This is a genomic window from Pedobacter xixiisoli, from assembly GCF_900215335.1.
Classification (GTDB): Bacteria; Bacteroidota; Bacteroidia; order Sphingobacteriales; family Sphingobacteriaceae; genus Pedobacter; species Pedobacter xixiisoli.
On sequence record NZ_OCMT01000001.1, the window covers coordinates 1268521 to 1383863 of the forward strand.

General features: G+C 36.7%; 109 protein-coding genes, 1 other RNA gene and 1 pseudogene (2 of these 111 only partly in view). 61 read left to right on the top strand and 50 right to left on the bottom strand.

What is annotated here, in order from left to right; translation table 11 throughout:
* The 3 genes from CRO54_RS04990 to CRO54_RS05000 all read left to right on the top strand — a co-directional run.
* Positions 1 to 68, top strand: the 3' end of a protein-coding gene (locus tag CRO54_RS04990) for a redoxin domain-containing protein (protein ID WP_097129351.1). The gene continues 493 nt to the left of window position 1, outside the view; only the last 68 of its 561 coding nucleotides appear in the window; its start codon lies off the left edge, out of view; its stop codon occupies positions 66 to 68.
* 12 nt (positions 69 to 80) lie between these two features.
* Complete coding sequence (locus CRO54_RS04995) at positions 81 to 557, top strand: TlpA disulfide reductase family protein (protein ID WP_097129353.1); 477 nt, start codon at positions 81 to 83, stop codon at positions 555 to 557.
* A gap of 98 nt (positions 558 to 655) precedes the next feature.
* Positions 656 to 1270 (top strand): thioredoxin family protein, encoded by a 615-nt coding sequence (locus CRO54_RS05000; protein WP_097129355.1) that lies wholly within the window; start codon positions 656 to 658, stop codon positions 1268 to 1270.
* 66 nt (positions 1271 to 1336) lie between these two features.
* Here CRO54_RS05000 and CRO54_RS05005 read toward each other — a convergent pair whose 3' ends face one another.
* Together CRO54_RS05005 and CRO54_RS05010 are read right to left on the bottom strand one after the other, a co-directional pair.
* The gene (locus tag CRO54_RS05005) at positions 1337 to 3244 is read right to left on the bottom strand and encodes a DUF3857 domain-containing transglutaminase family protein (RefSeq protein WP_097129358.1); all 1908 of its coding nucleotides are present in this window, start codon (positions 3242 to 3244) and stop codon (positions 1337 to 1339) included.
* Complete coding sequence (locus CRO54_RS05010) at positions 3244 to 5220, bottom strand: transglutaminase family protein (RefSeq protein WP_097129359.1); 1977 nt, start codon at positions 5218 to 5220, stop codon at positions 3244 to 3246. Before CRO54_RS05010 ends, CRO54_RS05005 begins: the two co-directional genes overlap by 1 nt.
* Positions 5221 to 5418: 198 nt before the next feature.
* Between CRO54_RS05010 and CRO54_RS05015 the strand changes: the two genes are divergently transcribed.
* The 4 genes from CRO54_RS05015 (at position 5419) to CRO54_RS05030 (ending at position 9576) form a co-directional block, all read left to right on the top strand.
* On the top strand, positions 5419 to 6363 hold the full coding sequence (locus CRO54_RS05015; RefSeq protein WP_097129931.1) for a 3'-5' exonuclease: 945 nt from the start codon (positions 5419 to 5421) through the stop codon (positions 6361 to 6363).
* Between the two features lie 96 nt (positions 6364 to 6459).
* Entirely contained in the window at positions 6460 to 7743 is a 1284-nt protein-coding gene (gene kynU, locus CRO54_RS05020) for a kynureninase (RefSeq protein ID WP_097129360.1), read from the top strand.
* Positions 7744 to 7746: 3 nt separating this feature from the next.
* The gene (locus CRO54_RS05025; protein WP_097129362.1) at positions 7747 to 8607 is read left to right on the top strand and encodes a bestrophin family protein; all 861 of its coding nucleotides are present in this window, start codon (positions 7747 to 7749) and stop codon (positions 8605 to 8607) included.
* A gap of 66 nt (positions 8608 to 8673) precedes the next feature.
* Positions 8674 to 9576: a histone deacetylase family protein gene (locus tag CRO54_RS05030; RefSeq protein WP_097129363.1), complete on the top strand. Its 903-nt coding sequence runs from the start codon at positions 8674 to 8676 to the stop codon at positions 9574 to 9576.
* Positions 9577 to 9668: 92 nt separating this feature from the next.
* Here the strand turns inward: CRO54_RS05030 and CRO54_RS05035 are convergent, their stop codons facing one another.
* The 3 genes from CRO54_RS05035 to CRO54_RS05045 are packed head-to-tail and all read right to left on the bottom strand — an operon-like array spanning position 9669 to position 12625.
* A complete protein-coding gene (locus CRO54_RS05035; RefSeq protein WP_097129365.1) occupies positions 9669 to 10676 on the bottom strand; it encodes a bestrophin family protein in 1008 nt (335 codons plus the stop codon).
* 9 nt (positions 10677 to 10685) lie between these two features.
* A complete protein-coding gene (locus CRO54_RS05040; RefSeq protein WP_097129368.1) occupies positions 10686 to 12290 on the bottom strand; it encodes a Na+/H+ antiporter in 1605 nt (534 codons plus the stop codon).
* On the bottom strand, positions 12290 to 12625 hold the full coding sequence (locus CRO54_RS05045; RefSeq protein WP_218840071.1) for a DoxX family protein: 336 nt from the start codon (positions 12623 to 12625) through the stop codon (positions 12290 to 12292). Before CRO54_RS05045 ends, CRO54_RS05040 begins: the two co-directional genes overlap by 1 nt.
* A 103-nt stretch (positions 12626 to 12728) precedes the next feature.
* Here CRO54_RS05045 and CRO54_RS05050 point away from each other — a divergent pair, with 103 nt between their 5' ends.
* The 5 genes from CRO54_RS05050 to CRO54_RS21120 all read left to right on the top strand — a co-directional run bounded on the left by CRO54_RS05050 (position 12729) and on the right by CRO54_RS21120 (position 16373).
* Entirely contained in the window at positions 12729 to 13271 is a 543-nt protein-coding gene (locus tag CRO54_RS05050; RefSeq protein ID WP_097129372.1) for a hypothetical protein, read from the top strand.
* A 16-nt stretch (positions 13272 to 13287) separates the two neighbouring features.
* The gene (locus CRO54_RS05055; protein WP_097129374.1) at positions 13288 to 13971 is read left to right on the top strand and encodes a pseudouridine synthase; all 684 of its coding nucleotides are present in this window, start codon (positions 13288 to 13290) and stop codon (positions 13969 to 13971) included.
* A gap of 38 nt (positions 13972 to 14009) precedes the next feature.
* Positions 14010 to 14759 carry a hypothetical protein gene (locus tag CRO54_RS05060; protein WP_097129377.1) on the top strand — a complete coding sequence of 250 codons (750 nt, stop codon included), beginning with the start codon at positions 14010 to 14012 and terminating at the stop codon, positions 14757 to 14759.
* Positions 14760 to 14817: 58 nt separating this feature from the next.
* Positions 14818 to 15912, top strand: coding sequence for a DNA polymerase IV (gene dinB, locus CRO54_RS05065; RefSeq protein ID WP_097129379.1), 1095 nt, complete (start codon positions 14818 to 14820; stop codon positions 15910 to 15912).
* Between the two features lie 302 nt (positions 15913 to 16214).
* Entirely contained in the window at positions 16215 to 16373 is a 159-nt protein-coding gene (locus CRO54_RS21120; protein ID WP_171047823.1) for a hypothetical protein, read from the top strand.
* A gap of 2 nt (positions 16374 to 16375) precedes the next feature.
* On the opposite strand, the gene CRO54_RS05070 is transcribed toward CRO54_RS21120, so the two are convergent.
* From CRO54_RS05070 to CRO54_RS05085, 4 genes are all read right to left on the bottom strand, one after another.
* Positions 16376 to 17515, bottom strand: a complete 1140-nt coding sequence (locus CRO54_RS05070) for a cytochrome-c peroxidase (protein ID WP_097129381.1) — start codon at positions 17513 to 17515, stop codon at positions 16376 to 16378.
* A 29-nt stretch (positions 17516 to 17544) separates the two neighbouring features.
* Positions 17545 to 18933: an MATE family efflux transporter gene (locus tag CRO54_RS05075; protein WP_097129383.1), complete on the bottom strand. Its 1389-nt coding sequence runs from the start codon at positions 18931 to 18933 to the stop codon at positions 17545 to 17547.
* A 95-nt stretch (positions 18934 to 19028) separates the two neighbouring features.
* On the bottom strand, positions 19029 to 19655 hold the full coding sequence (locus CRO54_RS05080; RefSeq protein ID WP_097129385.1) for an AlbA family DNA-binding domain-containing protein: 627 nt from the start codon (positions 19653 to 19655) through the stop codon (positions 19029 to 19031).
* Positions 19656 to 19718: 63 nt separating this feature from the next.
* Positions 19719 to 20204, bottom strand: coding sequence for a PaaI family thioesterase (locus CRO54_RS05085; RefSeq protein ID WP_097129387.1), 486 nt, complete (start codon positions 20202 to 20204; stop codon positions 19719 to 19721).
* A gap of 294 nt (positions 20205 to 20498) precedes the next feature.
* On the opposite strand from CRO54_RS05085, the gene gyrA reads away from it, so the two are divergent.
* The 6 genes from gyrA to CRO54_RS05115 all read left to right on the top strand — a co-directional run bounded on the left by gyrA (position 20499) and on the right by CRO54_RS05115 (position 29369).
* On the top strand, positions 20499 to 23036 hold the full coding sequence (gene gyrA, locus CRO54_RS05090; RefSeq protein WP_097129389.1) for a DNA gyrase subunit A: 2538 nt from the start codon (positions 20499 to 20501) through the stop codon (positions 23034 to 23036).
* 108 nt (positions 23037 to 23144) lie between these two features.
* Positions 23145 to 24227, top strand: a complete 1083-nt coding sequence (locus CRO54_RS05095) for a tetratricopeptide repeat protein (RefSeq protein WP_097129391.1) — start codon at positions 23145 to 23147, stop codon at positions 24225 to 24227.
* Positions 24228 to 24320: 93 nt separating this feature from the next.
* Positions 24321 to 25457: a tetratricopeptide repeat protein gene (locus tag CRO54_RS05100; RefSeq protein WP_097129393.1), complete on the top strand. Its 1137-nt coding sequence runs from the start codon at positions 24321 to 24323 to the stop codon at positions 25455 to 25457.
* A gap of 128 nt (positions 25458 to 25585) precedes the next feature.
* Positions 25586 to 26473: a 3-hydroxybutyryl-CoA dehydrogenase gene (locus CRO54_RS05105; RefSeq protein ID WP_097129395.1), complete on the top strand. Its 888-nt coding sequence runs from the start codon at positions 25586 to 25588 to the stop codon at positions 26471 to 26473.
* Between the two features lie 84 nt (positions 26474 to 26557).
* Positions 26558 to 27580, top strand: a complete 1023-nt coding sequence (gene ruvB / locus CRO54_RS05110; protein WP_097129398.1) for a Holliday junction branch migration DNA helicase RuvB — start codon at positions 26558 to 26560, stop codon at positions 27578 to 27580.
* Positions 27581 to 27863: 283 nt separating this feature from the next.
* Positions 27864 to 29369 carry a carbon-nitrogen hydrolase family protein gene (locus CRO54_RS05115; protein ID WP_097129400.1) on the top strand — a complete coding sequence of 502 codons (1506 nt, stop codon included), beginning with the start codon at positions 27864 to 27866 and terminating at the stop codon, positions 29367 to 29369.
* Positions 29370 to 29431: 62 nt separating this feature from the next.
* On the opposite strand, the gene CRO54_RS05120 is transcribed toward CRO54_RS05115, so the two are convergent.
* Positions 29432 to 29653, bottom strand: a complete 222-nt coding sequence (locus tag CRO54_RS05120; protein ID WP_097129402.1) for a hypothetical protein — start codon at positions 29651 to 29653, stop codon at positions 29432 to 29434.
* Between the two features lie 111 nt (positions 29654 to 29764).
* Between CRO54_RS05120 and queG the strand changes: the two genes are divergently transcribed.
* Both queG and CRO54_RS05130 read left to right on the top strand, forming a co-directional pair.
* A complete protein-coding gene (gene queG / locus CRO54_RS05125) occupies positions 29765 to 30700 on the top strand; it encodes a tRNA epoxyqueuosine(34) reductase QueG (RefSeq protein ID WP_097129404.1) in 936 nt (311 codons plus the stop codon).
* Positions 30697 to 31530, top strand: coding sequence for a hypothetical protein (locus CRO54_RS05130; protein ID WP_097129406.1), 834 nt, complete (start codon positions 30697 to 30699; stop codon positions 31528 to 31530). The genes queG and CRO54_RS05130 overlap by 4 nt, the downstream gene beginning before the upstream one ends.
* A gap of 261 nt (positions 31531 to 31791) precedes the next feature.
* On the opposite strand, the gene CRO54_RS05135 is transcribed toward CRO54_RS05130, so the two are convergent.
* Together CRO54_RS05135 and CRO54_RS05140 are read right to left on the bottom strand one after the other, a co-directional pair.
* Positions 31792 to 32394 (bottom strand): DNA-3-methyladenine glycosylase, encoded by a 603-nt coding sequence (locus CRO54_RS05135; RefSeq protein WP_097129408.1) that lies wholly within the window; start codon positions 32392 to 32394, stop codon positions 31792 to 31794.
* Positions 32387 to 32863 (bottom strand): GAF domain-containing protein, encoded by a 477-nt coding sequence (locus tag CRO54_RS05140; protein WP_097129410.1) that lies wholly within the window; start codon positions 32861 to 32863, stop codon positions 32387 to 32389. Before CRO54_RS05140 ends, CRO54_RS05135 begins: the two co-directional genes overlap by 8 nt.
* Before the next feature lie 166 nt (positions 32864 to 33029).
* Here CRO54_RS05140 and CRO54_RS05145 point away from each other — a divergent pair, with 166 nt between their 5' ends.
* The 5 genes from CRO54_RS05145 to CRO54_RS05165 all read left to right on the top strand — a co-directional run bounded on the left by CRO54_RS05145 (position 33030) and on the right by CRO54_RS05165 (position 40005).
* Entirely contained in the window at positions 33030 to 35198 is a 2169-nt protein-coding gene (locus CRO54_RS05145) for a S46 family peptidase (RefSeq protein WP_097129412.1), read from the top strand.
* Positions 35199 to 35364: 166 nt separating this feature from the next.
* Positions 35365 to 35559: a hypothetical protein gene (locus CRO54_RS05150; protein WP_338065621.1), complete on the top strand. Its 195-nt coding sequence runs from the start codon at positions 35365 to 35367 to the stop codon at positions 35557 to 35559.
* Positions 35560 to 35894: 335 nt separating this feature from the next.
* Complete coding sequence (locus CRO54_RS05155) at positions 35895 to 37109, top strand: TCR/Tet family MFS transporter (protein ID WP_097129416.1); 1215 nt, start codon at positions 35895 to 35897, stop codon at positions 37107 to 37109.
* A gap of 166 nt (positions 37110 to 37275) precedes the next feature.
* The gene (locus CRO54_RS05160; protein WP_097129418.1) at positions 37276 to 39432 is read left to right on the top strand and encodes an FUSC family protein; all 2157 of its coding nucleotides are present in this window, start codon (positions 37276 to 37278) and stop codon (positions 39430 to 39432) included.
* A 162-nt stretch (positions 39433 to 39594) separates the two neighbouring features.
* The gene (locus CRO54_RS05165) at positions 39595 to 40005 is read left to right on the top strand and encodes an organic hydroperoxide resistance protein (RefSeq protein ID WP_097129420.1); all 411 of its coding nucleotides are present in this window, start codon (positions 39595 to 39597) and stop codon (positions 40003 to 40005) included.
* A 118-nt stretch (positions 40006 to 40123) separates the two neighbouring features.
* Here the strand turns inward: CRO54_RS05165 and mgtE are convergent, their stop codons facing one another.
* Genes mgtE through CRO54_RS05180 form a run of 3 tightly spaced genes read right to left on the bottom strand, consistent with a single transcriptional unit; the run spans position 40124 to position 42808 of the window.
* Entirely contained in the window at positions 40124 to 41473 is a 1350-nt protein-coding gene (gene mgtE, locus CRO54_RS05170; RefSeq protein ID WP_097129422.1) for a magnesium transporter, read from the bottom strand.
* Between the two features lie 19 nt (positions 41474 to 41492).
* Entirely contained in the window at positions 41493 to 42197 is a 705-nt protein-coding gene (locus CRO54_RS05175) for a DUF3307 domain-containing protein (protein ID WP_097129425.1), read from the bottom strand.
* A complete protein-coding gene (locus tag CRO54_RS05180) occupies positions 42197 to 42808 on the bottom strand; it encodes a transcriptional regulator (RefSeq protein ID WP_097129427.1) in 612 nt (203 codons plus the stop codon). The genes CRO54_RS05175 and CRO54_RS05180 overlap by 1 nt, the downstream gene beginning before the upstream one ends.
* Positions 42809 to 42936: 128 nt before the next feature.
* Between CRO54_RS05180 and CRO54_RS05185 the strand changes: the two genes are divergently transcribed.
* The 4 genes from CRO54_RS05185 to pdeM all read left to right on the top strand — a co-directional run bounded on the left by CRO54_RS05185 (position 42937) and on the right by pdeM (position 48860).
* Positions 42937 to 43965 (top strand): ligase-associated DNA damage response exonuclease, encoded by a 1029-nt coding sequence (locus CRO54_RS05185; protein ID WP_097129429.1) that lies wholly within the window; start codon positions 42937 to 42939, stop codon positions 43963 to 43965.
* Positions 43966 to 45558: an ATP-dependent DNA ligase gene (locus CRO54_RS05190; RefSeq protein ID WP_097129432.1), complete on the top strand. Its 1593-nt coding sequence runs from the start codon at positions 43966 to 43968 to the stop codon at positions 45556 to 45558.
* 104 nt (positions 45559 to 45662) lie between these two features.
* Positions 45663 to 48113 (top strand): ligase-associated DNA damage response DEXH box helicase, encoded by a 2451-nt coding sequence (locus CRO54_RS05195; protein ID WP_097129435.1) that lies wholly within the window; start codon positions 45663 to 45665, stop codon positions 48111 to 48113.
* 111 nt (positions 48114 to 48224) lie between these two features.
* The gene (pdeM, locus tag CRO54_RS05200; protein ID WP_097129436.1) at positions 48225 to 48860 is read left to right on the top strand and encodes a ligase-associated DNA damage response endonuclease PdeM; all 636 of its coding nucleotides are present in this window, start codon (positions 48225 to 48227) and stop codon (positions 48858 to 48860) included.
* 3 nt (positions 48861 to 48863) lie between these two features.
* Here pdeM and trxA read toward each other — a convergent pair whose 3' ends face one another.
* The 5 genes from trxA to thrS all read right to left on the bottom strand — a co-directional run bounded on the left by trxA (position 48864) and on the right by thrS (position 52625).
* Positions 48864 to 49160 (bottom strand): thioredoxin, encoded by a 297-nt coding sequence (gene trxA, locus CRO54_RS05205; protein ID WP_097129439.1) that lies wholly within the window; start codon positions 49158 to 49160, stop codon positions 48864 to 48866.
* A gap of 314 nt (positions 49161 to 49474) precedes the next feature.
* A complete protein-coding gene (gene rplT / locus CRO54_RS05210; RefSeq protein WP_097129441.1) occupies positions 49475 to 49819 on the bottom strand; it encodes a 50S ribosomal protein L20 in 345 nt (114 codons plus the stop codon).
* A gap of 73 nt (positions 49820 to 49892) precedes the next feature.
* Positions 49893 to 50093 carry a 50S ribosomal protein L35 gene (gene rpmI, locus CRO54_RS05215; protein ID WP_097129443.1) on the bottom strand — a complete coding sequence of 67 codons (201 nt, stop codon included), beginning with the start codon at positions 50091 to 50093 and terminating at the stop codon, positions 49893 to 49895.
* 23 nt (positions 50094 to 50116) lie between these two features.
* Positions 50117 to 50686, bottom strand: a complete 570-nt coding sequence (infC, locus tag CRO54_RS05220) for a translation initiation factor IF-3 (protein ID WP_097129445.1) — start codon at positions 50684 to 50686, stop codon at positions 50117 to 50119.
* Between the two features lie 13 nt (positions 50687 to 50699).
* The gene (gene thrS, locus CRO54_RS05225; RefSeq protein ID WP_097129447.1) at positions 50700 to 52625 is read right to left on the bottom strand and encodes a threonine--tRNA ligase; all 1926 of its coding nucleotides are present in this window, start codon (positions 52623 to 52625) and stop codon (positions 50700 to 50702) included.
* Positions 52626 to 52873: 248 nt separating this feature from the next.
* Between thrS and CRO54_RS05230 the strand changes: the two genes are divergently transcribed.
* Positions 52874 to 53251, top strand: a complete 378-nt coding sequence (locus tag CRO54_RS05230; RefSeq protein WP_097129449.1) for a GxxExxY protein — start codon at positions 52874 to 52876, stop codon at positions 53249 to 53251.
* A 152-nt stretch (positions 53252 to 53403) separates the two neighbouring features.
* Here CRO54_RS05230 and CRO54_RS05235 read toward each other — a convergent pair whose 3' ends face one another.
* The 5 genes and pseudogenes from CRO54_RS05235 to CRO54_RS05255 form a co-directional block, all read right to left on the bottom strand.
* Positions 53404 to 54285 carry a hypothetical protein gene (locus CRO54_RS05235; protein WP_097129451.1) on the bottom strand — a complete coding sequence of 294 codons (882 nt, stop codon included), beginning with the start codon at positions 54283 to 54285 and terminating at the stop codon, positions 53404 to 53406.
* Between the two features lie 171 nt (positions 54286 to 54456).
* Complete coding sequence (locus CRO54_RS05240; RefSeq protein ID WP_097129453.1) at positions 54457 to 55194, bottom strand: (Fe-S)-binding protein; 738 nt, start codon at positions 55192 to 55194, stop codon at positions 54457 to 54459.
* Between the two features lie 33 nt (positions 55195 to 55227).
* Positions 55228 to 56598 (bottom strand): MFS transporter, encoded by a 1371-nt coding sequence (locus CRO54_RS05245; protein WP_097129933.1) that lies wholly within the window; start codon positions 56596 to 56598, stop codon positions 55228 to 55230.
* Between the two features lie 49 nt (positions 56599 to 56647).
* Positions 56648 to 57277, bottom strand: a pseudogene (locus CRO54_RS21440) (putative polyvalent protein kinase domain-containing protein).
* Between the two features lie 75 nt (positions 57278 to 57352).
* On the bottom strand, positions 57353 to 59245 hold the full coding sequence (locus tag CRO54_RS05255; protein WP_097129455.1) for a RecQ family ATP-dependent DNA helicase: 1893 nt from the start codon (positions 59243 to 59245) through the stop codon (positions 57353 to 57355).
* Positions 59246 to 59460: 215 nt separating this feature from the next.
* Here CRO54_RS05255 and CRO54_RS05260 point away from each other — a divergent pair, with 215 nt between their 5' ends.
* Positions 59461 to 62712, top strand: a complete 3252-nt coding sequence (locus CRO54_RS05260; protein ID WP_097129457.1) for an amidohydrolase family protein — start codon at positions 59461 to 59463, stop codon at positions 62710 to 62712.
* Positions 62713 to 62992: 280 nt separating this feature from the next.
* Here CRO54_RS05260 and CRO54_RS05265 read toward each other — a convergent pair whose 3' ends face one another.
* Together CRO54_RS05265 and CRO54_RS05270 are read right to left on the bottom strand one after the other, a co-directional pair.
* Positions 62993 to 65188, bottom strand: coding sequence for a B12-binding domain-containing radical SAM protein (locus tag CRO54_RS05265; RefSeq protein ID WP_097129459.1), 2196 nt, complete (start codon positions 65186 to 65188; stop codon positions 62993 to 62995).
* Between the two features lie 150 nt (positions 65189 to 65338).
* Complete coding sequence (locus tag CRO54_RS05270; RefSeq protein WP_097129461.1) at positions 65339 to 66529, bottom strand: BaiN/RdsA family NAD(P)/FAD-dependent oxidoreductase; 1191 nt, start codon at positions 66527 to 66529, stop codon at positions 65339 to 65341.
* 408 nt (positions 66530 to 66937) lie between these two features.
* Between CRO54_RS05270 and CRO54_RS05275 the strand changes: the two genes are divergently transcribed.
* The 16 genes from CRO54_RS05275 to CRO54_RS21125 all read left to right on the top strand — a co-directional run bounded on the left by CRO54_RS05275 (position 66938) and on the right by CRO54_RS21125 (position 78728).
* Positions 66938 to 68077, top strand: coding sequence for a 5-(carboxyamino)imidazole ribonucleotide synthase (locus CRO54_RS05275; RefSeq protein ID WP_097129463.1), 1140 nt, complete (start codon positions 66938 to 66940; stop codon positions 68075 to 68077).
* Between the two features lie 70 nt (positions 68078 to 68147).
* Positions 68148 to 68630 (top strand): 5-(carboxyamino)imidazole ribonucleotide mutase, encoded by a 483-nt coding sequence (gene purE / locus CRO54_RS05280; protein ID WP_097129465.1) that lies wholly within the window; start codon positions 68148 to 68150, stop codon positions 68628 to 68630.
* Positions 68631 to 68795: 165 nt separating this feature from the next.
* On the top strand, positions 68796 to 69794 hold the full coding sequence (gene trpS / locus CRO54_RS05285) for a tryptophan--tRNA ligase (protein WP_097129467.1): 999 nt from the start codon (positions 68796 to 68798) through the stop codon (positions 69792 to 69794).
* An 82-nt stretch (positions 69795 to 69876) separates the two neighbouring features.
* Entirely contained in the window at positions 69877 to 70491 is a 615-nt protein-coding gene (locus CRO54_RS05290) for a deoxynucleoside kinase (protein WP_097129470.1), read from the top strand.
* Positions 70492 to 70542: 51 nt separating this feature from the next.
* Positions 70543 to 71274, top strand: a complete 732-nt coding sequence (kdsB, locus tag CRO54_RS05295) for a 3-deoxy-manno-octulosonate cytidylyltransferase (protein ID WP_097129473.1) — start codon at positions 70543 to 70545, stop codon at positions 71272 to 71274.
* A gap of 32 nt (positions 71275 to 71306) precedes the next feature.
* A complete protein-coding gene (locus tag CRO54_RS05300) occupies positions 71307 to 71843 on the top strand; it encodes a hypothetical protein (RefSeq protein WP_097129475.1) in 537 nt (178 codons plus the stop codon).
* Between the two features lie 192 nt (positions 71844 to 72035).
* Positions 72036 to 72413 (top strand): hypothetical protein, encoded by a 378-nt coding sequence (locus tag CRO54_RS05305; protein ID WP_097129479.1) that lies wholly within the window; start codon positions 72036 to 72038, stop codon positions 72411 to 72413.
* Positions 72414 to 72753: 340 nt separating this feature from the next.
* Positions 72754 to 73587 carry an MbnP family protein gene (locus tag CRO54_RS05310; RefSeq protein WP_097129481.1) on the top strand — a complete coding sequence of 278 codons (834 nt, stop codon included), beginning with the start codon at positions 72754 to 72756 and terminating at the stop codon, positions 73585 to 73587.
* Position 73588: 1 nt separating this feature from the next.
* The gene (locus CRO54_RS05315; RefSeq protein WP_097129483.1) at positions 73589 to 74635 is read left to right on the top strand and encodes a cytochrome-c peroxidase; all 1047 of its coding nucleotides are present in this window, start codon (positions 73589 to 73591) and stop codon (positions 74633 to 74635) included.
* On the top strand, positions 74635 to 75558 hold the full coding sequence (locus CRO54_RS05320) for a transporter family protein (RefSeq protein ID WP_097129485.1): 924 nt from the start codon (positions 74635 to 74637) through the stop codon (positions 75556 to 75558). The genes CRO54_RS05315 and CRO54_RS05320 overlap by 1 nt, the downstream gene beginning before the upstream one ends.
* 10 nt (positions 75559 to 75568) lie before the next feature.
* Complete coding sequence (locus tag CRO54_RS05325; RefSeq protein ID WP_097129488.1) at positions 75569 to 75967, top strand: hypothetical protein; 399 nt, start codon at positions 75569 to 75571, stop codon at positions 75965 to 75967.
* A 203-nt stretch (positions 75968 to 76170) separates the two neighbouring features.
* Complete coding sequence (locus CRO54_RS05330; protein WP_097129491.1) at positions 76171 to 76416, top strand: YHS domain-containing protein; 246 nt, start codon at positions 76171 to 76173, stop codon at positions 76414 to 76416.
* Between the two features lie 85 nt (positions 76417 to 76501).
* The gene (locus CRO54_RS05335; protein WP_097129494.1) at positions 76502 to 77146 is read left to right on the top strand and encodes an SCO family protein; all 645 of its coding nucleotides are present in this window, start codon (positions 76502 to 76504) and stop codon (positions 77144 to 77146) included.
* Positions 77147 to 77150: 4 nt separating this feature from the next.
* Positions 77151 to 77609: a c-type cytochrome gene (locus CRO54_RS05340; RefSeq protein ID WP_240775022.1), complete on the top strand. Its 459-nt coding sequence runs from the start codon at positions 77151 to 77153 to the stop codon at positions 77607 to 77609.
* A 450-nt stretch (positions 77610 to 78059) separates the two neighbouring features.
* Positions 78060 to 78429, top strand: an RNA gene (gene rnpB, locus CRO54_RS05345) — RNase P RNA component class A.
* Between the two features lie 149 nt (positions 78430 to 78578).
* Entirely contained in the window at positions 78579 to 78728 is a 150-nt protein-coding gene (locus tag CRO54_RS21125) for a hypothetical protein (protein ID WP_171047824.1), read from the top strand.
* Positions 78729 to 78835: 107 nt separating this feature from the next.
* Here CRO54_RS21125 and CRO54_RS05350 read toward each other — a convergent pair whose 3' ends face one another.
* The 3 genes from CRO54_RS05350 to CRO54_RS05360 form a co-directional block, all read right to left on the bottom strand.
* A complete protein-coding gene (locus CRO54_RS05350; protein ID WP_097129496.1) occupies positions 78836 to 79147 on the bottom strand; it encodes a hypothetical protein in 312 nt (103 codons plus the stop codon).
* A 172-nt stretch (positions 79148 to 79319) separates the two neighbouring features.
* Positions 79320 to 79499, bottom strand: a complete 180-nt coding sequence (locus CRO54_RS05355) for a histone H1 (RefSeq protein WP_097129498.1) — start codon at positions 79497 to 79499, stop codon at positions 79320 to 79322.
* Positions 79500 to 79623: 124 nt separating this feature from the next.
* Complete coding sequence (locus tag CRO54_RS05360) at positions 79624 to 80064, bottom strand: hypothetical protein (RefSeq protein ID WP_144371940.1); 441 nt, start codon at positions 80062 to 80064, stop codon at positions 79624 to 79626.
* A 61-nt stretch (positions 80065 to 80125) separates the two neighbouring features.
* Between CRO54_RS05360 and CRO54_RS05365 the strand changes: the two genes are divergently transcribed.
* Positions 80126 to 80920 (top strand): MBL fold metallo-hydrolase, encoded by a 795-nt coding sequence (locus tag CRO54_RS05365; protein ID WP_097129503.1) that lies wholly within the window; start codon positions 80126 to 80128, stop codon positions 80918 to 80920.
* Here CRO54_RS05365 and CRO54_RS05370 read toward each other — a convergent pair.
* The 5 genes from CRO54_RS05370 to CRO54_RS05390 form a co-directional block, all read right to left on the bottom strand.
* A complete protein-coding gene (locus CRO54_RS05370) occupies positions 80898 to 81929 on the bottom strand; it encodes a S66 peptidase family protein (protein ID WP_097129505.1) in 1032 nt (343 codons plus the stop codon). The genes CRO54_RS05365 and CRO54_RS05370 overlap by 23 nt on opposite strands.
* Positions 81930 to 82083: 154 nt before the next feature.
* A complete protein-coding gene (locus CRO54_RS05375) occupies positions 82084 to 82644 on the bottom strand; it encodes a pyridoxamine 5'-phosphate oxidase family protein (protein WP_097129507.1) in 561 nt (186 codons plus the stop codon).
* 12 nt (positions 82645 to 82656) lie between these two features.
* On the bottom strand, positions 82657 to 83094 hold the full coding sequence (locus tag CRO54_RS05380) for a hypothetical protein (protein ID WP_097129510.1): 438 nt from the start codon (positions 83092 to 83094) through the stop codon (positions 82657 to 82659).
* 3 nt (positions 83095 to 83097) lie between these two features.
* Positions 83098 to 83466 (bottom strand): SpoIIAA family protein, encoded by a 369-nt coding sequence (locus CRO54_RS05385; protein WP_097129512.1) that lies wholly within the window; start codon positions 83464 to 83466, stop codon positions 83098 to 83100.
* 284 nt (positions 83467 to 83750) lie between these two features.
* The gene (locus CRO54_RS05390) at positions 83751 to 85604 is read right to left on the bottom strand and encodes a DNA topoisomerase 3 (protein WP_097129514.1); all 1854 of its coding nucleotides are present in this window, start codon (positions 85602 to 85604) and stop codon (positions 83751 to 83753) included.
* 186 nt (positions 85605 to 85790) lie between these two features.
* Here CRO54_RS05390 and CRO54_RS05395 point away from each other — a divergent pair, with 186 nt between their 5' ends.
* Together CRO54_RS05395 and mnmA are read left to right on the top strand one after the other, a co-directional pair.
* Complete coding sequence (locus CRO54_RS05395) at positions 85791 to 86810, top strand: LacI family DNA-binding transcriptional regulator (protein ID WP_171047825.1); 1020 nt, start codon at positions 85791 to 85793, stop codon at positions 86808 to 86810.
* Positions 86811 to 86975: 165 nt separating this feature from the next.
* Positions 86976 to 88067: a tRNA 2-thiouridine(34) synthase MnmA gene (gene mnmA / locus CRO54_RS05400; protein WP_097129518.1), complete on the top strand. Its 1092-nt coding sequence runs from the start codon at positions 86976 to 86978 to the stop codon at positions 88065 to 88067.
* 32 nt (positions 88068 to 88099) lie between these two features.
* Here mnmA and CRO54_RS05405 read toward each other — a convergent pair whose 3' ends face one another.
* The 5 genes from CRO54_RS05405 to proS form a co-directional block, all read right to left on the bottom strand.
* Entirely contained in the window at positions 88100 to 88609 is a 510-nt protein-coding gene (locus CRO54_RS05405) for a YdeI/OmpD-associated family protein (protein WP_097129520.1), read from the bottom strand.
* A gap of 70 nt (positions 88610 to 88679) precedes the next feature.
* On the bottom strand, positions 88680 to 89540 hold the full coding sequence (locus CRO54_RS05410; protein WP_097129522.1) for a TIGR02757 family protein: 861 nt from the start codon (positions 89538 to 89540) through the stop codon (positions 88680 to 88682).
* A gap of 26 nt (positions 89541 to 89566) precedes the next feature.
* Positions 89567 to 90709 (bottom strand): cystathionine gamma-synthase, encoded by a 1143-nt coding sequence (locus CRO54_RS05415; RefSeq protein ID WP_097129937.1) that lies wholly within the window; start codon positions 90707 to 90709, stop codon positions 89567 to 89569.
* A gap of 152 nt (positions 90710 to 90861) precedes the next feature.
* Positions 90862 to 91563 (bottom strand): hypothetical protein, encoded by a 702-nt coding sequence (locus CRO54_RS05420; protein ID WP_097129524.1) that lies wholly within the window; start codon positions 91561 to 91563, stop codon positions 90862 to 90864.
* A gap of 106 nt (positions 91564 to 91669) precedes the next feature.
* Positions 91670 to 93142 (bottom strand): proline--tRNA ligase, encoded by a 1473-nt coding sequence (gene proS, locus CRO54_RS05425; RefSeq protein WP_097129527.1) that lies wholly within the window; start codon positions 93140 to 93142, stop codon positions 91670 to 91672.
* A 106-nt stretch (positions 93143 to 93248) separates the two neighbouring features.
* On the opposite strand from proS, the gene CRO54_RS21130 reads away from it, so the two are divergent.
* Entirely contained in the window at positions 93249 to 94166 is a 918-nt protein-coding gene (locus tag CRO54_RS21130) for a hypothetical protein (protein ID WP_097129530.1), read from the top strand.
* A 28-nt stretch (positions 94167 to 94194) separates the two neighbouring features.
* Complete coding sequence (locus CRO54_RS05435) at positions 94195 to 95577, top strand: OmpP1/FadL family transporter (RefSeq protein ID WP_097129532.1); 1383 nt, start codon at positions 94195 to 94197, stop codon at positions 95575 to 95577.
* A 77-nt stretch (positions 95578 to 95654) separates the two neighbouring features.
* On the opposite strand, the gene CRO54_RS05440 is transcribed toward CRO54_RS05435, so the two are convergent.
* Complete coding sequence (locus tag CRO54_RS05440) at positions 95655 to 97481, bottom strand: UbiD family decarboxylase (RefSeq protein ID WP_097129535.1); 1827 nt, start codon at positions 97479 to 97481, stop codon at positions 95655 to 95657.
* Positions 97482 to 97643: 162 nt separating this feature from the next.
* A complete protein-coding gene (locus CRO54_RS05445) occupies positions 97644 to 98123 on the bottom strand; it encodes a Dps family protein (protein WP_097129537.1) in 480 nt (159 codons plus the stop codon).
* 165 nt (positions 98124 to 98288) lie between these two features.
* Here CRO54_RS05445 and CRO54_RS05450 point away from each other — a divergent pair, with 165 nt between their 5' ends.
* The 5 genes from CRO54_RS05450 (at position 98289) to CRO54_RS05470 (ending at position 104321) form a co-directional block, all read left to right on the top strand.
* Complete coding sequence (locus tag CRO54_RS05450) at positions 98289 to 99626, top strand: LysM peptidoglycan-binding domain-containing protein (protein WP_097129539.1); 1338 nt, start codon at positions 98289 to 98291, stop codon at positions 99624 to 99626.
* The gene (locus CRO54_RS05455) at positions 99616 to 100257 is read left to right on the top strand and encodes a uridine kinase family protein (RefSeq protein ID WP_097129541.1); all 642 of its coding nucleotides are present in this window, start codon (positions 99616 to 99618) and stop codon (positions 100255 to 100257) included. The genes CRO54_RS05450 and CRO54_RS05455 overlap by 11 nt, the downstream gene beginning before the upstream one ends.
* Positions 100258 to 100431: 174 nt before the next feature.
* A complete protein-coding gene (locus CRO54_RS05460) occupies positions 100432 to 101922 on the top strand; it encodes an MFS transporter (RefSeq protein WP_097129543.1) in 1491 nt (496 codons plus the stop codon).
* Between the two features lie 5 nt (positions 101923 to 101927).
* Positions 101928 to 102764, top strand: coding sequence for an HAD-IIA family hydrolase (locus CRO54_RS05465; protein WP_097129545.1), 837 nt, complete (start codon positions 101928 to 101930; stop codon positions 102762 to 102764).
* 348 nt (positions 102765 to 103112) lie between these two features.
* The gene (locus CRO54_RS05470; RefSeq protein ID WP_097129547.1) at positions 103113 to 104321 is read left to right on the top strand and encodes an OmpA family protein; all 1209 of its coding nucleotides are present in this window, start codon (positions 103113 to 103115) and stop codon (positions 104319 to 104321) included.
* Between the two features lie 66 nt (positions 104322 to 104387).
* On the opposite strand, the gene CRO54_RS05475 is transcribed toward CRO54_RS05470, so the two are convergent.
* The 5 genes from CRO54_RS05475 to CRO54_RS05495 all read right to left on the bottom strand — a co-directional run bounded on the left by CRO54_RS05475 (position 104388) and on the right by CRO54_RS05495 (position 108154).
* On the bottom strand, positions 104388 to 104585 hold the full coding sequence (locus tag CRO54_RS05475; RefSeq protein WP_097129550.1) for a cold-shock protein: 198 nt from the start codon (positions 104583 to 104585) through the stop codon (positions 104388 to 104390).
* Between the two features lie 79 nt (positions 104586 to 104664).
* Positions 104665 to 105300, bottom strand: a complete 636-nt coding sequence (locus CRO54_RS05480; RefSeq protein WP_097129552.1) for a peroxiredoxin — start codon at positions 105298 to 105300, stop codon at positions 104665 to 104667.
* An 85-nt stretch (positions 105301 to 105385) separates the two neighbouring features.
* On the bottom strand, positions 105386 to 106309 hold the full coding sequence (locus CRO54_RS05485; RefSeq protein WP_097129554.1) for a DUF72 domain-containing protein: 924 nt from the start codon (positions 106307 to 106309) through the stop codon (positions 105386 to 105388).
* Positions 106310 to 106480: 171 nt separating this feature from the next.
* Complete coding sequence (locus tag CRO54_RS05490; RefSeq protein ID WP_097129556.1) at positions 106481 to 107584, bottom strand: S1 family peptidase; 1104 nt, start codon at positions 107582 to 107584, stop codon at positions 106481 to 106483.
* Between the two features lie 3 nt (positions 107585 to 107587).
* Positions 107588 to 108154 carry an RNA polymerase sigma factor gene (locus CRO54_RS05495; protein ID WP_097129559.1) on the bottom strand — a complete coding sequence of 189 codons (567 nt, stop codon included), beginning with the start codon at positions 108152 to 108154 and terminating at the stop codon, positions 107588 to 107590.
* A 491-nt stretch (positions 108155 to 108645) separates the two neighbouring features.
* Between CRO54_RS05495 and CRO54_RS05500 the strand changes: the two genes are divergently transcribed.
* The gene (locus tag CRO54_RS05500; RefSeq protein ID WP_097129561.1) at positions 108646 to 108843 is read left to right on the top strand and encodes a hypothetical protein; all 198 of its coding nucleotides are present in this window, start codon (positions 108646 to 108648) and stop codon (positions 108841 to 108843) included.
* Positions 108844 to 108911: 68 nt separating this feature from the next.
* Here the strand turns inward: CRO54_RS05500 and CRO54_RS05505 are convergent, their stop codons facing one another.
* The 3 genes from CRO54_RS05505 to CRO54_RS05515 form a co-directional block, all read right to left on the bottom strand.
* Entirely contained in the window at positions 108912 to 109940 is a 1029-nt protein-coding gene (locus CRO54_RS05505; RefSeq protein ID WP_097129939.1) for a response regulator, read from the bottom strand.
* Positions 109941 to 109947: 7 nt separating this feature from the next.
* Positions 109948 to 111141, bottom strand: coding sequence for a PAS domain-containing sensor histidine kinase (locus CRO54_RS05510; protein ID WP_097129564.1), 1194 nt, complete (start codon positions 111139 to 111141; stop codon positions 109948 to 109950).
* Between the two features lie 63 nt (positions 111142 to 111204).
* Complete coding sequence (locus CRO54_RS05515; protein WP_097129565.1) at positions 111205 to 112968, bottom strand: hypothetical protein; 1764 nt, start codon at positions 112966 to 112968, stop codon at positions 111205 to 111207.
* Between the two features lie 330 nt (positions 112969 to 113298).
* Here CRO54_RS05515 and CRO54_RS05520 point away from each other — a divergent pair, with 330 nt between their 5' ends.
* The 3 genes from CRO54_RS05520 to CRO54_RS05530 form a co-directional block, all read left to right on the top strand.
* Positions 113299 to 113619, top strand: a complete 321-nt coding sequence (locus CRO54_RS05520) for a hypothetical protein (protein ID WP_097129568.1) — start codon at positions 113299 to 113301, stop codon at positions 113617 to 113619.
* 139 nt (positions 113620 to 113758) lie between these two features.
* On the top strand, positions 113759 to 114109 hold the full coding sequence (locus CRO54_RS05525; RefSeq protein WP_097129570.1) for a hypothetical protein: 351 nt from the start codon (positions 113759 to 113761) through the stop codon (positions 114107 to 114109).
* Between the two features lie 188 nt (positions 114110 to 114297).
* Positions 114298 to 115343, top strand: partial view of a TonB-dependent receptor gene (locus tag CRO54_RS05530; protein ID WP_171047826.1) — the 5' end (the start) only. The gene runs 1348 nt beyond the window's last position; 1046 of the gene's 2394 nt are visible here — the first part of the coding sequence; its start codon is at positions 114298 to 114300; its stop codon lies beyond the right edge, outside the window.

Sequence of the window (115343 nt, forward strand, 5' to 3'; positions counted from 1 at the left end):
AGCGAGTGCCTACGATGAAATATGTAGAAGACGAAGTGGACGAATTATTAGGGAAATCAGTTCAATAAGTAATCAGAGCTATGCAAAAGTGTATCGTAACAATTCTATTGATTTTAGCAGGACATAGTGTTAATGCACAAGTTAAATTACTAACTTTAAATGAATTAGAACAAAGAGCAGCTAAAGGAAAAGACACTACATATGTGGTTAATTTTTGGGCAACTTGGTGTGGACCTTGTGTAGAAGAACTACCTTATTTTGAAAGACTGAATAATGAAAATGCAAAAAAACCTTTTAAGGTAATACTGATGAGCTTAGATTTTAAATCTAAACTAAAAACAGATGTGATACCTTTTGTGGCAAAGCATAAGATCAAATCGGAGGTTTATGTGGTTAACGAAACAGACCAACAAAAATTCATTGACCGTGTAGATAAAAATTGGTCTGGTGCATTGCCAGCAACCTTAATTTTAAACACTGATAAAAAAGTACGAGCATTTTACGAACAAGCATTTACATATAGTGAACTATTAAAAGCAGTAGAAACTCATAAATAAAAAAAGCGAACCACCTAAGCAACCTTAGTACATTTTAGTCTTTATTTTCTTACGTATCTAAGGTGGTATAAAAATTCATCAATTAAATAATTATCGATATGAAAAAGTTATTATTAGCATGTTTGAACATATTATTGGCAACTGCAGTAAATGCTCAAATTGGTTACCAAGTGGGCGATTTAGCATCAGATTTTAATTTAAAAAATGTAGATGGAAAGAACGTTTCCTTAGCGAGCTACAAGAACGCTAAAGGTTATATTGTTGTATTTACTTGTAATACTTGTCCAGTTTCTAAGGCTTACGAAACTAGAGTAGAAGCACTAAGCAAAATGTACGCTGTCAAAGGATATCCTGTGGTAGCAATAAATACTAATGACCCTGTTGCTTCTCCTGGCGATACTTATGAAAAAATGCAGGAAAGAGCGAAAGAAAAAGGTTTCAGCTTTGCTTATTTATTAGACCCAGACCACGTTTACACTAAAAAATATGGTGCACAACGTACACCTCATGTATTCGTGTTGCAAAAAACAGCAAAAGGCAATGAAGTAGCCTATATCGGCGCTATTGACAACGACCAACAAGAGGCAAATGCACAAAGAGATAACTACGTGCAAAATGCGGTAAATCAATTATTAAAAGGAGAGAAGCCTGCCTTAACATCAACTAAAGCCATTGGCTGTACCATTAAATGGAAAAAGGAAGTAAGTAAATAATTTTCTTTTGAATAAGGATAAAAGAGCAAAGAATAAGGATGCGTTGATGTCTTTAATCTTTGCTTTTTATTTTTTAATCACTTTCATTGCTAGTGTGATTCTAATTCTATCGTTACTCGCTACTTCATTTACAAAATTCTCGAAACCTTCATAATCACTAGGTTCGAAAATACCGTCTTTCATCACTAATTTTCGGTAATAAAACAACTTGCCATCTTTCATTTTTATCTCGGCAAAGTAGGTTCCAAACTTACTCGTTACTTCCATTATTTTTGGTAGAAATACTGGTATAATATTTTCATCCAACTTAAAGGAAATACTGTCTATATCTGTGTAACCACGTTTCAATTCCAATGGCAAGGTTCTATTACGTACTGATGGTACCGAACGTTTTAGATTAAATACATTTGGCGTAAAGCTGATTCTGTCGTTGCCTGCAGTAGCGTAACTATCGATAGTTACAGATAATTTCTCGGTAAAACGTGGAACATCATTATCAGCCACTAAATCTATTGAAGTAAATTCTATGTTATTAATGTCGTAAAGATATTTTAACTGTTTTTGCTTTTCCGCTGGAGATTTTTTGGTTAAGAAGTAATGATTGTCGAATTGCGAACCATCAAATTTGGTAAGCAAGCTTCCCGTAACCTTTCCGTCCTTAGATAGAGACAAGTCTGCAGTACGAACCTGTTGACTATTTAACGCTTCGAACTTTGGTGTTTTCATCAATTTACCACCATCTTTGGTACAAGCTAAAACCCATCTGTCATCAGTAAAAGACCCTAAATAACCAAAAGGGGCGTCTTGACTGGTGCACTCTAACCAAGTAATATCGCCATTAAGTGGCAAGCATAAAATGATGTGGTTACCTTGCTCCATACTGGCAAAAGATGGCAATAAATCAGTTTTTTGTTCTCCTGCTTGTACCACACAATAGTAAGATTCAATACCCACGGCTTCTAATAAAGCTTGCATATAATTCACTAAAGCCTTACAGTCTCCATAGCCTAATCTATCAACTTCAGCAGCTTTTATAGGTTGAAAACCTCCAATTCCTATCTGTACACTAATGTAACGGATCTTTTTTTGGAAGTATTCATAAATCTTTTTCGCTTTTGCTTTATCGGTAGTTTCTTCCTTTACTAAATCTTTGACAAACTGAATTGTTTCTACGGGCAAAACACGTCTATCTTTCAGTAAATAATCGTAACTGAGTTTCCCTAAACCTTCCCAATCTGTATAGTTCCCTTTAAAATTATAATAGCTGAAATTTTTGGGAGCCACTTTTATAGACATAAAATAAGTATCTGGATTTGGAGAATAGGGTTCATGTTTTAAAGCATTAACTCCCTCGACTTTCCAAATTATACTTTTCTGTTTTTCCGAATTAACCTCTTCTGCTTTGCCTTTGTAATTTTGTGCAAATACTCGAATTTCATCCGCAGTACTATAAATAAATTGATAACTGCTTTTCTCTACCGCAATATCAAAACCAGCAATAGGTCTCCAATCGGGGATAATTAGGTTTTGCTTATTTCTAATTTCGTAAGTATATACAATGGTGTAGGGATAACTATTTACCTGTGGAATATAGTATTTAACCCTACTATCCTCAAATAAGGAAAAGTCATTTACAGCGCTTTCGTCTTTAAAATTACTTAACGAAAACTTACCCATCTGTTTTCCAAATTCATCATAAATTTCGCCTTTGGCAGATTTTATAGAAATATTCTTATCGTAAAATAATGCTAGTTGTGCTTGTCTTTCACCATTTTTATTAAGCACGGTTATGGCTTTGTTAATGCTCAACAGAACATTATCGGCAGAACGCATATCTACAACAGTTTTGCTATCTCTCACAACGGCGTGGGCTCTGTTTTTTAAGGAAGCAGGAATTTGATCGACGGCGTAATTTTGAGCTTTAGTCAAAAATGTAAATCCCAGTAGCGCAAATAATAAACTAAAATTTTTCATTAGTTTGATTTACTAAACAATACATCCATTTTTTGAACTTGGATGATTTGGTTATAAAATTCTTTCAAATAATGATATTCTTCGGAAGTATAAATGGCTTTGCTAAACAACAACTGTTGGTTAACTGTTAAGTTCTTATCTAACAAGTTGGTTTGAAGTAGATATCTTCCACCGAGATTTGGCAGTGCTATAGAAACATCCTTCGGCTGTTCTTTCAGTTTAAAGTTATCAGGCAATGTAATGCTAATTGCAATTCGTTCTTCACTAGCCGAACCTAAATCTACCGGATAATTTCTTTCATTCAGTTTAAACGGATTCCTTCTTATCGGATTGATAAAGAATGGATTGAAGTGATTATCGTTTTGTCCAGCATTGCCGATGGTAAATTCCACTTGATATGCTTCCACCAATGCATTTTCTACACTGTCGAGATTACTAATTTTAAAATCCTTGATTTTAATGTTGGTCAAACGTTCATCCAATTTTTCTACATATTCGTCAATAGATGAATATTTTTTGATTTCCTTTCTGGTGTTCAAAGCGTTAAATCCAGATCCAACAGTGGTGATGGTGCCAATGATCTTACCATCTTCGGTTAACTTTCCAATTAAACTGTGTGTACTAGAACTTCTTTTTGCAGCCTTCATATCTATCCAATACGATGGTTTTTTCAAATTGATGACCCTGCCTTGGTCATTAATACATCGCAATGGAAGCAAACCAAACGGAGCTAGAGGTTCGCTGGCATCCAACAGATAACTTTTTTCTCCTATATTAACCTTAGCTACTACATAATTAAAATCACTGATGATAGGATAGAGCTTGTTAACCGTGCCATTATCTCTAGTAGAAAGCATTACCGCTTCTACATCAAAATTAGCTGCAGATAGTGCAGAAATTAGTGCAAAATTAATATCCGCTACATTTCCGCTTCTCTTTTCTATCACTTCTTTAACGCTGGTTTCACTATATTTCCCATAATAGTTGTTCCACTTTATTTGTTTTTTGATGTACTCAAATATCGCTTTAGCTTTTTGTAGTTCATCTGTGTGTCCTGCAATCAGATTTGGAACAATCGTTTTGAAAACATCTTTTCGCTTCATCTGACCCCCAAAGTCTTTATTTGAAGTCAGCTCATAATCAATATCTCTCCATGACTTCGTATATTTTTGGGTAGAGCCTGTTAAGTAGTGTACTTCTTCTAACTCAAAATAAATTGCCGACTTATAGTTTGAAGGCGCCGTCATGTAATCTTCTTCCAAGAAAGCCGGTACATCTTTCATATTATAGGTAAGCTTAGAGCAATCCATATCTTTCCCTGCAATGCGTAAACAGCCAGAACTTAACTCCGCTTTATTGTCTGATAACTTATAAAAACCTCTCAACGTTACATTGTACTTATAATTAGCAGGAATATAAGCAACGTAAGTGCTGTTTAATTTCGGAATATCTGATTGAAAATTCCAAGTTCTAAAATTGAATAAATATGGACTTTCAATGGTGTATTGATATTCGATGATAGAATGTTCTCTGATGTTGGGAAAGGTAAACTTGGCTAAAGTGATATATTTAGATTTCTCCTCGTTAAACAAAGCCTTGTTAGACATCTCGCTTTCTTCTAAAACGCCATTCTTAACATTAAAAGTAGAAGCCTTAAGTCCCGAAAGGTATTCTTGGTCATCATTGCCTGAGCCATTTTTATAAATTGGAATAATGATGTTGGCAGCATCAAATCCTTCTTTATTAAACAACTTGATGCGAGCGTGGTAATTAAAAACCAACTTCATCCGTCCTGTTTCCGAGTCGAAAGAAAGTCGCGAATTGCCCTGTTCATTTAAAAAAACAGCATTAGCATTGCTGTCAATTTTATTTCTGTCGAAAGAAAGTTCTTCGTTAGTTATTTTCCCAAATTCAAAATCTTGGGAATTAGCAAAGAAAGGGATGAGTAAAAGAAAGATAAATAGAGTTTTGCGCATAAATGATTTAGATGATTTTGCATTGCAATTTAATGCAAGTAGATTAAATATTCTATATTTTTCATAGCTTTTTTAAGTTAAAAAGAGAAAGTACGCTAGGTTTTTAGCAATTTTGGCTAGAATAATTCCTTGTATGAAATCGATACTAATAATTTGTTGATTGAGTTTTCATCATACAATGAAAAAATAGATAAACTGATGAAATTAAATCTAAAACGTCCGTTAGCATTTTTCGACCTTGAAGCCACAGGTATAAGCGTTGGAGTAGACAGAATTGTAGAAATTGCAATATTGAAAGCAATGCCCGATGGTTCTGAACAAGTATTGGTTAAAAAAATAAATCCTGAAATGCCAATCCCTTTGGTGACTTCATTGATTCATGGTATTTACGACGAAGATATTAAGGATGCGCCCAAGTTTGGTGATGTGGCACAAGAAATAGCAGATTTTATTGGCGATGCTGATTTAGCGGGCTACAATTCGAACAAATTTGATATTCCAATGCTATTGGAAGAGTTTTTAAGAGTTGGTGTCGATCTGGATATGAGCGACAGAAAGTTTGTCGATGTGCAAAATATATTCCATCAGATGGAACAACGTACTTTAAAAGCGGCTTACAAGTTCTATTGTGATAAAGATCTGATAAATGCGCACTCTGCAGAAGCCGATATTAGAGCAACTTACGAGGTATTATTAGCGCAACTAGATAAATACGAGCACACCGAATTTGAAGATAAACAAGGGAATGTTTCCGTTCCTGTAAAGAATGATGTGGAAGCATTACATACGTTTACCAACATGAATAAGTCAGTAGATTACGCTGGACGCATGGTTTATAACGAAAAAGGTGAGGAGTGCATTAACTTTGGCAAGCATAAAGGCAAAAGTGTAGAAAGTATTTTCGATACAGAACCTAGTTACTACGCATGGATGATGCAGGGAGATTTCCCTTTGTTCACCAAAAAGAAATTGGAAGAAATTTGGAAGCGTTGGAGTGCTAAAAAGGATGAGAGAAAGCAAGTAGTACGGCCTCAACAAGCGGCATCTACGCAAAGACCAAATCCTCAACCTAAAAAAGCAGAGCCAGCTAAACCTGTTACCAACGATATGTTAGACCAGTTGAAAATGAAATTTGGAAAGTAATAGATAGGAATCAGTCGTCAGGTACTAGGTATCAGTTCAAATATATAACTGCAACCAAACTGACACCTGACCACTAATACCTGAACCCTTTAAATAATGACCTTCGAAAATAACTTAGCTTTTGCACAATCAATGGATCAACAAGATCCGTTGAGAGAAATGCGAAATGAATACCTGTTTCCGCAGCAAAATGGAAAACCTTTTATTTATCTATGTGGCAACTCTTTAGGACTACAACCTAAAGTAGCAAAAGACGTTTTAAGCAAACAATTGGATAACTGGCAAAACCTAGCCGTAGAAGGCTGGTTCGAAGGTAATGAACCTTGGATGTTCTACCACAAAGAACTAAAAAAACTGATGGCTCCCATTGTTGGCGCTACAGAACAGGAGGTTTGTCCTATGAACACCTTGACCGTTAACTTGCATTTGTTGATGGTGAGTTTTTATCGTCCTACGAAGGAAAAATTTAAGATTATCATGGAAGCTGGTGCTTTCCCATCCGACCAATATGCGATAGAAAGTCAGGTGCGTTTTCATGGTTTCGACCCCAAAGACGCTATTATTGAGGTAGCACCGAAAGATGGCGAATACACACTTAGCACTCAAGACATCATCGCTGAAATTGAAAAGAACGTTAATGAAATTGCCTTAGTACTTTTCGGTGGCATCAATTATTTTACTGGGCAGCTATTTGATATGGAAGCCATTACCAAAGCTGGGCATTCGATTGGTGCAAAAGTAGGTTTCGATTTGGCCCATGCAGCTGGCAACGTACCTTTACAACTACACAATTGGGATGTTGATTTTGCTTGTTGGTGTTCTTACAAATATCAAAATGCTGGTCCGGGTGGTATCAGTGGTATTTTTGTGCACGAGAAACATTTTGCAGACCAATCTTTACATCGCTTTGCGGGCTGGTGGGGCTACCAAGAAAATAACCGTTTTTTAATGGAAAAAGGATTTGTACCTGAAGCAGGAGCAGATGGCTGGCAAGTAAGCTGCACACAGGTAATGCCAATGGCATTATACCACGCATCTTTACAATTGTTCGAAAAAGTGGGTTTTATGGAACCTTTGAGAGCGAAAAGCAAAGTGTTGAGCGCTTATTTGTTCTACATCATCGGCGAGGTAAACAAAACTTTAGGATTTGAACAGTTTAAGATCATCACACCACAAAATGCAGATGAAAGAGGCGCACAAGTTTCGATTATAGCTAAAAGTGATGGAAAGAAAATATTCGACCATTTGGTAAAAAACGATGTTTTAGGAGATTGGAGAGAACCTAACGTCATCAGGCTAAGTGCCGTACCCATGTATAACAGTTTTGAAGATGTTTTTAGAACTGGCGAATTACTTTTAGCTGTCAGTAAATCGATATAAGCGATGATAAATTACAACCCAAAAGAGTGGATCAACTTCATATTCCTTTTTCATAAAGCAGATACTTTTTATAAGCTGTGGAAATTGATGCTGAGTGTCGCTGTATTCTCAGGAATTATTGCTTACTTGGAACTTAACCACATCAAACTTGCAGAAACTTCGTATATTAAAAATGTAGGCATGATGCACAGCTTATTAGGTTTCGTTATTTCGATGCTTTTAGTTTTTAGAACTAATACATCTTACGACAGATGGTGGGAAGGTAGAAGATTGTTAGGTGGTTTGGTAAATGTTAGCAGAAATTTCGCAATCAGATTAAATGCGCTCCAGTTAAGTCCTGAGGACAGAGCGTTTTTCAAATATGCTATTCCGAAATATGCATTTGCTTTAAAAGAACATCTCCGCGAAAAACAATACTTTGGCAAGAACAGTATCTTGATAGAGATTGACGGTGGAAAACACATTCCAAACCAAGTTGCAGTAAGTATGACCAATAAACTTTTTGATTTAAATAGAGAAGGTAAAATTACTAGCGAACAATTGATTACGCTTAGCGCAGACAGTACTCAATTTACTGATATTTGTGGTGCTTGTGAACGTATCAAAAACACACCAATTCCTTATTCTTACAGTGCTTTCATTAAAAAATTCATCTTCGTTTACGTCATTACCTTGCCATTTGGATGGGTCTTTAGCTTGGGTTATTTCGTTGTGGCTATTGTGCCTTTTATTCTTTATGTTCTAGCCAGTTTGGAGCTGATTGCCGAGGAAATCGAAAATCCTTTCGGTACGGATGCAAATGATTTACCAGTAGACGAAATTGCGAATAATATAGAGAAACATGTAGGGGAGATATTAAGTTGAAGGTTAACTGTTGAAATTGTTTAATCGTTTAACTGATACCTAGCTCCTGATACCTTACCACTTCCAATGATTAAAATCGCTTATCATCCCATATATGCACATCCACTACCACAAGGACACCGTTTCCCGATGGTGAAATATGAGTTGATACCTGCGCAGCTATTACATGAAGGCACTATTGAAGAACATCACTTATTTGCACCAGAAGTAACTGCAGAAGAAAATGTAATTGCAATTCACGATGCAAATTACTGGCAGCAGTTAAAAGAATTGACATTGCCTTATCAAGAGCAACGGAGAATTGGATTTCCTTTAGATGCACAATTGGTAGAGCGAGAAATTAGAATAGCGCAAGGAACCATAGATGGAGCAATTTATGCACAACAGTATGGTATTGCTTTTAACGTAGCAGGCGGCACACATCATGCTGGCAGCAACTGGGGTGAGGGTTTTTGCTTACTAAACGACCAAGCCATTGCCGCAAGTTATCTGCTTAGGAAAGAGCTCGCCAAACGTATTCTCATTGTAGATTTAGATGTTCATCAAGGAAATGGCACTGCCGAAATATTCGAGAAAGAAGATCGAGTTTTTACCTTTTCTATGCATGGTGATAAAAATTTCCCATTCCGGAAAGAGCGATCAGACTTAGATATCCCATTGGCAGATGGAACCAATGATGATGAATTCCTCAACATTTTGAACGAGAACTTGCCTTCGATTATCAAAAGGCATCGTCCGGATTTTATGTTTTACCTTTCTGGCGTTGATGTTTTAGAAAGCGATAAACTCGGCAAGTTATCGCTGAGCAAAAGTGCATGCAAACAACGTGACCAAATCGTTTTTGAAACTTGCATTAAACATGGCTTGCCTATGCAGGTAAGTATGGGCGGAGGTTACTCTGAAGATATTAAAATCATTGTAGACGCACATTGCAACACATTTAGAACAGCCTTTGATTTGTTTAGTTGAAAATAGATTTGCTCCATGCCCGTCATTGCTAGGCACGAAGCAATCTTAAAGCGTGTAGAGATTACTTCGTGCTTCCTCGAAAAGAAATCAACCTACATCAAAATATGATTACTATTCGCTACCAAAGGCTCTGGCAAATTATCTTCCCCAAGCATATCACGCAAATCAATCTCAATCGCTCTACTCATGGAAGTAATAGGCACATCGTTAGCACTTCCCTCAAACGGATTTTCGGTACTTTCCCCAATCTGCTCTAATGTAAAAAATACCCAACCAACCACTACACTCACCGGAATCGTTAACCATACACAACCGGCTCCAATTTTAGAGAACTCACTGAGAAAACCTAGCGGTAAAACCATAGAAAGCAAGTAAACGAACATCACATTGATACTTGCAAACTGTCGAGGATAAGGGAAGTTTTTAATACGTTCATTTTTGCCCTGCTGGTCATAAAGTTCCTTCAATAAAGCTTGCATTTCTACATAGTTCAAATCGTTTATTTTGCCTTGTTCATTTAAAGAGCGTAAACGTGTAGACTGCAATGCCAAAATTTGAGCAGCTTTATTTTTCTTTTTCAGGATGTTCTTTCGTTCGTCATCATCCATGTATTCCTTTAACTCATCAGATAAGTCGGCCTCCCATTCAGGAACGGTATAGTATCTCAAATACTCTCTGTTGTAGCTCTTGGTTTTTACATTTTCCCAACCTCTACTTTCCCTCAATTGAAATCTTAAAGCAGTTAACCAAGCAAAATGACGATAAATGAGGTCTTGATGCAATGCTTTTTCATTGGTGGCATCTGTATCCCTCACCATATCTTTTACCATGATGCCCCAAGCTCTGCTATTATTTACAATGGCTCCCCAAATCTGCCTAGCTTCCCATAAACGGTTGTACGTTTGTGTATTTCTAAAACCAGCGATAAAGGCTGTTGCTGTACCTACCAAAGCAACCGGCACCCAAGGAATAGCCAGCCACTTCAGTTCAAAGAAATAATATAAGGTGGTCGGAATGGCACTAATTACAATCAAATAATAGATTTTCTTCCTCGTCCAAGGGATGAAATGCTGTAGTTTATATAGTCTTCCGCTGTTCATAAGATATTGTTAGTGACCTGCGCCTGTAATTTTTAATTCGTTTAAATCTAGCTGTAATTCAGCTTTTCTAATTTCTTCATCGGAATAAAATTTGCCCTTACGAAGCTTAAATAGTTCTTTTCTTTGCGCTGCATAAATATCAAGCAGTACATGTTGGTAAACATGAATTTCTTCGATTTCTGTTTCATTGCATTCCAAAGAAGCAAGCTGTTTTCTACCTTCGGTGATGTTAGATTCTAAGCCATCTTTATAAAAGCCAACCAGCTCATTCTCCTTAGTTTTATTTAAATGATGTTGGTTAATGATGGCTAAAGCTAGTTCATCCAGTTTCAACTGAATACCAGTCTGTTGTTCCTCGCTACGGGCAATATTATCAATTTCTTCTATTTTAATGAATTTAATAATAAAAGGTAAGGTCAATCCCTGCACTACCAACGTAATAAAAATAACCACAAAGGTGATGAAGATAATAATGTTGCGATGAGGGAAAGCATTACCGTCCATTAATAAAGGGATAGATAAAGCAGTAGCCAACGACACCACACCACGCATACCAGCCCAACCTATTACCAAAGGTCCCTTCCAACCAGGAGATGGGTCTTTTCTAATTCTAGCGCTCAGCCATCTCGGCACAAAGGCGGCAGGATACACCCATAAAAACCGTAAGGCTATAGTAATTGCACTGATAATCAATCCGTACCTGATGCCATCCCAAATAGAATATTCTCCCAAACCATGAATAATTTCTGGGAGTTCTAATCCGATGAGTACAAAAACCAAAGCATTCATCACAAAAATGAGCGTAGTCCAAACACCTAGCATATTTAATCTTGTACTTCCTGTTTTAAATATCTCGTGCGACCGCCATGAAATAAACAGACCACCGCTAACCACTGCCATTACACCAGAATAGTGAAATTGCTCTGCAGCTAAAAACAGAATGTACGGCGTCATTACTGTTAAGGCAGCATCTATGGCTGGTGTAGTTGGTAAAAAGCGATGAATAAAGTACATCACATGTGCACCAGCCAGACCGATTACAACTCCCATTCCAGCAACTAAGAAAAACTGACCAGTGGCTTCTTGCATTGAGAAAGCTCCGGTTAGTACTGTCGCCAAAGCAAACTTGAAGACAATCAGTGAGGAAGCATCATTTACTAAACTTTCGCCTTCTAATATCGTAAGTACTCTTTTAGGAACTTTCATCCCTTTTAAAACCGTTGCAGCAGCTACCGCATCTGGCGGAGATACAATGCCACCTAATAAAAATCCAAGCGCTAAAGTAAAGCCAGGAATTAAGGATGCGGACGTATAAGCAATGACTGTAGAAGTAAAGAATACCAATCCGAAGGCCAAGAGCGCTATTGGACGTTTCCACTTCCAGAAATCATTCCATGAGGTATACCAAGCTGCTTCATAAAGTAAAGGCGGCAAAAATATCAGGAAGATTAAATCCGGATCAAGGTGTAAAACGGGCATTCCTGGTATAAAACTAATTCCCAAGCCGGCTATGTCCAAAAAAATAGGGTAGGCGACTTTAATTCTTTGGGCTAACATCACCAAAAGAAACACAACAAACAGTAGCGCTAATATTAAAAGTAAATTGTGATGCATTACGCTTTAGTTAATGGATGTTGGAAGTAGATAATTATTAAATTCAATAATAAAAAAGGCAATTCAATTGCAGCTCCTTTAACGTCCCTAACGAGTAATTGCAGACATAAAATCATCAAAATTCCCGCTGCCATGATAAAATTTCCCCATAGAAATGTTTTAGGATGTAATATCAACAGTGCAGCAATCATAGTTATTGCGCCATTTATAGTAACAGCTGTTTTTGAAAAATGCCATTTGCTGAACATATCCAGCATTTCCGGTTTGGCAGAGCACATGGCATAGCCTTGCTTAAGTCCCATAAATACCGCAAAAAGTATCAATAGGCTATTCATAATTTTTATCATCATAGGTTTTTTCTACGAAAATAATACTTAGACAGTTACAAAAAAAGGTGATACTTTAAGATAATTCGATCAGCAATAACTATTTTTAAGGATGTGGAAATTGATTTGTTTCATATTGATAGTGATTGGCTTTTTTATAGGCTGTAGAAATGCAGAAAAATCTAAAGAGAGTTCTAATGTCGATTTGAAAGACAGCATAGCTGAATTAAAACCAGAACCAGCAAAACCTACAAGTAGTTTGGATTCAATAAAGCAGGTTATCATTAAAAAAGCGAAAAAAGATACCGTAAGCTATACATTTCTATTAGAAGGGAATTTTAGTGCAGAAGGGAATGAGGGAAGAGCATTTTATAAAGATCACAGAATTAAAAAAATTGAAATTTCCTTTTATGGAGAAATGGGAAAAGCCATTTATACCTACATTTTTAAACGTAATCTGATAGAGGCATCTCAACAACGCTTCAATTATAAAACACATTTTACTGAGGTAAAATCGGGGCAGGATATTATCAAAAGTGAAGAAATTAATTTTACGACAGACTTAGATGGCAAAGTTCTTAATGGCAATACTACCGAAGCCGATTTAGATACGTTTTACGAGTTGAAAAAAGTAGTTCCTTTTGATTTAATTTAATCTCTATCTTCGCCACGTGTTAGAAATAGTATATCAAGACGATTATCTTATTGCAATTAATAAACCTCATGGCTTACTGGTGCACCGTTCTAAAATAGCTGATGATGCTAAAGAATTCGCTCTACAATTGTTAAGAGACCAAGTTGGCCGTCATGTAAATCCAACCCATCGATTGGATAGAAAAACTGGAGGCGTGCTCTTATTTGCATTTGACAAGGAAACGGAAATCGCAATGCAAAAGCAGTTTCAGGAGAGTTTGGTAGACAAAAACTACTTAGCCATTGTTAGGGGATATGCACCGTTAGAAATGGAAATCGATTACCCTTTGGCTAAAGAAAATGGAACGATACAAGAGGCACAGACTAGTTTTGTGACTTTACAGCAGTCAGAAATTCCTTTAGAAATAGGCAAACATCCAACTTCTAGATATAGCTTAGTAAAAGCCAATCCTAAAACCGGTAGAATGCACCAACTACGCAAGCACTTTGCGCATATTTTTCATCCCATTATTGGCGATAGACCGCATGGTTGCAATAAGCAAAACCGTTACTTTAAAGAGCATTTGCAGATGAATACCATGATGCTACATGCCCTTAATTTGACTTTTGAACATCCTATAACCAAACAGCAAATCACGATTAGTGCCGATATCCAAGATGAGTTTAAGCGCATGATGGATTTGATGAATTTTAAACTCTAAAACAATTTTCTCAGATTATTTGTGTTATTAGTAGAATTATGCCATTAAAATATAAGCTACTTACCCTCGTTTTCGCTGTCCTATTATTAAGCAGCTGTTCATCTATCTACATGCCTGGCGTTCCAAATACGCCGATGCTAACCACTAAAGGAGAGTTTGCCGCCGGCGGACATATTTCCTTAAGAGGTAATATCAATGTAAATACAGCTTATGCATTTAGTGATAACTTTGCGGCCATGGTCAATTTTGGCTCAATGGATAGTGAAAGAAGGAAGAAAGACATTAAGCATAATTATTTTGAGTTGGGAGGCGGTTATTTTAAAACATTTGGACCCGAAAATAATCGCATATTAGAATTTTATGCGGGAATGGGTACAGCAAGCAGCAAACGAGTAATTAGAAACTTTGACGACGGAGTTCTAATCAATACTGATATCTATGATGCTGACTACACCAAAATGTTTGTGCAAGCTAACTACAGTTCTAAAAAAACAAGCAAGGTGAGCTTGTTAGGTATAGATTTTGGACTTAATTACGGCACTGCATGGCGTTTAAGTTTCGCATCAACTAAAGATTTTAAATTGAATGGGGTGCCTCAGATTAATGAAGATAACATCTTTATCGAACCTGTTTTCTTTACGAGAATGGTGCTGAGTGAGCAATTTCAGTTACAATATACCAGTGGTAGTAACATCGGTTTAAGGAGTCGTAAGTTTTTAAACGCAGGACATTCGGTATTTACCATTGGTGCGGTGCTTAACGTAGGCCGTAAGCCAAAAACTAAATAATTTAGCAAAAAATTCTTATTTTTGATCTGATCTAACCTACAAAAGTTATATTAGACTAATGGAAAAGGAAGTAGCAAAAGTTAGAAAAATCATTCATGTTGATATGGATGCCTTCTATGCTTCTGTAGAACAAAGAGATTTTCCTGAGCTGAGAGGCAAACCTTTGGTAGTTGGGGGCTCGCCAGAGGGTAGAGGTGGAGTAGTAGCTACTTGCAGTTACGAAGCCAGAGCATTTGGAATTCGTTCTGCCATGTCTTCCAAAAAAGCACAACAACTTTGTCCCTATGCTATTTTCGTTTATCCCCGATTTGCCGCTTACAAAGAAGTTTCTAAGCAAATACGTGAGATATTTAGCAGATATACCGATTTGATAGAACCATTATCTTTAGACGAAGCTTATTTAGATGTTACCGAAGACAAACGTAATATAGGTTCTGCCATCACTATTGCTGAAGAAATTAAGAAGGCTATCAAGGATGAACTCAACTTAACCGCATCTGCTGGAGTTTCCATCAATAAATTTGTAGCTAAAATAGCTTCAGATATAAATAAGCCCAATGGTTTAACTTTTATTGGACCTTCCAAAATTGAAAATTTCATGGAAAAGCTACCTGTAGAAAAGTTTCACGGCGTGGGTAAAGTTACCGCAGAGCGGATGAAAATGCAGGGAATTAGAAAAGGTAGCGATTTAAAGAAATTGACGGAGGAACGATTGACGTTGTTGTTCGGGAAATCTGGCAAGTTCTTTTACAACATTGTTAGAGGCATTGACAACAGAGCTGTAAAACCAGACAGGGAAATTAAATCTGTTAGTTCTGAAGATACTTTTAGCTATGATTTAGACAAGGGAAACGAACTTTACGAACGTTTAATGCAAATTACCCAGTCTGCCTTTAAGCGTATCAACCAATATCAATTATTTGGCAGAACGATTACCGTAAAGGTGAAGTTTGCAGATTTTAAAATCATTACCAGAAGTGCTTCATTCGAACATGCCATTACTGATGAAACGGAAGCTATTCTCGCAGCTAGAACTTTAGTGGAAAATGCGGACTTTGGCAGTAAAACCGTGAGGTTATTAGGAGTAGGCTTTTCTAATTTCCACGAGGCAAAAATGAGAAATAAAATAGAAGAGCAAGCAAAGTTGTTTTAGTCTGGATTTATTGAAACATTAAGGGTTTTCATTAGGAAGTTATCGTTAATTATACAAACAAGGAATTAAGAAAATTTAAGGCCAATCATTTCATTACAACTAATAGTTAAACTATTATCTAATTGGGTAATGTCTTTCTTGGTCGTGATCGAAGTTTTCAATCAATTTAACGCTAGTTTTTTATAATCATAACACACCTTAATTATTCTTAACTCCCTAATGTTTTAAACATCAAAAACCTTAACAACACATTAACGCTATCTTAATCTATTGAAATTAAATTTGTTATCAAATATTAGATAATGAAGATCAACTTTATTCTTATCGCAGTAGCTGTTGTAGCAGTTTTAGGTTTTATCTACTTTGTGGTTAAAAGAAACCACAAAGACCAAAAAGATTTGGAAAAGGAACTGAACCAAAAGGAGCTAAAACCAGATAAGCACAGCGGCGACCGCATTTAAGCCTACTGAGGCAATTGCACTGCTTTTATCATAACTGGCGGAGACGACAATGCTTCTAAGAAAGCAATGATGGCTTTTCTTTCCCTAACGTTCAGCATAATTCCACGAACTAACTTATCATTTTTAGGTACTAAAGGATCATCTTTCTGATGAGGCAAAACCACATGTTCTGGCATTCCCATATTGTAAAGTACCATTAAGCTATCCATGCTTTTTACCGAACCTTGATGAAACCATGGCCCTGTTTGCATTACATTTCGTAAACCTGGGGTTTTAAATTTCCCGACATCTTCCGGTTTTTTAGTAAAGTTATAGAGGCCTAAATCTTCGTTTTTAGTACCGTATTCCGTTAAGCCTATATTGTGAAAATCTTTATCCGTGAAATAAGCACCATGGTGGCAATTCATACATCTAGCTTTGGTTCTAAACAAATGCAAACCTGTTAATTGTTGATCGGTTAAAGCATTCTTATCACCTTTTAAAAATTTATCAAAGCTACTTTCTCCACTTACAATCGTTTGCTGAAATGTGGCTAAACTTTCGAAAATACGTTGGTTGGTAATTTTTGATGAACCAAATGCAGCTGTGAAATACGGCTTATAGCCTTTAATTTTATTCAGTTTCTTCGCCAGCGATTTCAAATCTTGGTTCATTTCATTGTGTGCAGAAATAGGACCTTCAGCTTGTTCAACTAAACTCTTGGCTCGTCCATCCCAAAAGAGACTGTTGTATACCCAAACATTTTCTAAAGATGGCGCATTGCGGATATTAGGTAACTGTTCATGCCCCAAAGATACTGCTTTTCCATCAGCCCAACTTAACTCAGGAGAGTGACAAGTGGCACATGAAATTTGATTAGAACCTGAAAGTCGTGCATCGAAGAATAGTAGTTTTCCTAGTTCAATTACTCGCTTAATAGAGTCATTAGCTAAATCAATAGGAGTGGACTGTAAACCAGCAAGCTCTTCAAATTTAACTTCTTTATCTACATTGGGTTTAGGCCAAAACTTACTCGGCTGCGAGTAAACCTTCCTTAACGAATCAATAGTTAAATCGCTGCTGATCTCCCAATCATTAGATTTAAAGGAAATAAGTAGCAAACAACTCAAAAAGAAAGCTATAGCAAGCAGCACTTTGTTCATTGACGCAAAAATAGAAAATTGCTTTTTAACTAGAGCTTAACTTGATGAAGTTCAGTTTTCACCTCAGCAGCCAACTTTTTAGTTCTATTTTGAAACCTAATAAACAGTAGGATAGAAGCGGTTAATAATCCAAAAGTTAAGCCGTACCAAATACCTTTAACACCCATTCCAAACTCAAAACCTAGTAAATATCCTACCGGAATACCAATTACCCAATAAGAAAGAAAAGTAATAAAAGTAGGCATATTTACATCACCTAAACCTCTTAAAACACCTAAACCAACCACTTGTGTCCCATCGAATAATTGAAAAAAACCAGCTAAAATTAATAGCTGCGCAGCAATGGTAATTACAGTTTGGTCACTCGTATAAATATAAGGCAATAGGTTATTAGCCAACATAAAAAGTATAGCGGTAACCGACATAAAAACGATCACAATGTGATAACTGGCTATTGCAGACAGACGCAGAGGCCCATAGTTTTTGCTTCCAAAATTGTTTCCAGTTTTAATAGTTGCCGCATTGGCAATACCAGTAGCGAGCATATAAGTGAATGCGGCTAATGACAGTGCTGTAAAATGCGCTGCTTGTTCTACCTTGCCGATGGTTCCGATTAGAATACCGGCACCACTAAATGCACTAATTTCGAAAGAATATTGCATAGCTACGGGAGCGCCTAATTTTGCAATCTTTCTAATTCTCGATAAATCGAAGGAGAACAGCTTAAACGCTGAGAGGTATACTTTGAAATTCTTAGAGTTAAACACATAAGCTCCCATGGCAATTGCCATTAAAATACGGTCGATTAATGTACTTAAACCTACTCCACTTACGCCCATTGGGGTAACGCCAAACATGCCTCTCACAAAGATAACCCCTAAAATTACGTTGATTACGTTACCCCAAATAGATACCATCATAGCTTGTTTAGTGAAACCTAAACCTTCGGTAAATTGCTTAAATGCTTGGAAAATCATTAATGGAAATATAGAAATCCCCATAAATTGAAGGTATGGTTTAGCATGCAAAACCACATCCGGAGATTGCCCTAAATGGTCAATAACTTTATAATAAACCAATAAGACCAAGCCGTACAAAACAAAACTAGCAATTACATTGATGAGCAAGCTATTAGAAAGTAAACGACCACATTCCTCCTTATTCTTACTTCCATTAGCTTGCGCAATTAAAGGGGTTAATCCGTAAGAAATACCTAGTCCCAGCACTAAAATCAACATAAATAGACTGTTTACCAACGAAACAGCGGCCAGTTGAACAGTGCCTGCAAAATGGCCTACAATCATGCCATCAGCCATATGTACCAAGGTATGGCCTAACTGCGAAAGCACGATAGGTAAGGCTAAAATAAGATTGTCTTTATAGTACGATTTGTACTTGGCAAATGAATAAGTGAACATACGGTGCAAAAATACAGTTTTCAGTTGGCAATTTCCGGTTGGTAGGTCTATCGCAACTTGCCAACGTTCAAACTTTACAACCTTTCAACAAATACTTAATCCGCCAAAATATAATACTCTTCCTTTTCAGTGATTCGGGGTAGAATAATGCCCGATAATATTAAATTGACAATAATTTTCTGTGCCTTCTTATATGCACTTCTAGTCAACTTGCTAAACTCTTTCAAAGTGATACGACCATTGGCTTCTAAGTAGCTTAGCAATAGTTTTTCTTGCTCAGAATAAGCAATAAAAGTTCCTTCATTCTCACCATCTTTCTTTAACACCTCTATCAATATTTTACTGGCTAAAACACTTTTATCCTGTATCCTAAAATAAACCCACCACTTACCATGTTCATCTAAAGCGTAATGTGGTTTAGTATCACTTCTAGGAATTTCCGCCACTAAAACCAATTTATCGTCTACTACAAACTCCTCAAAACGAGGCTCTATAGCAGGTTTACAAAACTGATGGGCAGCTTTAGTAATCATGTACTTTTCTTCCTCTTCAGCTTTTACACCTTTAATTGTTCCATCATCAGCCACGCCAATTAAAAGTTTACCACCTTTATTATTAGCAAATGCCACCAAAGTTTTTGCAATCTTTTCAGCCTTACTAATCGTTTTCTTAAAATCAATGTTTACGTTCTCGCCTGCAAGTATTACTCTCTTAATATTCATTTTAGGTAGTTTTTATTAAACGACTTGATAGAAATTTATAACGCTAAACTTTCTACTTTTAACTTATATAGCTACTCGTTGTTTCTCCCCTGGAAACTTAATTCTTAAGTAAACCTCGTTACTTACCGTTGCACAAAGTTCACCTTGCTTATTGTAAAGTTCCATTGGATAGGCTTTCACAAATTTACCATGTTCGTTTAAGGCTTGTTCAGCTTCTGCAATCATTTCATCGGTTATTTTCAAGGTAAAATATAGTGCTGTGAGTCCAGGTTTCAAGTATTGAATATTTGCGCTTTTTAACCACACCCTGCATTTATAGCCTTTGCGTTGCATCAACTGATCGAACAAGATAGCATAGAATGGGTCAGTTGCGGCATAAATAGTTCCACCGAATATAGAGCCGTTATAATTTCGATTCAAGAAGCTATTGCTGATTTTAACATCAACTCCTCTAAATCCTCTGTGGAATTTCCTTACCCAAATACGCTGAAACAATAAAGGCGGATATAAACTTAATGCCCATTTTAGGGTGCGTTCAGAAACTATCATTATTCTAAATATCACATTTTGTATTGATGTATGAAAGCATTGTTTAAAACTTAACTCGAACATAACGTTTAGCTACAGATACACAGTTTTTATTTACATCACAATTCAAGATCTTTTAACAATACTATGATCTGTACATCTGTGGTATTTATTTGTCGTAGAGCTATATTTTGTAACATTCATGGCATATCTAAAACTTTTCCACATTGGGTATTAAAGTGTAGCTTATTTTGCTAAATTCGCAAGGTTATAATAGTACCAACTAAATTTCGTTTTTAACGAACTAATTAACTTATGGCAGAAGATTTAGAAAATCAAGAGAACGATAAGATTATCCCCATTAATATCGATGAGCAGATGCGAACTGCTTATATCGATTATTCGATGTCGGTAATTGTGAGTAGGGCATTACCCGATGTGCGTGATGGTTTAAAACCAGTGCACCGTAGGGTTCTTTATGGTATGCAAGACCTAGGTGTAGGTGCTGGCAAGCCATACAAAAAATCAGCACGTATTGTGGGTGAGGTATTAGGTAAGTATCACCCTCACGGAGATTCATCTGTATATATGACCATGGTACGTATGGCCCAGCCTTGGAGCTTACGTTACATGATGGTAGACGGACAAGGTAACTACGGTTCTGTGGATGGTGACTCACCAGCAGCAATGCGTTATACCGAGGCTCGTTTCCAAAAAATTGCGGAAGAAATGTTGGCCGATATCAATAAAGATACGGTAGACTTTCAGAACAACTTTGACGACTCGTTACAAGAACCAACCGTTTTACCGGCAAGGGTTCCAAACCTTTTAGTTAACGGTTCTTCGGGTATTGCAGTAGGTATGGCGACTAACATGGCGCCACACAACTTAACCGAGGTAATTAATGCAACGATAAATTTTATCGACAATAGGGAAATTACCATTGCCGAGCTGATGAAGTTTATTAAAGCACCAGATTTTCCAACAGGAGCTATTATTTATGGCTATTCTGGTGTGCAGGAAGCTTTTGAAACAGGTAGAGGCCGTATCGTGATGCGTGCTAAAGCTGAAATCGAAACTATTAAAGACCGTGAAGTAATTATCGTTACAGAAATCCCTTATCAAGTAAACAAAGCCATGATGATTGAGCGTACCGCTGAATTGATTGGTGAGAAAAAAATTGAAGGAATTTCGAACATTAAAGATGAATCTAATAAAGATGGTATCCGTATCGTTTACGAAATTAAACGTGATGCGAATGCGAGTATCGTTTTAAATAATTTATTTAAGCAAACTGCGTTACAGACCTCATTTAGTGTTAATAACATTGCACTGGTAAATGGTCGTCCTCAGTTATTAAATCTTAAAGACCTAATCCATCACTTCGTAGAGCACAGACATGATGTGGTAATCCGTCGTACTCGTTTTGAGTTGGCAGAAGCTGAAAAACGTGCACATATCTTAGAAGGTTTATTAATTGCTTTAGACCACATTGAAGAAGTAATTAAATTGATTCGTGCATCTAGTACTCCAGAAGAAGCTAGAACTGGATTGATGGAGAAATTTGGATTATCTGACATCCAAGCTCGTGCTATCTTAGATATGACCTTACGTAGGTTAACAGGACTGGAGCGTGATAAAATCAAGGAAGAGTACGCTGAATTAATGAAAACTATCGAATGGTTGAAATCTGTATTGGCAGATGAAGGTCTTCGTATGAAAATCATTAAAGATGAGCTGACTGAGATTTTAGAGAAATACGGTGATGAGCGTAGAACTACGATTATCCACTCGGCAGACGACATGAGTATGGAAGACTTCATCGAAGACGAGGAAGTTGTAATCACCATCTCTCACGAAGGTTATATTAAACGTACTCCAGCGTCAGAATATCGTATACAAGGTAGAGGAGGTAAAGGTTCAAAAGGCAGTAACTCTAGAAATGAAGATTTTATAGAGCACTTGTTGGTTGCTACGAACCACAATTATATGTTATTCTTTACAGAAGCTGGTAGATGTTTCTGGTTAAGGGTTTACGAAATTCCTGAAGGTACTCGCCAAAGCAAAGGACGTGCTTTACAGAATATCATCAATATTCCTAAAGAAGAAAAAGTTAAAGCTTATATCAAGGTTAAAAACTTAAAAGACCAAGAATATTTAGAGAACAACTTCATTATCATGTGTACTAAAAAAGGTACCATTAAGAAAACTTCTCTAGAAGCTTACTCTCGTCCACGTGTTAACGGTATCAATGCAATTAACATTAACGAGGGCGACCAGTTATTGGAAGCAAGCTTAACAACTGGCAGCAGCGAAATTGTAATGGCATTACGTTCTGGTAGAGCAATTCGTTTCAATGAAAGTACGGTTAGACCAATGGGTAGAACTGCAACTGGTGTTCGTGGTGTAACTTTGGGACACGATAAAGATGAAGTTGTTGGCATGATTGCTGTAGACAGTAGCGATGCAACGATCTTGGTAGTTTCTGAAAAAGGATACGGAAAACGTACCGATATTGAAGACTACCGTGTAACTAACCGTGGCGGTAAAGGGGTAAAAACCATTAACGTTACCGATAAAACAGGTGAACTTGTAGCCATTAAAAATGTTACTGATGCCGATGATTTGATGATCATTAACAAATCTGGTATCGTAATTAGAATTGCCGTAAGTGAACTAAGAGTAATGGGTAGAGCAACGCAAGGAGTGAGGTTAATTAGCTTAAAAGGCAATGACGAAATAGCCTCTGTTGCGAGAATTGACCACGAAGACGAGGAAGAAGTTGAAGAACAATTGGAAGGAGAAGAAAATCCTGACGGTGAGACAACTAATGAAACTTCTACAGAAGAGTAAGTAAATAAATAAAAAATTTAAAAATAAGTCCATCATGTATCATTGTATAAATTCTAAAAGCAATATCATGATGGATTTTAACGTTTAAACAGCAAAATTTATAATTAGATGAAAAAGTTAATTTTAAGTGTAGGTATCATGAGTTTATCGGCATTTGCCTACGCCCAAAAATCAGAAGTAGCAGAAGCAAAAAAAGCTTGGGATTTGTTTCAAGCAATGAACAGTGCACAACCTCTAAAGAAAAACCTAGAAAATCTTAACAAAGGTATAGGACACACAGATTTAGCAATTGCTCATGAAAAAACTAAAAACACTGTTGAGCCTTGGGCTTTAAGGGCATCTTTAGCATCAGCAGTGGCTTTGTTAGATACTGTAAGCGCTGAAAATGCAGCTGCAAAACAAAAAATTGCAGAAGAAGCTATTGATAAGGCGACTGAACTGGATAAAAAAGGTGACCAAAAAGATAACATTGCTAATGCTAAAATTAATATCGCAAATGCAATTCAATCTAGAGCAATTAGAGCTTACAACAAAAAAGACTTTGCTACAGCATTTAAGATTTTCACTGAAATTACAGAGAAAAATCCTAACGATACTTCTATGTATTTAAATGCAGGTGTGGCTGCAAAACAGTCTGGAAATTATGCTGGTGCGGTAAAAAATTTTAAAAAAGTAGTTGAATTTGGAGTACCTGACTCTAAAAATCTTTTATTAGAATCAATTAACATCGAATTGGTAAACTTGAAAGATACTACAGCTGCGATGGCTTCTATCGATCAAGCATTAACTAAATTTCCAGATGACCCAGATTTTGTAGGTACTCAAACCGATGTTTATATCGTTAGAGGTGAAATTGAAAAATCTCAAGCATCGTTAACTAAATTAATTGCTAAAGATCCTAATAAAGCAATTTATCATTTCTTATTGGGCGAAACTTACTACAAACAAGCGCTTGCAGTACAAGCTGAGAGACAAAAAATTGACGCAAAGAAAGTTAAAGAATATAATGCTGTAACAGCTAAAATGACTGCGTTAATCGACAAATCTTTGCCTCATTATAAAAAATCTCATGAATTAGACCCTAAAGCAGTACATACTTTAGAAGCTTTAAAGCAAGTTTATGGTTTTAAAAATGATACTAAAAGCTACGAAGAGACTAAAAAGCTTTTAGATGCTATTCAGAAAAAATAGTGATTGATTTTAGATAATCAATTTTGATAAAAAAGGGGGATAAATAAACATTTATCCCCCTTTTTTAGTTACTTTGTATAAAGTTAACTGACGATGCGCAAGATATTCTTTAATATTTCTCTACTAGTAATGGTTAGCAACCTAGCTTTTTCGCAAGGTTCACAAATTAAAATAGCAAACAATAGTTTAGCAAAGCTACAAAATAGCATCGCTGAAAAAGCTGATGCCAAAAAGCAATTAACAATTATAGGAGAGGGGATTAAGGCCATTGAAGTTGCGGAAAAAGACAAGAAAACTAAAAATTGGCCAGAAACATGGGCAATCAAAGCTTATTTATCATCCTACATTGCGCTAATTGATGAAAATGAAAGTAATGCAGATAAGTACTTTCAATTTGCACAAGATGCATTAACACAAGCAGTAAAATTGGATAAATTTCAATCCAACACAGAGCTAATCAATGCTTCTAACCATAACATACATATCAAAACACAAAGCAAAGGGGTAGAAGCTTTCCGACAAAATGATTTTGCTACGGCGTACGAATTACTTAAAAACGTAAGTGATTTTAAACCAACCGATACCTTGCTAGCTACCAATGTTGCTATCTGTGCACAAAGTTTGCAGCAGTACAATGATGCATTAACTTATTTTTTAAGAGCTAAAGAAAACGGAGCTAAAAACCCAACTTTGTTTCAGAGCATTGCAAACATTTATGCTTCAAAATTTGAAACAGAACTTGCAATAAAAACATTGGAGGATGGGTTAAAGCTTAACGCATATCATCCGTTACTAACTAATGATTACATTAATATTTTATTAGATAACGAGCAATATGAAAAGGCTACTAGAGCTGTAGAAAGTTCGTTGAAGACTGATAAACGTAGTAAAACACTATTTTTCTTATACGGATACTTACAACAAAACCAAGAAAAGAACATCGGCACAGCAGAATTGTCTTACCAAAAAGCATTGGAAGTAGACTATAATTATTTTGATGCGCTTTATCAATTGGCAGTTGCTTATATACAAACCGCAAACGAAGCACTAAAGCAAAAAGACACTCAGAAATTTACTTCCAATATCAATCGTGCAGAGTATTCTTTACTAAGAGCTCACGATATCAATATCAACCATAGAAATACAGTTAAGCTTTTGATAGACATTTACACCCGTAAGAATAGGCTAGATAAAGTGCAGGAACTAAAGCGTAAACTAAACGAGTTTTAATTACGACAATTTCATCAAAAGAGTAGGTATCAAGAAACACAACTTAACATAATATAAATTATAATACAATTCTTTGTTTATCTTATAAATTATATAAATTAGCATAATTTCTAACTCAAAATATAAAAATGAAGAATATAGCTGTTATTGGTTCTGGAACTATGGGCAATGGTATTGCACACACTTTTGCTCAATTTGGTTATGCGGTAAAATTAATAGATATCAATGCAGATGCATTGCAAAAAGCAATAGACACCATCGGCAAAAATTTAGAGCGACAAGTTGCTAAAGGAACAATCACAGCAATTGATAAAGAAAATACGCTAAAAAATTTAAGCACATCTACGGATTTAAAATCAGCAGTTGCTGATGTAGATTTGGTGGTTGAAGCCGCAACAGAAAATATTGAACTGAAACTTAAGATTTTTCAGGATTTGGATACTTACACAAAACCAGAAACAATTTTAGCAAGCAATACGTCTTCTATTTCAATTACAAAAATTGCGGCGGCTACCAATCGTGGTGATAAAGTGATTGGAATGCATTTCATGAATCCTGTACCGATAATGAAATTAGTTGAAGTTATACGTGGATATGCAACAAGTGATATAACTACAAATATAGTTATGAAATTGTCTAAGAAACTGGAAAAAGTTCCTGTTGAAGTAAATGATTATCCAGGTTTTGTGGCCAATCGTATTTTAATGCCAATGATTAACGAGGCAATTTATTCACTTTATGAAGGTGTTGCAGGTGTTTATGAGATTGATACGGTAATGAAATTAGGAATGGCGCACCCAATGGGGCCACTTCAATTAGCAGATTTTATCGGTTTAGATGTGTGTTTAGCTATTTTAAATGTATTGCATCAAGGCTTTGGAAACCCAAAGTATGCCCCCTGCCCTCTTTTGGTAAACATGGTTACTGCTGGGAAAAAAGGTGTTAAATCAGGAGAAGGTTTCTACGATTATAGTAATGGTGTGAAGGAAGCTAAGGTAGCGGCAAAGTTTCTGTAGTCGATGAATGATTGCTCATAGTTGATAGCCTATAATCTATCAACCATGAGCCATTAACTATAAATTATCTGTTATATTTGCTAAATGAACGAAAACCTTGATCCTTCTTCTGAAAACCTTAGTCCAATGGAGCGTGATATTGAAAAAGTATTACGTCCGCAGGAATTTGAAGATTTTACTGGTCAGGATAAGATATTAGAAAATTTAAGGATTTTCGTGAAGGCGGCAAAGCTCCGTGGCGAAGCTTTGGATCATGTTCTTTTACACGGCCCTCCGGGATTAGGAAAAACCACACTTTCGCATATTATTGCGAACGAAATGGGTGTAAATATCAAGGTAACTTCTGGTCCAGTTTTAGACAAGCCTGGTGATTTAGCTGGACTTTTGACTAATCTTGATAGTGGCGATATTCTTTTTATTGATGAAATTCATCGTTTATCGCCTTTGGTAGAAGAATATTTGTATTCTGCCATGGAGGATTTTAAGATTGATATCATGTTGGAAAGTGGACCAAATGCCCGTTCAGTTCAAATTGGTTTAAATCCTTTTACTTTGGTGGGTGCCACTACCCGTTCTGGTTTATTAACTTCACCTTTAAGAGCCCGTTTTGGAATCAATTCTCGCTTAGCTTATTATGACGCCAAACTATTGACAACCATAGTTTTGCGCTCTTCAGCGATATTAAATACCCCAATTAGTGATGAAGGTGCATATGAAATAGCCCGTCGTAGTCGTGGTACGCCTCGTATTGCCAATGCTTTGCTTCGAAGAACCCGAGATTTTGCCCAAATTAAGGGCAATGGAACCATAGATACGGAAATTGCTCGTTACGCTTTATCTGCCTTAAATGTAGATGAACATGGCTTGGATGAAATGGATAATAAAATCTTATTAGCTATTATCGATAAATTCAAAGGTGGACCTGTTGGTTTAAAGACAATTGCCACTGCTGTTGGTGAAGATGATGGAACCATTGAAGAAGTTTACGAACCATTCTTAATTCAAGAAGGATATCTAATGCGTACCGCTCGTGGCCGTGAGGTAACTGAAGCAGCTTACAAACACTTAAATAGAGTTAAATTAGGACAGACTGGGAAATTGTTTTAGGAAGTTTGAACGACCTAAAACCTTATTGCTTTGTTACTTAAACCCGATTGTAGCGGAAAGCTTTTTTGCTGCAATTGCTTTGAAACCTCGTAGGTTTTGAAAACCTACGAGGTTTAGCATTTGAATTCACAAAAAACTTTTAGCAAAAAGCGGGGCTGCAATATCCGAAGCGCAACTACCATTGATTTTCTGAAATTCAAAAACACTCCTGCGGAAGTATGATTTTTTTATTCTATCTTAAACGGGGCTAAACAATAAGTTTGCTTATTTGTTCCTTTAAGATATGAATATAGAATTACGTAAACTTACCATCGACGACTACAACGACCTCAGAGAATCCATGCAACAAGCTTACTTAGACAGCGGAAACGGTGTTTGGAGTAAGGCAAAAATACAGAACCTTTTAAATATTTTTCCTGAGGGACAACTTTGCATTGCTGTAGATGAAAAAGTAGTAGCCTGTTCGCTATCTATCATTGTGGATTACGATATTTTTGGCGATAATCACACTTACGAAAAAATCACTGGAAAGTATTCTTTTTCGACCCATACTCCTTTAGGAAATGTACTTTACGGTATTGAAGTGTTTGTGCATCCAGATTATAGAGGGCTGAGATTGGCCCGGCGTTTATACGAAGCTAGAAAAGAGCTTTGTGAGCTACTCAATTTAGAAAGTATTATTGCTGGAGGAAGAATTCCGGGCTACCATGAATATGCAGATAAATTAAGCCCAAGGCAGTATATTGATAAAGTTAGGACTAAGGAAATTTACGACCCAACATTAAGTTTTCAGATTTCAAATGATTTTCACGTTCGCAAGATTTTAAAAAACTATTTGCCTGGCGATTTAGAATCGAAAGAATATGCCACCTTAATTGAGTGGAACAATATCTATTACCATGATAATGTTTCGCCACGTTCTGCCCAGACTATCAGATTGGGATTGGTACAGTGGCAAATGCGTTTATTTCCGAATATAGATGCTTTTTACGAACAGGTAAAATTCTTTATAGATGCGGTAAGTGGCTATAAATCGGATTTCATTATGTTTCCAGAGTTTTTTAACACGCCTTTATTAGAGCCTTACAATCATCTGCCAGAAAAAGAAGCGATGAAGAAATTGGCGGACAAAACAGAGGAAATTGTACAGAAATTACAAGAATATGCTGTTTCGTATAATGTAAACATCATTGCGGGAAGTATGCCTGTTAAGGAAAATGGCAAGCTTTACAATGCCACTTACCTTTGTCATAGAAATGGTTTAACGGAAGATTATAGAAAAATACACATCACCCCTAACGAGCAAAAATACTATGGAATGAGTGGTGGAGATAAGATTGGCGTTTTTGATACGGATTGTGGCAAAATTGGAATTTTGATTTGCTATGATGTGGAATTTCCGGAGTTAAGCAGAATTTATGCCGACCAAGGAATGCAGATTTTGTTTGTTCCATTTTTAACCGATACGCAAAATGGTTATACCCGTGTTAGACATTGCGCACAAGCCAGAGCGATAGAAAACGAATGTTATGTAGCTATTGCTGGTTGCGTTGGCAACTTACCAAAAGTAAATAACATGGATATTCAATTTGCGCAATCAGCAGTATTTACACCTTCAGATTTTGCATTTCCTACCAATGCAATAAAGGCAGAAACTACTCCGAATACAGAAATGATGCTAGTTGTGGATGTAGATTTACATCTTTTAGATGAGCTGCACCATTTTGGAACAGTGAAAATCTTGAAAGACAGACGGAAGGATTTATATGAAGTAAAGCTGCTAAAATAGCAGCTTTACAATCAAAATATAGATTGTTGGTTTTAATGACTAACGCTCTATGATTAAGTTCTTTATTTCGTTACGTTATTTCTAAAGAAGATAAACCAAACAATTAATAGTATAACTACCACTATTGGTATTATCCACTTCATTGCCTGCCCTGCGCCCTTATTATCTGGTTCGTTAACGGTTGGTGCTGGAGCTGGATTTTCTTGGTGTGCTTCGTAATCTGTTTCTACGTTTGTAGTGACATGTTTATTTTGTTCGTCTATATTTCCTGAGTTATTTTCCATAATACGAGATTTAAATTTAGTATACTACACAATAACTTTAACTGTGTTTGTATTCCTAACAAATAAAGGAGTTAAAAGGTTTTTTAGTAAAAGTTTATCTTTGTGCAGAAAATGTTTAACCAAGCCTCTAAATACAGCCAGATGATTAAGCAAGAAGCCTTGCGTTTAGGTTTCATGAGCTGTGGTATTGCTAAGGCTGATTTTTTGGAAGAAGAAGCTCCTAGGTTAGAAAACTGGTTAGAAGCGAATCATCACGGTGAGATGGCTTACATGGAAAACTATTTCGATAAACGACTTGATCCTAGGATTTTGGTAGAGGGTTCTAAATCGATAGTTTCATTGACACTGAATTATTTTACAGAAGAAAAGCAAATAGACATCAATGCCCCCAAGATTTCTAAATATGCCTATGGAATGGATTATCATTCGGTAATCAAAGACAAACTCCAAGAACTAATGGCGTTTATTCGTGAGGAAATTGGTGAAGTAGATGGACGTTGCTTTGTAGACTCTGCGCCGGTAATGGATAAAGCTTGGGCGCAAAAAGCTGGATTAGGTTGGCGTGGTAAAAATTCAAATTTAATTAGCAAACAAGCAGGTTCTTTCTTTTTTTTAGCAGAGCTGATTATTGATTTGGAACTGGAATACGATAATCCCTTTCCTACAGACCATTGTGGTTCTTGCACCCGCTGCATTGACGCCTGTCCTACTGACGCTATTATCGCTCCTTATACTGTAGATGGTAGTAGATGTATCTCGTATTTAACAATAGAACTTAAGAATGAAATTCCAGCAGAATTTAAAGGCAAAATGGACAATTGGATGTTTGGATGTGATGTTTGTCAAGATGTTTGCCCGTGGAATAGATTTTCCACCGTACACCAAGAGGAAAATTTTACACCTAAGGAAGATTTACTCGGCTTAAGTAAAAGTGACTTGATAGAGATGACTGATGAGGTTTTTAAACGAGTATTCAAGAACTCTCCCGTAAAACGTACCAAATACAATGGGTTAAAAAGAAATATCGATTTTTTACAAGAGCCATGAAAAAGCTATTTTACCTCTTATTGTTATTAGCTAGCATAAACTCGCATGCGCAAGAACTTAAATTAAAAAAACGTCAATTAGAATCGATGACTGGAAGTGAGTTTGCCAGATCTATTTCTGATACAAGCTTAAGTCTTGAAGATAGGGAAAAGCTCATTTACACTGAGATAAAAAATGGAAATGTTCCTGATTTTTTAAGGAAATTAAGTATTGTACAAGTTGAAAAGATAATCAACACAAAAAACTATGTATTAACTATTTATACAACACCTGATTATTTAGTGATAGGAAATGATGATGATTTTTTCTATCTGTCCATCACCCCTATTTTAGCTCAAAAAATTGCCAGCTTGACAAATGCTATTCTACCAACAAAAGCTATTGTGGATGAAATTTATAACAATGCAAAAATAAAATTGGAACCCCAACCAATTCCACCAAGTAAAGCAATGACAACGGTACCCGTTTTTATCACTCATAATGGCATTATCTTAAAACAGCTTGAAGCCTTTAAAGCGAGACATCAACAATCTGAATTGACTGCTGGAAATAAAAAGGACATCATTATTTCTAACAAAATTTTTGGCCAACCAACACCGAGAGTAGTTATTTACGGATGGCATAAGTTAGATGGCAAAGCTATTCAACCTGTTTACAATAAACACACTAATACTTGGGCCGATTATAGTCATGGAGTAAGATTGGTTAGTGAAAAAGCAGTTTTGAATGGAAAAAAGGTAAAATTGACAGATCTATTAAAAGATTCAAATCTTTGTGAATTATTAAGTGACGAAGGGATAATTTTGAAATCGAAATATCCTTTAAACTAAATTTCATCTTCACTGCGGTACATTATTTACTACGAAAACCATTTTATGTGGGCACATCTTTTGTAGCTGCTATTGAAAAGGTCGTCATTCCCACGTGGGCGGAAATCTTAAAGCTATTCTTGGAATTGCTTATCATTACGATTCCCGCCCATGCGGGAATGACGCTATGAATGGATTTGTTTAAATCGGGACGACAGTACTATGCATTTTCATGGAAACAGCTAAACTAATATGAACTAAGGTATCTAAGGTGTTAAAAAATTACGAATTAGGTTTACTCACAAATTTATTTCCTTTCAAATAAAACCTAAATGGCCATAGTGCATGTTCCTGAGCATAAGCAACGCCAATTCTAGTTGTGGCAACAATTTCATTATCTGTATAAGCATTCCCATCTTCAATCCAGATTTCGTTTGCTGAAAGGTCCTTTGCATTGAGCTGTTTATCTATACCTAAGGCTTGTGATAGCGCTCCAGGACCCGCAGTAATACGCGGTACTAGCTTCTCCATCTTTCTACGCTTAAGCATTACTTCAATTCCAGTAGTTGGTTCAATTGCTCTAATTAATACTGCTTGTGGATTCCCTTCTTTGCCACTCACTACGTTTAACAAATGATGGATGCCATAACATAGATACACGTAAGTTACACCACCACGTAGAAACATAGTAGCTGTTCTATTGGTATTTCTTCCTCCATAAGCATGGCAAGCTTTATCCACTACACCATCATAAGCTTCAGTTTCGGTAATGATACCACCTGTGAATTTGCCGTCAACATAAGTAAATAGTAATTTGCCAAGTAACTGCTTAGCCATACTTACAACATCCTCTTGTTGATAAAACTCTTGCGATAATTTAGGCATTTATCAATCTGATAATTTCATTTAGATATCTATCATCAACTTCATCAAAATGAGATAGATATTCGCTATCTACATCTAACACTCCGATAATTTTCCCATCGATATAGACTGGCAAAACGATTTCAGATTTTGAAGCAGAGGCACAGGCTATATGACCAGGGAATTCATCAACATTAGGGACAACTAACGTTTTTTCTTGTTCCCAAGATGAGCCACAAACTCCTTTTCCTTTTTTAATCCTCGTACATGCTACCGGACCTTGAAATGGCCCTAAAACCAATTCATCATTTTTTATTAGATAAAAGCCAACCCAAAACCAATTGAACTGCTCTTTTAGTGCTGCGCTTATATTAGCGAGATTAGCTATCAAATCCTGCTCGCCATCTATTAATGCCTTAATTTGAGGAATGATTGATATATACTTTTCTTCTTTTGAAGCTTCTTTTAAAATTGATAAATCTTCTGCCATAGCGTAAAGTTAAAAGTAATAAGTTAAAAGTAGTAAGTTGAACCAAGCGCAAATCTAAACCTTACAACAATTTTACCTAATCCACATTTCAGAACTATTCCACAATCATCGGCTAGTTAAAACAATTTACTTAGTTTTGAACGATTAGAACTTAACTAACAACACAATGAACAAGAAAATCTTATCAATTACTTTACTCCTAACGGGCGGTTTGGGCCTTTTGGGATATAAATTTCGTGAAGAAGGAATGTTTCCTTTGAGTGAAATCCATAAAGTAGACTTAAAAAAGGCAGGCTTAAAAATTGAGCCTAATGAAGTATATAATCCCAATGGAATCAGCTTGGTAGATGCATTAGTTAATGTAGGTGGTTGTACTGGTTCTTTCGTTTCTGATGAAGGATTAATCATCACCAATCATCACTGCGCTTTTAGTGCCGTGCAATTGGCAAGTACACCAGAAAATGACTATTTGAATAACGGATTTGTAGCTAGAACACGTGAACAAGAAATTGAAGCAAAAGGATTAACTTGTCGTATTACAGAAAGTTATGAAGATGTATCCGACAAAATACTTGGCTCTGTATCCAACGTTGAAAATCCAGCTACTCGCTTACAGATGATCAACAACATGATGAAAAACATAGCAGCCGAAGCAGAGCAAAAAGATCCTAGCATCAAAGCGGAAGTTTCAGAAATGTTTATCGGCAAAACATATGTGTTATTCAGATACAAAACCATTCAGGATGTGAGATTGGTATATGTACCAAACCGTCAAATTGGAGAATTTGGTGGAGAAACTGACAACTGGGTTTGGCCTCGTCATACTGGCGATTATTCGTTTATGAGAGCTTACGTAGGCAAAGACGGAAAACCAGCTAAATACAGCAAAGACAACGTTCCATTTAAACCTAAAAAGTCGTTAAAAGTAAACGCTAGCGGTACCAACGAAGAAGATTTCGTATTTATCCTTGGTTATCCAGGTAGAACTTTCCGTCATCGCCCTGCTCAATTTATTGATTACCAAGCGAAATACGTATTACCATATACTTCAGATTTGTTCGATTTCCAAAACGCAACTATGGAAGCTATCGGCAAAAAAGACAAGGCTACCGAACTTAAATTGGCTACTCGTATTAAGCGCAATGCAAATGTGATGAAGAACTACAGAGGTAAGCTAGCCGGTATCAAAGGAATTGATTTGGTTGCTCAAAAACAACAAGAAGATGCTGCTCTAGCCGAATTCATCAATGGAAACGTAGAAGTCAAAGCACAGTATGGAAATCTAATGGCCAATATCGACCAACTGTACAAGCTGATTAACAGTGATGCGAACAGAGATTTATGGTTTAGCCAAATCTATAATTCAACTAGCTTGGTAAATGTAGCTAAAAACATCAATATCTTTAAAAGTAACTTGAACCAGCAGCCTGCGGCACAAAAACAAGTTTATTTCGAAAACAATGTTGGTAAACTGAAGCAAGTTCTTGGCAATATATACGACGCTTATCACATTGATGCTGATAGACGTATCTTTAAGCGTATGCTAATGGATGCTGTAGCTTTTACGCCAAATCAAAGGGTTATCGCTGTAGCTAAAATCATTAATCGTGGTAGCAACAACGAAGCGATGATAGATGAATACATTAATGACACTTTTGGCTTATCTAAGTTGAAAGATCAAAACTACGTATCCAACAATTTACTGAAATCTCCAAAATCAATCAGCGACTACAACGACGGGTTGTTGCTATTGGAAACAGACATCTCTCGTCAGATTAACGAAATTAAGCCCGAGAAAGACCGCAGAGATGGTATATTGAACAAATTGATGGGCGACTACGTAAACATCAAGGAGAAGTTCTTAAAAAAGGGATTTGTGCCAGATGCAAATAGCACATTAAGGCTAACCTATGGATATGTGCGTGGTTACTCTCCTGCCGATGCCACTTATATGTCACCTTACACCACGGTAAAAGGAATTATTGAAAAAGGTACTTCCGGTAATCCAGACTTCTACTATCCGAACATCATTAAGGAATTATGGAACAAGAAGGATTTCGGCTCATTTGCCAAAAAGGAACTGAACGATGTACCTGTTGCATTTCTTTATAACATGGATACTACAGGCGGAAATTCGGGCTCGCCAATTATGAATGCTAACGGCGAATTAATAGGCGTGAACTTCGACAGAGCTTATGGTGCCACCATCAATGATTATGCTTGGAATGAAAGCTATAGTCGCTCAATTGGAGTAGACATTAGATACGTACTTTGGGCGGCTTCAAAAATTGACAAAGCAGACTTTTTACTGAAAGAAATGGGCGTAAAATTCTAGCCTAAATTAAAGCATGAGTAGCGTTCAAAACTGGCAAATTTTCATCATTAGAAATGGCTACGAATTGAACGCTACCAATGCTAAACTTATGAACATAAATTGAACTAAAAAAATGAGAATTATAGCAGAACTTCCGCACCCTCAATGTAAGATTAGCATCTTTAGTATGAACCAAAAATTCATCGTAAAATTTGAACAAGGACCATACGAACAGAGCTACAAAATTTCAGAATTAGATCTTACTGGCGGAGGCGTTAACGAGGTGTTTCAAATCATTGACGAAGAATTTATTGAGACAGTAATTGAACGTTTTAAAACTATGAGAACTGACTTTATAGTCGCATACCAGAAACAGCAATAACCCATTCAAAACAACATCACAACACATTGATATACAGCATACAAAACATCATAACAGAATTTTATTTTGCATTTTAACAAATTTTCATGCTGTAAAAATGATTTGAGTAAAGCTTTAATTAAGATGAATATAAAAATAACTACTGATTTACAGAAGTTTAAAATAACAAACAAAATTAAATTCCGAACGTATTTTTAACCAAATAAATGGGAGGTTTTCAATTTTAAGTACAAAATCAACTTCTTCTTACCGAATACAGCTTAACCATATCAAGGCAGTAGCTAAAAGCAGTAAATCATAAATTATATTACCTTTGCACACCAACAAAACACAACATGGCGAACAACAGAAATGCAGGTGTATTTTTTATCTTAGTCACTATCCTATTCGACTGCATTGGTTTCGGAATTATCATTCCAATTATGCCAGCTTTAATTAAAGAACTTACTGGAGCAACACTTAGTGAAGCTTCAGAATATGGTGGTTTTTTATTGACCGTTTATTCGTTAATGATGTTCGTCTGCTCTCCTATTTTAGGTGCACTTAGTGATAAAATGGGACGTCGTCCAGTGCTGCTAATTTCACTCTTCGGAATGGCTATTGATTACTTCTTTTTATCATTTGCACATACCATTACTTTGCTGTTTATCGGACGCATTATCGCTGGTCTTTGCGGAGCTAGTATCACTACGGCTTCGGCCTATATTGCCGATGTAAGCACTCCCGAAAAACGAGCTCAAAACTTCGGTTTAATCGGTGCGGCTTTTGGTTTAGGTTTTATCATCGGCCCAGTAATTGGCGGTGTTTTTAGTCAGTTCGGAACCAGAGTACCTTTTATGATTGCAGGCGGCTTGTCGCTCATCAATTGGTTATATGGCTACTTCATTTTACCAGAATCACTAAAGAAGGAAAACAGAAGAGCATTTGATTGGAAGCGAGCAAATCCGATAGGTGCATTGATGCAAATTAAACGCTACCCTTCGCTGCTTGGGCTTTTGATAGCTTTACTAATCCTATATATTGCAGCTCAATCTACACAAACAGTCTGGTCGTTCTACACGCAAGAAAAATTCGGATGGAATGAAACCTGGATTGGCTACTCTTTAGGATTTGTTGGCGTAACAGTAGCCATAGTTCAGGGAGGCTTAATTCGGATAATCATTCCGAGATTGGGTCAGAAGAAATCCATTATGTTTGGACTTTGCTTGTATGTTATTGGTTTTGTACTTTTCTCTTTCGCCTCCAAAGGATGGATGATGTTTGCCATTATTGTACCTTATGCCCTAGCTGGAATTACAGGTCCCGCCATCCAAGGGATTATCTCGACACAAGTAAAGCCAGACGAACAAGGTGAGCTGCAAGGAATCATGACCAGCTTCATGAGTTTAGCAAGCATTATTGGTCCATTAATGATGTCGTCGCTTTTTGCCCATTTTACAAATCATAATAATGATAGCATTTACTTCCCAGGAGCTCCATTTATGATGGGTGCTGTGCTTACGTGTATTTCAATTGTGATTTGCTATCAAACACTAAAGAAGCATCACTAATTTGAAAAGAACATACAGAGCTAGGAAAAACACTTAAAACAAGTCTTATTAAAACTTTAGCATCGACTATTTTCCTGTAACCAACATTAACGCAATAAATTCATAAAAACGACTATTTCCCGCCATTTTTCAAATCAAATCAACTTAAATAGTGTTAGATTTGTATATGCTTCAAAGGCCAATTAGAGATACACAAGATTTTTTACTGAGCAACTATTTTGCGGAAGGTCTTCGTATTACTTTTGGGGTACTTTGCCCCTCTCTAATTATGGCGCATTTCGGTATGCTCCAATTTGGCATGACTTTATCTCTAGGAGCACTGTGTGTTAGCATAGTAGATTCTCCTGGACCAATACATCATCGCAGAAATGCCATGTTTGTAACTACTGCCTTACTTTTCTTAGTATCTATCATCGTTGGGTTAACCAACAAAAGTGATATTTTCATCGGTATCTTATTGGTTGCATTCAGCTTCATTTTTTCTATGCTCTTTTTGTATGGAGCTAGAGCTGCTTCTATAGGCACATCGGTACTACTTGTCATGATTTTAAGTATTGATGATGTACGTCCGTGGAAAGAAGTAATTTTCTACAGCATGCTAGTGCTGCTTGGCGGTATTTGGTACACCTCATTAAGCTATATTATTTACCGACTACGCCCTTATCGATTAGCTCAACAAACTTTAAGTGACTCTATACATGAAATAGCTGATTTCTTACGAGCAAAAGCTAAATTTTATTCGCAATACACCAATTACGAAAAGAATTACGCTGATTTATTACAACTACAGGTAGATGTACATCAAAAACAGGACGAAGTTCGTGAGGTACTTTTCAAAACGAGAGAAATTGTAAGAGAATCTACGCCGCAAGGCAGGTTCTTGCTTATTGTTTTTACAGACACTGTAGATTTGTTTGAGCAGGTAATGTCTACATATTACAACTACAAGCAACTTCACGAACAATTTGACTCTGTTGGCATTTTGTCTCATTACGAAGAAGCCATCAATAAAATCGCCGATTCCTTAGATGACATTGCATTTTCTTTAAAAAGCGGTGGCACGCCTACTCTTGCAGGTAATCTGGAAAATGATTTAGCCAAATTACGTCAAGAAATAAGCGATTTAGAACAGAATAAAAGCGAAAAATATAACACCTTAGGCATTATTGCACTTAGAAATATTGAGGTAAACATTGAAAATATAGTTGGTAGAATAAAAACCATCAACAAGTACTTTAACAAGAACGAGCAGAGTAAAATTAAAAAGGGAGATGTTGACGTAGGTAAATTTGTGACTTCCCAAGAAATCAATGTAAAGCTACTGATTAACAACCTCACTTTCAGTTCATCTACATTTAGACACTCTGTTAGAGTTGCTATTGTAATGTTTATCGGATTTGTAGTAGCCAAAAGCTTAGATTTCGCCCATAGTTATTGGATTTTGCTGACTATTTTGGTGATTTCGAAACCAGGCTTTAGTCTTACGAAAGAACGAAATTATCATCGTATCATAGGGACAGTTGCTGGAGCATTTATCGGAATGGGCGTACTTCATTATGTTCACGATAAGAATACGCTTTTTGTCATCCTTATCTTATTCATGATTGCAGGATATAGTTTTCAGCGTAAAAACTATGTGGTAAGTGTACTTTTCATGACACCCTACATCCTCATCATGTTCGATTTTTTGGGGATGGGTACAATGTCTATTGCTAAAGAAAGGATTTACGACACTTTAATAGGTTCTGGCATTGCATTAATGGCTAGCTATTCTCTTTTCCCTAATTGGGAGCACGAAAAAGTAAAAGAGGCAATGACGGATATGATCAAATCTAATCAGTGGTATTTTACAGAAGTAACCAAGCTGTATTTTGAAAAAGGATTTGATTTAACTAACTACAAATTAGCGAGAAAGGAAGTTTATGTAAAGACTTCCAACCTAGCTTCGATGTTCCAAAGAATGTTTTCTGAGCCCAAAAGCAAACAGGTACACATTAAAGAGTTGCATCAGTTCACAGTACTAAACCACTTACTCTCCTCCTACATTGCTAGTCTATCTTTATACATTAAAGAGCATCATTTCGTTTGTGTAAACTATCAGGATATTAAACCGATTGCCGATAACACAATCTACTTATTGGAGAATGCGGAAGAGAATTTACGCAAAGACACTACAGTGGCAAGTAACGTGCCTTTGATCAGAAGAAAAAATGCTGCGGGCATTCCACTATCTGATACGGATATCGTTATCGAAGAACAATTTGACTTGATACAGAAAGTGTCGTATGATATTTTCAAACTGACTGAAAAAATTAAAATCTAACAAAAAACTCGTCATTGCTAGGCACGAAGCAATCCTAAAGCATGTTTATTCATTAGTTAAAGTTTCAGATTGCTTCATGCCTAGCAATGACGAGATGGACTAATATCTTATACACCAAACTAAAACCATCATTCAGTTGTTGCTCTTAAAAACTGAAATATTATGGAAAAAGTATATACAGCCTCTGTTACTGTCATCGGCGGTAGAGATGGTCACGCAAAATCAAGCGACGGAATATTTGAAACAGATTTAAGAAAACCAAAAGAAATGGGCGGACAAGGTGGTGCTCCAAATCCAGAACAACTGTTTGCTACAGCATGGGGCTCTTGTTATTTAGGTGCACTGCAATCTGTAGCCGACCCTGAAGGAGTTGATGCCAGCAATGCCAACGTGAATGTTCATGTATCCTTCAATAAAAATGGAAAAGGTTTTGCACTTTCGGCAGATTTAGATGTTCACATTCCTGATATCAGTATTGAAGAAGCACAATCTTTAGCAGATAAAGCAAATGCGGTTTGCCCGTATTCTAACGCTACAAAAGGAAATGTAGAAACTAGAGTTACGGCAGTTTAGTCCTATCTCGTCATTTCGACAAAGTATGAGGAGAAATCTAGCATTCTATTAATCAGTTGTTAGATTTCTCACTTTGTTGCGCTTCGTATCGAAATGACGTACTATTAATGAGCTATTATCACAACAACAACTTACTCGCCAATCCTAGTAATAAAAAGAATCCGAAAACATCGGTAAATGTAGTAATGATAATGGAAGAAGCAATTGCAGGGTCAATCCCTATGCGTTTAAGCATCAATGGTATAGCAGAACCGGTAATTCCAGCAACAATTAAATTTCCTGTCATCGCTAAAAATATAACCAAGCCAAGCATCAAATTAGCATCAAAGAAATAGGCCACTACTAACACAATTAATCCTGTAGCTGCACCATTGATCATTCCAACAGTAAACTCTTTTAATACTGCTCTATAAGCTTGTTTGTCTGTTAAATCGAATAACGAAATACGCCTAACAGTAACAGCTAATGCTTGTGTAGCTGCATTCCCACCCATACCAGCAATAATGGTCATATAAGCAGATAAAACATCTAACCTGTCTAAAGTTTCATTGAAATACCTAATTACAGAAGAAGCTAAAAATGCAGTTCCCAAGTTGATAATTAACCAAGGCAAACGAGATTTCACCGCATCAATCCAATTACCGGCGAGTTCCTCATCTTCAGAAACCCCCGATATTTTCAAGATATCTTCAGTATTCTCATCTTCCATTACATCCATCACATCATCAAAAGTAACTCGCCCCAGTAATTTCAAATGTCCATCAACTACCGGAATACTAGTTAAGTTATATTGAGAAAGCAATTTAGCCACTTCTTCTTGGTCGGTATCAGCTTTCACATAAACTGCATCAGCATTTACCATATCGCTAATCTTTACATTGCCTTTTGCTTTAATAATGTCTTTTAAGGAAACTATCCCTTTAAAACAACCTTCATCATCTACTACGAAAACCGTATAAAACTCCTCAATTTCTTCGCTCTGTCTAATAATTTCATCAATCGCATCTTTCTTAGTCAAATTAATATTGACCTTAATCATTTGCGAATTCATCAAACCACCCGCAGTTTCTTCGTGGTAGCTTAATAAATTCCTGATACTTGCGGCATCCTGCGCACTTAGGTCTTCCAGAATCTCTTGCTGTTCTTCCTCATCCAGTTGCGAAATGATATCCGTAGCATCGTCATAATCCAGTTCCTCTACAATTTCCGTACGTTTATCTGGGTGCAATTGTATCAAGAGCTCTTCAGGATGCGACTCTTCGCTCATCTCGGCAATCACTTCTGAAGCTTTCTCTATTTCCAACAAATTGATGATGCGCTGCCTATCTTCTGAGTTGATGTTCTCAAAAAGTATAGCAATTTCCGAAGCATGATATTCCGCCAGAGTCTCTGCCAATAGTTGGTCATCGCCCTCTATCGCTTTCCTTAATTTTGAAAGGTCTGTTTTATCTAATTCAAATGATTGCATGTAAACCTGTAATTAAAAATTAGATATGGATATAAGTGACACCTAATGACACTGCCACGGCAATACCAAAACTCAACAAAGTACCGATCAGAACGTATTCTGTAAGCTTCAATTCGTTACCCTCTTTTAAATCGCCAAACCTAAAAATAGATTTTGCAGCCAAAAGAAAACCAACAGCTTCTAAATGATTAGTAAGTATAAAAATATAAATCAGTAGTCTTTCTAAAATACCAATAAATTTACCTGCATTTTGTAGCGAAATTGAACTTCTACTAGGAATAAATCGAGTAATAACCACTTTAATAATAATTGCCGTAGGCGATGTCAACAACAATCCGCCAAAAACATACAGCCAAACCTTTGGATTTTGAACGAAGCCGAAATCGATACTCGCTCCCTCATAAAAACTTAACCAGCAAATTATAATTACTGCTATATGTAATGCTTGGTCGGCAAAAAACCATACCTTTTTAGTGTTTGCTTTCTGGAATAATAATTTAGCAGCATCTATCATATAATGGCTTACGCCGATAATCAAAGCCTGTTTCCAAACATCAAATGAAAGAAAAACAATAAAAACCAATGCTATATGTAAAGCTATATGCAGATAAAGTTTACCAGACCTTAGCTTTATTCTTTCCTTTTCAACAACCCATTTATCTGGTTGAAGGAAAAAATCACCAAGTATATGCGCCAAAAGCAGTTTAATTAGTGCTATTTCCATTATTTAAAGATTTTACCGACCAACAATCTATATTTTTTCTCTAGCTCCATTATCTCCGAAAAATGGGCTCTCTTCAGCGCTTCGCTAATAGAAGATTGACTTCTACCCGAAATTTTCGCAATCTTATCTTGGTTTTCATTTTGGTTTTCGATGGTTTGTTTCACTACTTCAGAAGCAATTGGGCTCCAGTTATCCATCGCAATTAATGCCAACTTGAAGTACAAATTCATATCTTCATCAAACTTAGCTGATGGACTTTTTATTGCAAGATTTACCTTATTACTCTTTAAACCATCAAAACCCTCTCCCGAGTTCACATAAGCCTCTCCGTTAGCTTCAGTTACTTTATCTGTAGCCACTTTAGCTTTTTTTCCTAAACCAATACTTAATCTAACATCAGCACCCTTAATGGTCTTCATACACGCCTTAATATATACCGAAGTAAGAAAAGCTCGCTGTGATGGTAATTCAATTTGAAAACTATCGCCCCTAAAAATTTCCCATTTGGTATTTTTTTGTGGCAAAGCCGATAAAGCTTCCTTTAAAGTCTCTATCCAAAGGGATGGTAGTTCTCTCGAATTGACAATATCTCCTGTAATTACTGCAATCATAAATCTAATATCGGCAAAAAAGCCGATAAATCAAATTATCGGCTAATTACCCGATAATTAAGAATATCGGCTAAATACCCGATAATTATTTTTAAAACTATAGTTTACTATAAGCGTTATTAAAACAAATGGCTTTAATACAATTTACAAATAAGGGAATTTACTGTAAACAAGGCGATTTCTACATCGACCCTTGGAGGCCTGTAGATAAAGCTGTGATTACCCATGGACATGCAGACCATGCTAAATGGGGCAATAATAGCTATTTATGCCATACCTTAACTAAACCTATTTTAGAAGAAAGATATGGCTTGTACGATAATGTAGAAACGTTGCCTTACAACGAACAAATCGATATCAATGGTGTAAAATTAAGCATGTTTCCCGCAGGGCATGTGATTGGTTCAGCTCAAATTAGATTAGAGTACAAAGGAGAAATAGTAGTAGTTTCTGGCGATTATAAAACAGAATACGACGGCATCAGCACTGCTTTTGAACCTGTAAAATGCCATACTTTTGTTTCCGAAAGTACCTTTGGCTTACCTATTTACAAATGGCAACCTCAACAATTAATTTTTGATAGTATTGATAGTTGGATTGCAGATAATCACGCCAAAAATAAAACCAGTGTACTAGTTGCTTATAGCTTAGGAAAAGCACAAAGGTTAATTCACAATTTAAAAGCAGATTATCCTATTTATGTACATAGAACCATTGCAGCGTTAAATGCAGCTTTTCAAAGTGCTGGCGTTGAATTACCCGCTACTGTACAAATCAATCCGGATATTAAAAAAGAAGAACTACAAAAAGGTATTGTAATTGTACCGCCAGCATTAGCCGACAGTAAATGGATTAAAAGCCTAACTAACCCTGCAACAGGTATCTGTAGCGGTTGGATGGCTGTGAGAGCTGGCAGAAGATGGCGCAGTGCCGATGCTGGCTTCGCATTAAGTGACCATGCAGATTGGCCAGGTCTTCTAGATGCCATTAAAGCTACTGACGCTGAAAAAGTGATGGTAACTCACGGCAGTACGGCAATTTTTAGTAGATACTTAAATGAGATTGGTATTGAAGCAGAAGAAGTTAAAACACAATACGGTGACGAAGAAGCAGAGGAAAGCATAGAAAAAGTAGAAGAAACTCAAATTACAAAATAGATGAAGCGTTTCGCACAGTTAATACAGGAGTTAGAATTAAGCAACAAAACCAATGACAAAATTGCGGCATTGGTAACTTATTTTAGCGAAGCTGAAGACCGAGACAAGCCTTATGTAATTGCAATGTTTACAGGCAAGCGCCCAAAGCGGCCCATTACCACTACCTTCATTAAACAATGGGCAATTGAACTTACAGATTTGCCAGAGTGGCTATTCACCGAGAGCTACCACAGTGTTGGAGATTTGAGTGAAACGATAGCTTTGGTGCTTCCTCCAGCTACGCATACTGTAGAAAAACCTTTACACCAATGGATTGGCGAGCTTGCACAGTTGCATGGCAAAACCGATGAAGAAAAGAAGGATTATATCCTGACTTCATGGGACAGTTTAGCCACACAAGAGCGCTTCATTTTCAACAAACTGATTTCTGGAAACTTTAGGATTGGCGTATCCAATAAAATGTTAGTGAATGCCATTGCTAAGCAAAGTGAGCAAGAAGCCAATAAAATTATGCACAGCATTATGGGTAAATGGCAGCCCAACGAAATCACCTACGAGGAATTAACTGCTGGCGCCCATGTAAATACCGATAACTCATGGCCATATCCTTTTTGCTTAGCTTATGCCATAGATACCGAACCTGAAAATTTAGGAGATACTACTGCTTGGCAAGCTGAATGGAAGTGGGACGGAATTCGCGGGCAAATTGTAAAACGTAATGGAGAATTATTCATTTGGAGCCGCGGCGAAGAACTGGTGACTGACCAATTTCCAGAGTTACATTTTCTAAAAGATGAACTGCCAGACGGCACTGTATTAGATGGAGAAATACTTGCAGTAAAAGACGGAAATGTGCTTTCATTTAGCACCTTACAGCAAAGATTAAATAGAAAGACCATCAATAAAAGCCAGTTAGAAAATGCACCTATTGGTTTCTTCACTTATGACTTATTAGAACTTAAAGGAACAGATGTGAGAACCGAACCTTTATCAAAAAGAAGACAATGGCTAGAAGAAATTATCGAGAATTTGACCACTAAAGACATTGCCATTTTATCGCCAGTAATTGAATATAAGGATTGGCAAGAACTGGCAGCGATTAGAGAAACAGCCAGGGAGATTAACAGCGAAGGAATAATGTTGAAGAATGTAAACTCTATTTTTCATGCTGGCAGAAAACGTGGCGATTGGTGGAAATGGAAAATCAATCCTTACACGGTAGATACAGTGATGATTTACGCACAAAAAGGTAGCGGACGAAGAGCTAATTTCTACACGGATTATACCTTTGCTGTTCGTGATGGCGAAAAACTAATTACCATCGCAAAGGCTTATTCTGGCTTAACAGATAAAGAAATTAAGGAAGTGAATAGCTTCGTTAACAAAAATGCCATTGAGAAATTTGGTCCGGTACGTACAGTAAAGCCAGAGCTAGTTTTCGAAATTGCATTTGAGGGCATTGCCGAAAGCAAAAGACATAAAGCAGGTTTGGCCTTACGTTTTCCACGTATTTCCCGTTGGCGAAAAGATAAAAAAGCAGATGAAATTAATACACTGGATGATTTAAGGGCGCTGATTTCAGTTGTAGAGTAACCAACATAAGTCGTCATTGCGAGGAAAAATGACGAAGCAATCTTAAAGTGAGATATATTAAAAGATTGCTTCGTGCCTCGAAATGACGAAAAACAATAAAAACCATGCAAAAAACTAAAGGCTACAAACAAATCATCTCTTGGCTAAAAGCCGATAAGAAAAAGCCTTTTGATTTTCAAAAAGAAACATGGCAACATTATCTTGATGGTTACAGTGGTTTGGTAAACGCTCCCACTGGTTTCGGTAAAACATTTTCGGTTTTTTTAGCAGTAGTAATTGAAGGACTAAATCAACCGAAACCAGTTAAAGGCTTACAACTGATTTGGATTACTCCTCTCCGCTCCTTGGCAAAAGATATTGCCAGAGCAATGCGGGAAGTTTTATTAGAAATTGGGTTAGATTGGCATGTTGGCGTACGTAATGGAGATACTTCGCAGGCAGAAAAACTACAGCAAAAGAAAGCAATGCCAGAAATTCTGCTGATTACTCCCGAAAGTTTACATCTACTACTCGCTCAAAAAGGTTCAACAAGTATATTTAAAAACTTAAATTGTATCGTAGCGGATGAATGGCATGAACTTTTAGGAAGTAAGCGAGGTGTGTTGGTAGAATTGGCGCTGTCTAGAATTAAAGGATTGCAAAAAGCTAACGGCAATCAAATCCTGAGAGTTTGGGGCATATCTGCAACTATTGGCAACATCCAAGAAGCATTAGATGTCATTGTTCCAGAAACTGACGCTAAAAAAATCATTGTAAAAGCAAAACTGGAAAAGAAAATTGAAATCAAAACCATTTTGCCCGAAAAGATTGAAACACTACCATGGGCTGGACATTTGGGTTTAAAACTAGCACACAAGCTTATTCCCATCATTGAGAAAAGCAAAACCACACTCATCTTTATCAATACCCGTGGTCAATCAGAAATTTGGTATCAGCACCTGCTGGATATTGAACCAGATTTAGCAGGCAGAATAGCCATTCATCATGGCTCTATAGATTTTGAGCTAAGAAATTGGATTGAAGACAGTTTGCACAGTGGTTTGCTAAAAGCAGTAATTGCTACTTCATCTTTAGATTTAGGGGTCGATTTTAAGCCTGTAGACACTGTCGTGCAGATTGGTTCGCCAAAAGGTGTAGCTCGATTTTTACAGCGTGCCGGTCGTTCAGGACATTCACCAAATGAAATCTCCAAAATCTACTTCTTACCTACGCATGCTTTAGAAATTGTAGAAGCCGCTGCTATAAAAGAGGCCGCCAGAGAAAATAACATCGAAAGTAGAGAACCATTCGTGATGGTCTTCGATACGCTAATTCAATACCTTGTTACCTTAGCAGTAGGCGATGGCTTCGATGACAAAATTATCTATCAGGAAATTATCCAAACCAATGCTTTTAAAGAATTGCTTCCTGAAGAATGGGCTTGGGCAATGCAATTCATCACCTCTGGTGGAGATAGCTTAACTGCTTACAACGAGTTTAAAAAAGTAGTGAAAGATGACGACGGCTTATGGAAGGTGAAAAGCAGACAAATCGCCATGCGCCACCGACTTCATATTGGAACCATTGTAAGCGATGCCATGTTAAAAGTAAAGTTTCTAAGTGGCGGTTATATTGGTATGGTCGAAGAATATTTTGTATCTAAAATTAAAGCTGGCGATAGTTTTATTCTCGCTGGAAGAGTTTTAGAATTTGTACAAATTAAAGACATGACGGTAATTGTTCGTCGCAGTAAACAAAAAAAGGCCATGTCACCTAGTTGGTTGGGCGGCAGATTACCACTTTCTTCGAATTTAGGAGCGGTACTTCGAAAAAAATACAACGAAGTATTGGATAAAAAACATCAAGATGAAGAACTTGATACTGTTTATCCGTTATTTCTAATTCAGCAAGAACGTTCTCATGTACCTAGAAATGACGAATTGCTGATTGAAATGATTAACAATCGCGAAGGGTTTCATTTATTTGCTTATCCATTTGAAGGAAGATTAGTGCATGAAATTTTGGGTGCTTTAGTCGCTTACCGATTAAGTAAGTTGGTACCAATCACTTTTTCTATTGCGATGAATGATTACGGCTTTGAACTATTAAGTGATACTGAAATACCTATGGATGACGCAATTGCTTATGAAGTTTTTTCTCCCGTAAATTTAGCTGAAGACATCACTTTAAGCATCAACTCTACGGAAATGGCCAGAAGAAAATTTAGAGATATTGCCTGTATTTCCGGACTAGTTTTCCAAGGTTATCCAGGAAAGTATGTAAAGAATAAGCATTTGCAATCTAGCGCTGGCTTATTTTTCAACGTATTTAATGATTTCGATAAGCACAATCTTTTACTAAGACAATCTTACGAGGAGGTTTTTTATCAGCAATTAGAAGAACCAAGGTTAGCCGCTGCTTTACATCGTATTCAGAATAGTAATATCGTCATCACTTATCCTAAGCGCTTTACACCTCTATCATTTCCAATCAAAGTGGATAGCTTGCGTGCAAATATGAGTTCCGAAGAATTGGAACAACGCATTGAGCGGATGAAAAAGGAAGTTTTTAAATGATATCAAAATACATCATTTTAAAATTAAGCAATTAAGACATATTGAGTTCGTAACAAAAATCTTAATTCCACTTAACTTCTTAATGTTTTGTATTCTGTGTAAATTTGCAACGTGAAAATCGAAATCAGAGGAGAAGAAATTATTTTAGATAAAGAACGTGCCATTTTCCTACCAAATGAAAAATTACTAGCTATTAGCGATTTACATTTAGGAAAAGCCGCTCATTTCCGAAAAGCTGGTTTGGCAGTTCCAAATAGTATTTCACAAAGTGATTTAAGCAGACTTTCAGTATTACTACACCAATATCAACCTACAACGTTACTCATCAATGGCGATATGTTCCATAGCGATTACAATACTGAGATTGATGAATTCGCGAAATGGAGGCAAGAATTTAACGACATCGAGTTCATCTTGGTAAAAGGAAATCACGATAGGCAAAAAAAAGAAATCTACGAAAATCTAGCCATCGAAATTTATGAGCCTAATTACGAAACTAACAATTTCTGTTTCATACACGACGTTGCGCATTGCAAATCAGAATTGTATGCCATTAGTGGTCACATTCATCCTGGCATAAGCATATACAATAAGGCAAAGCAGCGCTTAAAATTTCCGTGCTTTTATTTTGGCGAAGATTATTCAATTCTCCCAGCTTTTAGTGCTTTTACAGGATTACAATTAGTGAAACCAAAAATGCCAGACCAAGTTTTTGCGATTACGCCATCTAAGGTGATAAAACTTTAGGTATTATGAATGCATCTCGATCAACTGTTTTAATTGAGGAGCAGGCACTGCACCACTTTGTCGCCAAACTGCTTTTCCCTTTTTAAATAAAATGAAGGTTGGCACACCTTGTACATTAAAGGCACTGGCAGCAGCTTGGTTTTTATCTACATCAACTTTTATAATTGCAGCCTTATCTCCTATCTGACTTTTCAACTCCGTTAATATCGGAGCCATCGTTTTACAAGGCGCACACCACTCAGCAAAAAAATCTACCAAAACTGGTTTATCACCATTTATCAATTCTGTGAACTTAGACATAATATACTTTCTTTTAAAAAAGGAACAAGCCAATTAGAAAATGGTTTTTACAACATTTGATTAACAAACTTTCTCGTCATTGCGAGGCACGAAGCAATCTTACAAGCCAAGTAACCTCTAAACAATTACTTATTTGGCATATGTTGAAATAAATTTAGGGTGACGAAGACTGTATAATATAATCCGTCATGCTGAATTTATTTCAGCATCAGTTTAAAAGGTAACTAAGATTGCTTCGTGCTTCGCAATGACGAGGATCTATATAAAAAAAGGGAGCAATTTTCATCGCTCCCTTTTCTTAATATTTCAGTATCTTATTTTACTGCATCAATAACAGCTTTAAAAGCATCTTTATTGTTCATCGCTAAATCAGCTAAAACTTTACGGTTTAAACCGATGTTCTTTGCAGCTAATTTACCAATAAGTTGAGAGTAAGATACGCCGTACTCGCGAGCACCAGCGTTGATACGTTGAATCCATAAAGCACGGAATTCTCTTTTCTTAGCTTTACGGTCACGGTATGCATATTGCAAACCTTTTTCAACCGTGTTTTTAGCAATGGTAAAAACCTTGCTTCTTGATCCCCAATAGCCTTTGGCCATATTTAGGACTTTTTTCCTTCTGCGTCTAGCAGCTACTACGTTTACCGAACGAGGCATAATGTGTTGTGTTTTGATAAGCGGTGTTGCATTTTACTGCAATCTTGGAACCGAGTATCGGGTTAAAAATTAATTACTTACCGATGCAAAGCATACGTTTAACGTTGCCCATGTCAGCATCATTTACCATGCTAGTGGTGGTTAAGTTACGCTTACGTTTAGTACTCTTTTTTGTTAAGATGTGACTTTTGTAGGCGTTCTTTCTTGCAATTTTACCTGTTCCAGTAAGCGAAAAACGCTTTTTAGCACTGGAATTGGTTTTCATTTTTGGCATAACCTGTTAATTTATATAATTTATTACTTTTTTGCTGCTTTAGGTGCTAATGTTAAAAACATACGCTTACCTTCTAATTTAGGTAAAAGTTCTACTTTACCTATTTCTTCCAACGCTTGAGCAAACTTTAACAATAAGATTTCACCTTGTTCTTTGTAAACAATAGCTCTACCTTTAAAGTGTACATAAGCTCTTACTTTTTCGCCTGCTTCCAAGAAACCAACAGCATGTTTCAATTTGAATTGAAAATCGTGGTCATTGGTGTTAGGTCCGAAACGGATTTCTTTAATAACCGTTTGCTTAGCATTAGCTTTAATTTCCTTCTGCTTTTTCTTTTGCTCATACATGAACTTACTATAGTCCATAATACGACAAACAGGTGGGTTAGCGTTTGGAGAAATCTCAACTAAATCAAGTTCAAGCTCCTCAGCAAAAGCCAATGCCTTTGATAGCGGATAAATACCTTGTTCTACATTATCCCCAGACAGCCTAACTTCTTGTGCACGAATATGCTCGTTAATATTATGTTCTGCTTCTTTTTTCTTAAAAGGTGGACGTGGTCCCCTGTTAAATCCTGGTCTTCCTAATGCCAAATGCTTTCCTTGTTTAAACTGTTATTTCTTTATTAATTAATTCACTAAACTCTGCCAAAGTCATGCTTCCCAAATCTCCTTCGCCATGTTTACGAACAGAAACTTTTCCTTCTTCCATTTCCTTTTCGCCGATTATCAGCATATAAGGCAACTTTTTAACTTCAGCATCCCTAATTTTCCTTCCGATTTTCTCATCACGAAAGTCAATTAGACCGCGAATATCGGAATTATTTAGTTCTTCTGAAACTTTTTTTGCATATTCTTCATACTTTTCTGAAATAGGAAGAATGATATACTGTTCAGGAGAAAGCCATAATGGGAAGTTTCCACCGCAGTGTTCGATAAGTACGGCCACAAAACGTTCTAAAGAACCAAATGGTGCACGGTGAATCATCACTGGGCGGTGCTTTTGGTTATCACTACCAGTATATTCCAATTCGAAACGCTCAGGTAAATTATAATCTACCTGAATTGTACCTAATTGCCATTTTCTACCCAGCGCATCACGTACCATAAAGTCTAACTTAGGCCCATAAAAAGCAGCTTCACCATATTCTACTACAGTTGGCAAGCCTTTTTCTTCTGCAGCTTCAATAATCGCAGTTTCGGCTAGTTTCCAATTTTCATCAGAACCGATATACTTAGTTTTGTTTTCTGGATCACGTAATGAAACCTGAGCGATATAGTTATCAAAACCTAAAGACTTAAATACGTGAAGTACCAAATCGATCACTTTTTTAAACTCGTCTTTTACTTGGTCTGGGCGACAAAATAAATGCGCATCATCTTGAGTGAAGCCACGTACACGAGTTAAACCGTGTAACTCGCCACTTTGCTCGTAACGATAAACTGTACCAAATTCCGCAAAGCGAACTGGTAAATCTTTGTACGAACGAGGTTTAAATTTATATAATTCACAGTGGTGTGGGCAGTTCATCGGTTTTAGGAAGAACTCCTCTCCTTCTTGTGGTGTTTTTATCGGCTGAAAAGCATCCTTACCATATTTCTCATAGTGACCAGAAGTGATATACAAATTCTTGTGACCAATATGCGGGGTAATTACTTGCTCGTAACCAGATTTTTGTTGCGCTTTAGTTAAAAATTGCACCAAACGTTCACGCAAAGCAGTTCCCTTTGGTAACCACATTGGTAAGCCCATTCCTACTTTTTCTGAGAAAGTGAAAAGTTCTAATTCTTTACCCAATTTACGGTGGTCACGTTTTTTAGCCTCTTCAATCATGTGAAGATACTCTGTTAACTCACTTGCCTTAGGAAAAGTAACACCGTAAATACGTGTTAACTGTTTTTTAGTTTCATCGCCTCTCCAGTACGCACCAGCAACGTTCATCAATTTTATTGCTTTGATTACGCCAGTATTGGGAATGTGTGGACCGCGACATAAATCTGTAAAACTGCCTTGGGTATAGAAAGTAATTTTTCCATCCTCTAAACCTTCTAACAAATCTAATTTGTACTCGTCGCCTTTTTCTGTGAAATATTTTATAGCATCAGCTTTGCTAACACTAGTACGTTGGAAAACTTCCTTTTGCTTAGCCAGCTCCAACATTTTATCTTCGATTTTTTTGAAATCATCAGATGAAAATTCTACTTCTCCGAAATCTACATCATAGTAGAAGCCAGTTTCGATAGCTGGACCGATACCAAATTTAGTTCCTGGATAAAGCGCTTCTAAAGCTTCTGCCATTAAGTGGGCAGATGAATGCCAGAAAGTTGATTTTCCTGCGGTATCGTTCCAAGTCAATAATTTAACTGCAGAATCAGCTTCGATTGGACGTGTACTGTCCCAAACTTCTCCGTTTACTTCTGCTGCTAAAACGTTTCTTGCTAGGCCTTCTGATATTGACAAGGCAATTTGATGGGCACTTACGCCCTGTTCATACTGACGTACTGAGCCGTCAGGTAATGTAATGTTAATCATCTACAACTATGATTTAGAGTTTATAAAATTGTTATGCAAAATCACTTACGTGTGTGATTTTATTTTGTGCAAAGATAGGGTTTTCCTTTCTATTTTTAAACTTTCGGCCCGCAGATTTCGGTGATGTTTCCGCAGATTTTTGCAGTACGGAAAAAATAAATATCTTTTTATATCTGCGTTTCCAATCTGTTAAAATCAGCGGGCATTCTTTTAAAAGTATTATATTCAAATAACCTATTCTATGGATTATGACTGAAAACGAAATCTCTTATGAAATACGTGGAGCGATTTTCGAGGTATACAATAACCTTGGGCCCGGTCTTTTAGAGTCTGCTTATGAAGCCGCTTTAGGATTTGAATTAGGAAGAAGAGGACTTTTCTACGCTAAACAAGTTCCTTTAACCATGCAATATGAAAGTATTCAGTTGGATATATGCTATCGGCTAGACTTTTTAGTTGAAGATAAAGTTATCATCGAAATAAAATCAGTTGAAACGCTGTTAAATGTTCACCATAAACAATTAATCACTTATTTGAAGTTGTCCGGATTAAAACTCGGCATCCTTGTAAACTTCAATACTGATGAAATTGCTAAATCTATTTTTAGGAAGGCAAATGGCATCTAGCTTTTCCAACAGATTTTCGCAGATATTTGAATAGTAAAGATCTCCTTAATCTGCGGTTCAATCAGCGAAAATCTGCGGGAACGTCAGCTGTCTGTAAACAAAAAATGTCCCGACCACAGCCGAGACATTCTAAAAATATAAAATGGAATTCCTTAGTTTACTCTACCAGTAGCACCTTGACGGTTGCCGTTGTTATTTCTAAACCTAGCCATCATAGCAGCTTGTTTAGCTTGGTATTGTTCTAGAGTAATTGCCGTTGCCTTTTTAGGAGCAGTTACGTCTTTATTACTAACGTTTCTGTACTCAATACTTTTTGCTGTGGTACCGCCACCTTTAATTTCAATAGCTAATACAGCTCCTTCCGTCCATAAGTTTGGCATTGGGGAAAAGTTAAAGCCCAAATCATTGGTATACCAAAGTACTGTTTCGTCAACCACGTCTTTATCCATATCTAAAACTTTCGCTTTACGAGTAGTTCTTATAGTTACTTTCTTGCAATCAAGATTAACAATCTTTTTAGTTTCATCAGATTTGATAATATCTACTACAGGAGGAACATCTAAAAATTGTACTGCATTGTTATTTTGATTACTGTTTCTTACGCCATTACCGCCACCAAATTGATTGATTGAAGCCAAAGCTAATTTAGTTGGCATCACATAAGTAGTATCCATTAAATCAAACACTTCAACCAATTTTTGGTCGGCAAAGGTGTAGTAATATTCTTTATTACCACCACCGAAACCGCCGCCAAATCTCATACCACCACCTGGACCGCCGCCGCTATTGCTATCCTCTGTTTCTGTTACAGGCATATAGCTTGCATTGGTAGCATTGTAAAGTAATTCGTAATTAGATTTGATGGATTTAGGCATACGAGCTTTCATTTGCTCAGGTATTTGTCTGCCACTTGCTTCGGCAACTGCAATTGGGTCAATTATAGTTTCAAATTGGATAGCTCCCGATTTCTTTTGTGCCTGTGCATTAACTGTAAAAGCCAATACACTTAAAAAAGCGATAAATATTCTTTTCATTTATTGTTTTGTTTTCGATTATAATTACGCAAAACTAACTCTATCTCAATAAATTTCATGTTAACAAAAGTTATAATTTTGTTTTATAACTGTAGTTTTACAATGTAACAATCAGCTAATTTGCAAGTGCTTTGATTGATATTTTAGTGATTGGTTTAATCGACAGAAAAATTAATATTCGGTACTTTCTAACCAACCATTCGCCAGTACATCCGCTAGGTGCATTGTCTTGAGTGGAATGTTATTTTTCTTGATATAGCCGTCGAGGTGCAGCAAACAAGAAAGGTCGGTTGAGATGATGTAATCCGCATCCATTTCTAGAGCGTTATTAACTTTTTGCTCTGCCATGGCCGATGAAATGGCATCAAATTTAACGGCAAAAGTACCACCAAAACCGCAACACATATCGGTATCTTTCATTTCGAGCATTTCTAAACCTATTACTCTAGAAAGTAGCTGACGAGGTTCTTCTTTGATTTTACACTCTCTTAATCCACTGCACGAATCGTGATAAACCGCTTTACCTTCTAATTCAGCTCCGAAATAATCTTTTTTCAATACGTTGACCAGGAAATCCGATAATTCAAATATGTTGGATTGTACATTTCTACATTTGTTATGTACAATGGTATTGGTAAACAAATCATTGTAACCACCTTTTACCATGCCCACGCAAGATGAAGATGGCGCCACGATGTATTCGCTCTCCGAAAAATCTGATAAAAACTTCGTGCCTATTTCCTTGGCTTGCTCCCAATAACCTGCATTGTAAGCAGGCTGTCCACAACAGGTTTGTTTGGAGTTGTATGAGATTTCGCAACCTGCTTTTTCCAAAACCTTAATGGTATTAAATGCAGTTTCAGGATATAATTGATCTATAAAACAAGGGATAAATAGCTCTATCTTCATTATATTTATTTAGGTATCTGCTCTTAAAATCACTTAATCAACCACCACGGCTTTAGGTTCTACCTTTTTTAAGAGCAGCAAAAATACTAAACCAAAAACAAAAAACAGTGCTAATGCAATCACCGAATTACGCATGCTTCCGCTAAGTACTTCTATATAGCCGAAGCTGAACATTCCAAAAACTAGCGCAACCTTCTCAGTTACATCATAAAAGCTAAAAAATGAAGTATGGTCTGGACTTGATTGAGGTAAAAATTTAGAATAGGTAGAACGCGATAAAGATTGAATTCCGCCCATAATTAAACCGATAACTGCGGCTAAAGCATAGAATTGCATTTCGGTGTGGATGAAATAAGCAGATATACAGCTGCCAATCCAAATAATTACCACACCTATTAGCACATTTACGTTACCAAATCTCTTCGAGGAAAGATAAGACATCAGCATTGCGCCAGGAATAGCTACCAATTGTAAAATAAGGATGGTCGCAATCAATTTAGTGGTTGGCAGATGTAATATTTTCTCACCAAAAATAGTCGCCACTAACATCACGGTCTGTACACCCATTGAATAAAAGAAGAACGCAAACAAGAAGCGCTTCAAGTATTTCATTTGCTTTACCTGTTTCCAAACTTTATTTAGTTCTTGGAAGCCACTACTCATGATGTTTTTCTTTTCTGTTTTAAAATTCGGACTTCCTTTTGGCAAGTTTCTGAAAGGAATTTGAGCAAAGCCAATCCACCAAATACCAACTAACAGAAATGATAAACGTGCCGGAACGGAGGCATCTACAATACCAAACCATTCTGGCTTAAACACAAATACAAAGCAGATAATTTGCAGAATGATACTTCCAACGTAACCAAAAGTAAATCCTTTGGCACTTACATTATCTTGTTCTTCAACCGTTGCAATTTCTGGCAGATATGAATTGTAAAACACCAAACTTCCCCAAAAGCCAACGGCGGCAATTACAAACATAATTACACTAAAATTCAGTGTATTTACTCCTTTATCGGCATTAATCTCGAAGAAAAAAAGCGCACTACAGGCAATTGCGCCAATGTAGGTAAACATTTTCATGAAGATTTTCTTGTTACCTCTGGTATCGGCTATGGAAGATAAGATTGGAGACAAAATTGCAATTACTAAAAAAGCAAAAGCCATGGCATAGGTATACAGAGCAGAGTTGATGATTTTATAACCAAAGAAATAAACATAATCGATAGTATTATCATCTTTATCGCCTGTAATTGCCGTGTAATAAGCCGGAAATATGGTGGAAGTAATGACTAAATTATATGCTGAATTTGCCCAATCGAAAAAGGCCCAAGAGCGAATTGTCTTTTTATCGTTTTTAACCCCTAAATCCCCATAAGAGGATTTTGAAAGCTCGTCTTTCATAAATTCGTGTTGTTTATTGCGGCTAAGATATGAAATTTGGTGAATTGAATTATTCTTTCCAAAAATCATCTGTTAAATAGAAAACTGTATCTATAAAGAATAGGAAACCGTTATTAGTAAGCACATTTTCATCGTGTAAATCTTCTAAGATAATTCCTAATTCAGTATTGAAATAATCATTATTTCTTGTGTTAGAAAAACCATTTTGAGCTAAAAACGCCTTTACCAAGTGTAAATCTGTTATAGTAGTAATGGTTACAAACGATTGCTGAACAACAGCATACAAAAGATTTTTATCATCTTTTGTAAAGCCTATCAGTTCGTAAGCGGTATCGGAAAAAAAGTAATTATGTAGTAAAAGATTGTGGAATTAATCTTGCCACGAAGCGTAGTAAATGGCATCGTTAAGTTTAATGACGTGTTTATCGTCTTTTAGATAAACCTTTTGTTCGGCGCCTTCACTTACGTATTTCGAAAAATCTATATCATTAATCCAAAGATTATTTTCGATGATAAATTTCTCTAAGACCTGTTCTTCTTGTTTTCTGAAGAGCTTTGTGCCTTTAATTGCTGTGCTTGTTTCCGTGCTTTTTCTAACGTAACTGGATATTGTTTGGATAATTTCTCCGAACCTAACTTTGCTCTTTCCTGAAAGGACATTACGTAACTCATTTTTCACGTGTTTTTGTTAACTAACACAAAGATAAGAAAGATTGTTTACTTAATTAAATAGGGATTAATTGGCATTCAAATGTTACAAATAATACTTCTTCCCATCAGTTTTTATTTTACCTGCGTCAAGAAGCTCTCTAATCCTATCAATTTTATCGTTATCTGTACCCGTCTGTATACTTTTTACCAAATCATCTAAGTCGAAATGCCCACTTTGTAACACCGTACTAATTTCGTAGTCGATTTTATCATTATAGTCTGCTAAATCCTGTAGTTTCTTTTCCGCTAAACACACATCGCAAACACCACATTTATCGGCTTTGCTTTCTCCAAAATAAGTAAGCAATTGTATGCTTCTACAAATTTCGTTAGATGCATAGGCCAATACAGCCTCTATTTGCGTACTTTGAATTTGCTTTCTTAGTTCTATAAATTTAGCATCTACATCCAAATGCAACATATCCAATCTGGCGGTAATAAACTGCAGTTGTGGTTTATCTGTTTGCGGTAAGTAAGAAATCAGGTTATACTCCTGTAACTTCTTCAAATAAGCAATTACATCATTGTAGGAAATCTTCAATCTGTTCGACAAATCACTTTCTTTGATTTTCACATAACTATCAAAAGCTCCGCCGTAAGAGCGCTGAATAGTTTTTATAATTGGGTCGAACGCTGCATTTTCAATTTGGAAACGGTAAACATCTTCGTGGCCAACGGCAAACATCAGCCTCGAAGAAATAAATATATTCTCTGAAAGCGTTAAATAGCCGTCACGTTCTAAAAATTTCAACGCAGCCATCGTTTTAATTACCCCAATATTAAAGCGTTTACAAAAGTCAGCCAAATCAAACTCAAAGCTTAAACCTTGTCCAGCGCCATAAGCTAACTGGTAATAATTACCCAAATAATGATAGACTTTTTTGATTTCATCAACTGATGGAAAGCTGTCAGTATATTTAGCTTCTAAAACCTTTTGGTCACCGTTATTGGTCAGCAAAACCCCGAACGCCCGTTTTTCGTCACGCCCTGCCCTTCCTGCTTCTTGATAGTAAGCTTCCAAACTTTCGGGCAGATCTAAGTGCACCACAAAACGTACATCAGGTTTGTCAATCCCCATCCCGAAAGCGTTGGTGGCCACCATTATTCGGGTTTTATCTTTCTTCCAGTCTTCTTGTTTCTGGAAACGAACATCTTTTTCTAAACCTGCATGATAAAAATCTGCTGAGATTTGGTTGCGCTGCAAAAACATGGCTATTTCGGCAGTTTCACGTCTGTTACGAACATAAACCAACCCACAACCTTTTACATTTTTGCAGATATCAATCAGTTTTTTGTGTTTGTCATCAAGGTTAAAAACTACATAACTGAGGTTTTTTCTTGAAAAGCTTTTCACAAAAACCTGTGCATCTTTTAGTTCGAGTTTTTCGATGATGTCTGTTCTAACTTCGGGCGTAGCAGTTGCAGTTAGTGCTAAAATTGGTATATCCGGAAGAATTTCTCTCAGCTCTTTGACTTTCAAATATGGTGGTCGAAAATCATAACCCCATTGTGAAATACAATGTGCTTCATCGATGGCAATCAAATTCACATTCATGTACGAAATACGTACTCGAACCAGTTCTGAAAGCAATCTTTCTGGAGATAAATAAAGAAACTTGATTTTCCCGTAGATACAATTATCCAGCAAAATATCGATTTCTCGCTTGCCCATTCCGGCATAAATTGCAATGGCTTCAATTCCCTTGGCTTTCAGATTTTCTACCTGGTCTTTCATCAGTGCCACCAAAGGCGAAACCACAATGCAAATACCCTCTTTCATCATGGCTGGAACCTGAAAACAAACAGATTTTCCTCCGCCAGTTGGCAAAAGAGCTAAGGTATCTTGACTTTTTATAACCGATTGAATAATCTCTTCCTGCAACGGACGAAAAACATCAAACCCCCAATATTTCTTTAAAACTTCTGTTGCAGTCATATAAAATCTAAGCTCAAAACTATGAAACGGTAGCGGTTTTTCAAAAAAGGTTTAGCCACAGATACACGGATTTGGTTTTAATCAAACTTAAAAACAATTAGAATGTTTGTAAACATTTTGATGTCAATCGTATCAATATTTTGAGAAAGACATCTGTGCATCTGTGGCAAGAAATACTTAAATTGCAACTTTTAGTTGTTACATAAAATTTTAGAATGAAGAAGTACGTATTTGCCTCAGCATTGTTATTTACCTTAAGTTCTGCTAACGCACAAGATAAAAAAGAATCCCCAAAATGGGATGTAGAAAAATACAAAGGAACTAGTAAAAGTTTCAGTATTACCACCAACGAAGGCACTTGGATGAACTTGGATGTTAGTCCAGATGGCAAAGAAATAGTTTTTGATTTGTTGGGCGATATTTACGTAATGCCAATTACTGGCGGAACTGCGAAATTGCTAAGCGGTGGTATTTCTTATGAAGTTCAGCCTCGTTTTAGCCCTAACGGGAAGTACATTTCGTTTACAAGCGATAGAAGCGGCGCCGATAATATTTGGATAATGGATAGACAAGGCGGCAACAAAAAGCAAATCACCAAAGAAACTTTCAGATTGTTGAACAATGCTACTTGGATGCCAAACAGTGATTATTTAATTGCTAGAAAGCATTTTACCGGTTCTCGTTCCTTAGGCGCTGGTGAAATGTGGATGTACAGCATTTACGGTGGCGACGGTGTACAACTGACCAAGCGTAAAAACGACCAACAAGATGCAGGCGAACCCAATGTTTCACCAGATGGCAAATTCCTTTATTTTAGCGAAGATGTTTCTCCTGGTCCGTTTTTTCAATACAGCAAAGACCCTAATGGATTGATTTACGCCATCCGCCAGTTGGATTTAAACACAGGAAAGTTAACAAATTTAATTGCCGACCAAGGCGGTTCTGTTCGTCCCCAGGTATCTCCTGACGGAAAATATATGGCTTATGTCAAAAGGGTAAGATTGAAATCGGCTTTATACATACAGAACTTAAAAACTGGTGAAGAATATCCATTATATGATGATTTAACGAAAGACCAACAAGAAACTTGGGCGATTTTTGGGGTGTATCCAAACTTTGCTTGGACACCAGATTCGAAGAAAATTATTTTCTATGCTAAAGGCAAAATTAGACAGGTTGAGCTTAATAATTTATACGTAAGCGACATTCCTTTCGAAGTAACTAGCAACCAGACCGTACAAGAAGCTTTACATTTCGATCAACAAGTTTTTGCTCCAGAGTTTACGGCTAAAATGCTTAGGCAATTGGTAACATCGCCCGATGGCAAAATGGTAGTATTTAATGCTGCCGGATATTTATATAAAAAGGATATGCCTAGCGGTGTTCCTGAAAGGTTAACTAACGGTTTGGATTTCGAGTTTGAACCTAAATTTAGTCCAGATGGAAAGTTTGTGATTTACACCACTTGGAGCGACGAATTTAAAGGTGCAATTAAACGAACAGACTTAAAAACGGGAAAAACCATCAGTTTAACAGACGAAAAAGGTTACTACTACTCTCCTAGCTACTCGAATAAAGGCGATAAAATAATTTTTAGAAAAGGTGTTGGTAACGAAACACTTGGCTTAACTTATGGCAAAAACACAGGTATTTTCATGATGCCTGCTAATGGCGGTGCAAAAACGTTGGTATTGGATAATGGTATCAAGCCTCAATTTAATGCAGATGATACTCGTATTTTTTATCAAAGTTATGACAGCGGTAAAAAAGCTTTCAAAAGTGTAGATTTAAATGGCAGCAATGAACGTACTCACTATACTTCGCAATATGCTACACAGTTTTGCCCTAGTCCAGATGGTAAGTGGATGGCATTTACAGAGCTTTTCAATGCATATATCACGCCAATGGTTACTGCCGGAACTGCTTTAGATTTATCTGCAGGAAATAAGGCAATTCCATTAACTAAAGTAACAAAAGATGCTGGAACTTATTTGCATTGGAGTGCCGACAGCAAGAAGTTATTGTGGACTTTAGGCGAGAAATACTACAATAGAGAAATTAAAAACACTTTTACCTTTGTTGAAGGTGCACCTCAAGTGCTACCTGAACCTGATACAACTGGTGTTTCTATCGGTTTAAAACTAAAAGCTGATGCACCAACAGGACTAATCGCCTTAAAAGGTGCTAGAATTATCACGATGAAAGGCGAGCAGGTGATTGAAGAAGGGACAATTTTAGTAGAAAATAACAAAATTAAAGCGATTGGAAAAGTAGACGAAGTTCCAATTCCTGCAGATATTAAAGTGGTTGATGTAACTGGAAAAACCATTATACCAGGTATAGTTGATGTTCATGCGCATTTGAGAACTAGTCCAGATGGGATTAGCCCGCAACAAGATTGGTCATATTTAGCTAATTTGAGCTTTGGCGTTACTACTTCGCACGACCCATCTAGCAATACAGAGATGGTATTTAGTCAGAGCGAAATGCTAAAATCTGGCAGAATGATTGGACCACGTTTGTATTCTACAGGTTCCATTTTATACGGTGCCGATGGTGATTTCAAGGTAACGATCAATAGTTTGGATGATGCGCTTTCGCATTTGCGTAGGTTAAAAGCGGTTGGTGCGTTTTCGGTGAAATCTTACAATCAGCCACGAAGAGACCAACGCCAGCAGATTTTAGAAGCTGCCCGTCAGCTGAAAATGGAAGTTGTTCCTGAAGGTGGTTCTACATTTTTCCATAACATGACGCAGGTTGCTGATGGTCACACGGGCATTGAACATAGCATTCCTGTTGCACCAGCATACAAAGATGTGGTTGATTTTTGGAACAAAACAAACGTAGCCTATACCCCTACTTTAATTGTGGCTTATGGCGGTCAGTGGGGCGAAAATTATTGGTACGATAGAACTAACGTTTGGGAAAATGAACGTTTGTTGAATTTTACGCCAAGAGCGATAATCGATGCAAGAGCTAGACGTAGAACGACTTCTGAGTACGGAGATTACGGACATATCGAAGTAGCAAAAGCAACCAAAACCATTGCTGATGGTGGTACAAAAGTGAACTTAGGTGCTCACGGACAGATACAAGGTTTGGGTGCGCACTGGGAATTATGGATGTTTGTTCAAGGCGGAATGTCGCCATTGCAAGCGATTAAAGCGGCAACTTTGAACGGAGCTGAATATTTAGGAATTGGTAAGGAATTAGGTTCGTTGGAAACTGGCAAATTAGCAGATTTAATCATTTTGGAGGATAATCCCTTGGAGGATATCAGAAACTCTGAAAAGATTAAATACGTGATGATTAACGGTAGGATTTATGACAGCATGACCATGAATGAAACCTATAGCAGAGAAAAAATGAGACCAAAATTATGGTTCGAAATGGATAAAGGTGTAGCATTTTCTTTGCCGTACAAAACTGCAGAAACTTGGACGTTTACCGTGCCAAATTGTGATTAACTTATAGCCTATAAAGGGAAATTACATAACGCCGTCATTTCGAACACAAAGAGAAATCTGTCAAATAGTAGCATTTAACTAACAAATTTCTCCTCGTTCCTCTTCGAAATGACGATTTTGTTAACATTCCAACTAAACATTAGCATACTGCGTCATTTCGACTGAAGCGCAGCGAAACGGAGAAATCTTTGAATATTTTCACCATCCTTAACGGTGATTTAAATCCAAAGATTTCTCCACTGCAGTCGAAATGACGATTTATTAGCGTTCAATGCTAGATTTACAACACCAACAAACCGTACTCTCTCAAAGTATGGATTGGTTTTGAATACCAGAACAACTCAAAATGTTCTATCTCATTTTCAAAATCAGCTTTGATTTCTTGAAAGGTTAAGGTTTTATCATTAGCTGCAGAAATTCTATTTAAAATACCTACTAACCACTCTCCTTCAGCTTTATTAGTCTGAATACTAAAAGTTTCCCTTTTGTTATGAAAATGCAAGTTGATCATCTCCCAAGTATTGCCTTTTTTAGATTTAGTAAAGGTTTCTACAGATGGCTTTCCGCCCAACCAAACTATTTTCGCAGTGGGTTTAACATTGAAATTCTCATTGCTATTTAAAGCGATATCAATAAAATTAGGCGCAATGGTAGTTCTGGGAATTTTGAAATCAAACCAATCTTGCAGCTTATAATCGAAACAGATGCCGTGCATAAAATTAAAGAGCGACTTCTTTAACCCATAACTAAATTTATTGTGGTCAATTCCTGTTTTATCAATATAATTAATATCGTTGTTGGCGAAAGTCCCGATTTCTTCCGTTTCTTTCACTACCCCAAATTTCTCAGGATACAAACCCACCGGACTATGCGCTGTCATAGCAAATTGGTGCCAAAAGCCTGATTGCAAAACACCGGCTTCAAACAACTGACGAACCATTTCCAAACTATCTATCGTTTCTTGTACCGTTTGCGTTGGATAACCGTACATTAAATAGGCATGCACCATAATTCCAGCTTCGGTAAAATTTCTGGTTACTTTGGCTACTTGCTCTACAGTAACACCTTTATCAATCAGTTTTAATAACCTATCGGATGCTACTTCCAAACCACCGGAAACTGCAATACAGCCCGATGCTTTTAACAATAAACACAAATCTCCGGTAAAGCTTTTCTCGAAACGGATGTTGGTCCACCAAGTGACGGTAATTTTTCTGCGAAGAATCTCCAAAGCTACCTCACGCATTAAAGCCGGTGGCGCAGCCTCATCCACAAAATGAAAACCATTCTGACCAGTCTTTTCCACCAAATCCTCTATCCTATCTACAATCTGTTTGGCAGCAACAGGCTCGTAAACTTTGATATAATCTAATGAAATATCGCAGAAAGTACATTTGCCCCAATAACAGCCATGTGCCATCGTTAACTTATTCCAACGCCCATCGCTCCACATTCTATGCATTGGGTTTACAATCTCGATAACCGAAATGTAGCTATCCAACAACAAATCAGAATAATCTGGTGTACCTACATCAGCTTGCTTGTAATCACTTCTCAAAGCATCGTTTCTGTAAGTAACTTCACCATTTTCCAACAAGAAAGTTCTTTTGTAGAGGTTGAATTCGCCACCTTTAACTATAGCGTTATATAAAAGCTCGATAGGTAATTCGCCATCATCTAAAGTAATGTAATCGAAAAACTCAAAAACTCTCTTGTCTGAAAGTGAGCGTAGTTCCGTATTTGGAAAACCTCCACCCATCGATATTTTTATATGAGGATAGTTTTGCTTCACAAACTGCGCACAACGAAAAGCCGCATATAAATTCCCAGGAAATGGAACTGAAATTAAAAACAGCTTTGGCTGAACTTTTTCTATCCACGCCTTAAGAATATCAATTAGAATAGCGTCAATATAAGTTGGTGTTTGATTTAAGGCTTCGTACAATTCATCAAAAGAATTAGCGCTTCGCCCCAATCGCTCCGCGTACCTACTAAAACCAAAATTTGGGTCGATACATTCTACAATGAAATCAGAAATATCTTCCAGATAAAGCGTAGCTAAATGCTTGGCTTTATCTTGTGTTCCCATGGCTCCAAACGCCCAATCTAGCTCCTCTAGTTGCGAAAAACGTGATGCTTCTGGTAAAAAATCTTCCTGACAAATCTGTAATGCTAGGGTTGGATTTTTACCTTGCAGAAAAGAAATAACCGCATCAATGGTTTTCAAATATTCCGCTTTAAGTGCAAGAATTCGCTGGACATTAAATGAAAATATTTCGTTTTTTAGTTCTGCTTGATTAAACAAATGAGTTAATCCTTTTTTGGAAAAAAGTGCTAAAATGACTTCAATACCTAGGTCGGCTTGGGTGGATGAAATGCTTTTTGTATTTAAAAAACCTTTGATATACGCAGTAGCTGGATACGGTGTATTCAGTTGTGTAAAGGGTGGTGTAATTACGAAAAGTTCGCTTTGCAATGGGTTATTATTTTGTGCAAAAGTACGTAAATTATTCTCGTCATTGCGAGATACAAAGCAATCTTAAAGCATATTGTAGACTTTCATCGTTGTAATATTGCTTCGTCATTCCTCCTCGCAATGGCGAAAGTTGAACGGCATGAGAAAACCTTACAAATTCTGTGCAATCACAAAACCACTTGCCCAAGCCCATTGAAAATTATAGCCACCCAACCAGCCAGTCACGTCTACACATTCGCCACCAAAATAGCAACCTGGCAACTTTTTGCTTTCTAAAGTTTTCGATGAAAGCTCGTTCGTATCAATACCACCACGCATTACTTCTGCCTTATCATAGCCCTTGTCGCCTGCTGGTTTCACTTTAAAATGGTGAATGGTTTGTTCCAATTGTTCCATTTCTGTTTTGGTTAAATCGGCAATAGTTTTGGTTAATGGCAAAAATTTACCCAAAGCATCTGTAAACTTTTTGGTGTAAAATCTATTCAATAAAGTTGACAAATGAATACGTCCATTTTGCTGACGATCAACGGTTAATAATTCAATTATATTTTCGTTTGGCAGCAAATCAATTTCAATTTCCTGTCCTCTGCGCCAATAGCTAGAAATCTGTAAAATAGCAGGGCCGCTTAATCCCCAATGTGTAAATAGGATGTTTTCTTCGAAACTCATATCCTCATTACTTACTCTACAGAAAACTGAATTTCCAGATAATTGAGCAAACCAATCTTCGTCTTTGCCGGTGATGGTTAACGGAACCAATGCAGGTGCAGTTTCTATAATATTGAGTTGATGTTTTCTAGCAAATTTTAGAGCAAAATCTGTGGCTCCCATTTTCGGAATTGGCAAGCCGCCTGTTGCAATAACCAGTTTTGGAGCGGCTAAAGTTTTTGTTTTCCCGTTGATTTGATATTTAACCTGATATGATTCTTCCTCATTTTCAATTGATACTACTTCTGCGTTGCAAACGATTTGTTGTTCCATTTCTTCGCAAAGCGATGTAAAAACTTCTACTACATCTTTTGCATTCTTACCATCAGGAAATAGCTGACCTAAAGTTTTTTCGGCTCCGTAAATACCGTATGTTTCAAAAAAGTTGATCGTGTCTTCAACTGTCCATTGTTTAAAGGCAGATTTTACGAAATGCTCATTAGCAGAAATAAACTGCTCGTATGTAGCACCAATGTTGGTGTAATTGCATCGACCGCCACCAGAGATGAGGATTTTAGCACCTGCTTTGTCACTTTTTTCGAGTACAATAACTTTTTTCCCTAAGAAACCAGCTTGTACAGCACACATTAATCCGCAAGCACCAGCACCAATAATTATTGCATCGTAATCCATTTCTAAGTTTAAAGTTAAAAAGCAAAAGTAAAAAATGAATGACGATTATCTGTTCAATTGCCTTATAATACTTTACGTTCTTTGCGAAACTCTTATTTTTCTTTGCGTCAAAAATTTACCGCAAAGGTTTTGGAAGTTTGCGCTAAGCGACGCTAAGTTATAGCTAGACTTTTGTTAAATAGCCATGATTGAAGTGGAAATACTTTTTGGTGCTAGTCCTTTTCAAACTTCGTAAGTTTTAAAAACTTACGAAGTTTAAGGTAAGACACTCACAAAAAGATTGCAACGAAAAGCAGGACTTTCGGAAAATAGTAGCACAAACATTGCGCTTCTAACTGTAATCTAATGTGAAATTAACCCAAATCGTATGCTTATTTTTCCCTACTTTTGTTGCAAATTTAAGCGATAATGGCAAAACAGATTAGCGAGTTAAAACTAGGTATTTTAGGTGGCGGACAATTAGGAAGAATGTTGATTCAGGAAGCAATTAACTACAACTTGACCACTTTGGTGCTAGACCCAGATGCCGATGCTCCGTGTAAACACATTGCCAATTATTTCGAAAATGGTTCGATTACCGATTATGATACTGTTTATAATTTTGGTAAAAAAGCAGATATCATCACCATTGAAATTGAGAAAGTAAACGTAGATGCCCTTGAGCAACTAGAACGAGAAGGCAAACAGGTTTATCCGCAGTCTAGAGTAATTAGATTGATACAGGATAAGGGTGTGCAAAAGCAGTTTTTTAAAGAAAATGATATCCCTACCGCTCCTTTCATGTTGGTGAATTCTAAAGAAGATTTGAGCAGCGGAAAATTTCCATTCCCATATATTTTAAAGTTGCGTAAAGATGGTTACGATGGAAAAGGCGTAATGAAAATAAGCAATGCTTCTGATGTTAAAAACGCATTTGATGCACCTACTTTAATTGAGGAACTTGTAAATTTTGAGAAGGAAATAGCTGTGATTGTGGCTAGGAATGCCAACGGAGATACGAAGACTTTTCCAATGGTAGAAATGGAATTTAATGCTGAGGCCAACTTGGTAGAATTTTTAATTTCTCCTTCTACTTACCCAGAAAGCATCCAAGAAAGAGCAGAAAAAATTGCTAAAGACATTGCGGCTGCATTAAATATCACTGGTATTTTGGCGGTAGAAATGTTCATTACTAAGCATGGCGATATTTTAGTGAACGAACTAGCTCCTCGTCCACATAATAGTGGTCACCAAACTATTGAGGGCAACTATGTTTCTCAATTTGGGCAGCATTTAAGAGCTATTTTCAATTTGCCATTGGGCGATACCCGTTCTATTTCAAATGCCATTATGGTTAACGTTTTGGGCGAAAAAGGTCATGATGGTGTAGCTAAATACGATGGATTGGAAAAAATCATGTCGATTGAAGGAGTTTACGTACATCTTTATGGCAAGAAATACACCAAACCATTCCGTAAAATGGGGCACTTAACCATTGTTGACCAAAATCGTGAAAATGCCATAGAAAAAGCGAGGTTTGTACAGCAAACTTTAAAAGTGATTTCTTAAAACAACAAGGATAAAAGACTAGGTTGGAAAACTAAACAACCAAAAACTAATAAACAAAACAACCAAAAAAATGAAAGTTGGTATTATCATGGGCAGCAAGTCGGACTTGCCTGTAATGCAAGATGCGGCAGATATCTGCAAGGAATTCGGTGTAGATTTTGAAATTACCGTGGTTTCGGCCCACCGTACTCCAGATAGAATGTTTCAGTACGCAAAAGATGCTGCTAGTCGTGGTATTAAAGTAATTATTGCTGGTGCTGGTGGCGCTGCACATTTGCCAGGTATGGTAGCTTCTATCACTACTGTTCCTGTAATCGGCGTCCCTGTAAAATCTTCAAACTCTATTGATGGTTGGGACAGTATCCTTTCGATTCTTCAAATGCCAAATGGTATTCCGGTAGCTACAGTAGCTTTAAATGCTGCTAAAAATGCTGGTTTGCTGGCAGTACAAATATTATCGACTGCAAAACCTGAATTGGCAGAAAAAATGCAAGCCTATAAAGACGATTTAAGGGCAAAAGTAGAACAGACTGCTGCTGAAATGGAAGGATAGTCAAAAAAGTAATTAGTCCGGAAGATATATTGTAGCCGAAGAATTAACCCTTCGGCTTTACTTTTTATATCCAATCTTGATTGTATTTGTCAAATCGTTCTAATTTAAAATTCCAACGTTAAACATTCTTTAGAGTTTTCAGTTTTTTAGTTAATTTCGGCCATTATGAAAGAAACAGTTGTTAGTGGGATTAGGTCCACAGGAAAGTTACATTTGGGTAACTACTATGGTGCGGTAAAAAACTTCATCAAGATGCAAGAGGAGTATAATTGCTATTTCTTCATTGCAGATTGGCATTCACTAACAACACACCCAACTCCAGAGAACTTACACGGCAACGTTAAAAATGTATTGGTAGATTATTTAGCATGTGGTTTAAATCCAGAAGAAAGTACTATTTACGTACAATCTGATGTACCCGAAATTACCGAATTGTATTTGTATTTGAACATGAATGCTTATCTGGGAGAACTAGAACGAGCAACTTCATTTAAAGACAAGGTGCGTGCAAGTCCTGATAATGTTAACGGTGGTTTATTGACTTACCCAGTGTTAATGGCTGCAGATATTTTAATTCACAAAGCTACTAAAGTGCCTGTTGGTAAAGACCAAGAGCAACATCTAGAGATGGCTCGTACTTTTGGTAATCGTTTTAATCGTTTGTATAACCAAGAATATTTCCCTGAGCCTTACGCTTTTAGCTATACCGAAAAATTGGTAAAAGTGCCAGGATTAGATGGCAAAGGGAAAATGGGTAAATCTGAAGGGGATGCCAACTGTGTTTACCTTTCGGACACACCAGAGGCAATCCGCAAAAAAGTTTCTAGAGCAGTTACAGATGGCGGACCAACAGCAGAGCACCAAGAAAAACCAGAAGCAATTCAAAACTTGTTCGATTTGATGAAAATTGTTTCTCCAGCAGATACCTTAACCCACTTTGATGATTTGTACAACAAAATGGCGATACGTTATGGAGATTTCAAGAAGCAATTAGCTGAAGATATGATTATTGCTACAGACCCAGTAAGAAATAGAATTAACGATATAGCGAACGATTCTGCTTACCTGCAAAAAGTTGCCCGTCTAGGTGCTGAAAAAGCCAGAGAAAGTGCTCAAAAGACAATTAAGGAAGTACGTGAATTAATAGGATTTAAAAGTTTTTAATTTTATAGATTTGAGAAGTGAGACATTAGATTTGAGAAATCATTCTATCGGCTCAAAATCTCAAATCTCATATCGAAATAGTATGCATATAGCAATAGTAGGCAACATAGGTGCTGGAAAAACAACGCTAACAGGCTTGTTAGCAAAAAATTATGGATGGGAAGCACTTTATGAGGCTGTAGATAACAATCCTTACTTGGAGGATTTTTACAGTGATATGAAACGCTGGAGTTTCAACCTACAAATTTATTTCTTAAATAGTCGCTTTCAACAGATTGTGGATATTGAGAATAAACAACGTAATGTAATACAAGACCGTACGATCTACGAAGATGCGCACATCTTCGCTGACAACTTACATGAAATGGGCTTAATGACCAGTCGTGATCACGATAACTATAGAGCAATTTTTGATAACATCACTTCATTCATTAAACCTCCAGATTTGTTGGTTTATTTAAGAGCGTCGGTACCTACTTTGGTAAATAATATTCAACGTCGTGGTAGGGAATATGAAGCGAGTATACGTATAGACTATCTTTCTAAATTGAATGAGAAATACGAAACTTGGATTAAAAACTATAAACTTGGTAAGCTATTAATTTTAGATAAGGACAGATTAGATTTCACTAATAATCCAGAAGATTTAGGTGCTGTAATTCAGTCTATAGAAGCAGAAATTAATGGTTTGTTTTAAACTTACCGTCTAAAAGGAAGCAAAAAGAATTATTTACCAATTGATTTACTTATGACAAAAATTCTCGGCATTATACCAGCTAGATATGCTTCAACCCGTTTTCCTGGTAAACCTTTAATATATATCAATGGAAAAACAATGATTCAAAGGGTTTATGAACAGGCTAAAAAGACGGAAAGTTTAACTGATGTTGTTATTGCAACGGACGATGAACGCATTGTAGAAGAAGTAGTCAATTTCGGAGGCAAGTATGTGATGACTTCCGCTACCCATAAAAGTGGAACAGACCGATGTGCGGAAGTAGCCGAGCAAATGCCAGAATACGACATCATCATCAATATCCAAGGTGATGAACCTTATATCAACCCTGAACAAATAGAATTATTAACTTCTTGTTTTATAGAAGAAAACATACAATTAGCTACACTAATTAAGGAGATTGATAACAAGGAAGAATTATTCAACGTAAATATCCCAAAAGTTGTACTTAACACTCGCCAAGAAGCTTTATACTTCAGTAGACAAACCATTCCTTTTATTCGCAATGCTGATGAAGAAAATTGGGCAAGTAAACATCCATTTTATAAACACATCGGCATTTATGGTTACCGTAAAGATGTGCTATCTGCAATTACAAAACTTCAACCATCTAGCTTGGAAGTAGCAGAAAATCTGGAGCAGCTACGTTGGCTAGAAAATGGATTTACTATTAAAACCAAAATTACGAATTTAGAGACTATTGCGATAGATACACCAGAAGACCTGCTAAAAATATCGAAATAATTTATTTATATTAAAGCCATAAACTAACTGTAATGAAGAAATTTATTATTCCTGCATTATTAACTATTGGCTTGTTATATGCCTGTAACTCTTCTACTGACACCAAAGATGGTAACGCTGAAGACTTTGAAAAAACAACCACCTTCGCATTTTCTGATGCAATTAAGCTAGATACTTTCAAGGTGGCTTTAGTTGGCAAGGACACCAAGGACATGCAGCTATTGTTCACCATTAAATCTGCTGACGGAAAAGAAATTTATAGACAGGAGATTAAAACAAACGAACTGCTAAAAAACTACATCGCTACTGCAGATTTGAAGAAGGAAAGTGATAAGATGAAATTTTTGAAGGAAGAAATTGCTTACTTTTTTGAAGAACATCACTTTTTGGAACCCGCAGTAACACCAGATGAACAACCTGACAAAAATGTTCCCGACAAAACCTTTTACAACGAACTTAAACAAAGTGGTTTAAACGGATTCGATTATCGTTTAGGAAAAGATAGCAATGTCTATATCGCATGGTCGGCTAAGGAACAGAAAGTAAAGGTTTATTATAAGTGCTGTTAGGCTTTGGTTAACTGTTTAAATCGGTTATTTGGATAATTGTTTTGTCCATCAGATTATTGGGAATACTTTACTGATTTTGCAGACAAGCAACTCATAAATCTGTGAAATCAGCGGGTAACTTTTAAGGCTATTAACTCGTCTTTTACATATAATTTCTTTGAATAACCGCCATTGTTCTCTACATTTGCAACAATGAAAATCTGTAGAAAATTAGTCGCAGGGTTATTGTTGGTTGGCATCTTAGCCAATTGCTTTAACTATTGGATTGTTTCTACCTCCTACCATTTCAATAAATCTTATATTTCATCGGTATTGTGTACCAACAAAGACAAACCAGAGCGTCATTGCGAGGGTAAATGTTTTTTGGACATCAAACTAAAAGAGCTCGAGCAAAAAAACAAACAAGAGCAAGAGCACATGAAACGAGTGATTGAAACGGTAGCTCCAGAAAAATCCTTATTGGTTTTCAAAAATTTTGAAACCGAGGTAGAAACTTCTATCCCTAACTACTTACAGCAAAAACCTGTAGGTAAAACCAGCGTTATTTTCCACCCTCCCAAACAAGCCTAGTTAATTTCTTGGTGGCTTTATAATCGCAATCGTTCCAAATCATTGGGATGACTGTGTTATATTTTGCACTAACCGTTCATAATTCGTTATTGCGAGGTACAGTTTATCCCGAACATTCGGGAAAGCAATTTTAATGCTGTCGTCCATTAAAAATGTGATTATGTTTAAGCTTCGTCATAACGGATTAGCAGCCACCTAAACTTTCCTTTTTGTTACGCCCAGTTAGCACAAATGGTGTCACATTGAGCCTGTCGAAATGTATCAAAAAAAGCTTCGACAAGCTCAGCCTGACAGTCTGTTTGCATTTATATGCGGGCTTTATTATACTTTAAAAATTAAAATGAAAAAGATTTTAACTATCATCACTATAACTTCTATCCTATTTTCTGCTTGTAAAAAAGACAATGCTACACCAGATTTTGACGAGCAAAACTTAGCTCCGCTGTCAGTCGAATTCGATAACATTGTAGGCGGCAGAACCCTGACGTTCGACAACACAGCTGTACCTTATACCAATGCCAGTGGCGAAAAATTCACCATCAGTTCCATTCAGTATTTCATCAGTAATATCCAAGTAACTACCACTGGAGGAAAACAATTTACTGTTCCTCAAGACAGTTCTTATTTCTTAATTAAAGGAGCCGATAGAGCTACCCGTTTTGCTAAAGTAAAAGTGCCAGAAGGCGATTACAGTAAACTTACCTTTGTTTTAGGTGTGGATAGCTTGCGTAGCACCATGTCTGTAGACAAAAGAGTTGGCGTATTAGATCCAGCGGCTGGTGGTCATGCAGGTGGCGGAATGTATTGGGGCTGGAACTCGGGCTATATTTTCTTCAAACTTGAAGGGAATTCTGAGGTAATTACTGACGACCAACAAGGCGACCCGACTGGCAAAAAAACGTTTAGGTACCACATCGGTGGTTTTGGCGGTTACAGTGCGCCAACTATCAATAATATCAAAACCATTACAGTTGATTTAAATAACGCTGGTATTGCCAAAGTAAGGAAAGATAGGCAAAGTAACATTCATTTATTTGTGGATTTAATGAAGTTTTTCAACGGCACAAACACCTTCAGTATCAAGGCATATCCAACGGTGATGTTTAGTGAATATTCAACTAAAATCTCCAATAATTTCAAAGATTTGTTCACTCACGATCATACAGAAAATTAATATGCAACTACGTTATATCAAATACCTCCTATTAATTGCGGTATTTGTATATGCTTGTAAAAAAGGTGAGGTTATACAGGAAAAAGTAGAAACATTTTTGGGCTTTCAAAAGCCCAAAAATTTTCCTGAACCTATTTACAACTTTGCAAATAACGCAGTAACTAAGGAAGGTTTCGAACTAGGAAGAATGTTGTTTTATGAGCCAAGATTATCGAGAGACAATACCATTACTTGCGGTTCTTGTCACATCCAATCTTCGGCTTTTACCCAGCATGGGCACGATGTAAGTCATGGAATTGATGACCGATTGGGTACACGTAATTCTCCTCCTATCATGAATTTAGCTTGGAACAAAGCATTTATGTGGGGCGGTGGTATTTATGATTTGGACCTATTCCCCATCTCTCCCATTACCACACACGAAGAAATGGATGAAAGTTTGGAGAATGTGCTCAATAAATTGAAAGCAATGGACAAATACAAAAGTAAGTTCAAAGCTGCTTTCGGTACGGAGGAAATTACCACTGCAAATTTCCTAAAAGCCTTATCTCAATTCATGCTAATGTGTGTGAGCAGTAATTCCAAATATGATAAAGTAATGAGGAAAGAGGACAATGCCAGTTTCACTACAGCTGAGACGGAAGGTTATGAGCTTTTCAAGCAGAAATGTGCTAGCTGCCATACAGAACCACTTTTTACTGACAATGGTTTTAGAAATAATGGCTTAGCTCCTAATCCTATTAACGATTTGGGTTTATACACCGCAACCTTACTAAATGCAGATAAGTATAAGTTTAAAGTACCATCACTGCGTAACCTCAAATACACTGCTCCTTTTATGCACGACGGTCGGTTTTTGACTTTGGACGCCGTTTTTACTCATTACATTCATGAAGTGCAGGCTACAGAGAACCTCGACCCTTTATTAAACAAAAATATAGCAAGGGGAATTACCATCAATAATGAGGAGAAAACAAAGCTGATGGCATTTTTAAACACGCTTAACGATGAAGAATTCATCAATAATAAACTTTTAGCAGAACAATAATGAATTTCAAAAAGATAATCATACTTGCACTTTTAGTCAGTCCTTTAAGTTTATTGGCTTGCGATATTTGCGGCTGTGGCGTAGGGAGTTACTACATCGGCATTTTGCCGGAGTACAACAAACGTTTTATCGGATTAAGATATCAGCACAAACAACTGCAAACACATTTAGGTGCGCAAGGAAATGTTACACCATTAACTACAGACGAAACCTACCAAACGGCAGAGCTTTGGGGCGGATGGAATTTCGGTAAACGTTTCAGAGTATTGGCATTTGTGCCTTACAACTTTAATGAACGAAGCTCACAAGCTAGTTCCGGCTCAAAAAATGGATTGGGAGATATTGCCCTGATGGGTTATTACAACTTATTTACCAAAAGTACTAGTCTCAACAGCAAGTTATTGGTTCACTCGCTTTGGTTAGGTGCGGGAATAAAAGCTCCAACTGGAAAATACGAACCGAGTGAGAGATTAGCAGTGCAAGAAACACCCAATAACTTCCAATTGGGCACCGCAAGTACTGATTTCACCATTAACGCAGCTTACGATGTTAGGCTGAATGATTTGGGTGTAAACTTAAATGTGAACTACAAAATCAATACAGCAAATAAATACGAGTACCATTACGGAAACAAACTGACTACCAATGCACTGATGTACTATAAGTTTAGGTTATTTCACAAATTAACTTTTGCGCCAAATGCAGGCGTTTTGTACGAGACCGCCGAAAAAGACATCGAAAACAACAAATACGAAGTTGATGTTTCTGGTGGTCATTCGGCTTCTCTAGTTACTGGCTTCGAATTGGCGATGAGCAAGTTTTCATTAGGAGCCAACTATCAAACTATTGTTTCACAAGAACTAGCAAACCAACGAGCCAAAGCGGGCAATCGTTTAATGCTTCATGTTTCAGTACCATTTTAATTTTAACACAATGAAAGAGATAAAATACTTAATTGCCTGTATAGCGCTAACTTTTACCGCTTGCCAACAAGAAGATAATGAGCAAGCCATTAAGAAAACTATTGATGATTTGCACAACGAGGCAATGGTGGTCAACGAAAAAGCTATCAAAACTTCCTTAAAATTAGATAGTTTATTGAAATACAAGCGCAAACAAAACAATGCCGATACCATTGAATTGCAAAAATCTATCCATCAGCTTAATCTAGCAGATGAAAAAATGATGGATTGGATGCACGATTTTCAACTTGATTTCAAAGGTTCTAAAGCAGAAGCATTGCAATATTTTAAAGACCAATTGGATAGCGTAAAACAAGTTCAAATCCAACTAGAAAAAGCGATTGAACAAGCAAAACCTTTTATAAAATAGTAATTAACTAGCCACAGATGCACGAATTTAGAATTACTTAGTATTTATCGTCATTGCGAACCTAAGCGTAGGGCTAAGGTAATGTGTGAAGCAATCTTTATAGTTTGGAATAGGAAGTATGAAAGATTGCTTCGTCATTCTTCCTCGCAATGACGTACTATTATTAGTCCGTGCATCTGTGGCATAAAAACCCAATTAACAACATGAAAACAACTTTAATAATCTGTATTTTTGCCCTCAGTTTTGGAGCATTATACAACAGCAACGCAACAGAAGTAAATAAACAAGGTACATCAGCCGACAGCGTTAAAACAGACCTTGTTTGCAAAATGAAAATAAAACCTTCTACGAACCTTAAAAGCACTTATCAAAAGCAGGAATATTTGTTTTGCAGTAAAGGATGTAAATTAAAATTTGATCAAAACCCAGAGAAATATTTAAAGAAATAGAGATGAAACCATCATGATTTTCAAAATCACATTAAAACACAAAATCATGATAGTTTCATCACCACTTAAAATAAATTTAAAATAGATGAAAAAGATTTTAGGATATGCAGCAATTGCTGGTTTAATAGCGCTTGGCGCTTCTTGCACACAAGAAAAAAAATTACCCATTTACGGTGATAAAGAAGTAAAAATAACCAAAGATGCTAACGGAAATGAAAAAATAGATACCATTTACAAAACTATTCCAGACTTCAAATTCTTAAATCAGGATAGTGTTGAAGTTACCCAAGATGCATTTAAGGACAAAGTTTACGTTGCCGATTTCTTTTTTACTTCGTGTAGCACTATCTGCCCTATCATGCATCGTAACATGAAAACGATTTTCGACAAGTACAAAGACAATAAAGAGGTGATGTTCTTGTCTCATACCATCGATTTCAAATATGACAAACCATCTGTATTGAAGAAATATGCACAAAAATTAGGTGCAGACGTTCCACAATGGCAGTTTTTGTACGGCAGTAAAGAAGAAGTTTATAAACTAGCAGAAAAAGATTATTTAGTGGCAGTACAAGAAGACAGCAGTGCAACCGATGGCTATATACACCAAGGTTGGTTGGTTTTAATTGATAAGCATAAACGTATTAGAGGTGCTTATGACGGTACTAAAACTGAAGAGGTTGAAAAACTGAAAAACGATATGGATGTGTTATTGGCTGAAAAAGACTAAATAAGTGAAAAGTCAAAAGTCGAAAGTTAAAAGTTACGTGTTGCGAAAAGCGATTGTTTACGGTGTTTTCTTAGGAACTATAGCAATTGTCATCAACGCTTGCCAAAGTGCGAGTGAAATAGAAATGGCGAAATACCTGTCTAATGGTAAAGATATTTATCAGGCTAGATGTCAAAATTGCCATGGAGAAAAAGGCGAAGGTTTGGGGGAGTTAGCTCCCCCACTAACGGATACGGTTTTTCTTAAATTGAATAAGCAAAAGTTAGCATGCTATATTAAAAATGGCGTTAATGAACCAATGGAAATTCATGGAAAAACCTACCATGAGAAAATGCCAGCATTTAAGGATTTACACGATATCGATATTGCGCAAGTCACAGTTTACATCACTAATTCCTTTGGAAATAAGCAAGGCATGTATACTTACGAACAAGTTGCAAATGACTTGAAAAACTGTAACTAGTAGGCAGTTTGCAGTAATCAGTTTTCAGCAAAATTTACGAAGTGTCTAAAACTTCGTAAGTTTCCTGAGCTGCATACTTGTAAAAACAATTCCATTCCAATGATCATTAGTAGGGATATTCGTCGCAGATACTCACTTCGCTACGCTAAATTGCGGGCTTTCCACTGCTATCCCGCTTAGAGAACGAAATGCACTGCCAAAAAACGTTGTGTTTAGCAAAAGCCTGTGTAAAATAAACCCGGTAGTAGCGATATCCTTTTTGTTTTACTGCTTGTCATCCTGAGCTTGTCGAAGGATTGTGTTTGATAGATGCTTCGATAAACTCAGCATGAAAGATATGAAGTGGAAGTAGCAACAAAAGATTAAGCGAATAACGGGACTTTCCATTAAAAATGGCAAAGAAAACTGCTTTTCAAAAATCTAAACAGAATAAAATATTACCTTTGCAACAATGCAAACTGTTCTATCGCTGTTCACTTGTTGGAGAGAGGAAAGTCCGGGCAACGCAGAGCATCTTGCTTCCTAACGGGAAGGGGTTTAGGAATGAAGACCTAAATCACGGAAAGTGCCGCAGAGAATATACCGCCACGATTTATCGGGGTAAGGGTGAAAACGTGAGGTAAGAGCTCACGAGCTTTGTTAGTGATAACAAGGTTGGTAAACCCCAGGAGTTGAAAGACCAAATAGGCTAACGCACGTAGGGCTGCTCGTCCGATGTTAGTGGGTAGGTCGTTAGAGGTAAGTGGCGACGCTTACAGTAGATTAATGATAGAAACCGATTTATCGGATACAGAACCCGGCTTACAGGTTTGCATTTTTAAAAGATATTAAAGCTTCGTAGGCAACTATGAAGCTTTTTTATTTGACTTTAAAGTAGTTATACGTAAACAAACAGGTATTATGCTTTAAACTCTAAATATAGTTTTATTGTTACTTATACAATAAGTTCAACAATTTAAGTTATTAATTATGAAAAGATTAGCATTAATATTAATCGGAGCAGGATTATTTTTAGCTTCATGTGGTACTAGTAGAAATACAGATTCGACCACTAATGACACGCTGAGAAGCGACACGACTACCGCGGATACGGCTAGAATGGATAAGCCAGTACAATAAAGAAATTCTTAAAATAGCTGTAGTACCATTTTAAATAGAAGAAATTTTAGACAGCATTTTATATTTCTAATTAGAAGCTTTTCGGACTAGTAAGCTAGTCCGAAAAGTTATTTCACCAAACTTAGGGACGAACCCAAGTGATTCAAATTCTCAATTACTGGAGCTTCTAACAAGCCACTCTCATCTCTCTTTTGTTGAAATATAACAAAAGATGCAGTGTTTAGAACCTGTTGTTGCACCTCTTCATTTTCGTACATAGAAACATGTACAAACGTTAACCCATCTTCCTTAATATAAACATGGTATAAAAATCTGCTGGCAAGCATACCTTTGAAATCGGCTAAAAAAGCACTGATATTACTTTTGTTTTCTTCTGCAAAATCTGCTTGTACCTTATATGTAACTTGTACTGCAATCATTCTCTATTTTTATTATTTATTAAATCTAGTGGAACTTTGAGAGCATTTTGAAAACGTTGGCGAGCGTTTTGATAAGATTTTAAGCCCGCTTAGAGCATATATTTTTAGTGCCATAATAAAAAAAGACCTTGCATTTAAACAAGGTCTTCCAAAATTACTTTGAGCGCTTTTACTATTTATCGCTATTTTTTTTCTCTGTAACTTCAGTACGGATTTCTTGAGCTAAACCTTTAAGGTCTTGCATAGCTTTACGTACTCTTGTTCCTGCAGCTGAATTACCTGCATTATAAAATTTCTCTACGTCTGCCTCGATAGCAGCTACTACTTCTTTAACTTTTGCAAATTTTTCCATTGTTATAATTTTAATTTATTGGTCAAATATATCATTTAAACGGAATAAACAAGCAATTCTTTATTTTTTTGATATTCTTTTTTCGACTTTTTTTTTTCACAATTCACATTTGCAAGCAAAGCTGTTATTTAAATACAGTTAATAAGCAAATACAATCGGTATGAGCCACAGCCTGAAATGAATGATCATAATGATAGTTAAGCAACTGATATTCTGATACATAATCCTCTGCTCCTTCCGTAAAGAAACTTAAATTTCCTTCTATTAAATAAAGACTCATCAGTAAATGTCGTTCTTCGCTCCCCGATTGAAATTTTTCGTCCTTTTTTAGTGCTACAAGTGTGGTAGTGACGTGTTCTGACTTAAAAACCGTGATGGCATTCTTCCCATTTTCGTGATAAGCGGCTTCATTTCTAATCTCCTTAATGAACCTTGGCAAGTCAGCTAGAACCATTTTTCCATCTAAAGGCCTATGTCCAGCAGGTCGCTGTGGAGTGGCATTGTTAAATTTTTCTTCCATGGCTTTTCCTTTAAAAACACTCGATAGGTAACGATGTTTGTTCAATCTACGAATGTTTAAAATTTATTGGCACTATAACGGGTTAAAATCTCGAACTTTGTGATGAATGTCATTATATATTACCTCATTAAATACGGGCAGCAATGGAAATTGCTTCTATATAGGCAACGACGAAGATGCAGTGCTCATAGATGCTGGACTGAGTTGCAAAGAAACCGAAGCGAGATTGACCAGACTAGGCTTAACTATGCATAAAGTGAGGGCTATTTTTATTAGTCACGAGCATTCGGACCATATTAAAGGACTACCTGTTTTAGCAAAGAAATATCAGTTACCTATTTATATTACTGCAAAAACTCATTTGGGAGGTCGACAAATATTACCAGCGCATTTGGTGTATGCATTTTCGAGCACATTGCCAATCCAAATTGGGAGTTTGCAAGTAACTGCATTTACCAAATTGCATGATGCAGCGGAGCCACATAGCTTTACCATTTCGTTTAACAATATTAATGTTGGTGTATTTACAGATATTGGCGACCACTGCGAAAACCTGATTTATCACTTTAAGCAATGCCACGCTGTATTTTTAGAGGCAAATTACGATGATGAAATGCTTGATAAAGGCAACTACCCTTATTTTTTGAAGCGAAGGATACGTGGTGGAAATGGTCACTTGTCTAATCGAAAAGCGTTAGATTTGTTCACAAATCATCGTCCTGATTTCATGAGCCATCTCTTTCTATCGCATTTAAGTAGAGAAAACAACTGTCCAGATTTGGTGCAGCGGTTATTTAATGAAGTAGCCAATGGCGTTGAAATTATTGTAGCTTCCAGATTACAGGAAACACCTGTTTATAGAATAGGTGTAAATGAGATTAAGACAGTTCTTGCAGAATAGTTCCTTGTTCATTCACACTTAAACGATGTTTTACGCCACATTTTAAAGCAAAATTAGCTTTTTGGTGTCCAACAGGGAAATCGAAACAAACGGGATAGCCAAACTCTTTTACTTTATCCATTACAATTTGCTCCAACGTTTTCCCGAATCCATCGTTATCATCATCCTTCTTAACCCTGAAACCACCAACAACTAGACCTTTCAGTTTATTAAGTTTGCCCGCTCTTCTCAAGTTATAAAACATCCTATCTATACTATACAAATATTCGCCAACATCCTCTACAAACAAAATCTTACCATCAGTTTTGATTTCAGAAGCACTTCCGGTTAAGTTTTCGATACAACGTAAATTCCCTCCGATCAGCTCTCCTTCGGCTTCGCCTTGTCTATTATTGCTTTGATAAGGAGCTTCATACTTCATCAACTCCTCTCCTTTTAAGGCTTTTTCAATAGATTTGATGGTTTCAATTTGTATGGTTTCGGCCTTGCTCCAATCAGATGGAAAGCTGTTGCACATTTTAGAGTGAATACTCGCAAAACGGAAATTGCTATTTAGATGGCAATGTAAAATGGTGATATCACTAAAACCAATCAGCCATTTAGGCGAAATTTTAAAGATGCTAAAATCTAATTTATCGATAATACGAACCGCACCATAACCACCGCGAGCACACATAATAGCTCTAATACTGGTATCATTCAGCATTGCCTGCAAATCTTCCAAACGTTCTTCATCGGTACCGCCAAAAGTAAAATCTCTAGCACCAACCGTTTTCCCTTTGAGTACTTTAAATCCCCAACTTTCCATTTGTTGCACCGCCGGTTCAATTTCTTCATGGGTAATGTAACCTGCCGGACAAGTAATGCCAATGATATCTCCGTGTTTTAAATAAGGAGGTCTTTTATGTTTGATGTTATCGGAAGATGAAGAGGTTGATGCATTACTTTTAAAGGCATATAACATTGCCGATGCTGGTAACAACGAAGAAAGGAATAGTTTGCGGTTCATGATAGGGCAATTTACCAATAAGCCCTCGGTAAGTCAAAATGTTTAAAAAGAAAAGTTAATGCTTACTTTGGAACATTAAGGGATGAAGCAACATTAAGAAGCTGAGAGGTAAACTTAATTTACCCTTAACTTCTTAATGTTTATATGAAAGCATCTAAACCTCTAATTTTCCCTCCACAGAGTCGTCCATTGTTTTACCGGTAATAATAGAAGCTGCCATTTTAATGAAAGAAATTGCTTCGCCATGTTTGGTATCCCAATAATAAACGTCGGTTGGCTCTACCTTAATTACGCTAATTTTATCATCTTCCTTCCCATCTTGAAACCAAACTTTAAGTAGTGGGTTCCAAAGTTCTTCGATCTTTTTTCTGTCTTCGATAATTTCACTGATACCGTAAACATTTAAAAATCCTGAGTTCTTATGGTGCTGGAAAAATAAATGCGTAAAAGGGTCTGCTTCAATTTCCTTATTTTTACCGCTATCCACTTGGCTCATAAACCAAAGATTACCATTATCGTCTACATCCAAAACCGACATCGGTCTTACCGATAGTGGCAAACCTGTTTTTATACTGGTACAGAAAAAGCAATTTTCTGCACCCTTTGCTAATTCCTGTAATTTTTTGACCGCTTCTCTTCCTTCCAGCGTCTCAATGTGGTCGGCTGTATTCTGTGTGTTATTTGAACTGTCTCTACTGATATTTGAATTTTCCATGTTATTTTCTGTTTAAGATTTTAAAATTGTTTTCAATGCTAAAGCTGTGACTAATGCGCCAAATAGATAGTAACCAACCGTTAATACTTGCTTTTGTGTGGTTTCTGTTACGGGACTGGGATCTAATCCCAATGGTTTAGGTAACTTCAATGCACCAATACCGGCGCTTAAACCCATCGCAATTGCTTTTGGCCAAATGTATTTCCCACTGCCTCCAATAGCACTATAATAAGCTGCGTTGGCAATCAAATCGAGCTCTAAAGTAACCTTGTGTAAATCGTCAGGATTGTGTATTGGCCTTCCGTATTGGCTTAGTGTTTTATTCACTGCCTCTGCTCCAAGCAAATTAATTTCTGGTGCGTTATTTACATTCTTTCGAACAGATTCATGTAATATATTTAAAGCAACAGAACCTATGAGTCCGGCAGCTATGTTCTTAATCCATCTCATAATTTATGATTTAATATTTAACCAATCGATAGCATCATCCAATAAGGCCAAAGGGAAACCTTTAAACTCTCCAGGTGCTACATAACTAAAGGCGTCGGTGAACTTTTCTACAGTTTTCTCGTCGGTGACTACTGCTGCTTTTTTCCATTTGGTAAAATGCTTTAAGCCAGCAATCATATCTTGAAACCATGCACCAGCAGTGAAATTCTCTACTGGGGTTTCTAAAACGAGTAAGTAATAAATTTCTCCGTATTGTGTGGTAAGCACCTCTAATCCTGGGAGCAATACACTTTTAAGGTCTTCGGCCGTGACTTGACCTGTGGCTCTAACGCCAAATACATGGGGTGGTGTTTCTCTTATAATGCTTAACATAATTTCGTTTTTTATTAAGCATAACAAGATTTTTAACGCTAAAGTTTGATTTAATAGGGATTAGGAATTAGCAGTTAGTATAGGCACAGCCTAGTAAGAGTTCACTACCGTCAGTTTCAACTGACGGATTAAAGAGTTGATATTTGGCTAAAGCCTTTTTGCAAAACATAAAATTATCCGTTGGCTGAAGTCAACGGCAATGGAAGTAGCTAAGAGTTCTCGAAACCGGACTAATTCTAAGTCCCCTAATTACTAATAACTAAACGGACCGAGATACCTAGTCACTAAGTAGTAACGGTTGCGGGTGTAGCTAACTGACCCGAAATAGCGGCACCATCGGTTAACAGTTCTTGGGTAATGCTACGGGTATAATCAATGATTTCGCTCTTGAATTCTTGCACTGATGTTCCGCCAGATCTGATTTCTTCTAAACGTTTTTCCCAAGCTCCTGTTAATTCTGCTTGAGCGATGCGTTTCTCTTTCACAATTTCGTAAACCGCCAAACCCTTAGCCGTAGGAACTAGGTTACGTTTCTCACGAAGAATGTATTCTCTAGTCAGTAAAGTTTCGATGATGGCAGCACGAGTTGCAGGAGTACCTAAACCACTGTCTTTCATCGCATAGCGCAGCTCTTCATCTTCTATCTCTTTACCACAAGTTTCTAGAGATTTTAATAAGGAAGCTTCATTATACATTGCCTTTGGCTTGGTCTGTTTTTCTAACAAAGCTTTATTTATAATTGGTAAGGCCTCTCCTTTTTTAACTTTTGGTAAAGCTGGATTGTCTTCGTCCTTTTTATCGTCTTCTACATCATTAAACACCGAACGCCAGCCTGCAGAGCGGATAACTGTACCGTTGGCCATAAAAGTAATTTCCGATTGGATGGTAATTTTGGTTACCTCTTTTAAACACTCTTGATGAAATGCCTCCAACATACGTCCAGCCACCATATCATAAACTGCTTGATGGTCTTTACTTAATGAACCAGCTTTAATACCCGTCGTTAAAATGGCATGGTGGTCGGTAACTTTCTTTGCATTTACACTTCTTTTATTGAGTGTCATTTCGCCTAAAGCCATCGCTTGTTTCGCAAATTGCGGATGGTCGGTTAAACTGGCAATTAATGGAGGAACTGTTGCAAAAACATCATCACCTATATAACGGCTACCGGTACGTGGATAGGTTACCAACTTACTTTCATAAAGATTTTGCAGCAAACCCAAAGTTTGGTCGGCAGTAAACCCATTACGTTTATTAGCCTCTTGTTGCAAACTACTTAAATCGTGTAAAAGTGGTGGTGGTTCTTTTCTCGGCTTTGCCTCAACCGCAGTAATATTACCACCGTTGCTAAATCCAGATGCCACATCTTCTACCTTGGCAAAAATAGCCTCACTTTCCTCTTTAGTTTCAAAATTATCTACAGAAATTGCTTTAAACAATTGTCCATCTTTATCTAACTGAATACCAATTTGGTAATAGATTTTAGGTATAAAGTTTTTGATTTCTAGGTAACGAGCACAAATCATAGCCAAAGTTGGCGTTTGTACCCTGCCCAACGACAATACACTCCTGTTACCTGCCGAAATACTCAAAGCTTGAGTGGCATTCATGCCTACTAACCAGTCTGAAACTGAACGGCAATGTGCTGAACTGAACAAAGTATCGTAATCTTCGCCTGGTTTTAAATTCCTGAAACCGTCTTTAATCGCTTCATCAGTTTGCGAGGAAATCCAAAGGCGTTTAAAGGGCTTTTTACATTTTAAATAAGAATAGATGTATCTGAAAATCAATTCTCCCTCACGCCCAGCATCCGTTGCTACAATAATCTCAGTACATTCATCAAATAGCTTCTGTATAATATCCAGTTGTTTTCTCACTCCTGGGTCTTCCACCATTCCATCTTTAGTCTTAATTTTACGGATAGAAAGCTTGAATTTCTGTGGTAACATTGGTAAATGCTCTTTACGCCAACCGTAAAAACCATACTCTTGTGGCGGTGCTAGTTGCAACAAATGTCCAAATGCCCAAGTGAAGGAATAGCCCTTGCCTTCAATATAACCATCCTTACGGGTAGTTGCACCAAAAACTTTGGCTAATTCACGTCCTACAGATGGTTTTTCGGCAATTACTAACTTCATATTCACACAAATGGAAGGTTAAATATCCGAAAATTAAACCAGCTATAGTCCTCCAACTTTTCAACACCTACACTATTCAACTGTAGGTTAAGCGAATAACCTTTCTAATTTTCTTCGAAATTACAATCCTCGGTTAAGCTTCCAACATCTTAACAATAAACCTTATCTTTATAGTGATTTATAGAGATGAGCAATATAACCCTTAGAGATATTTCTAAAGCCTTGAATATTTCTGTTTCTACCGTTTCTAGAGCGCTAACTGATAGCCACGAAATTGGAGAAGAAACGAAGAAATTGGTATTGGCCTACGCTAAAGAACACAACTATGTGCCTAATAGAATGGCCAGAAGTCTTAAGGTTGGCAAAACGAAGTCTATCGGAGTGGTAATTTGCTCCATTGACAATAGCTTTGTGGCTCAAATGCTAGATGGTATAGACCAAATATGTACCGAAAGCGGCTATCAAATCATCATCATGCAGAGCAAGGAATCTTATGAACAAGAAAAAGCCTGTATCAATTTATTATATGCAAGTGGTGTAGACGGCATTATGATTTCTCCATCTTTTCAAACCACTGATTTTAGCCATCTAAAGGAATTGCAATCACAAGGTTTTCCCGTTGTACTTTTTGATAGAATTACAGAAGAACTAAATGTACATAAAGTTACTGCAAATAATATTCAAGGTGCTTATCAAGCAACTGCACATTTAATTTCTTCAGGATATACAAAAATCGCTCATTTAAGTAGCAAATCTACATTGGCAATGACACATGAGCGTTTCGAAGGATACAAGCAAGCACTGGCAGCGCATCAGGTTTCTTATCAAGAAGAGTTGGTTAAATTCTGTAACACATCCGACCCACAAAAAGTAGATGAAAATGTAGCCAAAGCAATGAACGAATTGCTTAAACTGCAACCACAAGCTATTTTTACAGCTACAGATTTACTTAGTACTAAAGTTCTCGCTTACTTGAACGAGCATAACTACAGCATACCTGAAGATATCTCGTTAATTGGTTTCAGTAATTCAGATCTAGCTCCTATTTTAAATCCCTCTTTAAGTACAGTGCGCCAACCATCAAAACAAATTGGCGAATTAGCGGCTCAAACGCTGATTAATTTAGTTAAAGGAAAAGATATCGGCCCTGCCGAAACCATTTTATTAGATACAGAATTACAGATTAGAAAATCGAGCAGTAGATAATTTCCATATTGCTCAATAAAACAGCATCTTAAATCCTAAATTTTCTTGGATGTGCAGGGTGTTAAAACTAAATCTATTCGTTCTAATGTCTATACTGTTTCATTTTTGACAGCTAATCGTTCACTTTTAAACTAATTACGTAATTTTGCAAATTGATTTACAATAATGAGCAAACACGGTAGAATTTTAGTAGCCATGAGTGGCGGGGTAGATAGTTCGGTAGCATCAGTAATGTTGCACGAACAGGGATACGAAGTTATTGGCCTAACCATGAAGACTTGGGATTATGCTACTTCTGGCACTAATAGCAAGGAAACCGGTTGTTGTAGCTTAGACAGCATCAATGATGCTCGTACGTTAGCCGTTAATTATGGCTTTCCTCACTACATTTTAGATATTAGAGACGAATTCGGTGATTTTGTAATCGATAATTTCGTAGATGAATACCTAGCGGGAAGAACTCCAAACCCATGTGTGCTTTGCAATACTTACATTAAATGGGAAGCTTTGTTAAAACGTGCCGATAAATTGGATTGTGAGTTTATTGCTACTGGGCATTATGCCAACATTCGCCAGCAAGACAGTGGCCGTTATGTAATTTCTAAAGGAAAAGACGAAAACAAAGACCAATCTTACGTCTTATGGGGCGTTTCGCAAGAAAACTTAGCTAGAACTAAATTCCCTTTGGGCAGTTTTGCTAAATCGGAAATTAGACAAATGGCGCTAGATATGGGCCAAGAAGAATTGGCAAAGAAAAGCGAAAGCTATGAAATTTGCTTTGTTCCTGATAATGACTACCGTGCTTTCTTAAAACATAAAGTGGAAGATTTGGAAGACCGAGTAGCTGGCGGAAATTTTGTAAACAGCCAAGGAATGGTGATTGGACAACACAAGGGTTATCCATTCTACACTATTGGTCAGCGTAAAGGTTTAGGTGTAGCTTTTGGCGAACCAATGTTTGTTACTCAAATTTTACCAGAAAGCAATACCGTAGTTTTAGGCAGAGCCGATGAATTGGAACGCCGCGAAGCGATGGTGAGAAACGTTAACCTAATTAAATACGATAATATCAACGAACCTTTAGATAATGTAGTTACCAAAATCCGTTATAAAGATGCAGGCAGTTTAAGTACCATTGTGCAAGAGAAGGACAACATGCGTGTAGTTTTCGACCATGCTGTTTCCGCTATTGCTCCTGGTCAGTCGGCTGTATTTTATGAAGGTAACGATTTATTAGGTGGCGGATTTTTAGTATAAAAAGAACTTATTGGGGCGATAAATCTTCGCTCCTACTTTTCCTTTTTATTACTTCTCAGCATCAATCCAAAATCTTGCTTTTTAGCCATCGCATCAACAATCATAATTAAACGCTTGGTTCTCGTAGCTTCTGTTTTTGCAGTATTTAACCAAACAATAAAATAATTTTGATGTGCTTTAGTATAGGATAGAAAATGTTCTAACAGTCCATCTTCCTGGGCTAAACAAATCTCTAAATCTTCTGGCATTTCGATTTTAAAATCTACATCATGCTCCAAAGAAAGTGACACAGGATTTCCAGCTTCCTTTTTTAACTGCCTTCTAATTTTACCATCTAAGGGCAAGATGAAATCTCCGCCGCCCATGGGTAGCAAGCTTTTTCCACTAATTTTTAGATTATCGATCTGTCCGCACACCCGAAACCCTCTCTTATCATCTGGTTTAATTTGTCGAGCAATAGCTTCGGGCACAAAAACATAGCTCCAGCCAGTTTTCTCACCGTTACTATCAAACTTTTCTATTTCTGCATTGAAATTAACCATTTACTAAAGTTATAAGTTTTAGGTTATAAGTTGTATGTTTTCGCAATCATCAAAACAAACAAGAAAACAACTATAATTCCCCTTCAACCCCTAAACCGAATAAGGCAAAATCATATTTTACGGGGTCTTCTGTATCAAATTCTTTTAATCTAGATGTAAGTTCTACAGCAGTTAGCCAATCGGTCTGCCTACGTTCAATTAAACCGAAATGTCTAGCTACACGATCCACATGCACGTCGCAAGGACAAACTAAATCCGCTGGGCGAATGGTATTCCAAATACCAAAATCAACACCACAATCATCCTTCCTTACCATCCAACGGAGAAACATATTGAGGCGTTTACAGGTAGATTTTTGAGTTGGCGAAGAAATATGTTTAATCGTTCTACGAGGAAAATCAGGTAAACTAAAGAAGTGAGAACGGAAATGGTTCAAAGCTTTTTCAATAGTAAAATCAGCAATAACTAAATCTGAAGTATAACAGGTGGAAGAAGTCAATTCGTATCCCGAAACTATTTCTTCCACACTTAAATATTCTGTTCTATAAGTTAAAGCCTGAGGAATAAAAGCAGTTTCTAAAGAATTAAATTGTTTATAATGTTGCTGAAAGAAAGCCACGAAATATAGTAAATCAGTATCGTTAAAAGTTCTATGCTTAAAACCTAGCAAGCCTTTCAAATCTTTATCTGAATGATGTAACATAAATTGGTAAGGCTGATTATCCATCCTCGCCAATAACTCATTACACTTACTGATTATCGTTTTACGTTGCCCCCAAGCTAAAATTGCCGCAAAAAAAGCGGCAATTTCGATATCTTGTTTTAAACTATACTGATGCGGAATACTAATTGGATCGTTCGCAATGAAATTAGGCTGGTTGTACTGTGCCACTTTTGCATCTAGAAAGTTTTTAAGATTATCAATTTTCATCATCGTATTAGCTAATAGCAAATAAGCTAATTTGATAACGCTTGTTCCAAGTCCGCTAATAAATCATCAATATCCTCTACCCCTACACTAAAACGTAATAAGTTATCGGTTACACCAACTTTTTCACGTTCTTCTTTAGGAATTGAACCGTGTGTCATGCTTACAGGATGATTTACCAAACTTTCTACACCACCTAAAGATTCAGCTAAAGAGAATACCTTAAATCTTGAGGCTATGCGAAAAGTCTCTTGCAAATCTGCATCTTTTAAAGTGACTGAGACCATACCTCCGAAACCACGCATTTGCTTTTTAGCCACATCATGATTAGGATGATCTTCGAAGCCTGGCCAATAAATTTTATCAATCTTAGAATGATTTCTTAAGAAATGAGCTACTTTCTCTCCGTTTTCGCAGTGCGCTTTCATACGCAGGTGCAAAGTTTTAATTCCTCTCAACACTAAGAAAGCATCTTGAGGACCTGGCGTTGCACCACAAGCATTATAAACGAAGAACAAATCTTTGTATAACTGTTCATCGTTAGTCAACAAAGCGCCCATTACCACATCAGAATGACCCCCGATATATTTTGTAACCGAATGCATTACTATATCAGCGCCTAAATCAATTGGATTTTGCAGATATGGCGATGCAAAAGTATTATCAACGGTTAAAAGGATATTGTTAGCTTTTGTAATTTTAGCAACACCTTCAATATCAATAATACGCATCGTCGGATTAGTTGGTGTTTCTATCCACACCAATTTAGTTTTTTCATTGATATACGGCGTAATATTCTCAGGATTAGATAAATCTAGAAAATGAAATTTGATACCGTAGTTTTGATAGATTTTGGTGAAAATGCGATAAGAACCGCCATATAAATCGTTACCAGTGATTACTTCATCGCCAGGCTTTAACAGCCTTAACAAACAGTCTGTAGCGCCCATACCACTACTAAAAGCTAAACCATATTTACAGTTTTCCAATGCTGCTAGACAATCCTCTAACGCTTTACGAGTTGGGTTGGTACCTCTAGAATACTCGTAACCTTTATGGTCGCCTGGAGAGGCTTGCCAATAAGTTGAAGTTTGATAAATTGGCGTCATAATAGCGCCAGTTGTTGGGTCTGGCTCCTGACCTGCATGTATAGCTTTAGTTGCAAATTTCATTGTTATATTATTTAATAACCACATAGAAACATAGATCTTACTACATGGTTTAGTGATTAATTATACTCTCGTTTGCGTAAAAATAAGGAGTTGAAATATATAATCGTTTGATTTCTCCTTATTCTTCGTCGAAATGACGGTGCAGTGAGATTTTATAAATTATTATTCTGTTGTACTTCTGATTTAAATAAATAACCAAGCCTTTTTCCTGTTGGATAACCACTTGCGGCTAAGGTTGTCTGCTTTTGATGCAAAGTAATATCTTTAACAGAAGCATAAGGCGGAAGTAGTAAATCAGTATCTATGCAATCTAAAATCGCTAACTCAAAAATATGCGTCAAAACTTCCTCACTTATTTCCTCTTCACTAAAGGATTCGTACAAAAAGCCTAATTGCCCTTCGCCTTCTACAATAAAACGTTTTTCCTTGTTAATTAATATGCGAGCTACCAAAGTTCCTTCATCTGCCAAGCGATTATATTTTACAGAATCCGCCAAGAAATTATGGATATAGATTACGCCACAATAACTTAAATTGGGATTTGATTTGATGTAAGTTGACGAATAGATACGATGTCCTTCCTCGAAATTAAAAATGTTACTATGCATGGATAGCAGTAACATATCTCCAGAAAACTTAAGTTCTGCTTCAAATTGATGCGTGTCTTTGTAGGACACCTCAACAGAAGGATTATTTACGGTATAATCCTGATGTAACCGCGACGCCAATTTCGACAAAGCTTTTTTCGCTGCTGCAAAAACATCAACCGTATTTCTGTAGATTTCCTGTTTTAAAGAAGCCTTGTTGTCAAGTTTATTTAATATGAGTTGATAGTTATCGGTTTGTTTTTCCATAATACTTTTAGTCACGTCATTGCGAGACACGAAGCAATCTTACAACGACTTACATTGATTTGCTTATCTCATTAAGATTGCTTCGTGCCTCGCAATGACGAATTGGCTAATAAGCTCTTGCGAACAACACTCTTTGTTTAGATGGATTTCCTGTTAGGATACAAACTCCGTCTTCTAACTTATTATCCAAAGGAATACATCTAATTGTAGCTTTAGTTTCTTCCTTGATACGTTTTTCTGTCTCTACAGTACCGTCCCAATGCGCAGCAATAAAACCAGTTTTAGTTTCTAGCAAATCTTTAAATTCTTCGTATGAATTAGCTTCTGTGATGTGTTCATTTCTAAAATTCAACGCTTTATCATAGATGTTTTGTTGAATTTGTGCCAATAATTGGAAAATATGCTCTGCCAATCCTTCCTGGGGAACGGTGAATTTTTCTTTAGTATCTCTACGAGCCAATTCTACAGTACCATTTTCCATATCTCTAGCGCCAATAGCTAAACGAATAGGCACACCTTTTAATTCGTATTCCGCAAATTTAAATCCTGGACGTTGACTGTCTCTATCGTCGTATTTTACAGAAATGCCATATCCTTTTAATCTTGGAATTAATTCATCAACAAACGATGAAATCTTTTGCAATTCTTCATCACCTTTATGAATTGGCACAATTACCACTTGAATTGGGGCCAATTTTGGAGGAAGTACTAAACCACTATCATCACTGTGTGCCATAATTAGCGCCCCCATTAAACGCGTAGAAACACCCCATGAACTTGCCCAAACATGCTCTTGTTTACCTTCTTTGCTTGTAAACTTCACATCAAATGCTTTTGCAAAATTTTGCCCCAAAAAGTGAGAAGTTCCTGCCTGTAAAGCCTTACCATCTTGCATTAACGCTTCAATACAATAAGTATCTAATGCACCTGCAAAACGTTCTGTTTCTGTTTTTCTACCTTTTACCACAGGAACGCCCATCCAGTTTTCCGCAAAATCTGCGTAAACATCTAGCATTTTCTCTGTTTCCTCTATAGCTTCTTCCGCAGTTGCATGAGCTGTATGACCTTCTTGCCATAAAAACTCGGTAGTACGTAAAAACAAACGAGTTCTCATTTCCCAGCGCACCACATTTGCCCATTGGTTAATCAATAGAGGTAAATCACGATAAGATTGAATCCAACCTTTGTAAGTATTCCAAATGATGGTTTCTGAGGTTGGACGAACAATTAGTTCCTCTTCCAATTTTGCATCCTCATCCACGATGATATTGCCATTCCCGTCATTTTTCAAACGATAATGTGTCACAACGGCACACTCTGTTGCAAACCCATCTACGTGGGCAGCTTCCTTAGAAAAATAAGATTTGGGGATAAACAAAGGGAAGTAAGCATTGCTATGACCTGTTTCTTTAAATTTATGGTCTAAAACCGCTTGCATTTTCTCCCAGATAGAATATCCATACGGCTTGATAACCATACAACCCTTCACTGATGAATGCTCTGCCAAATCGGCTTTTATAACAATGTCGTTATACCATTGCGAATAATCTTCACTTTTACTCGTAATACCTTTGCTCATAACTTATTTGGAACGTTTTTTGTGTTAAATTTCTTGTATTGATGGCTACAAAGCTATAAATTTATAGTCACAATTTAATTAGCACACAAATTAAAACCTAAATACAATGAGAGTCAATCATTTTTTAACCAGTACACTTGCGGCAGCCGCCATGTTGGTTGCCTCATGCTCTACACAAAAGATGGCGCAAAATAATACCGCCGACGATGTGTATAACACTACTGCTCAAGCTAGGGTTTATAAATATTCACCCCCAGTTCAAACTGCGCAGATAGACACCAGTCGCTATGATGCAAATTATAGAGCTAGTGATGAAAGCTACGATATGGATTATGCTTCTAGAATTGACAGGTTCTATTATGGCAGTCCGAATAGAGTATATTTCGACGATTATTATAATGTTTACGGGTACAACTCTTGGTACAATCCTTACGACTGGTCTCTAGGCTTTAATTATGGCTGGGGCTTCAATCGTTGGCATAACCCTTATTCTTCATGGGCTTTTTACGGTAGTCCGTATTATTGGAATACTTGGGGTCCTTACTCTTACTGGGGCGGAGGCCTTGGTTGGGGTGGCGGTTTCGGCGGAGGATACTGGGGCGGTGGCTATTGGGGTGGCGGAGGCTGGGGAGGCAACGTCATTGTAAGAAATGATAATTACCGTCCGAGACCTACACGTGGCAGTTATGGAAATAGCGGTTCTAATGGGATTTACAATGGTAGACCGGTTGGGAGTAGAGGCAATGTATCAAATGGAGTTAACAGACCAACAAGAGCGGAGAACTATAACCCTGCTACCAATGGAATGTCTAGACCAGATAGATCTTCTGGTTCAAGCAATTCAGGCAGACCTACCAGAACTACTGAAAGTAGACCATCAACAAGGGAGAATAATGCTCCTTCTAGACCAAGTTACAGTCCGCCGCCGTCAAATAATGGTGGTAGCAGCAGTAGCGGTAGAGGAAGTAGCGGTAGCAGCGGAGGAGGAAGTAGTCGTCCAACACGTGGAGGCGGTAGAGGTTAATTAATTTCCCAATATTTAAAACATACAAATGAAAAAATATATCGTAATGTTCGTTGTAGCTTTAGCTGCTACGAATTATGCTAATGCACAAAATACGGATCCTGTACCTGTGCGCCTTCCAAATTATGCTGGAGACGCACTTAGATTTTCACAAACTAATTATGGCAGCTCTGCTAGATTCAAAGGAATGGGGAATGCACAAATTGGTGTTGGAGGTGACATTAGCTCTTTAGGAGGCAATCCTGCTGGGTTAGGTTTATTTACTAGATCCGAATTTGTTTTTACTCCAGAATTCAACGGAACTCAGGTAGATGCAAAATATCTTGGAAATAACACTTCGTCTAATAAAAGCCAAGTCAACATCAATCAATTAGGAGTAGTTTTTCATATGCCTACCTATAGGTCAAATGGACAAGACGCTAAAAAAGGCGTTGTCAGCGCTTCAGTAGGTTTAGGTTATACTCGTAATAGTGATTATGGCCTTGAGGCAAATTTTTCTGGTCAAAACAATACGAGTTCAGTATATAACATGTTCTATGAGGAAAATGCAGGTACTTTAGGAAATACTCAGTTTGGAAATGTCGTACGATCAGGTTCAGTTTCTGAATTTAATATTGCTGGAGCAATCAATATTTCTAACGAGATCTACATTGGCGCAAATCTAGGCTTAGTCAGCGTAAACATGGATAATGACATGAGTCTTAACGAAAATGGAACTTCGGGTACTGGAACATATGCTGTTGATTATTTTCAAAATCAAAGTGTGAAGGGTTCTGGCGTTAATGCTCGTTTGGGAGTGCTTTTTAGACCAACGAGTGAATTCAGAATTGGTGTTAATTTACAAACACCAACTTGGTTCACTTTAGATGAAAGTTATTATGTGAGTAGTACAGATCGTGAAATTTTAGATGTCGAAATTTACGATTATACATATAACCTACGCACACCCTTAAAAGGTTCGTTGGGCGCAAGCTACGTATTTGGTAATAGAGCATTATTATCTGCTGATGTTGATTTTGTAGACTATACTAGCATTCGTGTTTCTAGTACAGATGGCGTTGGTATCCCTGAATTAAATGAAAGTAATAGAGATATTAAAGCTCTTTATAAAAGTGCTGTGAATTATCGTATTGGTGGTGAAGTAAAGGTAACTGATTTTGTAAGTTTGAGAGCTGGTTATGGAATTAACGGAAGTGCTTTTAAAGATGACAAAGACAACATCTTTCAAACGCAATTTTATGGCGGTGGCTTAGGTTATAGAAATAGAAACTACTATTTTGATTTAGCTTATCAAAGAGCTCAAACTCAAAGCACTTTCAGCCCGTATTTATTAGACGACTTCAATGAGCCAGTAGCAGAAGCTAAAAACAATAAAAACAATGTTTTCCTAACTTTCGGTATTAGATTTTAATATCAGAATAACATATTACAACAAAAAAAATCCCACGAACAACTCGTGGGATTTTTTTTGCTTTTAAGGAGTATAATCTAAATTACCCCATACAACGATCCATCCTTCTCCCCCATCTTATCTACTTTCTTTTCTACTTCAACATCTTTTATCAGTTCTGGTGCATGGTGAGGTTTCTTACGGGCATCGATAATTAATGAACCCTTACAACCCCAATGCTTATTTTCTGTAAATTCATTTACTCCATCTATATCTGTTGCGGGGTTACTTCTAGTGAAAGCTACCCAGACTAAGTTGTTGATATTTTCGGCAGTAAACGCTGCATCATCACAAACAACTACTAATGGAATTTGAGTTAAGTCGTTCGCTTTCAATTCTTCTTTAAGCGAAGCAATAGTTGCTTTTCCCTGTTCTCGATTTTGATATTCATCTAACTGAACCGCAAGTATACCATCGCTAGCCAAAGCATATTTAACTCCTAATCTAAAATCAACCGGTAAGCTCTTTAATAATTCTCGTTTCTTTTCTCCTGCTGCTGCAAAAACAACTTTAGAACCTGAATTCAGTCCATCACCAGAATAATCTAAGGTATCTATTGTCGTATTAGTATGGAAATGGACGTCTCGTTTCCAATCAATGCGTTCTAAAACATGGCTTAAAAAACGTTTAATATCATGCGTATTTAGCGTTTCATCATCTTCTTTAGCTGCGATGAATAGATACTTTGCTAAACTCAACTGGTTTTTCCCAAGGATATGATTACTGATGGTTAAAATCTCTTGAGGTTTTCTTTCTTTTAAATAAGGGGTATAACGTTCACTTCCAATAGCAAACAATAAAGGATGTACACCTGCAGCATCAACCGCATTTACTTCTTTTAGCCCGTGTATTTCTTGTGGAATAGCAGAGCCAGATATTTCATGAATCAATGCGCCAAAACTAGTGTCTTCCTGTGGAGGACGACCTACTACCGTAAATGACCACAACGCATCTTTTTTATGGTACACGTTATGAACCTTCATCAGTGGAAATGGATGAACCAAACTATAATAACCCAAGTGATCTCCAAAAGGCCCCTCAGGTTTGTTATCGTGAGGTTCTACTGTTCCAGTAATTACGAAATCAGCATCAGCAGAAATCACGAAATCTTCTTCATCCCTAAAATACCGAAATCTTCTATTTCCTAAAGCACCAGCAAAAGTAAGCTCAGACAATCCCTCTGGTAAAGGCATTACCGCTGCCAAAGGATGCGAAGGTGGACCACCAACGAAAATACTCACTTTCAGTGGCTGTCCTTTGGCATTGGCTTTAGTTTGATGCACGCCAATACCTCTATGAATTTGATAGTGAAGTCCGATTTCTTTGTCTTTGATATAATCGTTACCAGCTAACTGTATGCGATACATACCCAAATTACTATTCATTACACCCGGCTTATCAATATCTTCTGTAAAAACCTGCGGCATGGTAATGAAAGGCCCGCCGTCCATAGGCCAGTTTACAATTTGTGGAATGGCAGAAATGGTTGTTTTCTGGAAAGTCTGTTTAAATAAAGATTGCTTTAAAGGCAATGCTGTCAAAGCAGTTAATCCAGTTCCTATGTAATTAAGAGGTTTTTTTAAAGCTTTCATGGGATCAGAGCGAAGTTCAACTAACTCTTGAACTTTTGGCAAACTATCTCTAAACATAAATTTAGAGCGTTCTACAGTTCCAAATAAGTTTGAAACCGCTTGAAACGGACTACCTTTTACTTTCTCGAATAACAAAGCTGGCCCCTGCTTTTCATAGACACGAAGATGGATTGCAGCCATTTCTAAATATGGGTCTACTTCTTCCTTGATTCTAATTAGATGACCATGTTTTTCTAAATCTGCTACGCATTCGGCTAAACTTTTGTATCCCATGCCTCAAAGATAAAAGAATTTGACGATGTGAGAATGTGATGATTTGATAATGACGTAAATCATTAAAATGCCACAGATGCACAAATTAAATTTTAGATCTGTGCATCTGTGGCTTCAATAAAATCAGCTAATCATCACATTAACCAATTATAAAATTAGAATTTATTTTTTTCCTAAGAACGAACGTAACATCCAGATAGTTTTCTCTTTAAATTGCATAAAACGATTAACCATATCGTTAGAGCCATCATCCCCAGCTTTGTCTGTAGCCTCTAACAAATCACGTTCTAATTCTATTAATTTTGTCATATCTTCAAGCACAGCCTCTACCATTGCAGTATCTGCTAAGCCAATTGTGTCAATTTCTTTGATAGTAGATTCTTTGATATAATCTGCAAAACGACTATGAGGCGCTTTTCCTAACGTAAGTACACGTTCTGCAATTTCGTCGATAGTTAACTGAGCGTTGGTATAAAGTTCTTCAAACTTCAAATGAAGCGTGAAAAAGTTTTGTCCTTTAATATTCCAATGACAGCCTCTTAATTTTTGGTAGTGAATGTGGTAATTTGCTAAATATTCGTTCAACATATCAACCACTGGTTTTACTTGCTTTTCGCTTAAATTTATTTCTTTTGCTGACATAATTTTATGTTTTTGATTGTGTCAAATTAACAAAACTCGTTGTAATTAGTTTGAAGCTAATTGTAATTAAGTACAATAGAATAATAAATCTTACCGTTTAATTACATTGTTAGCTATACTATATATTATTCGTATAATTGTACCTCCAAAAATTCAGGAATTTAGATGTTAAAAAGATATATTTTAATCACCGCTCTTTTTGGTTCGGCGACGGCCTATGCCAATACCCCACTAGATTCTATCGGGGTAGAAAATAATAAGGGGAAAAAACTCATCCTCCATAAAGTAGACCCTAAAGAAACTTACTACTCTATATCAAGAAGATACAATGTAAGTACAAAAGAGTTACAAACCTATAATAATAACGCAAGCTTACAAATAGGCTCTATTGTTAAGGTGCCTACCGAAATTCCTTTCAAAGATAAACCCATCGGAAATTCTCCAAGCATTAGCGCTACTAATTTCTTTGATTACACTGTTTTAGCTAAAGATAATTTGAATTTAATAGCTGAAAAGTTTGCGACTACCACAGCAGAAATCAAGAAATTAAATAATTTAAATAGCAGTAATCTTCAGGTTGGGCAGGTTTTAAGAATTCCTTTTACCAAAGCAGATGGAGCTAATCCTAAAACTGCTAATCAGAAGCCTAATACTACAGTTCCAGTACAAACTGTTTCGACACCAATAACAACTTCTACGCCTAACGCAGTAACGGAACATACAGTTAAACCTAAAGAATACCTAGGTGTAATTGCTAAACAGTATGGAGTTACAGTTGAAGAGCTGAAAGAATTGAATGGCTTAAGCTCGAACAATTTGAGCATTGGACAGACACTAAAAATACCTGTAAAAGGCGAACAGCCAGCAGATAACGTTGTGACGACACCAATACCTAGCAAACCGGTAGAAACAAAAACAATCCCAGTTGCTAAGCCTTCAGTTTCAAAAACTGACCCATCTTTCGAGCATGTAGTAGCTACTGGAGAAACCATTTATTCAATTGCTCAGAAATATCAGTTGACAACCTATCAATTGAAAAACTTCAACAATCTTGCTTCAAATGATTTAACTGTTGGACAAAAATTGATTATCAAAGGAGAAAAACCTACAGCAGTTACTCCAACTGTAGCTACTAACAATGATGATGAACCTTCGGAGAGCCCAGAAACGTTAAAAAACCCAAACCTTAAAAGACCTGCAGCAGTGTACGGTTTAAACAAAATTGAGGAAAAAGGTACTGGAGTTTGGATTAGCGACCCAGATTTAGACCCCAACAAAATGCTGATTTTACATCGCACTGCTCCTGTGGGCACAATTATACAAATTACCAACCCAATGACTAATCGTTCTACCTTTGCAAAGGTGGTTGGCAAATTTACCGAAAATGAAACTACAAAGGACGTAATCATTGTAATGACTAAAGCTGTAGCTGATGCCGTTGGTGCATTAGATAAACGCTTTTTCTGTAACTTAATCTACGGACCAAAAGATAATGAAAAATAATAAGCCCGTAATTATCGGTATCGCTGGAGGAAGTGGCTCTGGCAAAACCTTTTTCTTGCATAGTTTTCTTCATCATTTTAAAACTGATGAAGTAACCTTGGTATCGCAAGATGACTATTATATTCCTGCTGGAGAAATGACGCAGGAAGAAAATAAACTATACAACTTTGACCTTCCAAGCACTATTGATGACCAACAGTTTTTACTAGATATCAAAAAATTGATTAGTGGAGAAACGGTTTATAAAAAAGAGTATAATTTTAACAATCCTTTAGCGGTAACTAAGATTTTAGAAATACACCCCGCTCCCATTATTATTGTTGAAGGGCTTTTCATTCTTCATTTCGAAGAAATTCATAAGCTAATTGATTATAAAATCTTTATTGAAGCGGATGAAAGTATCGCTCTTGAAAGAAGAATACAAAGAGATGGAATTGAGCGTGGCTACCCAGAAGATGATGTGCTATACAAATGGCATAATCATGTAATGCCAGCTTATAAAGAATATCTTCTACCTTATAAAGAAACTTGCCAGCACTTAGTGTACAACAACTCCAACGAAGCAGATGACATTATCAGGATTACAGAAGAAATGTCTGCAGAATTCAAAAGTAATTACTGTACTAGCTAAATTATTATTTTATAAAACTTCATATTTTGAGCGCCAATTGGCGCTTTTTTTATGAATCCCCCTTTCAATTATGTTAATCCAAAAGTTTCATAATGTTATTTTTAAACTTTTAATTTGTTTTATTATTTTAAAAATAGTTTATTTGGCAATTGAGATATAGAATTAATATCAAAAATGAACCAACAAACAAACAGCCAAGAAGAGCCAGCAAAAAAGCTATTTAAATATTGGCAAACGCGAACGATTGTAGTTACCATGATTGGTTACGCCTTATTCTACTTTGTGCGTAAGAACTTTTCTTTTGCTATTCCGGGCCTAACTGCGGAGTTTGGAATCACAAAAACAAGTTTCGGTATAATCATGACTTTGGTGACGATTGTGTATGGCGTATCAAGGTTTCTCAATGGCGTGCTTGCTGATAGAGTAAACGCTCGCTATCATATGTCTATTGGCCTTTTTTTATGTGCAGTTGCCAATTTTTCATTCGGTTGGGGCACAGACTTAAGTGCTTTATTTACCGGTGAAACTAGTGGACCCATGTTTACCAACACCATGGTACTTATATTCGGTATCATTCTAATTGTCAACAATCTAATTCAAGGAAGTGGTTTCCCGCCAGTAGCTCGTTTACTGACACATTGGATACCTCAAAATGAATTGGCTACAAAAATGTCGGTTTGGAATACGTCACATTCTATCGGCGCTGCCTTGGTTGCTATTCTTGCGGGCTACATTATGGGTTCTATGGGCACTAATATGAGCAATAACCCAGAAATAGTTGCCTCTATTGCGGCTAATTTAAAAGTAGATATGGCTGATACCGAAAAAATGCAAAGCGTAATCGAATCGGCTTCGCATTACGGTGCTTGGAAATGGTGTTTTTGGATTCCAGCTGCCATCGCCTTAGTTGGTTCTTTAGGATTATTTATTGGATTGAGAGATACACCTTCTTCTGTTGGGTTACCAGAACTTCATAAAACTCACAAAAAAGGCAAAGAATCGTCTGCAGAGTTTAGAGCATTTGTTAGCAAACATGTATATCGCAATAAATGGATTTGGATTTTAGGAATTGCTAATTTCTTCGTTTATGTAGTGCGTTTTGCTGTGTTGGATTGGGGACCAACTTTCCTTAAAGAAGCACATGGAATGACCTTAAGCAATGCTGGTTGGACAGTGGCTGTATTCGAGATTTTCGGAATCTTAGGAATGCTCGCAGCTGGCTGGTTAACAGATAAATATCTAGCTGGTAAAGCACATCGTACTTCACTTTATTGCATGATAGGTGTAGCGGTATTTATGACAATTTTTTTATACCTACCAAATGAAAGTCCCCAATGGGTGATGATTATAGTTTTAGCGATGTGTGGCTTCTTTATTTATGGTCCACAAGCACTTATAGGCATCGCGGCAGCCAACCAAGCCACCAATAGAGCTGCAGCTACCGCCAACGGTTTAACTGGTTTATTCGGTTATGCAAGCGGATTAGTTTCAGGTGTAGGTGTTGGATATATGGTAGATGTACTCAGCAAAACTCAACCAGGAAATGCATGGGATTATGTTTTCATGATGATGATAGGTATGGCGATACTATGTGTACTCATTTTTGCTCTAATGTGGAAAGCTAAGGCGCACGGATATGATGAATTAGAAACAAAAGTAGATTAATAAGAATGACAGTTACTCAAGATATTAAAGAACAATTAAAACATATTAAACATTTTGCTCTGGATATGGATGGCACCATTTACAACGGCAGTACACTATTTCCATTTACTAACGATTTTTTAAAGCAATTAAAGGCTCAAGGTATTGGGTATTCTTTCTTAACTAATAATCCATCTAAAAGTACCGAAGATTACCTACAGCACTTACAAGAAATGGGTATTTCGGCCACGAAGGAAGAAATGTATACTTCTGCCATGGCTACCATAAATCACCTCAAAAACCACCATCCAACTATTAAAAAGTTATTCATTTTGGGTACTCCAAGTATGATTAACGAGTTTGAAGATGCTGGTTTTATTTCTACAACAGAAAATGCCAATGACAAACCAGATGCACTCGTTGTAGGTTTTGACACTTCATTAATCTATTCTAGGCTGTGTAGGGCGGCTTACTGGGCTAGTCAGCAATTGCCTTATTTTGCTACTAATCCAGATTGGGTTTGCCCTACAGACCAGCCTAACATCCTAGTAGATTGTGGTTCTATTTGTGCTTGCATTGAAGGCGCTACCAAAAGACTACCAGATGTTGTTATTGGCAAACCAGATCCAGGAATGTTGGACGGAATTATTCATAAATACAATTTGAAACCCGATGAAATTGCGATGGTAGGCGATAGAATCTACACCGATGTACAAATGGCGAAAAATGCAGGAGCTTTGGGAGTTTTGGTTTTATCGGGCGAAGCTACAACTATAGACATACAACAATCTTTGATAAAGCCTGACATTGTTGCAAAAGATTTAGCAGAACTTCTAAAAATGATTCAGGAAGTAAAAGCTTAACATATCACAAATTATTTTAATTTTCGCAGACATATTTTAAAAATATGTCTGCGTTTTTTTTTATAATAAACTTAGCTCAAGGCTTATAAAAACATCATATTTTATTGCTACGGTTATTTCTTTCGAACTAACAAGGGTAACATTTTTCATTTCTTATTGATTAGCTATTAAACCTCGTCATCACTGGACGACAAGTTTAGAACAGAATGTTAAACGAAAAATAAGAAGTTATGAAAAGATTTTCACTTGCATTAATGTTACTAGGATTTACATATTAAATCTACGGTTAATGATGCCAGCAATAAAGCTAATAGCTGGGCTGGAGTTGGGGGCCTAAGGTTGAATTACATGATTAGTCCTAAAATTGCATTATTTGCGCATGTTGATTATGTACAAACTTTTGGTACTACCTTCGGAAATAAGCCGAGTAGATTTACTATCGAAAGAAATGTAGAACATACTCCTATTGATCCAGCGGTTGGTATTAAAAACGGAATATTGGATCATTACAATGAAGTTAAAGCGCAAGAAAATACATTACATAAAAGTATTAATGCTGGTGCTGGTATCAAATTCGTACTTGGAAAAACTAAAAAAGCAGCTGAGCCAATTAAAACTGAACCAGTACCTGCTGTTAAAGCTCAAATAGCTAAAAAAGACTTACAAATTGTAGTAAAAGATAAGCAAACAGGTTTAGCACTAAGTGGTGTAACTGTAAGCGTAAATGGAGGCAGTATCGCCGAAAAATCTATTACCGACGTTGACGGACAGGCGCAAAAAATAGTAAGCGTTCAACCTGGCAACTATCAAATTGTAGGGGAGAAAAACGGCATCAAAACCACCTTACTTACTTTAACTGATGAAGACTTTAAAACTAGCTCTGCCGTAATTTTTAAAGAAATTTATCACGACGACCCTAGATTTACTTTGGTTGGAGAGACTTTTGATTGTGTAAAAGGATCTAACTTAGCTAGTATCAATACCGTTTTAACTAATACCATTACCAAAAATAACATCGGACAAATATCTGATACACAAGGCAAATTCATTTATCAATTAGATGCCCAATCAGATTTTACCGTAGTAGCTAACCATCAAGGTAGATACTCTCAAACAGAATTGATTACGACCAAAGGATTAGACCGTAGCAAAACATTATATGTAACCTTAAAATTAGGAGTTTGCGAATTAGCTACTGGCAGTCAATGGGTATTGAAAAACATTTTATACGATTTCGACAAATCAAACATTCGTACAGATGCCGCGATGATACTTGACAATGTAGTATCCATCATGAAGCAAAACCCATCATTAAAAATTGAACTTTCATCGCACACGGATAGTCGTGGTAACGATGCCTACAATAGAAAGCTATCACAACAACGTGCAGAAGCTGCTGTACATTATCTGGTAGCAAACGGAATTGAAAAAAGCAGACTAGCAGCTAAAGGATACGGAGAAACAAAATTAGTAAACCGTTGTAGCAACGGCGTCAACTGTTCAGATGAAGAGCATCAGACAAATAGAAGAACCGAAATCAAGGTACTCAACTACTAAGAACCCTCAAATAAAAAAGTCCCGAATTGATTCGGGACTTTTTTATTTAGACATATGATTGAATAATTAAGCTCTTCTTACTTTCACAGCTTGTGGTCCTTTTTTACCTTCAGCTACTTCAAATTCCACTTCATCATTTTCTTTTATTCCATTAATGCCACCTTCTACATCTTTAAAATGTACAAAAATTTCTTTGCCAGCGTCATGAGAGATGAACCCATAACCTTTCTCGGTGTTAAACCATTTTACTTTTCCGGTACTCATTTAGTTCTATAATTTTAATTTTTAATTGCTAATTAAAGTAAATCTAATGAATTATAATTAACAATCAATAGTTTATGTATTATTTATTCGGCTGAGGAGTAGTCCTTAAATAAGGCTTAATAACTTTGTGTCCCTTTGGAAACTTAGCTGGAATATCCTCAGTTTTGATGCTGTTTACCACAATTACATCTTCACCATCTTTCCAATCTGCAGGTGTAGCCACACTATAATTTGCGGTAAGTTGTAATGAATCTATAACTCTTAAAACTTCATTAAAATTTCTACCTGTTGAAGCGGGATAAGTAATGATTAATTTCACTTTCTTATCAGGACCAATTACGAACAATGAACGAACAGTTAAAGTTTCGGAAGCATTCGGATGAATCATATCATATAAATTCGCAACTGTTTTATCCGAATCTGCAATGATAGGGAAATCAACTTCCGTGTTTTGCGTTTCGTTAATATCTTTAATCCAACCTAAATGCGACTCAACAGGATCAACACTTAAAGCCAAAACTTTGACATTTCTTTGATTGAATTCGCCTTTTAGCGCAGCTGTTCTACCTAATTCTGTGGTGCAAACGGGTGTATAATCTGCTGGATGCGAAAACAAAACTCCCCAACTATCACCTAAATATTCATAAAAGTCTATTTCACCGATAGACGTTGTAGCCTTAAAATTTGGAGCAATATCCCCTATTCTTATACTCATAGTGTTATTCTTTAAATGAAAATTGATTATTTATTTTTTACAATTTACGAAATCAACATGATTTAGACAACCAGCTAAAAACCAGTTAGCCAAACAAACCACCTTGCGTTCCTAAAAAATTGATACGAGGTAATTTACTTCCTAGTTTTTGATTGAACTTTTCGATGGTATAATCTGCAATGATTGGTGTATCGCTTTCATCGTGTTGGTGCAAAAAGAAATAAACTTCTTCTAAACCTTTATCCAACCACTGCGCTAATCTTTCAATCCAATCGTCTACCCTCTTTTTATCAGAACTTTCTAGGAACTTGCCTCCGTTACCTACAAAACGAATAAATGCTTTTGGCGTTGGTAATTCCATGTGAATACAATCTCTTCTTCCGCTAGCGTCCGTAATTGCAGCACCAACCTTTAAATCGCCTAACAAAGAAAATAACGCCTTCCTATCATCTGGGTTAGCAAACCAGTCTTGATGACGGACTTCTAGGAACAAATTGAAATCACGAGGTAAAGCTTCTAGGTACTGTTGTAAGATAGGCAAATTCTTTGGCCCAAAATTATCGCCCAGCTGTAAAAAACACGGGCCCAATTTATCTCCAAATGCACTGATGGACTTGAGATACAAATCAGTTTCAACCTGAGCATTATTTAATCTTTTGATGTGGGTAATGGCTCTAGAAAACTTCGGACAGAAAAGGAAATCTTCTCGTTGTTCTGCCATCTCTCTCCATTTAATAATCTGTTCTTCTTTAGGAATTCCATAGAAAACGGCATTTAACTCAATAGAATTAAAATGCTTTACATATTCAGCCAAGAAGTCCTTTTCTTTAGTTTTTGGAGGATAGATCAAATTCACCCATTCTTTTCTACCCCATTTGGCGCAGCCTACAAAAAATTTAGGATGCTCAACTTTATTCCCCTTTAAAGTGAGCTGGGTTTGTTGTCCGTCTGGCGGCAATGTAAATTCGATATTATTTATTTCGTTGGGTTCTACTCTTCCAAATTCCATTGTTAAATATAGTTAGTTAGCCACAGATGCACAGATATTTATTTAATAACATGATTATCTTCAACACAAATACTTAAGCAAATCTATTTGTGCATCTGTGGCAAGCAGGTATAACAAGAAAAACCCCGAATACAACTAAATGTTTCGGGGCTTACCTTAATTATTTAAAGACTAATTGTTATTATAAACTTTAATCATGAATACATAATCTTGCATTTTTTCTACTTGCTTATTACGTTTCAAGCCTCTTAACAAACTTTTTTTACCGTAAGAAACTCTTTTGCTTAAAGAATCTTGTGGAATAGCATTTAAGGCTTCCATGATGTATTTTGATTTTACCGCAAAAGTAGCACCGTCGGTTTTGTTTTCTTTACCATTAATAATACCTACAATATTACCACTGTTATCTAATAAAGGTCCTCCACTGTTACCTGGGTTTACTGGAATAGCCACTTGATAAGCTAAAGTATCTCCGTTGATACCATTTTTAGAACTTACATAACCATCACCTAAAACAATATCATCTTTAGGGAAACCTAAGGTAAATACAGATTCACCTAAACTAGAAGCTCCTTTTTTGATCGTGTAAGGTAATGATGCTAAGTTTTCAAATGCTTTATCATTGATTTTTAAGATGGCAATATCATTTACAGGATCAGTGTAAACAGATTGTACTTTATAAGATCCTTTACCATTTTGCACATGAATAGAATCCGCACCGCGAACAACGTGATAATTGGTTACAATATAGCCATTACCAGAAATTGCAAAACCAGAACCACCGAAGCGAGGTCTATTTTCGCCTTTGGCACCTTTATTATCCGTTTTTATAGATTTGATATCTCTAATTAAACCACTTTGAGAACGCTTGATTTGCGCCATATCTTGGCTCATTGCCTCAAAAGTACCAGCTTGCTTATTGTTATTCTGTATAGAATATAAAGAAACCATTGCTAACAAGATAAATGAAGCCGCAATAGCCACTGCAGATCTATTGCTGCGCCACAATCTAACCAATTTAGAAGGATGAGGTTTCAACTCTTCTGTCAAAGAAGCCACATCAATGTGAGCATGTGCCGCATCCATTTGTTCTTTTAGCTTAACGATATTTGCATACTGCGCCATCGATTCCAAAAAAACTTTATGTGCAACCACCTTATGATCCACAATCGGGTCATTATTGCGCAATTGTTCAAATGCAGCATGCTCCTCTGGCGTTAATTTGCCATTTAGGTAATCTTCAATAATAGCCTCTAATTCTAAATCTTGTCTCATCTCCTATAACTGAAAAAATAATTTCTTTAACCTTTGCAAACACTTGTATTTCTGTGTTTTTGCATTATCGGCATTGGTATAACCAAACTTCTCACAAATGTCTTGCATCGATTGATTGTTGATATAAAAATCCTCAATTATCGTTTTGCAAGGCTCGCCCAAACTTTCCAATGCCTCTTTCATTTTATCGAACTGCATGTCCTTCTGTTCATGCTGCTCCATATCTTCTTCCACAATCAACACATCCTCGAAATCGGCGATATTGCTTGTTTTCTTACTATGTTGCGCCAGTTTCTTAAGCCAAATCCTTCTACTTACCGAATAAATATAGGTTTTCAACTTACTGCTCAACTCAAAGCTTCCGCTTTTTATCTTATTATAAAGAACAATAATGGTCTCTTGGTAAACATCTTTCGCATCATCTTCATCACCATTATTATTTAAAATAAACTGTAACACCATTGGAAAATAGGAAACATACAATTTATTTAAAGCCTCTACCGAGTCATTGAGTATGCCTAAAACAACTTCTCTATCTGTTGGTAACGAACTGCTAATCTTTATACTCACTTATTAATACAATTAAATTCAAATGGTAACCCAATAATAATCAAAAAAATAAAAGACCTGCATTGAGGCATTGTATCTATGTTTTCGAAAAGCAAATGTACTACTACTTATTTAAGTATAGTCCCGCTTTCCACTTCTATCTTTTTGTTTGGCACTGCTCTCTAATTTATTGTCATGCTGAGCCTGTAGAAGCATCTGTTTACAAAAACCCTTCGACAAGCTCAGGCTGACAAAACAAAAAGTATATCGCTGCAATCGGGTTTATAAAACACAAACCTGTACAAAAAACTTCCTTTTTTAATACCTAAAGCATAAAATAGTAACCTAAAAAACCGCAGAAAAAATATTTTAACTTTTTTTCAAAACTTGGGGTTACCTTTTTACCTTTGCGGCATTAAGAGTAAAATTAATTAATTATTTAATCAGAAAATTAAAATGAAATTTTCCGATTTATCGGAAAGCTTCATCGCAATTAAAAACAAATTAAAAACATGAAAAACTTATTCAAATTCGGCTTTTTAGCTTTAGCATTATCTTTAACTGTAGTTGCTTGTTCATCTGAGAACAAATCAGAAGGTACTGATACTGTAGGTGCTGATACTACTATCACTGCTGATACTACAGTAACTGATACAGTTGTTAAAACTACTACTGACACTACTGTTGTTGATACAACTGTAAAACACTAGTCGAAAGATTACATAAAAAAGCCTTTCTTGAAATCAAGAAAGGCTTTTTTATGTACAAAACCGCCAAACTATTGCTTAATCTGGCTCAATTTATCTATTGAAACAATATAAATAGCATTGCCGTGCTTCTCAATCAATTTCTCTTCTTTAAAATCTGCCAACATACGGCTTACGGTTTCACTAGCCGTGCCTACAAAAGCAGCTAAATCATCTCTAGAAATTCTTAAGGTGCAACTGTCTTCTTCAGGTTTGGTAAATTTTCTAGCCAACTGAACCAAAGCTTCTGCTACCCTTTTTCTCACCGAGAAATAAGCTAACTTCAACATCTGGTCTTCCTTAAAACGGATATTACCAGATAATAATTCTATAAACGCGGTAGCCATTTCCTGATGGTTGAATAGTGCATCCATAAAATCGGGTTTAGGCACAAGCACCAGCTCAGTATCCGCCAAAGTAGCTGCATTATCTGCATAAGTTACACCACAACACAAACTCTCATAACCAAAAAACTCCCCATCTTTAAAAATATTTGAAGACAGTTCTCTACCATCTTTAAAACGTTTATAGGTTTTTACCTGACCACTTTTAATGTAGTACAGATAATTAGGTTCGTCATTTTCTACATAAATCACCTGTTTATTGGCATAACTTCTGCCCTTTCCTTTCTGCTTTAATTCAGCAAAAATGGTTTGCAAGTCTTTAGGTGCTGCTTTAAAACCTACCGTTTGACTTTTCTTTTTCAACCTACTTTCGATGGCATTGAACAACTCTAAATCATCAAAAGGCTTGGTTAAATAATCGTCAGCTCCCATTTCCATTCCCTTACGCATATCTGCTCTTTCAGCTTTTGCCGTCATAAAAATAAAAGGGATATTGGCCAACTTAGGATTCTTGCTCAACAAATAAAGTACGCCGTAGCCATCTAATTCAGGCATCATGATATCACACAAAATAATATCTGGTGACGAACTTAAAGCCAATTCTACACCTAACTTTCCATTTTTTGCGGAAATGGCTTCGTAACCTGCCAATTCCAATACTTCAACCGTACCTTCTCTAATATCATCGTTATCTTCAATTACTAAAACTTTTTTCATTGCGCTTTTACTTTTGGTTAAAATTAAAATGTAAGGTAAATGTAGTTCCTTTATTTTGTTCGGTTTGGCAGGTAACAGTACCATTCATTAAACCGACATATCTTTTTACTATATTCAATCCCAAGCCAGTACCAGGGATATCTCCTGTATTATGAGCTCTAAAAAACGGCTCAAAGAGATTTACTTTATCCAGTTCTGGGATACCAATTCCGTTGTCTTTCACTTCTACAACCAATTCGTTTTCCTTCAACTTGGTATTGAATTGTATCATGGTATTTTCTCCAGAATACTTAATGGCATTAGAGATTAAGTTGATGATACAATTTTTCAGCAAATTATTGTCTAAAAACACCTGCGCACTGGTTCCCGTATGCTCGTAAACAATGAGTTGGTTTTGCTTACTAATTAACTGCATCTCTTCGGCTATTTCTTCGGCAAAGGCAATAATGTTAAACGAATTGGCATTAGGCTCTACTTTTCCGGCTTCTAGTTTTTCTAATGATAGAAAATCGTTTAAAATGGTAGTCAAGTTATTAATAGCATTTTTGATTTTCATCGTATGCTTTTCTACATTTGCTACGTCACTTTTAGTACTGTATTTATCTATCAATGATGCCGATAACTGGATAGAGCTTAAAGGTGTTCTAAACTCGTGAGAAGCCATAGATACAAATCTAGTTTTCAATTGATTAAGCTCCTTTTCCTTCTCAAATAATGCACTTACATGCTCTTTCGCAGTTTCTAATTCGTTAATAGATTTGATTAGGTCTTGTGTGCGTTCCTTAATCTTAAGTTCCAGTTCTTCGGTGTAACTTTTAATCTTAAGTTCATCCTCTTTCTGCCTACTCAAGTCATGAATAAAACCGGTAAAAATCCTTCTATCAGAAAACTTTACTTCACTTACGCCTAGTCTAAATGGAAAACGAGAACCATCTTTACGTTGCCCTACCACTTCTCTACCAATACCAATAATGTGCGCATGCCCACTATGACGATAATTTGCGATATATTGGTCATGCCTTTCCTTGTCGGGTTGTGGCATTAAAACAGACACATTTTTACCTACAAGTTCCTTACGATCGAAGCCAAAAAGCGTAAGCGCTGACGGATTAATATGTTCAATTATCCCAAATTCGTCGATGGTAATAATTCCATCAATTGCGTTCTCTATAATCGCATTCAACAATTTCGCTCTTTCCATTTTAGTATCGGCTGTGTACCTGCCAAGATAGGCATTTTTAAGCCAGCCTAATAGTCTAATTATTTAAATATTGGTATTTGAAAGCCTATTTTCAGATAACAATAGCTCACTTAAAACATTTGGATTTGACAGTTCATTAAATAATTCCTTATAGTAAGATATTCCTTTTTCCAGCTGACTTTTAAAGCTATCCAAATGCTTCTTTTTCTTATCATTAATGTTTTTGAAATAAAGCTGCGCTTCAGTTTGTAGGTAATCGATATACAGATTCAACTCGTTCACAAAAACATGCGGACGCTGTACCGTCTCCAATAGATTAATGCTTCCGTAAATATGCTTTACCATTTCATCCAAAGAATACACCTTATTAAAGAAAGCAAGGTTTGGTCCAGGGCAAATGGCCACCGCTTTACTCTCCTTTGGTTTTAGCATGTTGGTTTTAATATAGGTTGAAGTACATAGACCTTCGCATAAACATACTTTTTCGGTAATCCTATCAAATGCTTGTTGATACACCTCCGGCGCCAACTCCTGGTTATCTAACTGCTTTATTTTTAACTTCTGATATTTGCTAGAAGCTGTACAAATAGGTTCTTTAGTAAATTCGGTATTGCTACATAGATATTTCTTGGTGCATGGGCTTCCTGGTTTTCCAGCGGCTATTCTATCTAATCTTTGTTGCTCTGCGCTGCTGTATTTAAAATTATTGAACAACACGCCCAGCGGAGATGAATTGCTTAAATAATAATCTTCTTGTTTTGCTACCGCTAATTGTTGTAGGGTTTGCTCGTCTACATTGGTTACTTCTGGCACTAATAAAAATGGACTTCCCCAACCTGTGGCATCCAAATTATAGTATTTAAGTAGGAATTCGTTTTCTTGCGCAGTACCAATACCACCTTGTACGGTAATCTTTTGCTGAGGTAATTTATCTACATTAATCTCCTTTTGGACTAAGGTTTTACGGTACAAATCTTCTAATTCATTGCGCATCGAAATTCGGCTTTGCTTAAAATCTTCCAAGATTGGACCTAATAAAAAACCATCTGTAGCAAAGGCATGCCCACCACAATTTAAGCCAGATTCTATTCTAAATTCAGATACCCAAAGTCCCTTCTTAGCTAAAAACTTCGCCTGTATTAATGCAGACCTAAAGTCGCTTACTTTCAAAATGATACGTTTAGTAAATTCACCCTCTTGATTAGGTAAAAACTGTTCGAATTTTTCGATGTAGCTATATAATCTTGGGTTCATTCCGGCAGAAAGCACTACCGATGCATTTAGCTTACTTTGAGCAAAAGCCCTGAATGCAGCTAAGGCATCTGTATTTTCATCGCCTAAGTATTCACCATCTTTAGCGAAGTTCATTTTATCTACCTTGGCCATAATGTTTACATCGATGTTGCCTTTTTTCATTCGCTGACGCAAACGGTCTTGAAAGATTTTTTTCCTCGCTCCTTCTGGATATTCCATCATTAGCTCATAACCGTGTTTAATTACAGAACCTTCGGGCAGTAATTCGAAATAGCGGCAGATGTCACTTCCGGCAATAAAATCCTGCTTCTTCAGTTCTTCAAACTGAATATCTACCAAATCTTGTAATAAATTCAGATAAGCAGCAATTCTCTTCGTCCTAAAATCTTCCTCCTTTTTATCAATTGGCTGATATGATAACTGATTTAATTGAGAATGATATTTCCTCATCCGCTCTGTTAACTCATCATCCACGATAGAAACCACAGAAGAAATACCGTAGCGTGCTACCTTTAAAGGAGTATCTATAGAAAAACCTAAACCTAAAACTGGAATATGAAATTGATGAACCATATTTTTAAATGAGAAATGTGTTTTTTTTCCAAAATTATTGAGGAAACTCACTTTTTAGGAGGCTACTGGTCACTTTTAAAAATGATTAAAATCATTTTTTGGTGGTCAGGGATCAGGAACCAGGTATCAGTATTGGTTCATTAGTTTGTTCATTGGCTCGTTGCTTATTGAAATTTGGTCATTTGTGAATTTTAACTGATACCTAATCCCTGATACCTGACCACTGCTCAGCAAAATCAATTCTATGTTAACAACAATACTTAACATTAACAAAATGATAATATACACTTAACGATGTAATGCTCTAGTTTTGCAAAAAAGCTTAAATCCATGAAGAAAGACAAACAGAGAGCGCAACAAAAAGCGCAGCTGAAAGCCAACCGTAAAAATGCCGAGAAAGCAGTGAAAGCTGCATTATTTGCTGAATTAACTACTTTAATCAGCACATTTGCCGAGCCCAATAAGAAGCTTAAAAAATTAGTAGAAAAAGCAGCAACTACATTTTCTAAAGAAATAGATAAAACTGCAAAACCTGTAGTAGTAACTGAAACTCCTACTGTAAAAACAGAAGAAACTACACCAGTTGCAGAAGAAAAGAAAGCGACTAAATCTCGTACGGTAAAGAAGACAGAAAAAGACGCAACAAAATAGTTGCAATATTTTCAATCCATATAAACAGCTGTAGTTATGCATTTTATGCAACTACAGCTATTCTTTTTTGGTCATTACAGACTATCAATTTAAATTCTTTTTCTTTTTACAGTTAAATAATTGCAACTTTGTATCATTAATGAAAACAAGAAGAACATATCAATACCGAACTGCGAAGGCTTTTGCTGGCGCTTTATTGGCGATATTGTTTTTAGCAATTCCATTAATCCAAACGCTTCACTCACATCATGCAGGTGAGGATTTCGTAAATACAACTACAGAAAAATCTATTTCTAGCGCAGCAGAAAAGTGTTTGATTTGTGATTACACTGCCGAAATTAAAGGCAAACAAATCTTAATGGCACATCCGCCAACAATCAACATTCCAACTAATGTTTGCGCTACTTTAAACACCTTCGTTTACACGAGGATCTACAAATTCACTCTTCAAAATTTCAGTAATAAAGGGCCCCCTAGCCTTTTGAGCTAATTTCTAGTTAACGGTTTGCCGATGCAATTAGCAGGGTATAATCCGTAAATCCAACTATTTTTTTTTAACCGAAAGCCGCGTTAAGGCATTTAAAATTTATTTCTTGTTTTGGTGATTTCTGACTAGTTCTAAGCTATAAAAGCCAGAATTCGAACAGTTCATCAATGCTACAATTCTCAATTTTTCTGATGAAGAAATGGTACGCATTATTCTTTAGCTGCTTTTTGGCAAGCTACGTTTTGGCGCAAAACACTCAAGTTTCAGTGTACGTAAGTAATGGCCAACAATCTGCAATTGCAGGTGCTGAGGTGACTTTAAAAACCTCATCTGCACTTACGGATGCTTCTGGGACAGCCATCTTAAAAGACATCCCTTTGGGAAGTTATGTACTGGTTGTGCAAGCAAAAGGCTACGCAAGCTATGAAAAACGTGTACAAATCAATTTAAACAACAAGCATATACACGTAAAACTGAGACCAGAAGTTACAGAATTAAAAACGGTTGAAATTAACAGTAATGCGCAAAACCTAAGAAAAAATAATGAAGCAAGAAATATTCAAATTGTAGACCAAACTTTCATTCAGCGCCATTTGGGTGGCAGTTTGATGACTTCATTAGATAGGTTACCAGGCATCAGCAACATTGGTATCGGCTCTGGACAATCGAAACCTCTGATTCGTGGGTTGGGCTTTAACCGAGTAGTGGTTATTGATAAAGGAATTAAGCATGAAGGACAGCAATGGGGTGCGGACCACGGATTAGAAATAGACCAATTCGCAACTGGAGAAATCGAAATTCTTAAAGGGCCATCTTCTTTTATTTATGGCTCTGATGCGATTGGCGGCGCCATTAATCTGAAGCCTGTAAACATACCATTAAATCAAGGATTGGGTGGCAGTGTAAACCTTATTGGCAAAACCAACAACTTGCATTACGGTTCTTCAGTTAATCTTTATGGCAGCAACAAAAAATGGTTTTTCGATGGTAGGGCTACCTATCAAAATTATGCTGATTACCGTGTACCTACTGACAAGGTTTATGTGTACGACTATGAAGTTCAATTAAACAAAAACAGGTTACGTAACACCGCCGGAAGAGAAACAGGTTTACACTTTAACACTGGATACGTTAGTAAGCGTTTTAAAACCTCGCTACATTTAAGTAACAGTTATGCCAAGACGGGCTTTTTCGCTAATGCACATGGTTTGGAGCCTCGCAATGTGGATGAGGCTAT

What these genes read in the sequence shown, in the direction of transcription:
- CRO54_RS04995 (WP_097129353.1), top strand. Translation starts at nt 81, where the DNA reads ATGCAAAAGTGTATCGTAACAATTCTATTGATTTTAGCAGGACATAGT.
- CRO54_RS05000 (WP_097129355.1), top strand. Translation starts at nt 656, where the DNA reads ATGAAAAAGTTATTATTAGCATGTTTGAACATATTATTGGCAACTGCA.
- CRO54_RS05005 (WP_097129358.1), bottom strand. Translation starts at nt 3,244, where the DNA reads ATGAAAAATTTTAGTTTATTATTTGCGCTACTGGGATTTACATTTTTG.
- CRO54_RS05010 (WP_097129359.1), bottom strand. Translation starts at nt 5,220, where the DNA reads ATGCGCAAAACTCTATTTATCTTTCTTTTACTCATCCCTTTCTTTGCT.
- CRO54_RS05015 (WP_097129931.1), top strand. Translation starts at nt 5,419, where the DNA reads ATGAAATTAAATCTAAAACGTCCGTTAGCATTTTTCGACCTTGAAGCC.
- kynU (WP_097129360.1), top strand. Translation starts at nt 6,460, where the DNA reads ATGACCTTCGAAAATAACTTAGCTTTTGCACAATCAATGGATCAACAA.
- CRO54_RS05025 (WP_097129362.1), top strand. Translation starts at nt 7,747, where the DNA reads ATGATAAATTACAACCCAAAAGAGTGGATCAACTTCATATTCCTTTTT.
- CRO54_RS05030 (WP_097129363.1), top strand. Translation starts at nt 8,674, where the DNA reads ATGATTAAAATCGCTTATCATCCCATATATGCACATCCACTACCACAA.
- CRO54_RS05035 (WP_097129365.1), bottom strand. Translation starts at nt 10,676, where the DNA reads ATGAACAGCGGAAGACTATATAAACTACAGCATTTCATCCCTTGGACG.
- CRO54_RS05040 (WP_097129368.1), bottom strand. Translation starts at nt 12,290, where the DNA reads ATGCATCACAATTTACTTTTAATATTAGCGCTACTGTTTGTTGTGTTT.
- CRO54_RS05045 (WP_218840071.1), bottom strand. Translation starts at nt 12,625, where the DNA reads ATGAATAGCCTATTGATACTTTTTGCGGTATTTATGGGACTTAAGCAA.
- CRO54_RS05050 (WP_097129372.1), top strand. Translation starts at nt 12,729, where the DNA reads ATGTGGAAATTGATTTGTTTCATATTGATAGTGATTGGCTTTTTTATA.
- CRO54_RS05060 (WP_097129377.1), top strand. Translation starts at nt 14,010, where the DNA reads ATGCCATTAAAATATAAGCTACTTACCCTCGTTTTCGCTGTCCTATTA.
- dinB (WP_097129379.1), top strand. Translation starts at nt 14,818, where the DNA reads ATGGAAAAGGAAGTAGCAAAAGTTAGAAAAATCATTCATGTTGATATG.
- CRO54_RS21120 (WP_171047823.1), top strand. Translation starts at nt 16,215, where the DNA reads ATGAAGATCAACTTTATTCTTATCGCAGTAGCTGTTGTAGCAGTTTTA.
- CRO54_RS05070 (WP_097129381.1), bottom strand. Translation starts at nt 17,515, where the DNA reads ATGAACAAAGTGCTGCTTGCTATAGCTTTCTTTTTGAGTTGTTTGCTA.
- CRO54_RS05075 (WP_097129383.1), bottom strand. Translation starts at nt 18,933, where the DNA reads ATGTTCACTTATTCATTTGCCAAGTACAAATCGTACTATAAAGACAAT.
- CRO54_RS05080 (WP_097129385.1), bottom strand. Translation starts at nt 19,655, where the DNA reads ATGAATATTAAGAGAGTAATACTTGCAGGCGAGAACGTAAACATTGAT.
- CRO54_RS05085 (WP_097129387.1), bottom strand. Translation starts at nt 20,204, where the DNA reads ATGATAGTTTCTGAACGCACCCTAAAATGGGCATTAAGTTTATATCCG.
- gyrA (WP_097129389.1), top strand. Translation starts at nt 20,499, where the DNA reads ATGGCAGAAGATTTAGAAAATCAAGAGAACGATAAGATTATCCCCATT.
- CRO54_RS05095 (WP_097129391.1), top strand. Translation starts at nt 23,145, where the DNA reads ATGAAAAAGTTAATTTTAAGTGTAGGTATCATGAGTTTATCGGCATTT.
- CRO54_RS05100 (WP_097129393.1), top strand. Translation starts at nt 24,321, where the DNA reads ATGCGCAAGATATTCTTTAATATTTCTCTACTAGTAATGGTTAGCAAC.
- CRO54_RS05105 (WP_097129395.1), top strand. Translation starts at nt 25,586, where the DNA reads ATGAAGAATATAGCTGTTATTGGTTCTGGAACTATGGGCAATGGTATT.
- ruvB (WP_097129398.1), top strand. Translation starts at nt 26,558, where the DNA reads ATGAACGAAAACCTTGATCCTTCTTCTGAAAACCTTAGTCCAATGGAG.
- CRO54_RS05115 (WP_097129400.1), top strand. Translation starts at nt 27,864, where the DNA reads ATGAATATAGAATTACGTAAACTTACCATCGACGACTACAACGACCTC.
- CRO54_RS05120 (WP_097129402.1), bottom strand. Translation starts at nt 29,653, where the DNA reads ATGGAAAATAACTCAGGAAATATAGACGAACAAAATAAACATGTCACT.
- queG (WP_097129404.1), top strand. Translation starts at nt 29,765, where the DNA reads ATGTTTAACCAAGCCTCTAAATACAGCCAGATGATTAAGCAAGAAGCC.
- CRO54_RS05130 (WP_097129406.1), top strand. Translation starts at nt 30,697, where the DNA reads ATGAAAAAGCTATTTTACCTCTTATTGTTATTAGCTAGCATAAACTCG.
- CRO54_RS05135 (WP_097129408.1), bottom strand. Translation starts at nt 32,394, where the DNA reads ATGCCTAAATTATCGCAAGAGTTTTATCAACAAGAGGATGTTGTAAGT.
- CRO54_RS05140 (WP_097129410.1), bottom strand. Translation starts at nt 32,863, where the DNA reads ATGGCAGAAGATTTATCAATTTTAAAAGAAGCTTCAAAAGAAGAAAAG.
- CRO54_RS05145 (WP_097129412.1), top strand. Translation starts at nt 33,030, where the DNA reads ATGAACAAGAAAATCTTATCAATTACTTTACTCCTAACGGGCGGTTTG.
- CRO54_RS05150 (WP_338065621.1), top strand. Translation starts at nt 35,365, where the DNA reads ATGAACCAAAAATTCATCGTAAAATTTGAACAAGGACCATACGAACAG.
- CRO54_RS05155 (WP_097129416.1), top strand. Translation starts at nt 35,895, where the DNA reads ATGGCGAACAACAGAAATGCAGGTGTATTTTTTATCTTAGTCACTATC.
- CRO54_RS05160 (WP_097129418.1), top strand. Translation starts at nt 37,276, where the DNA reads ATGCTTCAAAGGCCAATTAGAGATACACAAGATTTTTTACTGAGCAAC.
- CRO54_RS05165 (WP_097129420.1), top strand. Translation starts at nt 39,595, where the DNA reads ATGGAAAAAGTATATACAGCCTCTGTTACTGTCATCGGCGGTAGAGAT.
- mgtE (WP_097129422.1), bottom strand. Translation starts at nt 41,473, where the DNA reads ATGCAATCATTTGAATTAGATAAAACAGACCTTTCAAAATTAAGGAAA.
- CRO54_RS05175 (WP_097129425.1), bottom strand. Translation starts at nt 42,197, where the DNA reads ATGGAAATAGCACTAATTAAACTGCTTTTGGCGCATATACTTGGTGAT.
- CRO54_RS05180 (WP_097129427.1), bottom strand. Translation starts at nt 42,808, where the DNA reads ATGATTGCAGTAATTACAGGAGATATTGTCAATTCGAGAGAACTACCA.
- CRO54_RS05185 (WP_097129429.1), top strand. Translation starts at nt 42,937, where the DNA reads ATGGCTTTAATACAATTTACAAATAAGGGAATTTACTGTAAACAAGGC.
- CRO54_RS05190 (WP_097129432.1), top strand. Translation starts at nt 43,966, where the DNA reads ATGAAGCGTTTCGCACAGTTAATACAGGAGTTAGAATTAAGCAACAAA.
- CRO54_RS05195 (WP_097129435.1), top strand. Translation starts at nt 45,663, where the DNA reads ATGCAAAAAACTAAAGGCTACAAACAAATCATCTCTTGGCTAAAAGCC.
- trxA (WP_097129439.1), bottom strand. Translation starts at nt 49,160, where the DNA reads ATGTCTAAGTTCACAGAATTGATAAATGGTGATAAACCAGTTTTGGTA.
- rplT (WP_097129441.1), bottom strand. Translation starts at nt 49,819, where the DNA reads ATGCCTCGTTCGGTAAACGTAGTAGCTGCTAGACGCAGAAGGAAAAAA.
- rpmI (WP_097129443.1), bottom strand. Translation starts at nt 50,093, where the DNA reads ATGCCAAAAATGAAAACCAATTCCAGTGCTAAAAAGCGTTTTTCGCTT.
- thrS (WP_097129447.1), bottom strand. Translation starts at nt 52,625, where the DNA reads ATGATTAACATTACATTACCTGACGGCTCAGTACGTCAGTATGAACAG.
- CRO54_RS05230 (WP_097129449.1), top strand. Translation starts at nt 52,874, where the DNA reads ATGACTGAAAACGAAATCTCTTATGAAATACGTGGAGCGATTTTCGAG.
- CRO54_RS05235 (WP_097129451.1), bottom strand. Translation starts at nt 54,285, where the DNA reads ATGAAAAGAATATTTATCGCTTTTTTAAGTGTATTGGCTTTTACAGTT.
- CRO54_RS05240 (WP_097129453.1), bottom strand. Translation starts at nt 55,194, where the DNA reads ATGAAGATAGAGCTATTTATCCCTTGTTTTATAGATCAATTATATCCT.
- CRO54_RS05245 (WP_097129933.1), bottom strand. Translation starts at nt 56,598, where the DNA reads ATGAAAGACGAGCTTTCAAAATCCTCTTATGGGGATTTAGGGGTTAAA.
- CRO54_RS05255 (WP_097129455.1), bottom strand. Translation starts at nt 59,245, where the DNA reads ATGACTGCAACAGAAGTTTTAAAGAAATATTGGGGGTTTGATGTTTTT.
- CRO54_RS05260 (WP_097129457.1), top strand. Translation starts at nt 59,461, where the DNA reads ATGAAGAAGTACGTATTTGCCTCAGCATTGTTATTTACCTTAAGTTCT.
- CRO54_RS05270 (WP_097129461.1), bottom strand. Translation starts at nt 66,529, where the DNA reads ATGGATTACGATGCAATAATTATTGGTGCTGGTGCTTGCGGATTAATG.
- CRO54_RS05275 (WP_097129463.1), top strand. Translation starts at nt 66,938, where the DNA reads ATGGCAAAACAGATTAGCGAGTTAAAACTAGGTATTTTAGGTGGCGGA.
- purE (WP_097129465.1), top strand. Translation starts at nt 68,148, where the DNA reads ATGAAAGTTGGTATTATCATGGGCAGCAAGTCGGACTTGCCTGTAATG.
- trpS (WP_097129467.1), top strand. Translation starts at nt 68,796, where the DNA reads ATGAAAGAAACAGTTGTTAGTGGGATTAGGTCCACAGGAAAGTTACAT.
- CRO54_RS05290 (WP_097129470.1), top strand. Translation starts at nt 69,877, where the DNA reads ATGCATATAGCAATAGTAGGCAACATAGGTGCTGGAAAAACAACGCTA.
- kdsB (WP_097129473.1), top strand. Translation starts at nt 70,543, where the DNA reads ATGACAAAAATTCTCGGCATTATACCAGCTAGATATGCTTCAACCCGT.
- CRO54_RS05300 (WP_097129475.1), top strand. Translation starts at nt 71,307, where the DNA reads ATGAAGAAATTTATTATTCCTGCATTATTAACTATTGGCTTGTTATAT.
- CRO54_RS05305 (WP_097129479.1), top strand. Translation starts at nt 72,036, where the DNA reads ATGAAAATCTGTAGAAAATTAGTCGCAGGGTTATTGTTGGTTGGCATC.
- CRO54_RS05310 (WP_097129481.1), top strand. Translation starts at nt 72,754, where the DNA reads ATGAAAAAGATTTTAACTATCATCACTATAACTTCTATCCTATTTTCT.
- CRO54_RS05315 (WP_097129483.1), top strand. Translation starts at nt 73,589, where the DNA reads ATGCAACTACGTTATATCAAATACCTCCTATTAATTGCGGTATTTGTA.
- CRO54_RS05320 (WP_097129485.1), top strand. Translation starts at nt 74,635, where the DNA reads ATGAATTTCAAAAAGATAATCATACTTGCACTTTTAGTCAGTCCTTTA.
- CRO54_RS05325 (WP_097129488.1), top strand. Translation starts at nt 75,569, where the DNA reads ATGAAAGAGATAAAATACTTAATTGCCTGTATAGCGCTAACTTTTACC.
- CRO54_RS05330 (WP_097129491.1), top strand. Translation starts at nt 76,171, where the DNA reads ATGAAAACAACTTTAATAATCTGTATTTTTGCCCTCAGTTTTGGAGCA.
- CRO54_RS05335 (WP_097129494.1), top strand. Translation starts at nt 76,502, where the DNA reads ATGAAAAAGATTTTAGGATATGCAGCAATTGCTGGTTTAATAGCGCTT.
- CRO54_RS21125 (WP_171047824.1), top strand. Translation starts at nt 78,579, where the DNA reads ATGAAAAGATTAGCATTAATATTAATCGGAGCAGGATTATTTTTAGCT.
- CRO54_RS05350 (WP_097129496.1), bottom strand. Translation starts at nt 79,147, where the DNA reads ATGATTGCAGTACAAGTTACATATAAGGTACAAGCAGATTTTGCAGAA.
- CRO54_RS05355 (WP_097129498.1), bottom strand. Translation starts at nt 79,499, where the DNA reads ATGGAAAAATTTGCAAAAGTTAAAGAAGTAGTAGCTGCTATCGAGGCA.
- CRO54_RS05365 (WP_097129503.1), top strand. Translation starts at nt 80,126, where the DNA reads ATGTCATTATATATTACCTCATTAAATACGGGCAGCAATGGAAATTGC.
- CRO54_RS05370 (WP_097129505.1), bottom strand. Translation starts at nt 81,929, where the DNA reads ATGAACCGCAAACTATTCCTTTCTTCGTTGTTACCAGCATCGGCAATG.
- CRO54_RS05375 (WP_097129507.1), bottom strand. Translation starts at nt 82,644, where the DNA reads ATGGAAAATTCAAATATCAGTAGAGACAGTTCAAATAACACACAGAAT.
- CRO54_RS05380 (WP_097129510.1), bottom strand. Translation starts at nt 83,094, where the DNA reads ATGAGATGGATTAAGAACATAGCTGCCGGACTCATAGGTTCTGTTGCT.
- CRO54_RS05385 (WP_097129512.1), bottom strand. Translation starts at nt 83,466, where the DNA reads ATGTTAAGCATTATAAGAGAAACACCACCCCATGTATTTGGCGTTAGA.
- CRO54_RS05390 (WP_097129514.1), bottom strand. Translation starts at nt 85,604, where the DNA reads ATGAAGTTAGTAATTGCCGAAAAACCATCTGTAGGACGTGAATTAGCC.
- CRO54_RS05395 (WP_171047825.1), top strand. Translation starts at nt 85,791, where the DNA reads ATGAGCAATATAACCCTTAGAGATATTTCTAAAGCCTTGAATATTTCT.
- mnmA (WP_097129518.1), top strand. Translation starts at nt 86,976, where the DNA reads ATGAGCAAACACGGTAGAATTTTAGTAGCCATGAGTGGCGGGGTAGAT.
- CRO54_RS05405 (WP_097129520.1), bottom strand. Translation starts at nt 88,609, where the DNA reads ATGGTTAATTTCAATGCAGAAATAGAAAAGTTTGATAGTAACGGTGAG.
- CRO54_RS05410 (WP_097129522.1), bottom strand. Translation starts at nt 89,540, where the DNA reads ATGAAAATTGATAATCTTAAAAACTTTCTAGATGCAAAAGTGGCACAG.
- CRO54_RS05415 (WP_097129937.1), bottom strand. Translation starts at nt 90,709, where the DNA reads ATGAAATTTGCAACTAAAGCTATACATGCAGGTCAGGAGCCAGACCCA.
- CRO54_RS05420 (WP_097129524.1), bottom strand. Translation starts at nt 91,563, where the DNA reads ATGGAAAAACAAACCGATAACTATCAACTCATATTAAATAAACTTGAC.
- proS (WP_097129527.1), bottom strand. Translation starts at nt 93,142, where the DNA reads ATGAGCAAAGGTATTACGAGTAAAAGTGAAGATTATTCGCAATGGTAT.
- CRO54_RS21130 (WP_097129530.1), top strand. Translation starts at nt 93,249, where the DNA reads ATGAGAGTCAATCATTTTTTAACCAGTACACTTGCGGCAGCCGCCATG.
- CRO54_RS05435 (WP_097129532.1), top strand. Translation starts at nt 94,195, where the DNA reads ATGAAAAAATATATCGTAATGTTCGTTGTAGCTTTAGCTGCTACGAAT.
- CRO54_RS05440 (WP_097129535.1), bottom strand. Translation starts at nt 97,481, where the DNA reads ATGGGATACAAAAGTTTAGCCGAATGCGTAGCAGATTTAGAAAAACAT.
- CRO54_RS05445 (WP_097129537.1), bottom strand. Translation starts at nt 98,123, where the DNA reads ATGTCAGCAAAAGAAATAAATTTAAGCGAAAAGCAAGTAAAACCAGTG.
- CRO54_RS05450 (WP_097129539.1), top strand. Translation starts at nt 98,289, where the DNA reads ATGTTAAAAAGATATATTTTAATCACCGCTCTTTTTGGTTCGGCGACG.
- CRO54_RS05455 (WP_097129541.1), top strand. Translation starts at nt 99,616, where the DNA reads ATGAAAAATAATAAGCCCGTAATTATCGGTATCGCTGGAGGAAGTGGC.
- CRO54_RS05460 (WP_097129543.1), top strand. Translation starts at nt 100,432, where the DNA reads ATGAACCAACAAACAAACAGCCAAGAAGAGCCAGCAAAAAAGCTATTT.
- CRO54_RS05465 (WP_097129545.1), top strand. Translation starts at nt 101,928, where the DNA reads ATGACAGTTACTCAAGATATTAAAGAACAATTAAAACATATTAAACAT.
- CRO54_RS05470 (WP_097129547.1), top strand. Translation starts at nt 103,113, where the DNA reads ATGATTAGTCCTAAAATTGCATTATTTGCGCATGTTGATTATGTACAA.
- CRO54_RS05475 (WP_097129550.1), bottom strand. Translation starts at nt 104,585, where the DNA reads ATGAGTACCGGAAAAGTAAAATGGTTTAACACCGAGAAAGGTTATGGG.
- CRO54_RS05480 (WP_097129552.1), bottom strand. Translation starts at nt 105,300, where the DNA reads ATGAGTATAAGAATAGGGGATATTGCTCCAAATTTTAAGGCTACAACG.
- CRO54_RS05485 (WP_097129554.1), bottom strand. Translation starts at nt 106,309, where the DNA reads ATGGAATTTGGAAGAGTAGAACCCAACGAAATAAATAATATCGAATTT.
- CRO54_RS05490 (WP_097129556.1), bottom strand. Translation starts at nt 107,584, where the DNA reads ATGAGACAAGATTTAGAATTAGAGGCTATTATTGAAGATTACCTAAAT.
- CRO54_RS05500 (WP_097129561.1), top strand. Translation starts at nt 108,646, where the DNA reads ATGAAAAACTTATTCAAATTCGGCTTTTTAGCTTTAGCATTATCTTTA.
- CRO54_RS05505 (WP_097129939.1), bottom strand. Translation starts at nt 109,940, where the DNA reads ATGAAAAAAGTTTTAGTAATTGAAGATAACGATGATATTAGAGAAGGT.
- CRO54_RS05510 (WP_097129564.1), bottom strand. Translation starts at nt 111,141, where the DNA reads ATGGAAAGAGCGAAATTGTTGAATGCGATTATAGAGAACGCAATTGAT.
- CRO54_RS05515 (WP_097129565.1), bottom strand. Translation starts at nt 112,968, where the DNA reads ATGGTTCATCAATTTCATATTCCAGTTTTAGGTTTAGGTTTTTCTATA.
- CRO54_RS05520 (WP_097129568.1), top strand. Translation starts at nt 113,299, where the DNA reads ATGAAGAAAGACAAACAGAGAGCGCAACAAAAAGCGCAGCTGAAAGCC.
- CRO54_RS05525 (WP_097129570.1), top strand. Translation starts at nt 113,759, where the DNA reads ATGAAAACAAGAAGAACATATCAATACCGAACTGCGAAGGCTTTTGCT.